Annotated in this window: 94 protein-coding genes, 3 tRNA genes and 2 pseudogenes (1 of these 99 cut by a window edge); 82 read left to right on the top strand and 17 right to left on the bottom strand. The window is 59.8% G+C overall.

From position 1 onward, the window contains the following. From FHS81_RS14715 to FHS81_RS14605, 23 genes and pseudogenes are all read left to right on the top strand, one after another. Positions 1 to 264 (top strand): annotated as a pseudogene (locus FHS81_RS14715) (hypothetical protein); the annotation flags it as partial. Then, a complete protein-coding gene (parA, locus tag FHS81_RS14710) occupies positions 261 to 914 on the top strand; it encodes a ParA family partition ATPase (RefSeq protein WP_183754249.1) in 654 nt (217 codons plus the stop codon). The pseudogene FHS81_RS14715 and the gene parA, both read left to right, overlap by 4 nt. Beyond that, positions 911 to 1,654, top strand: coding sequence for a DNA-methyltransferase (locus FHS81_RS14705; RefSeq protein WP_183754247.1), 744 nt, complete (start codon positions 911 to 913; stop codon positions 1,652 to 1,654). Before parA ends, FHS81_RS14705 begins: the two co-directional genes overlap by 4 nt. Further along, positions 1,651 to 1,902 carry a hypothetical protein gene (locus FHS81_RS14700; protein ID WP_183754245.1) on the top strand — a complete coding sequence of 84 codons (252 nt, stop codon included), beginning with the start codon at positions 1,651 to 1,653 and terminating at the stop codon, positions 1,900 to 1,902. The genes FHS81_RS14705 and FHS81_RS14700 overlap by 4 nt, the downstream gene beginning before the upstream one ends. After that, positions 1,899 to 2,417: a DUF2840 domain-containing protein gene (locus FHS81_RS14695; RefSeq protein ID WP_183754243.1), complete on the top strand. Its 519-nt coding sequence runs from the start codon at positions 1,899 to 1,901 to the stop codon at positions 2,415 to 2,417. Before FHS81_RS14700 ends, FHS81_RS14695 begins: the two co-directional genes overlap by 4 nt. Next, a complete protein-coding gene (locus tag FHS81_RS14690) occupies positions 2,414 to 2,992 on the top strand; it encodes a S26 family signal peptidase (RefSeq protein ID WP_183754241.1) in 579 nt (192 codons plus the stop codon). The genes FHS81_RS14695 and FHS81_RS14690 overlap by 4 nt, the downstream gene beginning before the upstream one ends. A 45-nt stretch (positions 2,993 to 3,037) precedes the next feature. After that, positions 3,038 to 3,373 carry a DUF736 domain-containing protein gene (locus FHS81_RS14685; protein ID WP_183754239.1) on the top strand — a complete coding sequence of 112 codons (336 nt, stop codon included), beginning with the start codon at positions 3,038 to 3,040 and terminating at the stop codon, positions 3,371 to 3,373. After that, on the top strand, positions 3,374 to 4,141 hold the full coding sequence (locus tag FHS81_RS14680; RefSeq protein ID WP_183754237.1) for a lytic transglycosylase domain-containing protein: 768 nt from the start codon (positions 3,374 to 3,376) through the stop codon (positions 4,139 to 4,141). Positions 4,142 to 4,384: 243 nt separating this feature from the next. Then, complete coding sequence (locus tag FHS81_RS14675) at positions 4,385 to 6,388, top strand: relaxase/mobilization nuclease domain-containing protein (protein WP_183754235.1); 2,004 nt, start codon at positions 4,385 to 4,387, stop codon at positions 6,386 to 6,388. Positions 6,389 to 6,413: 25 nt separating this feature from the next. After that, positions 6,414 to 8,399 carry a conjugal transfer protein TraG gene (locus FHS81_RS14670; protein ID WP_183754233.1) on the top strand — a complete coding sequence of 662 codons (1,986 nt, stop codon included), beginning with the start codon at positions 6,414 to 6,416 and terminating at the stop codon, positions 8,397 to 8,399. A 5-nt stretch (positions 8,400 to 8,404) separates the two neighbouring features. Continuing rightward, positions 8,405 to 8,836 carry a CopG family transcriptional regulator gene (locus tag FHS81_RS14665; RefSeq protein ID WP_183754232.1) on the top strand — a complete coding sequence of 144 codons (432 nt, stop codon included), beginning with the start codon at positions 8,405 to 8,407 and terminating at the stop codon, positions 8,834 to 8,836. 191 nt (positions 8,837 to 9,027) lie between these two features. Continuing rightward, positions 9,028 to 10,032 carry a P-type conjugative transfer ATPase TrbB gene (gene trbB / locus FHS81_RS14660; RefSeq protein ID WP_183754230.1) on the top strand — a complete coding sequence of 335 codons (1,005 nt, stop codon included), beginning with the start codon at positions 9,028 to 9,030 and terminating at the stop codon, positions 10,030 to 10,032. Positions 10,033 to 10,220: 188 nt separating this feature from the next. Then, positions 10,221 to 10,493 (top strand): TrbC/VirB2 family type IV secretion system protein, encoded by a 273-nt coding sequence (locus tag FHS81_RS14655; RefSeq protein WP_246375047.1) that lies wholly within the window; start codon positions 10,221 to 10,223, stop codon positions 10,491 to 10,493. Further along, on the top strand, positions 10,490 to 10,771 hold the full coding sequence (locus FHS81_RS14650; protein WP_183754278.1) for a VirB3 family type IV secretion system protein: 282 nt from the start codon (positions 10,490 to 10,492) through the stop codon (positions 10,769 to 10,771). The genes FHS81_RS14655 and FHS81_RS14650 overlap by 4 nt, the downstream gene beginning before the upstream one ends. A gap of 10 nt (positions 10,772 to 10,781) precedes the next feature. Next, the gene (gene trbE / locus FHS81_RS14645) at positions 10,782 to 13,232 is read left to right on the top strand and encodes a conjugal transfer protein TrbE (protein WP_183754228.1); all 2,451 of its coding nucleotides are present in this window, start codon (positions 10,782 to 10,784) and stop codon (positions 13,230 to 13,232) included. A 3-nt stretch (positions 13,233 to 13,235) separates the two neighbouring features. Then, positions 13,236 to 14,000: a P-type conjugative transfer protein TrbJ gene (gene trbJ, locus FHS81_RS14640; RefSeq protein ID WP_183754226.1), complete on the top strand. Its 765-nt coding sequence runs from the start codon at positions 13,236 to 13,238 to the stop codon at positions 13,998 to 14,000. A 21-nt stretch (positions 14,001 to 14,021) separates the two neighbouring features. Further along, positions 14,022 to 14,309: a putative entry exclusion protein TrbK-alt gene (gene trbK-alt, locus FHS81_RS14635; RefSeq protein ID WP_183754224.1), complete on the top strand. Its 288-nt coding sequence runs from the start codon at positions 14,022 to 14,024 to the stop codon at positions 14,307 to 14,309. Between the two features lie 6 nt (positions 14,310 to 14,315). Beyond that, the gene (gene trbL / locus FHS81_RS14630; RefSeq protein WP_183754222.1) at positions 14,316 to 15,692 is read left to right on the top strand and encodes a P-type conjugative transfer protein TrbL; all 1,377 of its coding nucleotides are present in this window, start codon (positions 14,316 to 14,318) and stop codon (positions 15,690 to 15,692) included. Beyond that, positions 15,689 to 16,378 carry a conjugal transfer protein TrbF gene (gene trbF / locus FHS81_RS14625; protein ID WP_183754220.1) on the top strand — a complete coding sequence of 230 codons (690 nt, stop codon included), beginning with the start codon at positions 15,689 to 15,691 and terminating at the stop codon, positions 16,376 to 16,378. The genes trbL and trbF overlap by 4 nt, the downstream gene beginning before the upstream one ends. Then, on the top strand, positions 16,375 to 17,397 hold the full coding sequence (gene trbG / locus FHS81_RS14620) for a P-type conjugative transfer protein TrbG (RefSeq protein ID WP_183754218.1): 1,023 nt from the start codon (positions 16,375 to 16,377) through the stop codon (positions 17,395 to 17,397). The genes trbF and trbG overlap by 4 nt, the downstream gene beginning before the upstream one ends. Beyond that, positions 17,394 to 18,542, top strand: coding sequence for a TraB/TrbI/VirB10 family type IV secretion system protein (locus FHS81_RS14615; RefSeq protein WP_183754216.1), 1,149 nt, complete (start codon positions 17,394 to 17,396; stop codon positions 18,540 to 18,542). Before trbG ends, FHS81_RS14615 begins: the two co-directional genes overlap by 4 nt. A gap of 3 nt (positions 18,543 to 18,545) precedes the next feature. Next, positions 18,546 to 18,803: a DUF2274 domain-containing protein gene (locus tag FHS81_RS14610; RefSeq protein WP_183754213.1), complete on the top strand. Its 258-nt coding sequence runs from the start codon at positions 18,546 to 18,548 to the stop codon at positions 18,801 to 18,803. A gap of 142 nt (positions 18,804 to 18,945) precedes the next feature. Beyond that, on the top strand, positions 18,946 to 19,968 hold the full coding sequence (locus tag FHS81_RS14605) for a protein kinase domain-containing protein (protein ID WP_183754211.1): 1,023 nt from the start codon (positions 18,946 to 18,948) through the stop codon (positions 19,966 to 19,968). A 117-nt stretch (positions 19,969 to 20,085) separates the two neighbouring features. On the opposite strand, the gene FHS81_RS14600 is transcribed toward FHS81_RS14605, so the two are convergent. The 4 genes and pseudogenes from FHS81_RS14600 to FHS81_RS14585 form a co-directional block, all read right to left on the bottom strand. Continuing rightward, on the bottom strand, positions 20,086 to 20,565 hold the full coding sequence (locus tag FHS81_RS14600) for an HlyD family secretion protein (protein ID WP_183754210.1): 480 nt from the start codon (positions 20,563 to 20,565) through the stop codon (positions 20,086 to 20,088). Then, positions 20,549 to 20,731: a hypothetical protein gene (locus FHS81_RS14595; protein WP_183754208.1), complete on the bottom strand. Its 183-nt coding sequence runs from the start codon at positions 20,729 to 20,731 to the stop codon at positions 20,549 to 20,551. The genes FHS81_RS14600 and FHS81_RS14595 overlap by 17 nt, the downstream gene beginning before the upstream one ends. A gap of 11 nt (positions 20,732 to 20,742) precedes the next feature. Continuing rightward, positions 20,743 to 22,328 (bottom strand): annotated as a pseudogene (locus FHS81_RS19365) (DHA2 family efflux MFS transporter permease subunit). Further along, positions 22,325 to 23,422 carry an HlyD family secretion protein gene (locus FHS81_RS14585; RefSeq protein WP_183754206.1) on the bottom strand — a complete coding sequence of 366 codons (1,098 nt, stop codon included), beginning with the start codon at positions 23,420 to 23,422 and terminating at the stop codon, positions 22,325 to 22,327. The pseudogene FHS81_RS19365 and the gene FHS81_RS14585 overlap by 4 nt, the downstream one beginning before the upstream one ends. 90 nt (positions 23,423 to 23,512) lie before the next feature. Here FHS81_RS14585 and FHS81_RS14580 point away from each other — a divergent pair, with 90 nt between their 5' ends. Then, complete coding sequence (locus FHS81_RS14580) at positions 23,513 to 24,160, top strand: TetR/AcrR family transcriptional regulator (protein WP_183754204.1); 648 nt, start codon at positions 23,513 to 23,515, stop codon at positions 24,158 to 24,160. Positions 24,161 to 24,286: 126 nt separating this feature from the next. Then, entirely contained in the window at positions 24,287 to 24,934 is a 648-nt protein-coding gene (locus FHS81_RS14575; protein ID WP_183754202.1) for a TetR/AcrR family transcriptional regulator, read from the top strand. Between the two features lie 25 nt (positions 24,935 to 24,959). Here FHS81_RS14575 and FHS81_RS14570 read toward each other — a convergent pair whose 3' ends face one another. Together FHS81_RS14570 and FHS81_RS14565 are read right to left on the bottom strand one after the other, a co-directional pair. Then, positions 24,960 to 26,084 carry a LysR family transcriptional regulator gene (locus FHS81_RS14570; protein WP_210281726.1) on the bottom strand — a complete coding sequence of 375 codons (1,125 nt, stop codon included), beginning with the start codon at positions 26,082 to 26,084 and terminating at the stop codon, positions 24,960 to 24,962. 43 nt (positions 26,085 to 26,127) lie between these two features. After that, positions 26,128 to 26,775, bottom strand: coding sequence for a TetR/AcrR family transcriptional regulator C-terminal domain-containing protein (locus FHS81_RS14565; protein WP_183754200.1), 648 nt, complete (start codon positions 26,773 to 26,775; stop codon positions 26,128 to 26,130). 95 nt (positions 26,776 to 26,870) lie between these two features. On the opposite strand from FHS81_RS14565, the gene FHS81_RS14560 reads away from it, so the two are divergent. The 3 genes from FHS81_RS14560 to FHS81_RS14550 all read left to right on the top strand — a co-directional run bounded on the left by FHS81_RS14560 (position 26,871) and on the right by FHS81_RS14550 (position 30,836). Further along, a complete protein-coding gene (locus FHS81_RS14560; protein ID WP_424945365.1) occupies positions 26,871 to 27,917 on the top strand; it encodes an HlyD family secretion protein in 1,047 nt (348 codons plus the stop codon). Continuing rightward, complete coding sequence (locus FHS81_RS14555) at positions 27,914 to 29,527, top strand: DHA2 family efflux MFS transporter permease subunit (RefSeq protein WP_210281724.1); 1,614 nt, start codon at positions 27,914 to 27,916, stop codon at positions 29,525 to 29,527. The genes FHS81_RS14560 and FHS81_RS14555 overlap by 4 nt, the downstream gene beginning before the upstream one ends. Before the next feature lie 82 nt (positions 29,528 to 29,609). After that, positions 29,610 to 30,836 (top strand): adenylate/guanylate cyclase domain-containing protein, encoded by a 1,227-nt coding sequence (locus FHS81_RS14550; RefSeq protein ID WP_183754198.1) that lies wholly within the window; start codon positions 29,610 to 29,612, stop codon positions 30,834 to 30,836. A 1,012-nt stretch (positions 30,837 to 31,848) separates the two neighbouring features. Here FHS81_RS14550 and FHS81_RS14545 read toward each other — a convergent pair. Further along, positions 31,849 to 32,511, bottom strand: coding sequence for an alpha/beta hydrolase (locus tag FHS81_RS14545; RefSeq protein ID WP_183754196.1), 663 nt, complete (start codon positions 32,509 to 32,511; stop codon positions 31,849 to 31,851). Positions 32,512 to 32,804: 293 nt separating this feature from the next. On the opposite strand from FHS81_RS14545, the gene FHS81_RS14540 reads away from it, so the two are divergent. The 7 genes from FHS81_RS14540 (at position 32,805) to FHS81_RS14510 (ending at position 40,009) form a co-directional block, all read left to right on the top strand. Beyond that, positions 32,805 to 34,025, top strand: coding sequence for a cysteine desulfurase family protein (locus FHS81_RS14540; protein WP_183754194.1), 1,221 nt, complete (start codon positions 32,805 to 32,807; stop codon positions 34,023 to 34,025). 69 nt (positions 34,026 to 34,094) lie between these two features. Further along, positions 34,095 to 35,567: a Fe-S cluster assembly protein SufB gene (gene sufB / locus FHS81_RS14535; RefSeq protein WP_183754192.1), complete on the top strand. Its 1,473-nt coding sequence runs from the start codon at positions 34,095 to 34,097 to the stop codon at positions 35,565 to 35,567. A gap of 110 nt (positions 35,568 to 35,677) precedes the next feature. Next, positions 35,678 to 36,427, top strand: a complete 750-nt coding sequence (sufC, locus tag FHS81_RS14530; protein WP_183754190.1) for a Fe-S cluster assembly ATPase SufC — start codon at positions 35,678 to 35,680, stop codon at positions 36,425 to 36,427. A 4-nt stretch (positions 36,428 to 36,431) separates the two neighbouring features. Beyond that, entirely contained in the window at positions 36,432 to 37,769 is a 1,338-nt protein-coding gene (gene sufD / locus FHS81_RS14525; protein ID WP_183754188.1) for a Fe-S cluster assembly protein SufD, read from the top strand. Positions 37,770 to 37,847: 78 nt separating this feature from the next. Further along, positions 37,848 to 39,089 carry a cysteine desulfurase gene (locus FHS81_RS14520; protein WP_183754186.1) on the top strand — a complete coding sequence of 414 codons (1,242 nt, stop codon included), beginning with the start codon at positions 37,848 to 37,850 and terminating at the stop codon, positions 39,087 to 39,089. A gap of 77 nt (positions 39,090 to 39,166) precedes the next feature. Beyond that, entirely contained in the window at positions 39,167 to 39,487 is a 321-nt protein-coding gene (locus FHS81_RS14515) for an SUF system Fe-S cluster assembly protein (protein ID WP_246375045.1), read from the top strand. Between the two features lie 87 nt (positions 39,488 to 39,574). Next, the gene (locus FHS81_RS14510) at positions 39,575 to 40,009 is read left to right on the top strand and encodes a HesB/IscA family protein (protein WP_183754181.1); all 435 of its coding nucleotides are present in this window, start codon (positions 39,575 to 39,577) and stop codon (positions 40,007 to 40,009) included. Between the two features lie 46 nt (positions 40,010 to 40,055). On the opposite strand, the gene FHS81_RS14505 is transcribed toward FHS81_RS14510, so the two are convergent. Next, positions 40,056 to 40,799: a DUF1223 domain-containing protein gene (locus FHS81_RS14505; RefSeq protein WP_183754179.1), complete on the bottom strand. Its 744-nt coding sequence runs from the start codon at positions 40,797 to 40,799 to the stop codon at positions 40,056 to 40,058. Between the two features lie 481 nt (positions 40,800 to 41,280). Continuing rightward, positions 41,281 to 42,159, bottom strand: coding sequence for a lipid A biosynthesis lauroyl acyltransferase (locus FHS81_RS14500; RefSeq protein ID WP_246375038.1), 879 nt, complete (start codon positions 42,157 to 42,159; stop codon positions 41,281 to 41,283). Between FHS81_RS14500 and FHS81_RS14495 the strand changes: the two genes are divergently transcribed. After that, complete coding sequence (locus FHS81_RS14495; RefSeq protein WP_183754279.1) at positions 42,158 to 42,403, top strand: hypothetical protein; 246 nt, start codon at positions 42,158 to 42,160, stop codon at positions 42,401 to 42,403. The genes FHS81_RS14500 and FHS81_RS14495 overlap by 2 nt on opposite strands. 115 nt (positions 42,404 to 42,518) lie before the next feature. Here FHS81_RS14495 and FHS81_RS14490 read toward each other — a convergent pair whose 3' ends face one another. Then, the gene (locus tag FHS81_RS14490; RefSeq protein ID WP_183754174.1) at positions 42,519 to 42,749 is read right to left on the bottom strand and encodes a hypothetical protein; all 231 of its coding nucleotides are present in this window, start codon (positions 42,747 to 42,749) and stop codon (positions 42,519 to 42,521) included. A 786-nt stretch (positions 42,750 to 43,535) separates the two neighbouring features. On the opposite strand from FHS81_RS14490, the gene FHS81_RS14485 reads away from it, so the two are divergent. The 19 genes from FHS81_RS14485 (at position 43,536) to gmk (ending at position 66,107) form a co-directional block, all read left to right on the top strand. Continuing rightward, complete coding sequence (locus FHS81_RS14485) at positions 43,536 to 44,603, top strand: sulfate ABC transporter substrate-binding protein (protein ID WP_183754172.1); 1,068 nt, start codon at positions 43,536 to 43,538, stop codon at positions 44,601 to 44,603. A 222-nt stretch (positions 44,604 to 44,825) separates the two neighbouring features. Then, entirely contained in the window at positions 44,826 to 45,725 is a 900-nt protein-coding gene (gene cysT / locus FHS81_RS14480) for a sulfate ABC transporter permease subunit CysT (RefSeq protein ID WP_183754170.1), read from the top strand. Beyond that, positions 45,718 to 46,635 carry a sulfate ABC transporter permease subunit CysW gene (gene cysW / locus FHS81_RS14475; RefSeq protein WP_183754168.1) on the top strand — a complete coding sequence of 306 codons (918 nt, stop codon included), beginning with the start codon at positions 45,718 to 45,720 and terminating at the stop codon, positions 46,633 to 46,635. Before cysT ends, cysW begins: the two co-directional genes overlap by 8 nt. A gap of 31 nt (positions 46,636 to 46,666) precedes the next feature. Continuing rightward, positions 46,667 to 47,701 carry a sulfate/molybdate ABC transporter ATP-binding protein gene (locus FHS81_RS14470; RefSeq protein ID WP_183754270.1) on the top strand — a complete coding sequence of 345 codons (1,035 nt, stop codon included), beginning with the start codon at positions 46,667 to 46,669 and terminating at the stop codon, positions 47,699 to 47,701. 335 nt (positions 47,702 to 48,036) lie between these two features. Next, positions 48,037 to 49,467 (top strand): siroheme synthase CysG, encoded by a 1,431-nt coding sequence (cysG, locus tag FHS81_RS14465; protein ID WP_183754166.1) that lies wholly within the window; start codon positions 48,037 to 48,039, stop codon positions 49,465 to 49,467. Positions 49,468 to 49,469: 2 nt separating this feature from the next. Further along, complete coding sequence (locus tag FHS81_RS14460; RefSeq protein WP_183754164.1) at positions 49,470 to 49,799, top strand: DUF2849 domain-containing protein; 330 nt, start codon at positions 49,470 to 49,472, stop codon at positions 49,797 to 49,799. Positions 49,800 to 49,817: 18 nt separating this feature from the next. Then, positions 49,818 to 51,491 carry a nitrite/sulfite reductase gene (locus FHS81_RS14455; RefSeq protein ID WP_183754162.1) on the top strand — a complete coding sequence of 558 codons (1,674 nt, stop codon included), beginning with the start codon at positions 49,818 to 49,820 and terminating at the stop codon, positions 51,489 to 51,491. Next, positions 51,466 to 52,218, top strand: a complete 753-nt coding sequence (locus tag FHS81_RS14450; protein WP_183754160.1) for a phosphoadenylyl-sulfate reductase — start codon at positions 51,466 to 51,468, stop codon at positions 52,216 to 52,218. Before FHS81_RS14455 ends, FHS81_RS14450 begins: the two co-directional genes overlap by 26 nt. Beyond that, on the top strand, positions 52,218 to 52,739 hold the full coding sequence (locus FHS81_RS14445) for a DUF934 domain-containing protein (protein ID WP_183754158.1): 522 nt from the start codon (positions 52,218 to 52,220) through the stop codon (positions 52,737 to 52,739). The genes FHS81_RS14450 and FHS81_RS14445 overlap by 1 nt, the downstream gene beginning before the upstream one ends. Before the next feature lie 90 nt (positions 52,740 to 52,829). Further along, the gene (gene cysD, locus FHS81_RS14440; RefSeq protein ID WP_183754156.1) at positions 52,830 to 53,813 is read left to right on the top strand and encodes a sulfate adenylyltransferase subunit CysD; all 984 of its coding nucleotides are present in this window, start codon (positions 52,830 to 52,832) and stop codon (positions 53,811 to 53,813) included. Further along, positions 53,813 to 55,750, top strand: coding sequence for a sulfate adenylyltransferase subunit CysN (gene cysN, locus FHS81_RS14435; protein ID WP_183754154.1), 1,938 nt, complete (start codon positions 53,813 to 53,815; stop codon positions 55,748 to 55,750). Before cysD ends, cysN begins: the two co-directional genes overlap by 1 nt. A gap of 228 nt (positions 55,751 to 55,978) precedes the next feature. Further along, entirely contained in the window at positions 55,979 to 57,064 is a 1,086-nt protein-coding gene (gene recA, locus FHS81_RS14430; protein ID WP_183754152.1) for a recombinase RecA, read from the top strand. A 240-nt stretch (positions 57,065 to 57,304) separates the two neighbouring features. Further along, positions 57,305 to 59,956 carry an alanine--tRNA ligase gene (gene alaS / locus FHS81_RS14425; protein ID WP_183754149.1) on the top strand — a complete coding sequence of 884 codons (2,652 nt, stop codon included), beginning with the start codon at positions 57,305 to 57,307 and terminating at the stop codon, positions 59,954 to 59,956. Between the two features lie 30 nt (positions 59,957 to 59,986). Beyond that, complete coding sequence (fabD, locus tag FHS81_RS14420; RefSeq protein WP_183754147.1) at positions 59,987 to 60,940, top strand: ACP S-malonyltransferase; 954 nt, start codon at positions 59,987 to 59,989, stop codon at positions 60,938 to 60,940. 11 nt (positions 60,941 to 60,951) lie between these two features. Then, positions 60,952 to 61,689, top strand: a complete 738-nt coding sequence (fabG, locus tag FHS81_RS14415) for a 3-oxoacyl-[acyl-carrier-protein] reductase (protein WP_183754145.1) — start codon at positions 60,952 to 60,954, stop codon at positions 61,687 to 61,689. Positions 61,690 to 62,217: 528 nt separating this feature from the next. Next, the gene (locus FHS81_RS14410) at positions 62,218 to 62,457 is read left to right on the top strand and encodes an acyl carrier protein (RefSeq protein ID WP_183754143.1); all 240 of its coding nucleotides are present in this window, start codon (positions 62,218 to 62,220) and stop codon (positions 62,455 to 62,457) included. 93 nt (positions 62,458 to 62,550) lie between these two features. Further along, positions 62,551 to 63,816: a beta-ketoacyl-ACP synthase II gene (gene fabF / locus FHS81_RS14405; RefSeq protein ID WP_183754142.1), complete on the top strand. Its 1,266-nt coding sequence runs from the start codon at positions 62,551 to 62,553 to the stop codon at positions 63,814 to 63,816. Between the two features lie 463 nt (positions 63,817 to 64,279). Continuing rightward, a complete protein-coding gene (gene mltG / locus FHS81_RS14400; protein ID WP_246375036.1) occupies positions 64,280 to 65,434 on the top strand; it encodes an endolytic transglycosylase MltG in 1,155 nt (384 codons plus the stop codon). Between the two features lie 31 nt (positions 65,435 to 65,465). Beyond that, entirely contained in the window at positions 65,466 to 66,107 is a 642-nt protein-coding gene (gene gmk / locus FHS81_RS14395; RefSeq protein ID WP_183754138.1) for a guanylate kinase, read from the top strand. 9 nt (positions 66,108 to 66,116) lie between these two features. Here gmk and rsmA read toward each other — a convergent pair whose 3' ends face one another. From rsmA to lptF, 4 genes are all read right to left on the bottom strand, one after another. Then, positions 66,117 to 66,989 carry a 16S rRNA (adenine(1518)-N(6)/adenine(1519)-N(6))-dimethyltransferase RsmA gene (rsmA, locus tag FHS81_RS14390; RefSeq protein ID WP_183754136.1) on the bottom strand — a complete coding sequence of 291 codons (873 nt, stop codon included), beginning with the start codon at positions 66,987 to 66,989 and terminating at the stop codon, positions 66,117 to 66,119. A gap of 13 nt (positions 66,990 to 67,002) precedes the next feature. Then, positions 67,003 to 69,507 (bottom strand): LPS-assembly protein LptD, encoded by a 2,505-nt coding sequence (locus FHS81_RS14385; protein ID WP_210281722.1) that lies wholly within the window; start codon positions 69,505 to 69,507, stop codon positions 67,003 to 67,005. A 141-nt stretch (positions 69,508 to 69,648) separates the two neighbouring features. Next, positions 69,649 to 70,734 (bottom strand): LPS export ABC transporter permease LptG, encoded by a 1,086-nt coding sequence (gene lptG, locus FHS81_RS14380; protein WP_183754269.1) that lies wholly within the window; start codon positions 70,732 to 70,734, stop codon positions 69,649 to 69,651. Then, entirely contained in the window at positions 70,734 to 71,894 is a 1,161-nt protein-coding gene (gene lptF, locus FHS81_RS14375; RefSeq protein ID WP_183754133.1) for an LPS export ABC transporter permease LptF, read from the bottom strand. Before lptF ends, lptG begins: the two co-directional genes overlap by 1 nt. A 510-nt stretch (positions 71,895 to 72,404) precedes the next feature. Here lptF and FHS81_RS14370 point away from each other — a divergent pair. From FHS81_RS14370 to FHS81_RS14360, 3 genes are read left to right on the top strand one after another with little or no spacing between them, the layout of a single operon-like run. After that, entirely contained in the window at positions 72,405 to 73,913 is a 1,509-nt protein-coding gene (locus FHS81_RS14370) for a leucyl aminopeptidase (protein WP_183754132.1), read from the top strand. Continuing rightward, positions 73,910 to 74,362, top strand: coding sequence for a DNA polymerase III subunit chi (locus FHS81_RS14365; protein ID WP_183754131.1), 453 nt, complete (start codon positions 73,910 to 73,912; stop codon positions 74,360 to 74,362). The genes FHS81_RS14370 and FHS81_RS14365 overlap by 4 nt, the downstream gene beginning before the upstream one ends. A gap of 54 nt (positions 74,363 to 74,416) precedes the next feature. Next, positions 74,417 to 75,979: a S10 family peptidase gene (locus tag FHS81_RS14360; protein WP_183754130.1), complete on the top strand. Its 1,563-nt coding sequence runs from the start codon at positions 74,417 to 74,419 to the stop codon at positions 75,977 to 75,979. Positions 75,980 to 76,201: 222 nt separating this feature from the next. Here the strand turns inward: FHS81_RS14360 and FHS81_RS14355 are convergent, their stop codons facing one another. Both FHS81_RS14355 and tyrS read right to left on the bottom strand, forming a co-directional pair. Beyond that, the gene (locus tag FHS81_RS14355; protein WP_183754129.1) at positions 76,202 to 76,570 is read right to left on the bottom strand and encodes a PRC-barrel domain-containing protein; all 369 of its coding nucleotides are present in this window, start codon (positions 76,568 to 76,570) and stop codon (positions 76,202 to 76,204) included. A 175-nt stretch (positions 76,571 to 76,745) separates the two neighbouring features. Then, positions 76,746 to 78,005 (bottom strand): tyrosine--tRNA ligase, encoded by a 1,260-nt coding sequence (gene tyrS, locus FHS81_RS14350; RefSeq protein ID WP_183754128.1) that lies wholly within the window; start codon positions 78,003 to 78,005, stop codon positions 76,746 to 76,748. Between the two features lie 244 nt (positions 78,006 to 78,249). Between tyrS and FHS81_RS14345 the strand changes: the two genes are divergently transcribed. After that, positions 78,250 to 79,365, top strand: a complete 1,116-nt coding sequence (locus tag FHS81_RS14345; RefSeq protein ID WP_183754126.1) for an anhydro-N-acetylmuramic acid kinase — start codon at positions 78,250 to 78,252, stop codon at positions 79,363 to 79,365. 103 nt (positions 79,366 to 79,468) lie between these two features. On the opposite strand, the gene rlmB is transcribed toward FHS81_RS14345, so the two are convergent. Beyond that, positions 79,469 to 80,299, bottom strand: coding sequence for a 23S rRNA (guanosine(2251)-2'-O)-methyltransferase RlmB (rlmB, locus tag FHS81_RS14340; protein WP_183754124.1), 831 nt, complete (start codon positions 80,297 to 80,299; stop codon positions 79,469 to 79,471). A gap of 233 nt (positions 80,300 to 80,532) precedes the next feature. On the opposite strand from rlmB, the gene FHS81_RS14335 reads away from it, so the two are divergent. From FHS81_RS14335 to rpsN, 23 genes are all read left to right on the top strand, one after another. Then, positions 80,533 to 80,617: transfer RNA gene (locus FHS81_RS14335), tRNA-Tyr, on the top strand. A 25-nt stretch (positions 80,618 to 80,642) separates the two neighbouring features. Continuing rightward, positions 80,643 to 80,716, top strand: a tRNA-Gly gene (locus FHS81_RS14330). Positions 80,717 to 80,900: 184 nt separating this feature from the next. Beyond that, positions 80,901 to 82,091: an elongation factor Tu gene (gene tuf / locus FHS81_RS14325; protein WP_183754115.1), complete on the top strand. Its 1,191-nt coding sequence runs from the start codon at positions 80,901 to 80,903 to the stop codon at positions 82,089 to 82,091. Positions 82,092 to 82,172: 81 nt separating this feature from the next. Next, positions 82,173 to 82,249, top strand: a tRNA-Trp gene (locus FHS81_RS14320). A gap of 547 nt (positions 82,250 to 82,796) precedes the next feature. Beyond that, a complete protein-coding gene (gene rpsL, locus FHS81_RS14315) occupies positions 82,797 to 83,168 on the top strand; it encodes a 30S ribosomal protein S12 (protein ID WP_183754122.1) in 372 nt (123 codons plus the stop codon). Between the two features lie 130 nt (positions 83,169 to 83,298). Beyond that, on the top strand, positions 83,299 to 83,769 hold the full coding sequence (gene rpsG, locus FHS81_RS14310) for a 30S ribosomal protein S7 (protein WP_183754120.1): 471 nt from the start codon (positions 83,299 to 83,301) through the stop codon (positions 83,767 to 83,769). 27 nt (positions 83,770 to 83,796) lie between these two features. After that, positions 83,797 to 85,866 (top strand): elongation factor G, encoded by a 2,070-nt coding sequence (fusA, locus tag FHS81_RS14305; protein ID WP_183754117.1) that lies wholly within the window; start codon positions 83,797 to 83,799, stop codon positions 85,864 to 85,866. Between the two features lie 79 nt (positions 85,867 to 85,945). Continuing rightward, positions 85,946 to 87,136, top strand: a complete 1,191-nt coding sequence (gene tuf, locus FHS81_RS14300) for an elongation factor Tu (RefSeq protein ID WP_183754115.1) — start codon at positions 85,946 to 85,948, stop codon at positions 87,134 to 87,136. A 69-nt stretch (positions 87,137 to 87,205) separates the two neighbouring features. Further along, positions 87,206 to 87,517 (top strand): 30S ribosomal protein S10, encoded by a 312-nt coding sequence (rpsJ, locus tag FHS81_RS14295; protein WP_183754113.1) that lies wholly within the window; start codon positions 87,206 to 87,208, stop codon positions 87,515 to 87,517. Between the two features lie 49 nt (positions 87,518 to 87,566). Next, the gene (gene rplC / locus FHS81_RS14290; protein WP_183754111.1) at positions 87,567 to 88,286 is read left to right on the top strand and encodes a 50S ribosomal protein L3; all 720 of its coding nucleotides are present in this window, start codon (positions 87,567 to 87,569) and stop codon (positions 88,284 to 88,286) included. Then, positions 88,283 to 88,903 carry a 50S ribosomal protein L4 gene (gene rplD / locus FHS81_RS14285; RefSeq protein ID WP_183754109.1) on the top strand — a complete coding sequence of 207 codons (621 nt, stop codon included), beginning with the start codon at positions 88,283 to 88,285 and terminating at the stop codon, positions 88,901 to 88,903. The genes rplC and rplD overlap by 4 nt, the downstream gene beginning before the upstream one ends. Beyond that, complete coding sequence (locus FHS81_RS14280; RefSeq protein ID WP_183754107.1) at positions 88,900 to 89,196, top strand: 50S ribosomal protein L23; 297 nt, start codon at positions 88,900 to 88,902, stop codon at positions 89,194 to 89,196. The genes rplD and FHS81_RS14280 overlap by 4 nt, the downstream gene beginning before the upstream one ends. A 21-nt stretch (positions 89,197 to 89,217) precedes the next feature. Beyond that, complete coding sequence (gene rplB / locus FHS81_RS14275) at positions 89,218 to 90,057, top strand: 50S ribosomal protein L2 (protein WP_183754105.1); 840 nt, start codon at positions 89,218 to 89,220, stop codon at positions 90,055 to 90,057. Positions 90,058 to 90,067: 10 nt separating this feature from the next. Beyond that, positions 90,068 to 90,346 (top strand): 30S ribosomal protein S19, encoded by a 279-nt coding sequence (gene rpsS, locus FHS81_RS14270; protein WP_183754103.1) that lies wholly within the window; start codon positions 90,068 to 90,070, stop codon positions 90,344 to 90,346. A 3-nt stretch (positions 90,347 to 90,349) separates the two neighbouring features. Further along, the gene (gene rplV / locus FHS81_RS14265; RefSeq protein ID WP_183754101.1) at positions 90,350 to 90,730 is read left to right on the top strand and encodes a 50S ribosomal protein L22; all 381 of its coding nucleotides are present in this window, start codon (positions 90,350 to 90,352) and stop codon (positions 90,728 to 90,730) included. A gap of 10 nt (positions 90,731 to 90,740) precedes the next feature. Beyond that, positions 90,741 to 91,460: a 30S ribosomal protein S3 gene (gene rpsC / locus FHS81_RS14260; RefSeq protein WP_183754099.1), complete on the top strand. Its 720-nt coding sequence runs from the start codon at positions 90,741 to 90,743 to the stop codon at positions 91,458 to 91,460. A gap of 18 nt (positions 91,461 to 91,478) precedes the next feature. Beyond that, positions 91,479 to 91,892: a 50S ribosomal protein L16 gene (rplP, locus tag FHS81_RS14255; RefSeq protein ID WP_183754097.1), complete on the top strand. Its 414-nt coding sequence runs from the start codon at positions 91,479 to 91,481 to the stop codon at positions 91,890 to 91,892. Between the two features lie 11 nt (positions 91,893 to 91,903). Continuing rightward, positions 91,904 to 92,119 carry a 50S ribosomal protein L29 gene (gene rpmC / locus FHS81_RS14250; protein ID WP_183754095.1) on the top strand — a complete coding sequence of 72 codons (216 nt, stop codon included), beginning with the start codon at positions 91,904 to 91,906 and terminating at the stop codon, positions 92,117 to 92,119. A gap of 10 nt (positions 92,120 to 92,129) precedes the next feature. After that, positions 92,130 to 92,381, top strand: coding sequence for a 30S ribosomal protein S17 (gene rpsQ / locus FHS81_RS14245; RefSeq protein ID WP_183754093.1), 252 nt, complete (start codon positions 92,130 to 92,132; stop codon positions 92,379 to 92,381). A 95-nt stretch (positions 92,382 to 92,476) separates the two neighbouring features. Beyond that, on the top strand, positions 92,477 to 92,845 hold the full coding sequence (gene rplN, locus FHS81_RS14240) for a 50S ribosomal protein L14 (protein WP_166949854.1): 369 nt from the start codon (positions 92,477 to 92,479) through the stop codon (positions 92,843 to 92,845). Then, entirely contained in the window at positions 92,845 to 93,162 is a 318-nt protein-coding gene (gene rplX / locus FHS81_RS14235) for a 50S ribosomal protein L24 (RefSeq protein ID WP_183754091.1), read from the top strand. Before rplN ends, rplX begins: the two co-directional genes overlap by 1 nt. Further along, positions 93,155 to 93,730: a 50S ribosomal protein L5 gene (rplE, locus tag FHS81_RS14230; protein WP_183754089.1), complete on the top strand. Its 576-nt coding sequence runs from the start codon at positions 93,155 to 93,157 to the stop codon at positions 93,728 to 93,730. The genes rplX and rplE overlap by 8 nt, the downstream gene beginning before the upstream one ends. 39 nt (positions 93,731 to 93,769) lie before the next feature. Further along, positions 93,770 to 93,949 carry the 5' portion of a 30S ribosomal protein S14 gene (rpsN, locus tag FHS81_RS14225; RefSeq protein ID WP_183754087.1) on the top strand. 126 nt of this gene lie beyond the right edge of the window, so 180 of the gene's 306 nt are visible here — the first part of the coding sequence; it begins with the start codon at positions 93,770 to 93,772; the stop codon falls past the right edge of the window.

The raw sequence follows: 93,949 nt of genomic DNA, 5'->3' as shown, positions 1-93,949 counted from the left end.
AGTTCACAAACATGGAACCACATCTATGCGCGCAAGCCATTGTTCGGACTCATGTCCGCTCTCACGCCGATTCACGAAACCTGGAAAAACGACAACCTCATCCGCGACGCTGCCAGAAGCCTCAGCGTAACGACGAAGAAGAGCGCGCTGATCGAGCCAGTCAAGTCGGTTCGCACGGAAACGCACGACCGCGCCGGCTCTTCCGTTTCCGCCGGCTCCACGATGCCTGGACTTCCTCTCGATCCACCGGGAGGACGCCAATGATCATCGCGCTCCTCAACCAGAAGGGCGGCGTCGGCAAGACGACGCTCGCCCTGCATGTTGCCGGCGAGCTGGCGATGCGCGGCAAGCGTGTGACCCTGATCGACGCCGACCCGCAGGGCTCATCGCTCGACTGGTCGCAGCAGCGTTCGCGCGAGAACCTGCCACGCGCCTTCGGCGTCGTCGGCCTGGCACGCGATACGCTCCACCGCGAAGCACCCGAACTCGCGCGTGATGTCGATCACGTCGTCATCGATGGCCCACCGCGTGTCGCCGGCCTCATGCGCTCCGCGCTGCTCACCGCCGACCTCGTGCTGATCCCAGTACAGCCGTCGCCGCTCGACGGCTGGGCCTCGGCCGAGATGCTGGCGCTCCTGACGGAGGCGCGCATCTACCGGCCCCATCTCATCGCCCGCTTCGTGCTGAACCGCTGCGGCGCCCGCACCGTTATTGCTCGCGAGACGGCCGAGACCCTGGCTGACCACGATCCGCCGCTGTTCGCCACAACCATCGGCCAGCGCGTCGTCTTCGCAAACGCCGCGCAGACCGGGCGGCTCGCCTCGGACATCGACCGCAATTCGCCCGCCGCACGCGAGATCGCGGCGCTAGCGGCCGAGATCGAGCGCCTCCGCATCGGGAGGGCCGCGACATGACACTCCTCACCGGTGACTGCCGCGAGCTGATGCCGCGTTGCGGTCCGTTCGACATGATCCTCGCCGATCCTCCTTACGGCGACACATCGCTCCCCTGGGACCGGCGCGTCGACGGCTGGCTCCCGCTCGCGCGGGCCGCACTTGCGCCGACCGGCTCCCTTTGGGTCTTCGGCTCTCTGCGCAGCTTCATGGTGACGGCAATCCGCTTCGCAGATGCGGGCTTCCGGATCGCCCAGGAAATCGTATGGGAGAAACAGAACGGCACTGGTTTCCATGCCGACCGCTTTAAGCGCGTGCATGAACTCGCCGTTCAGTTCTACCCCGCCGAGACGCCGTGGCGCGACATCTACAACAACGTCCAGACCACGCCCGACGCGACAGCGCGCACGGTGCGGCGCAAGCAACATCCTCCACATACCGGCCAGATCGACGCTGGCCACTATGTCAGTCACGACGGCGGGCAGCGCCTTATGCGCTCGGTCATCTACGTGCGCAACTGCCATGGTCGCGCGATCCACCCGACCGAAAAGCCGTCGGCACTCCTCGAAATCCTGATCCGCACAAGCTGTCCCGAAGGCGGACTGGTCGGTGACTGGTTTGCCGGATCGGGCGCGGCCGGGGAAGCCTGCCGGCTGTCTGGCCGCCGCTACCTCGGCTGTGAGATCGACCCCGAGATGGCCGCATGCGCCCGCGCGCGCATCGCTTCTGTGCTGCCGTTCCATGACGGAGGTCCGTCATGACGGCTCGCACAGAAAAGCGTGGCTTCGTGCAGCGCCCTTGCGATCCAGACGGCTGGATTAAGGCTGCCGACATGCCGCCGGAACGCGACGGCGATGTCGCCATCTACTCCGCACGCCTGACGGTCGACATCACGCCTGAGCTTCGCGGGCGGATCAAGATCGCCGCAATCAGACGCGGCGGCACCGTGACCGACATGCTGCGCGAGCTGCTCGCGCGCGAATTCCCCGACACAGGAGACACACCATGACCGGCTATGCGGCGCTCCGCATCGGCGGCCGTCGGTTTCCGGACGGTCCCGCCGCCTTCACCACGCTCGTCGAACTCACCTGGATCGAGAAGCGCATTGAGAACTGGATCAGGTTCGGCCACCAAAGCTACGAGCAGAAACTCGACCGCCGTCACAGGATCGTCGGCTTCGCGCCCGGCACGATTTTCTGCCTCGTCCGCTGGGCCGCAAACGACTACGGAACGATCATCTCGCGCCTCGACATCGTACGCGCCATCGACCGTGGTGAGCCATACCAGACGTTGCCCTTCGTGCGTCCTGGCGGCGAAATCCTGCTGAAGGTCGAAAGCTGGCCAAAGGTCGAGGACGTGCTTCGTCACGTCGACGGGATTGAGGCCCTCGACATCGATCCCGCTGATGCCGATCCTGATCACTGGCGGCACGTCGCGCACTGGATGAATGCCGGTGAGGCGCCGCGCCCCTACACGGCGGAGCGCCATAAGGCGTGGCTCCGGCGGCGGGAGATCGAGCAATGACGCGGCTCGGCTACCTCGCGGCGACATCCGTCGCCGTGCTCGGCTACCTCGCGGCGACATCCGTCGCCGTGCTCGGCATCGCCGTCGCCAGCGCCACGCCGATGCCGTTGAAACTGATCTGGAACGCGACGGCGAGCGCGCCAGTCGGCTTCTACACCGTATCGCCCACCGGGCGGATCGAAGTGCCGGATCTCGTCGCCGTCATTCCGCCCGAGCCGTTCGCCTCCTTCATGGTCGAACGCGGTTATGTCGGCCGCGACGTGCCGATCCTCAAGCACGTCGTCGGTCTGCCGGGACAGCGCGTGTGCCGCGATGGCCGCGCCATCGCGGTCGACAACGTTCCGCTTGGCGAAGCCCGCGATCGCGACAGCCGTGGCCGCGACCTGCCGGTCTGGCGGGGCTGCCGCTTGATCGGCGGCGGCGAACTTTTCCTCATGAACCTCGAAGCCGCCGACAGCCTCGACGGCCGCTACTTCGGCCCGTTTCCCGCCGCGGCCGTCATTGGCCGGGCCACTCCGCTTTTCACCGACGAGGACGGCGACGGCCGCTTCGTCTGGCGCGCGCGGACGCGGTGAGTGCGCGCCCCTCGCAATTCTACCGCAGCACAGGAGACCATCATCATGGCGCAGATTGGACATTTCACCCGCACGGAATCCGGTTTCGAAGGGCGGCTCAGAACGCTCGGCATCGACGAGGAAATGACCCTCGTTCCCGCCGAACCTTCGGACACCGAGAACGCGCCGAAATACCGTGTCCTGCTCGGTGACGAAGATGGCCTCGATATCGGCGCGGGCTGGACGCATGTCGGCGAGCGCGCCGGCGAGTTTGTCTCGATCACGATCTACAGCCCGCTTCTCGGCGGCACGTATCGCGCGAACCTCTTCCGCACCGGTGACGACGGTTCCGCATGGGTGTTGACCACTGTCCAGCCTCCCAAGAAGCGGCAGGAGGACTGAATGGCGGCGGTCCGACACCGCGCCGGCGCCGGACGCACGTCCGCCGTCCGGCGCTCCGCGCTCCTCCTTCTTCTTTCCGGCCTGATCTTCGCCGCAGCCGCACCACCGACGGCTCTGGCGCAAGTCTCGTCGCCGGTAAGTGCCGCGGCTGCGCATCCGAATGCGGCGCATATCACCGAGGCATCGCGCCGCTTCGGCATTCCGCCTGCATGGATCATCGCGGTCATGCGCGCCGAGAGCACAGGCAACGAGCGCGCCGTCTCTTCGGCCGGCGCGATGGGTTTAATGCAGGTCATGCCGGACACATGGGCCGAGCTTCGCATCCGCTATGGTCTCGGCCGCAATCCTTATGAACCGCGTGACAACATCCTCGCGGGCACTGCGTATCTGCGCGAGATGTGGGATCGCTACGGCGACATCGCCGCCATGCTCGCGGCCTACAATGCAGGCCCCGCGCGCTATGACGAACATCGTTCGAAAGGCCGCCCGCTGCCCGCCGAGACGCAGGCTTACGTCGCTTCGCTCGTGCCCGCGCTGCGCGGCGAGCGCCCTTCGAAGAACGGTTCGGTGATCGCCCGGCCGCTCGACTGGCGCGAGGCGGCGATCTTCGTCGGGCGCGATAGCGGCACTTCCAGCGCCGATTCCACGCCTCCAAATCGCTCGCCGGACGACGCGCTTTCATCCGTCACGGCGACACCGCAGATGCTTGTCGCCGCACAGCCGGACGGGCTTTTCGTCGCCCGGAATGCCGCTGGAGACCGGCCATGAGCGGCCCTGCGGCACTGCGCATCCCATCGTGCGCTGGCGTGTCATGGAGAGTGCCGTGGGTGGTGGCAGGCGCAGCAACCGGACGATGGCAGGATAAAAGGGCGCACGGTGCGCGTCGGTCGGGCGATTGTTTTTGTTCATGTTTTCGGCGCGTTCCGCACCGTGCAGCGCTTGCGCGCACCGTGCGCTCCGCGCCCATCTTCCTGATTTTCTTGTCCGTTTTGCACCGTGCAGGGTTGCGTCATGTCCGATGACCACGAGTTCCGCATTCGTCCAGGCCGCATCCGATCGACCCGCGCGCAGCAGGCCCGGCCTTTCGTGGCGCAGGCGCTTGCCGCAGCGAAGAAGGCGGGCGGCGGCGTCTCGCGATCCGGCAGTGTCACCTCCGGCAATCGGTCACGCTTCGGGCGCGGCCAGCGCGCCAGTATTCAGGCCAATCGCCTCATCACCTCCCGCACGCGCGGAGCCGTCGTCAAGGCGCGCGTGGTCCGCTACTCTCCACGATCCGCGCCGCTGGGGACGCATCTCGACTATCTGCGCCGGGACGGCGTGACCCGTGACGGGGAGAAGGCGCGGCTGTTCGGGCCGGAAACGGAGAATGCGGATGCGCGCGCCTTCGCCGAGCGTTGTGGTGATGACCGGCACCATTTCCGCTTCATCGTCTCGCCCGACGACGCGCCCGAGATGGCGGACCTCAAATCCTTCACCCGCGATCTCGTCGGCCAGATGGAAAGGGATCTCGGCACGAAGCTCGACTGGGTGGCCGTCGATCACTGGAACACCGAGCATCCGCATGTCCACCTGATCGTGCGCGGCGTACGCGATGATGGACAGGACCTCGTTATCTCGCGCGACTACATCAAGGAAGGCATGCGCGACCGGGCGCGCGATCTCATCACGCAGGAGCTGGGGCCGCGCACCGATCTCGATATCCGCCGTGGCCTCGAAAGCCAGATCGAGACGGAACGCTGGACGCAACTTGACCGGCAGCTTGTCCGCGATGCTGGTAAGTCCGGTATCATCGACCTTGCTCCACGCACCGACCGTCAGCCGGACGAATTCCACGCCCTGAAGGTCGGCCGTCTGCGGACGCTGGAAATTCTCGGCGTCGCCGGGCAGGTCGGTCATTCGCAGTGGTTCATCAGGCCCGAGGCGGAGAACGTCCTGCGCGAGCTTGGCGAGCGCGGCGACATCATCAAGCGCATGCACCGCGCACTCACCGAACGCGGCATCGAGCGCGGCTCGGCGAGTTATGTCCTGGCTGGTGAAAGCCTCGACGTGCCCGTTGTCGGCCGCCTGCTCGAACGCGGCCTAGATGATGAGTTGAAGGGGACGGCCTATGCAGTCGTCGATGGCGTGGACGGCCGCACCCATCATATCAAGCTGCCGCATCTCGACGCCGCCGGCGACAGCCCGCCCGGATCGATCGTCGAACTGCGCGCCTATGAGGATGCGCAAGGGCAGCGCCGCGTTGCGCTCGCCGTCCGCTCCGATCTGGACATCCACGCGCAGGTCAACGCAACAGGCGCGACCTGGCTCGACCGGCAAGCGGTTGCCCGCGAGCCGGTCGCGCTGTCGGAAGGCGGTTTCGGCGCAGAAGTCCAGCAGGCTCTTGAACACCGTGCCGAACACCTGATCGACGAGGGCCTCGCCGAGCGGCAGGGCGGCCGCGTCGTCTTCGCACGGCGGCTGCTCAACACGCTGCGCCAGCGTGAGGTCAATCTGCTGGGCCAGAAGCTCGCCGCCGACACCTCCGATCTGGACATCCACGCGCAGGTCAACGCAACAGGCGCGACCTGGCTCGACCGGCAAGCGGTTGCCCGCGAGCCGGTCGCGCTGTCGGAAGGCGGTTTCGGCGCAGAAGTCCAGCAGGCTCTTGAACACCGTGCCGAACACCTGATCGACGAGGGCCTCGCCGAGCGGCAGGGCGGCCGCGTCGTCTTCGCACGGCGGCTGCTCAACACGCTGCGCCAGCGTGAGGTCAATCTGCTGGGCCAGAAGCTCGCCGCCGACACCGGACTGCCGTTCAACCATGCCGGCGGCGGCGAATATGTCGCCGGCTCCTATCGCCAGCGTTTCACACTCGCCTCGGGTCGCTTCGCCATGATCGACGACGGCCTCGGCTTCCAGCTCGTGCCTTGGTCACCGTCTCTCGAAAAGCAGATCGGCCGTCACGTTTCAGGCGTCGCGCGCGACGACGGCGGCATTGACTGGGATTTCGGGCGCAAGCGCGGGCTCGGCCTCTAGGCGTAATCAGAAAGGAGCTTCGCCCATGTCCGCGACCAAAATCCTCTGGGGACAGATCCTGATCGTGTTCCTTATTGTCCTCGGCACCACCTGGGGCGCAACGCAGTATGTCGCGTGGAGCCTCGGCTATCAGGCGCAGCTTGGGCCACCCTGGTTCGTGCTGTTCGGCATGCCGATCTACTTTCCGGCCGCCATCATGTGGTGGTGGTATTTTTACGACGCCTATGCGCCGGGCATCTTTGCGACGGGCGGGATGATCGCCGCGTCGGGCGGCTTCATCGCCATTGCGGTGGCCATCGGCATGTCCGTCTGGCGGGCGCGCGAGGCCAAGCACGTCGCGACCTATGGTTCCGCTCGCTGGGCGGAGAAAACCGAGGTCAAGGCCGCAGGCCTGCTCGACCCCGACGGGGTGGTGCTCGGCCGTTACGAGCACGAATATCTGCGCCACGACGGGCCGGAGCATGTGCTGTGCTTCGCACCGACGCGCTCGGGCAAGGGCGTTGGATTGGTCGTACCCTCGCTTCTGACCTGGCCGGGTTCCGCCATCGTGCATGATATCAAGGGTGAAAACTGGCAGCTCACATCGGGCTTCCGATCACACCATGGCCGCGTGCTGTTGTTCGACCCGACCAATCCGAATTCCTCGGCCTATAATCCTCTGATCGAGGTCCGTCGCGGCGAATGGGAGGTCCGCGACGTCCAGAACATCGCCGACATCCTGGTCGACCCCGAAGGGTCGTTGGACAAAAGGAATCACTGGGAAAAGACCAGCCACTCACTTCTCGTCGGCGCGATCCTGCATGTCCTCTATGCCGAGCCGGAAAAGACGCTGGCCGGCGTCGCTAACTTCCTCTCCGATCCGAAGCGCCCGGTGGAATCGACGCTGCGCGCCATGATGAAGACCGCCCATCTCGGCGAGGCCGGGCCGCATCCCGTCGTCGCCAGTGCTGCGCGCGAGCTTCTCAACAAATCGGATAACGAGCGGTCCGGCGTGCTCTCCACGGCCATGTCGTTCCTCGGCCTCTACCGCGATCCCGTCATCGCCGAGGTGACGCGGCGCTGCGACTGGCGGATCAGCGATATCGTAGGCGGCGAGCGCCCAACGACGCTCTATCTCGTGGTGCCGCCCAGCGACATCAATCGCACAAAGCCACTAATCCGCCTGCTGCTGAACCAGATCGGCCGGCGCCTGACCGAGGATCTGCAATCGGGCGGCGGCCGCCATCGCCTTCTCTTGATGCTGGACGAGTTTCCCGCACTCGGAAGGCTGGATTTTTTCGAGAGCGCGCTGGCGTTTATGGCAGGATACGGATTGAAGAGCTTCTTGATCGCGCAATCATTGAACCAGATCGAGAAAGCCTACGGGCCGAACAATTCGATCCTCGACAATTGCCACGTTCGCGTCAGCTTCGCCACGAATGACGAGAGAACGGCGAAGAGGGTGAGCGATGCGCTCGGAACCGCGACCGAAATGAAGGCCATGAAGAACTATGCCGGGCACCGGCTGTCGCCCTGGCTCGGGCATCTCATGGTGTCCCGTTCGGAAACCGCCCGCCAGTTGCTCACGCCGGGCGAGATCATGCAGCTTCCGCCGACCGACGAAATCGTCATGGTGGCCGGCATTCCACCGATCCGGGCGAAGAAGGCGCGCTATTATGAGGATGCCCGCTTCCGGGAGCGCCTGCTGTCGCCGCCTGACCTGAAACGTCCGGATCAGACCCGTCCGGACGACTGGAGCAGCCTGCCGATCCCGGCGCGGCCGGAAGCGCTCGATGCGACACCGGCAGTCCGATCCGGCGACGAAGACCCGACCGAATCCGAACGGCGTCTGCAACCTGAACTCAGCCGTGCAAAGCCGGTAGAGAAGAAGGCGCCGATTGAGAACGAATTCGAGATCGAACTGCCCGACGACATTGATGAGGAGGCTACCCGCAACCGGCGCATGCTTCGCCAGATGCAGGGCGTTGCGCGGCAGGTCTCGCTCGATCCGAATGACGGCATGGAGCTGTAGGCGCCATGACCACTCGCCGGAAGAAGAAGATAAAGACCACGATCTATCTGGACCCCGATGTTGAGAAAACGCTGGCGGATTTCGCCGCCCGCCGCGATCAGTCCCAGTCCATGATTGCGGAGGCGGCCATCGCTTCCTTCCTTTCCCCGGATGATGCCGAACGGCGCGAGGCGATTGTCGCCAAGCGCCTTGACCAGCTTGACCGGCGGATGACCCGCCTTGAACGGGACGTCGGTATTGCTGTTGAGACCCTTGCGGTGTTCATCCGCTTCTGGATCACCACGACGCCCGCCTTGCCGGAGCCGGCCGCTCAGGCAGCGCGGGCAAAATCTGCTGAGCGCTACCAGGCGTTCATCACCGCTCTCGGTCGGCGCCTGGCGCAGGGGCCAAAACTCCGTCAGGAGGTTTCGGAAGATGTGGCCGAATCAGACGGCTGAGCGTCTCGCGCGCAGAATGTGGGAATAGGCGCAGCGCATTCAAGACCACGGCCGCGCCGCCGTTCTCCTGTATTTGCACGCCATGCTACTACTACGACCGAAACTTGTTGAAACGGCCGGAATCAGGGCTCTTTTAATCATCCCCGATCCGGGGATCATCTGTCGCGTCCCCACGAACGAACGGGGACGATATGGCATCTACTCATCAGAGACAGGAAGCAATCCAACGCGGCACCCGGATGCTGCGCACCGCGCTCGGCGCAGATGTGGCGCGGTTTCTCGAAGATCCAGCGATCATCGAGGTGATGCTCAATCCAGACGGACGCATTTGGGTGGATCGCCTTTCGGAAGGATTGGCAGATACAGGCATGGTGATGTCCGCCGCCGATGGCGAACGCATCGTGCGGCTGGTCGCCCATCATGTCGGCGCGGAAGTCCATCCAGGCAATCCTCGCGTCTCCGCCGAACTCCCAGAGAGCGGAGAGCGCTTCGAGGGCTTGCTTCCTCCTGTCGTGGCGGCAGCGACCTTTGCGATCCGCAAGCCCGCCGTCGCGGTGTTCACCCTAGCTGATTACATCGCCAACGGCATCATGACGGTCGAGCAGGCCGACGTGCTGCGCCTCGCCGTTGAGAGGCGGAAAAACATTCTTGTCGTCGGCGGGACCAGCACCGGCAAGACGACGCTCACCAACGCGCTGCTGGCCGAAGTCGCAAAGACCACCGACCGCGTGGTGCTGATCGAGGACACGCGCGAGCTGCAATGCGCTGCACCCAATCTGGTCGCCATGCGGACCAAGGACGGCGTGGCATCGCTGTCCGATCTGGTGAAATCGTCGCTGCGCCTGCGGCCCGACCGCATCCCAGTTGGCGAGGTGCGTGGTTCCGAAGCGCTCGATCTTCTCAAGGCGTGGGGAACCGGACACCCCGGCGGCATTGGCACGATCCACGCCAATTCGGCTATCGGCGCGCTGCGCAGGCTGGAGCAACTCGTGCAGGAAGCCGTTGTCACGGTCCCCCGCGCGCTTATCGCCGACACCATCGACCTGATCGCCGTGCTTTCCGGCCGCGGTTCCGCGCGTCGCCTCGCCGAGATCGCCATTGTCGACGGGATTGATCCCACGACCGGCGATTACCGCACGCTCAACGCGCTGCTCCATTCCGATCCCTATCCACTCTTGAAAGGTAATCTCGCATGAGCCTGCATGTCTCGCCTATCGCGCCGCACGTCGCCGCCCCCATGATCCTCTCCACTGTTCCGACCCGGCCAGAAACACCGGCCGATTTTGTCGAGCCATCCCAACCCGTCCCTCCGGCCAAGCCCAAGCCGTCCGTCCTGCGGGACGCACGCAAGCGCCTCGCCGGTTCTACAGCCCTTGCGACGATCATGTTTATGGCCGCGATCCCGGCGGCTCATGCTTCTGGCTCATCAATGCCGTGGGAGGCGCCGCTTCAGAAAATTCTCGAATCGGTTGAGGGCCCGGTCTCCAAGATCATCGCAGTCATCATCATCATCGTGACGGGCCTGACGCTTGCCTTCGGAGACACTGGAGGCGGCTTCCGCAAGCTGATCCAGATCGTATTTGGTCTGTCGATCGCATTCGCCGCATCGAGTTTCTTCCTATCGTTCTTCTCCTTCGGCGGCGGGGCGCTCGTCTGATGGCTGGCTTCGAACAACTTGATTCCGTGCCGGGTTTCTCGGTTCCGGTCCATCGCGCACTGACCGAGCACATTCTGCTCGGCGGCGCACCGCGAAGTATCGCAATCATGAACGGGACGCTGGCTGGCGCCGTCGGTCTTGGCCTGCGGCTATGGATTGTCGGCATCGCCATCTGGGCAATCGGACATTTCGCTGCGGTATGGGCGGCAAAGCGCGATCCGCTTTTCGTGGAAGTCGGCCGCCGGCATCTGCGCATCCCTGGCCATCTGTTGGTTTGAGAGTATGGCCATGATGAACCTCGCCGAATATCGCCGTACCGCCGCCCGTCTTGCCGACTATCTGCCCTGGGCGGCGCTCGTCGGCGCTGGCGTCGTCCTCAACAAGGACGGCTCGTTCCAGCGCACGGCGCGCTTTCGCGGCCCCGATCTCGATTCCGCCGTCGCGGCCGAACTGGTCGCCGTCGCTGCGCGCCTCAACAACGCCTTCCGCCGGCTCGGCTCCGGCTGGGCGATCTTCGTTGAGGCGCAGCGGAGCGAGGCCGCGACCTATCCCGACTGCCGCTTTCCTGATCCCGCTTCGGCACTTGTCGATTCCGAGCGTAAGGCCGATTTCGAGGAAGAAGGATCACATTTCGTCTCCAGCTACTTCCTCACCATGCTTCACTTGCCGCCGGCCGAGGAAGCGGCGCGCACCGAAGCATGGCTCTATGAGGGGCGGGAGCGCTCCGGCGTCGATCCGCACGAGGCGTTGCGCGCCTTCACCGACCGCACCGATCGTATCCTGGCGCTGCTTGACGGCTTCATGCCCGAATGCGCCTGGCTCGGCGATAGCGAAACGCTGACCTACCTCCATTCGACCATATCGACCAACCGGCACCGTGTCCGCGTGCCGGAGACGCCGATGTACCTCGATGCGCTGCTCGCCGACCAGCCGCTCACCGGCGGGCTGGAGCCGCGCCTGGGCGACCAGCACCTGCGCATCCTCACCATTGTCGGATTCCCGACCGCGACGACGCCCGGCATTCTCGACGAATTGAACCGGCTCGCCTTCGAATATCGCTGGTCGACGCGCGCGATCCTCCTCGACAAGACCGACGCCATCCGCCTCCTGACCAAGATCAGGCGGCAGTGGTTCGCCAAGCGCAAATCGATCGCCGCGATCCTCAAGGAGGTGATGACCAACGAGCAATCCGTGCTCGTGGACACCGACGCCGCGAACAAGGCGCAGGATGCGGATCTCGCGCTTCAGGAGCTCGGCCAGGACTTCGCCGGAGAAGCATACGTCACCGCCACCGTGACCGTCTGGGACGGCGACGCCCGCGTGGCCGACGAGAAGCTGCGGCTGGTCGAGAAGGTGATCCAGGGCCGCGATTTCACCTGCATGCCCGAGACCATCAACGCCGTGGACGCCTGGCTCGGCAGCCTGCCGGGCCACGTCTACGGAAACGTCCGGCAGCCGCCGGTCAACACCCTCAACCTTGCCCACATGATGCCGCTCAGCGCCGTGTGGGCGGGGCCGGAACGGGACGAGCATCTCGGCGCGCCCCCGCTGCTGTATGGCAGGACCGAAGGCTCGACCCCGTTCCGGCTTTCAATTCACGTCGGCGATGTCGGCCACACGCTCGTCGTCGGCCCGACCGGCGCCGGCAAGTCCGTGCTGCTCGCGCTCATGGCCTTGCAGTTCCGCCGCTACAAGCGCTCGCAGGTCTTCGCCTTCGATTACGGGGGCAGCATCCGCGCCTCAGCGCTCGCCATGGGCGGCGACTGGCACGATCTCGGCGGCGACCTGACCGATGGCTCGGAAACCTCGGTTTCCCTCCAGCCGCTCGCCCGCATCCATGAGGTGCCGGAACGCGCCTGGGCGGCCGACTGGATCGTCGCCATCCTGATGCGCGAGGGCGTGCAGATCACACCGGAGGTCAAGGAACACCTCTGGACCGCGCTGACCTCGCTTGCCTCCGCGCCGGTCGGCGAACGCACCATCACCGGCCTTGCTGTGCTCCTCCAGTCGAACGACCTGAAACAGGCGCTGCGCCCATACTGCGTCGGCGGTCCATACGGCCGCCTGCTCGACGCCGAGAGCGAGCATCTCGGCTCGGCGTCCGTACAGGCGTTCGAGATCGAGGGCTTGGTCGGCTCGGGCTCCGCCCCGGCGGTGCTGGCTTATCTCTTCCATCGCATCGGCGACCGGCTCGACGGCCGGCCGACGCTCCTGATCATCGACGAAGGCTGGCTGGCGCTCGACGACGAGGGCTTCTCCGGTCAGCTCCGCGAATGGCTGAAGACGCTGCGCAAGAAGAACGCCAGCGTGATCTTCGCCACCCAGTCGCTCTCCGACATCGATGGCAGCAGCATCGCGCCCGCAATCATCGAAAGCTGCCTGACCCGGTTGCTCCTGCCGAACGAGCGCGCGGTCGAGCCCCAGATCACGGCGATCTATCGGCGCTTCGGTCTGAACGACCGCCAGATCGAGCTGATCGCCCGCGCCACGCCGAAGCGCGACTACTACTGCCAGTCGCGGCGCGGCAACCGGATGTTCGAGCTGGGCCTGTCGGAAGTCGGACTCGCGCTCTGCGCGGCCTCCTCGAAATCCGACCAGACCCTCATCGCCCAGATCGTCGCCGAACACGGCCGCGACGGTTTCCTGCCCGCGTGGCTCGCGGCGCGCGACGTCGCATGGGCCGCGGACCTCATCCCCGATCTCATCAACTTCGACCCCCAGCCCGAACAGGAGAACTAAAACATGCCGCGCACCTCGCCTCGCATCTCCGCCGCCCTGCTTGCCGCCACCGTGCTGTCCGTACCGCTCGCCGTCGCTCCGGTCCTGACCACTCCGGCACACGCCTGGAAGATCGTCTACGATCCGACCAACTACGCCCAGAACGTCCTTCAGGCCGCCCGCGCGCTGGAGCAGATCACCAACCAGATCACGTCGCTCCAGAACGAGGCGCAGATGCTCATCAACCAGGCGAAGAACCTGGCGAGCCTGCCGTTCTCCTCGCTCCAGCAGCTCCAGCAGTCCGTGCAGCGCACGCAGCAGCTCCTGAGCCAGGCGCAGAACATCGCTTTCGACGTCGGTCAGATCGATCAGGCGTTCAAGACGCAATACGGCAACGCCTCGCTGACCGCCTCGGACGCCAAGCTGATCGAGGACGCGAAGACCCGCTGGCAGAACACCGTCGGCGGTCTGCAGGACGCCATGCGCGTCCAAGCCACCGTTGTCGGCAACATCGACACCAACCGCACCCAGATGTCGGCGTTGGTCGGGCAGAGCCAGGGCGCGACCGGCGCACTTCAGGCAACCCAGGCCGGCAACCAGCTCCTCGCCCTTCAGGCGCAGCAGCTCGCCGACCTGACCGCCGTGATCGCCGCGAACGGCCGGGCGCAGGCCCTGACCGACGCGGAGCGCTCCGCCGCGGCCGAACAGGGACGCGAGCAGCGCCGCCGCTTCCTCACGCCCGGCTCCGGCTACCAGCCTGGAAACGCCAAGATGTTCAACGGCAACTGAGACGCAGGAAAGGGGACGACCATGGACGGCAAGATGCTGGCCCGGCTGGGCGCCGTCGTCTTCGTGGCTGTCGCGATCACCGCGACGGCCATCGAGCTGACCCGCAAGGACGAGGTAAAGGCCCCGGAGCCGGCGCGGACCGTCGAGCGCTCGATCGATGCACTTCGTGTCGAACAGCGCCGGTGCCAGCAGCTTGGCGAGGCCGCCGGCAAGGATGCCGGATGCCTGCGCGTCTGGGCCGAGACCCGCGATCGCTTTCTCGGCCGCACGCCGCAGCCGGTCGCGCCCGCGGCGAATGACGAACGGTGAGCGCAGATGGGCAGCACCGGCGTCATCGACAATTTCCTCTCGGTCTTCACGTCCTATATCGACAGCGGCTTTGGCCTGCTCGGCGGCGAGGTCGCCTTCATAGCCTCAACCCTCATCGTGATCGACGTGACGCTTGCGGCCCTGTTCTGGAGCTGGGGCGCCGACGACGACATCATGGCGCGGCTGGTGAAAAAGACGCTTTTCGTCGGGGTCTTTGCCTACCTGATTTCCAATTGGAACAGCCTCGCGAAGATCGTCTTCGACAGCTTCGCCGGGCTCGGCCTGAAGGGCTCCGGAACCAGCTTCAGCACCGCCGATCTGCTGCGCCCCGGCAAGGTGGCGCAGACCGGGCTCGACGCCGGACGGCCGCTGCTCGATTCCATCTCCGACCTCATGGGCTGGATCGCCTTCTTCGAGAATTTCATCCAGATCGCCTGCATGTTCTTCGCCTGGGTGCTGGTCATCCTCGCCTTCTTCATCTTGGCCATCCAGCTCTTCGTCACGCTGATCGAGTTCAAGCTGTCGACACTGGCCGGCTTCGTCCTGATCCCCTTCGGCCTGTTCGGAAAGACCGCGTTCATGGCCGAGCGGGTGCTCGGCAACGTGATCTCCTCCGGCATCAAGGTCCTGGTTCTCGCCGTCATCATCGGCATCGGCTCGACGCTGTTCTCGCAGTTCACAGCCGGCTTCGGCGGAGCGACGCCGACCATCGACCAGGCCATGGCGATCGTGCTCGCCGCGCTCTCCCTGCTCGGCCTCGGCATATTCGGCCCCGGCATCGCCAACGGCCTCGTCTCCGGCGGACCTCAGCTCGGCGCGGGCGCCGCCGTAGGCACAGGGCTGGCGGTCGGAGGCGCAGCGCTCGCCGCAGGCGGCGGAGCCATGCTGGCCGCCAAGGGCGGTGCGCTCGCTCTGTCCGGAGGCGCAGCCGCCGCGCGTGGCGGCGCTGCCGCAGCCGGCGCAGCCTCCTCGGCTTACACACTCGGCTCCATGGGCCAGTCCGGCATGTCGGGCATCGCCTCCGGTCTCGGCGGCGTGGCGCGCGCCGCCGGTTCGGGCGCTGCCTCGCCGCTGCGTCGCGGTCTCGCCCGCGCCGCTGAAAGCCTCAAGTCGAGCCACACCGGCGGCGTCAAGAGCACTTTCGAAACGACGGGCGGCTCTTCGACCATGGGAACCGTCGGAGGCGGCGGGCAGGCTGCCAACGACGCCTCGGCCGGCGCTGCCGCTGCCGGATCTGTGAATACCCCGCCGGCCTGGGCGCAGCGCATGAAGCGCGGCCAGACGATGAGCCATGGCGTTTCCGCGGCCGCCCACGCGGTCCGCTCCGGCGACAGCCACGGCTCCGGCTCCTCCGTCAATCTCTCCGAAAGCGACCGCTCATGAACCTCTTCCGACGACCCGCCACCCACTACGGCAAGACGCCGCAACCCGAGACCCCCTATCAGAAGGCCGCCCAGATCTGGGATGAGCGTATCGGCTCCGCCCGCGTCCAGGCGCGCAACTGGCGCTATATGGCGTTCGGATGCCTGGCGCTGTCGGCCGGCTTCGCGGCCGCTCTCGTCGTCCAGTCGGCGCGGGGCACCGTCGTTCCCTGGATCGTTCAGGTCGACAAGCTGGGACAGGCCCAGACCGTCGCCGCGGCAACCGCCGACTACCGTCCGACCGATCCGCAGATCGCATGGCATCTCGCCCGCTTCATCGAACAGGTCCGCTCCGTCCCGGCCGATCCGATCATCGTGCGGCAGAACTGGCTGCGCGCCTATGAATGGACGACGGACCGGGGCGCGGCCGCGCTCAACGACTATGCCCGCGTCAACGACCCCTTCACCAAGGTCGGCAAGCAGCAGGTCGCCGTCGAGGTTTCCTCGGTCATCCGCGCCTCGCCGGAGAGCTTCCGGATTGCGTGGATCGAGCGGCGCTATGAGAACGGCCAGCTTTCGACCACCGAGCGCTGGACGGCGATCTTCACCATCGTCGTGCAGCCGCCCCGCGACGCCGAACGGCTCAAGGCCAATCCGCTCGGCATCTACGTCAATGCAATCAACTGGTCGCGGGAGTTGGGACAATGACGCCGCACTTCCGCAATGCCGCAAACCCGGCTTTCCGTAAATCCGTGATCACGGCTTTGCTGGTTTCGACGGCGATGCTCGGCGGCTGCGCCTCGGCGAAGAAGCCGCCCGCAATCACCTACGATTCCGACGTGCCGCCGCTGCCGGCCGTACCTGCCGCCGTGACGGACACGACACCAAAGCCGATCCACATCCCGCCCGCCTGGACGGTGAGCCGCGGCGGCGGCGCGGCCAGCACGCCGACCGCCCGTGTCGAGAACGCCAATCTCGCCGCGCGCGTCGAGCCGCGGCGCGAGGGCTATTACAACGCCATCCAGGTCTATCCGTGGAGCGACGGCGCGCTCTATCAGATCTATGCCTCGCCCGGTCAGATCACCAACATCGCGCTGGAGCCGGGTGAAAGCCTGACCGGCACCGGACCGATCGCCGCCGGCGATACCGCCCGCTGGATCATCGGCGACACCGAGAGCGGCTCCGGCGAGACGCGGCGCGTTCATGTGCTGGTGAAACCGTCGCGCGCGGATATCTCCACCAATCTCGTCATCACCACCGACCGGCGCACCTACATGATCGAGCTGCGCTCGCGCGAGAAGCCCTACATGCCGTCCGTGGCCTGGTCTTATCCGCGCCCTCGTGGCGGTTCGGCCCAGGCGATACCCACAACGCCGGTTATCCCGGCCGTGGCGACGCGAAACTATCGCTATGGCTTCGCATCCGGCGGCAATCCGCCATGGAAGCCGGTCTCCGTCTACGACGACGGGCGGCGCGTCTACATCGAGTTTCCGCGCGGCATCGTCCAAGGCGAGATGCCGCCGATCTTCGTAATCGGCCCCGAGGGCGAGGCGCAGATCGCCAATACGCGCACCTATCGCAACGTGCTGATCGTCGATCGCCTGTTCGGCGCGGCCGAACTGCGGCTTGGCGGCGGCAAGCGCCAGCAGACCGTCAGGATCGAACGCATCGACGGCTCCTCGCGCGCAATGAATGTCCGCCAGGACAAGGGAGGGCAGTCGTCATGACAGACACCGAAAGCAACAGCGCTGCGCCGATGCGCCTTCGTGCCGAAGCCCCGCGCGTCACGCGCCTCTCGCGCAAGACGCTGGCCGGAGCCGGCCTCATCGTTTCGCTCGGTATCGGCAGTGCGCTGATCTACGCGCTCCAGACCCGCGATCGCGGCGCGGATGGCGAGGAACTCTATTCGACCGAGAACCGCGCGACCGCCGATGGACTCGCGGGCCTTCCGCGCGACTACACCGGGCCGGTCCTAGGCCCGGCACTGCCCGGCGATCTCGGCCGGCCGATCCTCAGTGCGCAGAACGAGGGCAAGCCCGTCGTTCCGCCCACGGTCCCCGATCCGACCGTCGATCAGGAAGAGCAGCGGCGGCGCGCCGAAGAGGAAGCCGCACGCACAAGCCGCGTCTTCTTCCAGACCGAGACCCGCACGAACCCGACCGCGAGCGCGGATCCGGCCGCCAGCGCAGGTATGCCGAACCTCACGGGGCTCGGCCTCGGCGGAAACACGGCGCAGGACCGGCAGAACGCCTTCCTCAACGCCGCCGTCGATCGCCGGACCACCGCGGCCGATCGCGTCATGGCTCCGGCATCGCCCTTCGTGCTTCAGGCGGGCGCGGTCATCCCGGCAGCGCTGATCACCGGCATCCGCTCCGACCTTCCCGGCCAGATCACCGCGCAGGTCACGGAAAGCATCTATGACAGCCCGACTGGCCGCGTCCTCCTCGTGCCGCAGGGCACCCGCATCATTGGTCAGTACGACAACAGCGTCCAGTTCGGACAGCGCCGCGTGCTGCTGGTCTGGAACCGGCTCATCTTCCCCAACGGCCGCTCGATCGTGCTGGAGCGCCAGCCCGGTGCCGACAGCCAGGGCTATGCCGGCCTCGAAGACGGCATCGACTACCACTGGTGGGATCTCGCTAAGGCGGCGGGGCTCTCCACCCTGCTTGCCGTCGGCGCCGAACTCGCGACGAGCGATGAGGACCGCCTGATCCGCGCGATCCGCGACGGTTCGCAGGACACGATCAATCAGGCGGGCCAGCAGATTATCCAGCGGCAATTGCAGGTCGCGCCTACGTTGACCATCCGGCCGGGATTCCCGGTCCGCGTGATCGTGACCCGCGACCTTGTACTTGAACCTTACAGGGGATGATCCATGACAAAACTCAAACTCGGTCCGCTTGCCGACGACAAGCCGGTCAAGGTCACGGTGGAATTGCCCGCCGGTCTAGCGCGCGATCTTTCGGCCTATGCCGAGATATTGAGCAGGGACACCGGCCAGCCGGTGCGCGATCCGATGAAACTGATCGTTCCGATGTTGGAACGCTTTATTGCAACCGATCGAGGATTTGCAAAGGCCCGTCGGAGCAACGGAAACAATCCCCGGACTCCCACACCCAGCCCAAGCACATAAGGGCGCTTCTGCGTCAGCACCGGCCGCGAGCGACGAGCATAAATGGCACTGCCGAGTAATTCTCCCTCGGCATGTCGTTCACAGCAATTGACCCTCCATTATTCAAATGGTACGACACCGTACCGTACCAAACTATTTAGGAGTGATCGATGTGCTTCCCAATCAATCTGGTTATGGTTCGCTCGCCGCTCTGATCCCCGACGAATTCCAGATCGTTGATCGCCTTGGCTATGGAAGGACCGGTGAGCTTTTCCGTGTAAGGAACCGTCGAAATAACGAAGAGGTCGTCCTCAAATTAACCGCCACGCAATTCGCTGAGCATTCGCCTCAGCATGAGGCGACGTTTCAGAAAACGTGCAGTCACGAGAACATCGTACGCATCATCAAGACATATGACTGCGGCACGACATTCATCATGGCGATGGAATATATGCCGGATGGGTCGCTTGCCGATCTGCTGGCACGAAAATTTGTGCCTGTCGCGCAATCCATTGCGTATTGCCGTCAAGCTCTCGCCGGCTTGGGTTGGGTCCATAGGAACAGGATCATTCATCGCGACGTGACCGCTGACAACATCATGCTCGCCGGCGAGACCGCAAAGCTCTCCGACTTTGGTGCTGCACAACATCAGGAGACGGGGAGGATCGTATCCGATCTCCTTTATGGTCCCTATATACCGCCTGAGACCGTTGCTGGAGCGGGCTTCTCGGTGGCTACTGATATCTTTGGTATGGGGTTGACGCTTCTCCGTGCGGCAAACAACCAATACGCCTTTCACACTCGTCTAAGCCAAGCGCGCAAGTCCATGCAAGACGGGGAGAACATCGCCGATGTCGTCGGTTTCCAAGGTTACGTTCCTGAGAAGTTGAAACGCATCATCAGAAAGGCGGTCGCATCCGATCCCGCGTGTCGATACTCGACAGCGGGCGCATTCAGGCAGGACCTGAGCCGGCTGGATCCGGTACGTTATTGGCGGCTGGTAAACGAGTCGACCTGGACATGCGAGTATGCCGGTAAAGAGGAAATCATTCGCCTCTATCCCGCGCAGTATGCCACCGTCCTCCACACAGTCGGGGGAAGGACCCGCGCAAAAACCGTGCACGCCAGTCGTCTGGAGGCATCGAACCATATGCTGTCAATCGTTGCGAAGTCGACGCTACAATAGGTCTCCGGTAACCAGCTCAAATCGGCAAGAATGAAATACTGCCTTGACGCCGACGCTGGTGATCAAGGTTGTTCTCATCGCTTCCGGCGGATTACGGTAGCGCACAATCGGATCACCTCACGGCCAAAGCGCCCATGATGCAATGTCTTCAGGCCCCGCGCCCAATGTGACAGACGCCGACATGCCAGCGTCGAGATGAATGCCTTTGGGAATTTCCGTGAGCAAGATCCTAGCCGATAGCGGCTTCACGGTGACGGCGAGGGTTGCTGCTTGCCCTTTGTAATTGTCGGGGCAGCTTCCTGAGCACAAGCCATCGACAACGCCGCGTATCCTGGCTTCCGGATATCGATCGATGACAACACGGGCTGAGCGCCCAACTCTTACATGATCAAGCTGGGCTTCCCTAAAACTGGCGATAACCAAAACATCGTCGTCGGAGTCTCCGTCGAACGATGCCAGTCTGGACCTAACGTAGGCGGTTTCGGATTTTTGCTCTGAGACGTGAACCGTCAGCCATTGCCATCCCACTGCCCACGCGATCGCCAGCAAGCCGTAAACCGCTACGGCCGACGCAGCGACCTTAGCCCTCCGGCCCATCGCCGCCTTCCGCGTTGTTTCCGCCATTCTCTAATCGGGCCTTTACCTGCTCGACGACCGCCCGAACATCATCGGCAGTAACCCCATCGCGCTTCATGAGAAGCTGAACGATCGGATCGTTCAGTGCTTCTTCAAGCGTGACTTCGCGACGATGCTCCTGAGACATGGCGCACCTCGTCAGTGCGCCCCAGGGGCACCTGATCCCGGCTCGACCTTCTTCAGCAGGAAGCAGAATAGGAATCCTACCAGGAAGGCGACGCCCATCGCGTAGAAGCAGTCGCTGAACGCCATGATATTGCTCTCCCTCCTCATGATGCCATCGATCGCTGCGAGTGCGCGCATCTGCGCCAGCTCCGAGCCCGAACCCAACGAGACAAACCGTTGCGTGAGAGCGGCGATCCTTTCTTGGGTAGCTGGCTCAAGCAGCGAAAGATGCTCGGTGATAATGTTGGAGTGAAAGTGCTCACGCACGGTCAGAATCAATCCGACCATCGAAATCCCTACCGCGCCTCCAAGGTTGCGCATGACGTTGAAAAGTCCCGATGCGGACCCCGCTTGTGCCGGCGGAATGTTCGCGGTCGCGACCCCTGATACTGGCTGCATGATGAACGGCATGCTGATAGCGCGCACGACGTTCGACCAGACCATCTGGCTGTAGGCCGAGTCGGCGGTCATGTGGATGTTCATGAAGCAACTGGCCGCAAACACAAGGCACCCGAAGGCGAGCAGATATCTTGTATCCACCTTTGCGGACAGGCGCAGCACAACCGGAACCATGAAGAGCTGGGGAATGCCCAGCCACATCATGACCTCACCGATCTGAAACGGGCTGTAACCTTGGATCTGCGCGAGATATTTCGGGACGAGGAACACTGTCCCAAAAAGGCCATACCGAGAATTGTATTTATCCCGGACCCTACCGTGAAATTTCTATCGGCGAATAGCCGCAGATTTACCAGCGGCTCTTTTCGTCTCATTTGCAGTACGACAAAGGCCGTCAGGAAGATCGCCGCGATCCATGCGGTTTTGACGATGAATTCGGAGTCGAACCAGTTCTCCCGATTTCCTTCTTCCAGCATAAGCTCAAACGCCGCCAGCCCGGTTGCCATCAACCCGATGCCGAGCCAGTCACCTTTCCGAAGCAAGTTGAGCTGCATTGGTTCGTCATCAAGGCCCCGCAGAAGCAGCATGAACATCATGACGCCGGGGATAATCTGGATGTAGAAAATATACTGCCAGCCGTAGTTGTCCGTGAGCCATCCACCCAGCGCAGGGCCGACCGAAGGCGCCTGTGTTGCTGTCAGGCCGAAGAGCGCAAAACCGATCATCTGCTTGGCCGGCGGCAACTTCGTCAGAATGATGGTGAACGCGACCGGGATCAGCGCTCCACCAAAAAAGCCCGCCAGCGCCCTGAGCACGATCATTACCTCAAGGTTCCACGCGAAGCCGCCTGCAATCATGAAGGCGACAAACAAGATGACGTTCCCGAGAATGTAGCGCTTGATGCTGAAGACTTGCGACAGCCACCCGGTCAGCGGAATGACGATGATCTCGGCGATCAAATAGGACGTCGATATCCAAGAGCCTTCGTCGATAGAGGCGCCCAGCGCGCCCTGGATGTCAGCGAGCGACGCATTCACAACCTGAATGTTCAGGACGGCCATGAATGCGCCGAGAACCCCGCCGAACACCGCAAGCCAGTTACGGAACGGAACAGCAGACTGCTCTCGCGATGGGTGAGCGCTGGCCGTGATATCGGTCATCGGCTTGATACCTTCAGGTGCTCCGCGTCAGATTGATCCTCGGCGCCTTTGGTGTTGACCTTTGCAATCACCGACATTCCGGGACGCAAGTCGACGACGTGCGCACTCTCACCATCGACGACGACCTTCACCGGGATTCGCTGGACCACTTTCGTGAAATTGCCGGTGGCGTTATCCGGCGGAAGCAGGGCAAATTGTGCGCCTGATGCCGGAGAGAGGCTGTCGATGTGACCGTGAATGACGCGGCCAGGATAAGAATCGATTTCAAGTTCGACGCGTTGCCCGACGTGCATTTCGCCAACCTGCGTCTCCTTGAAGTTCGCAACGACATAGGCGTCCTCGGTCGGAACAAGCGCCAGCATCTGCGTGCCCGGCTGGACATACCGGCCGACCCGAACTTGAAGATTACCCACGGTTCCAGAGATCGGCGCGCGCACGACCGTATTCTCAAGGTCGATTTCAGCAAGTTTGAGAGACGCCTCCGCTTGCGCTAACGCCGCTTCCGCTCCCTTTTCTTGTGCGTCGAGAACCGACACACGATCCTTTTCGGATGTGATGCGCGCCTGGGCCGCGCGCACCGCAGCGATCGCCTTTGTGGCATTACTGCGCGCGAGATCCGCGCTTTGGATGGAAACAGCGTTCGTGCGAACAAGTGCTTCAGCCCGCTCGAGGTCGCGCTTGGCGCGTTCGACCTCGGCCGCTGCCGAATCTGCGTCCGCTTCGGTCTGGCTGATCACTGCGCGTTGTAACTGTAGTTGGCTTCGAGCTGCTTCAATCGCCGCCCGCCGCGCAGAGACATCGGCCCGTGCAAGATCAACCCGAGCTTGGAAATCACGATTGTCGATTCTGAAGAGAACATGTCCGCGTTTCACAACCTGGTTGTCGACGACTTCCACATTCTCGACATATCCCGCCACGCGCGGCGCCAATAGGGTTACGTCTGCACGAACGTAGGCGTTGTCGGTGCTCTCGACAAAACGCCCCTCCGTCCACCAGTACCAACCGTATTTCCCGCCATAAGCGAGTCCTCCCACCACGAGCAGTCCGACGACGACGTTGCGGGCAATCTTCCTTTTCGATTTTTTCTCGGGCATCTATTGCGCTCTCTTGGTACTGGTTGTTACCATGGATAGGTAACGCACAGTACCTTAAGATGCAAGACTGAATTCGATTGTGGAGCACAAATGAGCGAGATCGCGCGGAAAAGCGGGGGGCGTCGGCAGAGACGAGACAGCGAGGAATTGCGCGCTGCTCTGCTCGCAGCGGCGTCGGAGGTGTTCCTTGAGGAGGGATTCCAGAGTGCCAGTATCGAAGCCGTCATTGAGAAGGTTGGCGGCTCCAAGCGGGCAATTTACAGCCATTTCGGCGGAAAGAAGGAACTATTCCTGGCGCTCGTCACGGACGCATCGAGCAAGATCATCGATTCGCTGCCGCGCAGCGATGAGGTAAGCGGCGATTTCGGGTGGACGCTGAAGACGTTTGGCATGGAGGTGAGCCGGGTGCTTATGATGCCGACCACACTTGCCCTGTACCGCGCCGTAATTGCCGAAAGTGCACGGCAACCCGACGTAGCCGAGACCTTTTTCCTCAATGGCCCCGGCCGAGTGGCAAAGCGGTTGGCTGAAGTGTTGAACCAGTTTGAGGCGAGCGGAGTGATTTCGATCGCTGATTGCCAGCGCGCGGCCGAACGCTTTCTCGGCATGTTGCGCGATGACGTTCATCTCCGAGTCGTGCTCGGTCTCCAGCCGCCACCTTCCGAGAATGAATTGGAGCAATCGGTTGATCAGGCGATCGAGATTTTTCTGCGCGGGATCGAGACGCGCGGTTCCTGATCGCAAACAATCCAATGTTCCACAAATTCCTGGCGGTTCAACGGCTGTATATCGCTTCTGCGATGTGGAATTTCCGATTTTTGAAGGTTATGGTAACGCAACGTACCACGCTGGGATTATCGCAGGATGAACAAGGATGCTGGACGGCCGGCGAAACGGCTGTCGTCACACGAGCGGCGCAGCTTGATTTTAGATGCCGCAGCCACCGTTTTCTTTGAACAGGGCTATTCAGCGACCAGCATGGACGCGATCATTGAGCGCGTCGGAGGTTCCAAGCGCAATATCTATAACGAGTTCGGCAGCAAGGAGGGCCTGTTCACGGCGATTGTCTCCGAAGCGGCAGAAAGCGCACTTCGAGCGCTCACCGCCGAGGAAATCGGCGGGCGAAATCTGCGCGAGACCCTCACAGAATTTGCCCAAAAGCTGATCGAAATCTACATGTCGCCAAAACTAATCGGCGTCTATCGGGTGACGATGGCCGAGGCGTTCCGATTCCCGGATCTTGCGAAAGCGTTCTATGATCGCGGTCCTGGCCGTACTGCTCTTCGGCTTGCCGAGGTGTTGGAAGACGCAAAGCAGCGCGGCGAGATTGAAATTGACGATTGCCGCATCGTGGCAGATCATTTCACCGGAATGCTACGCGACAACATTCACCTGCGCGTCGTGCTAGGTCTGCAACCTCCGTTGACTGTGGACGAGAAGAAGAAGGTCGTCGATTCTGCTGTGGCAATTTTCCTCGACGGCATTCTCACCCAACCTAAGCGTCCACAGTGAGTAATGTGCGCAGTCGGCCCTCAAATCAGAGAATCGCCTCAAGAAGCTGGCCCATCGCGTCAATCCAAGAGTGCTGGAAGGCATTGAAATAGACCGCGAACGCGATGAACCGCCGGACTCCGTTCGCGTGGCGCTTTGGCATTTTGCCCGACGAGACCTCATTGACAATGCGAAGCAGGTATTGAAGCGCGGGGTTTGAGTTTCCCGGTGACCAGATCGCCGTCCAAGGGAGCAACTCGGGATCGCCGCAAATGGGGCGAAACCTGATTCCGTCCGCCGTACCACCAATGATGGAACTGCTCGCGAGCGTAATGCCGTATCCCATCGCAACAACATTGAGGAGGCTCTGCCGGCTGACATTGTGAACATCAATTTTTGGTCTGAAGCCAGGCGCCGATAGTTTTCGCACGAGATAATCCCGAACCTCCGGTCCCGCACCTTGCCGCGTCACCAAGAAAGTCTCCTCCTTGAGGTCGGACCAATGCAACTCGTGATGATCAGCTAGACGATGGTCAGCGGGAAGGGCGACATGGACGCTTTCCGACCAAACCCGAAGGGCCTTTTGCCCCGCGAGTTTCGGTTCTCCGGCGATGAAGGAAATATCGAGTTCTCCGGTCGTCACCCGCGCGAGGTCTTGCTCGGCGGTTCCTTCGTGGAATGATACCCGAATATGCGGATAGCGTCGGTGGAACTCCCGAAGCGCAATGTGGAGGGGGCCAGCAGCAAGCGATAATAGAACGCCTACCTGAATCTCCCCACGCTCGCCGCGTCGAACCGACGATGCGAGTTCAATTGCGTGGCTGAGCTGATGCATTCCTACCGATGCCTCTTCGAGGAAAAGTTCGCCTGCGCTGGTTAGCCTTACCCCGCTAGGGCCGCGGTCAAATATGCGAAAGCCGATTCTATGCTCAAGCAACTGCACCCGCCGCACCAAAGTTGATTGTGAGATATTAAGCGCTGACGCCGCGCGCCGGAAACTTTGGTGCTGAGCTGCGGCAAGTGCATACCGTAGGTATTTCAAATCGAGCGATAGATCCGGCATTGCCTCCCCGACATGAGTTTTGATTTGCTTGAGCGGGATAAAGTCGCCCCTATGACGCTCATCGATGCTTTGCTGGATCAGTCGCAGCGAGATTGCGCGCGCGAGCATATTGCTCGCCCGTGCGGGTATCTTTCATGGTATAAATGGGTTTTCAGTGCATCTCCGAGACGGTGCGATCGGCTCGTACGCCTTTGAGGAAGATGCTCACCACCGACGCGACGATAGCTTCGGCATCTTTCGCTTCCGGCGGATCTTGTAGCCCGAGAAGTACCCTCAGATGCAGGTTGTCGCGCAGCATGCCGACGAAGTGTTCGGCCGCCATGCGGCAATCGGGGACGTCAATCTCGCCCCTCGCACGAGCCACCTCAAGGACAGCGGTCAGCCGATCAGACGTGCGTCCGGGTCCTTTCTCGTAGAAGGCCTTTGCAAGCTCCGGAAAACGTGAGGCCTCTGCCATTACGGTACGGAGCACACCGATGAGCGTCGATGACATATATATACCCAGAAGCCGGCGCCCGAATTCGCTTAGCGATCCGTCAAGATCGCGACTGCCGATGTTTTCGACCGCAAGGGCTTCCAGCGCTTCTTCCGCGGCTTCCGAGACGAGTGCCGTGAACAGGCCCTCCTTGCTGCCGAACTCGTTATAGATGTTGCGTTTAGATCCGCCGATCTGCGCGATTATTGCGTCGATGCTCGTGGCTGCGTAGCCTTGCTCGAAAAAGACAGCCGCCGCCGCCTTGAGGATGGTGGCTCTCCGCTGCTCCGAGGCGCGGCGCCTTGCAGTGATTGAACTGGTCACTCTGACTCTCCAACGCAGATTCCAATTGACGGGTACGGTAAGTTACCGTACTGGTCAAGGCAACTGGTAATAGTCCGTACCAAAGGTGATCATTCGTGCAACGACTTCTTAGAATTGTGATCTTGGGCGGTTTGGCCTGCCTAATACTTGCCCTAAGCGTCATGGGTTGGGGCTGGTGGGGGAGTGGGAGATACGAAGAGACCACCGACAACGCCTATCTCAGGGCAGATATCACATCACTCGCTCCGAAAGTGGCGGGCTATATCGTTGATGTGCGCGTCGATGACAACCAACAGGTGAAGGCCGGTGACATCCTGTTTCGCATCGACGACCGTGACTATAAGGCCCGGCTCGCACAGGCAGATGCAAATATTGCGGCTGCGAATGCCGCCTTGGCCAATCTGGAAGCGGAGCGTAGCTTGCAGGACGCGGCCATCGCGCAAGCGAAGGCGCAACTGGCCTCGGCAGTTGCCGCCCAAACTCTCGCGCGGTTGAACTTCGAGCGCTATGAGAGCCTCGCCCGATCACGCACAGCGAGCGAGGCACAATTCGAGCAGGCGCAGGCCGGCAGCGAGCAAGCCAATGCAGCCGTCGATGGTGCGAAGGCGGCCTTGGAGGCGGCCAATAGGAAACTGAATGCACTTGCTGCCCAGAAACAGGCTGCTGAGGCGGCGCTGAAGCAGGCCGAGGCAGCTCGCGATCTCGCCCAAATCGATCTAGACAACACGGTCGTCCGCGCTCCCGTAGCGGGAGTAATCGGCAATCGACAGGCTCGTGTTGGCCGTTTTGTTACTACCGGGACATCGCTGCTCGATATTGTGCCCGTCGACAACATCTGGCTTGTCGCCAATTTCAAGGAAGTCCAACTCGAACACATCCAGCCAGGTCAGAAGGCAAGGATACGGATCGATGGCTACGCACATGCTGAGATAACTGGAACGGTTGTCAGCCTTGCTCCTGGCACAGGTGCATCATTCAGCCTGATACCTTCTGACAACGCAACCGGGAATTTTGTCCGCGTCGTCCAGCGCGTGCCGGTCAAGATCACTCTCGACGGAAATCCGCTGCAGGGACGCCTCGTGCCTGGGCTATCGGCGCGTGTTGCCATTCGTACAACCGGATCGGGAGGCGATGCGCGTTGACCCCCACCCACGCAACTGATCCGGTTGAGGCTGCCTCGGTGAGCCACCCCCTCGGAGCGACATCGGCGGCATTACTCGTTGTCGGTGTCACGCTCTCAGCGCTCACCGAGGCAGTCGCTTCTACAATCTTGTCATTCGGACGCCTGGATATGTTGGGCGACATCCATGCCACGCCCGATGAATTCGCGCGCCTCGACGTCGGCTATACTGCCGTAAAGCTGTGCTTCTTTCTGCTTGCGCCGTGGTTGATGGGTCGGCTTTCCGCGCAAACGTGCCTTCGAGCGGCCACGGGCCTTATGACGCTTGCGTGCGGATGTGCGGCCTTCACGGCCAATCTCGATCTCCTGTTCTTCTTGCGACTCTTGCAAGGAATGTCGGGTGGCCTTCTGCTTGTGAGCGGCCAAACGATGCTGTTGCAGGCATTCCCGCGTACACAACAACCTATCATTCAAGCGCTATTCGCGATGGGAGCCGTCGTCGCGCCCGCGACTCTAGCGCCATCTATGCAGGGCTGGTTCATCGATACCTTGTCGTGGACCTGGATTTTCCTCGCAATCGTACCTGTCGGGTTGGCGGGCGTAGCGATCCTTGCATCGACGAACCTCGGCAAGGATACCGAAGTACACCAGGCGCGTCTCGATTGGATAGGACTCGCGCTTTTCACGATCGCGGCTTTCTGCCTGACCTATGTCTTTAATCAGGGAAGCCGTTGGAACTGGCTCGAAGAGCCTCGCATTGGCCGTCTTTCCGCCATCGGCGGACTTGCGTTCCTACTGTTCCTCCTCCAGCAATTCCGCGCGCAGCGCAATGGCGCTCTGCTTAATTTCGCGATTTTCCGGGATGAAGGATTTGCCTTCGGCTTTCTGGCGAGCTTTGCAGCAGGCGTGGCGCTGTTCGGCAGCGCCTACCTCATACCGTCTTTTGCCGTTTCTGTTCTGGGAATGACCGCGACGGGTGCAGGCATGCTCCTGCTTCCCAGCGGCGGCGTGTTCATCGCAAGCTTGCTGATAACAGCTTTCCTCGTCCGAAGAGGACGCCCGCCGATCATTACGGTCCCGTTCGGCATACTTATTTTCATGGCGACGATGTGGATGCTGTCTGGATCAAATGGTGAGAGCGGCGCACCAGACATGATGCCCGCCATTGTCCTTCGAGGTTTCGGTCTCGGCTTCCTGTTCCTGTCGATCACGTTGATCACGCTCGTAGACCTTCAGCGGCCACTCGTGGCGTATGGCGTCGGCCTGTTTAATGTTGGCCGTCAAACGGGCGGTCTGCTCGGTGTCGCGTTCCTTGAAACGCTTATTGATCATCAGACCGCCCTGAATAAAAGCGTGCTAGGCGCTCACATCGTGCCCGGCAACATCGCCGTGTCTGAGCACATTGCGATGATGACCAAGGCCCTGACGGCTCGCGGCATGGAAGCAGGCGCAGCCGCCCAGTCCGCCATTCAGATGCTCGGTCGCGAAATTGCAACTCAGGCAACGGTGATCGCCTTCAATACCGCATTTCTAACGATCGCGCTGTTCTTCCTCGCGGCCGCGCCCGTGCTCGTTACTGCAAAGATCGTCATTTCAAAGTTCTCGAAAGCCTCCCGTCGGCAGCCATCGTGAACGAAGGCACTGCGACGCGGACTTGAGAGGAGATCCGAAGAGGGCGCCGTAGCTCGCGGCAGCCCAGAACGAAAGAAAAATAATGACCGAAGAGCGGACGACACGAAAATCACCGTCGGAGGTCGCTGGCGATCCCGTTGATCCAACAGTGGCCGTCGAATTAATCGAATGGCTCGCGGGGGATGAATGCTATGATCTTGACGAAGCGACGCTGGCGGAGGGGCTGGGGCAATGCTTGTGCGCCGCTGGATTGCCGCTCGACAGGCTCACGCTCCACTTCCGAACCCTTCATCCCGAGTACCTCGGGCGTAGCGTGGCATGGTCGCCGGGAGAATCCGTTGAGGTGCTCGATAGGGAGCGAGGCATTGAAACTACGCCTGGGTTCTCGGACAGCCCGCTTCGACGCGTCATGAACACGCGCGAGGCGCTGACAGTACGCCTCCACGGTTCCGTCGAGCCTACTTGGGTTCATACGGACCTCTACCGCGGCCGAGGTTTGAAGGAGTTTATTTTTGTGCCGCTATGCGGGGCCGACGGTCTCGTAAGCGCCGCATCTTTCTCCACGACACGAGCCAGCGGCTTTACGTCGAGTGTGCGAGCGGTGCTGGAGCGGATAATACCGGCATTGCGAAACGCCTGCGAACTACGCACGCTCAGAAGGGCAGAACTGACCCTGCTGAACACATATGTCGGAGCGACGACGGCACGACGGGTCATGGCCGGTCACATACGTCGCGGCGAAATCGAAGCCTTCGAGGCTGCATTGCTGCTGTGCGATTTGCGCGGCTTTACGGATCTATCCAACAGATTGCCGGGGTCTCGTGTGCTCGAATTGCTCGATTCGTATTTCGACCGAATCTTGCCGGCGATCACGCGAGAAGGAGGTGAGGTAATCAAGTTCATGGGCGACGCGGTGCTCGCCTTTTTTCATCACGAGAGCAGCGCTGCATCCTGCTCCGCTGCCCTACGGGGCGCTTTGGGCGCCTTGGACAGCTTGGCCCGTTTTACAGCACCCGATGCTGACCTCGATGCTGGCATTGCTCTACATTACGGCGAGGCCGGATACGGCAATATCGGGTCCGGTCACCGGCTGGATTTCACCCTGATCGGTCGGGATGTTAATCTTGTAAGCCGCATTCAGAGTGTGTGCAGCTCGACGGGTTGCCCGCTTTTGATGTCAAAGCGTTTCGCGACGCTTCTCGATTTGAGGACGGTGATCCCGGTCGGTCGTCACGATCTCAGAGGCTTCGCCGAGCAGGTTGAACTTTATTCTGTTCCCGCGGCGTCGCGCTACACGCAAAAGCCGTAGCTCTTCCCATATCCACGCGAACCGACCACCAATGCCAGCACCGTGCAAGCCGCACACACCGGCCCATAGGACGCTGCAATATCCCTCAATGTCCTCTCCGCTGCTTACATGGTGCTTCCACGACCGGCCGGAAAGCCCGTGTAGCAAAAATGTCTCGAAGAGAATGTTCTAAAAAGCTGATTTTTTTGGAGAAAACTGGAGCGAGCGAAGGAAATTCGAACCCTCGACCCAACCTTGGAAAGTGTTGGTAGATTTTGGTGCGGACGACGGGACTCGAACCCGTACTCTCACAGAGAAGCAGATTTTCGTACCACCTCGACTTTCGCCGCCGCCTTTCGGCGTTCGTGGTCTGGACTGTCCCTTCGCCATGGCCCGAAGGCTTTAGACGCCGCCCGTCCAGTCTCTACACCTTCCCCTCACGGGGCTTGGCTCGGGATTGGCTTAGGGCAGTGCCCGTTAGCTTTCCCCGACTTTGAGCGGTTCTACTCCGCGGATTTCCCCGCGGGCACTCCAATTCTAAAGTCTGCTGCGTCTACCGATTTCGCCACGTCCGCCTTTTGCCGCCGATTCTAACCCTAGCTCTCTGCACCTATGTTGCACCTAGCGCCGAATCGTTCGTTTTCACCCTCGAAAGCCAACGCCTCCTAATGCATTGCTTATCCTATCTTTTCTCGGCCGCGAACTTTTTTGTGGGATGGTAGAAAAAAGACTTTTTAAGTGCCTTCCGTCTACCAGTTTCGGCAAGCGGCCATTGATTGCACTCGCCGCCCGCTGTGTGGGATCATGCCATATGCGGGCGGTATATTCGTCGTTTAACATGCTACAGGCCAATGGTTATGGCCCGCAGCGTCATATCGGGCGTTATTTGCGACAGCAGATGTGACGCCGTCAAGCGAAATGACCTGACACTTGCACCGAAAAACGTTGCAGCGGAAGTTTGGCTCTCCCGCCGCAACGAGACCGCTTGACGCGGCGGCCAGAAGTTACGCTGTCCCGGCCAGGCAGGGAGGCGCTATTCCGCTTCCTTTGCAGGCGCCGGGCCGAGGCGACGATCGAGATACGAATCCACTGTCGCAATCAGGGGCTCCACCTGTCCGTCGAAGAAGTGGTTCGCGCCGGGTATGACCTCGTGCTCGATCTGGATGCCCTTCTGCGTCTTGACCTTCTCGATGACGCTGATCACCTCACGCAAGGGCGCAACGCGATCCTGCTCGCCATGGATGAACAACCCGGATGACGGGCATGGCGCGAGGAACGAGAAATCGTATCGGTTGGCCATGGCCGCGATCGACAGGAAGCCCTCGACCTCGGGCCGGCGCATCAGCAACTGCATGCCGATCCATGCCCCGAAGGATACGCCTGCGATCCAGCAGTTGCGTGCTTCCGGGTTGACCGACTGCACCCAGTCCAATGCCGCGGCGGCATCGGACAGTTCGCCCGCCCCGTGGTCGAACGTGCCCTGGGAGCGCCCGACGCCGCGAAAGTTGAAGCGCAAGGCCGAAAAGCCGCGATTTACGAACGTGTAGTAGAGATTGTACACGATCTGGTTGTTCATCGTGCCGCCGAACTGCGGGTGCGGATGCAGAATAAGCGCTATCGGCGCGCCTTTATCCTTGGCAGGATGATAGCGGCCTTCAATACGGCCGGAAGGGCCGGAAAAGATAATCTCGGGCATCGAACACCATTCGTGCGGTTTACATGGGGTCGGCTGCGTTGGCACAACGCAGGTTGCGGGGTCTCATGCCGGCGTAGCGCTCCCTGCCGCACGTCGATCCTGAAGGGTCGGTCGCGGCGGCCGGAATTGTTCCGGCTGAAGCATTCTGGCATAAGACGCGGCAAGCTTTCATGCGGCCTCTCTAACATGGCACGGGGGGGAAAAAGCAAGCATATTGCGCAAACACTGCCGATTGCCGAAGCTGGCAGGCTTGACAGGGTGGCAGCGGCAACACGCGGGGTATCAGGAGCAGGATGACACGCGAACGCATCTATCTGGACTACAACGCCACCGCGCCCTTGCTGCCGGAGGTGCTGGAGGCGATGTCCGCCGCGTTGGCGCTGACGGGCAATCCCTCGTCGGTCCATACTGAAGGACGGGCCGCGCGCGGGCGCGTGGAGGATGCGCGCGTCAAGGTGGCGGCGCTCGTCGGGGGGCGTGCGGAGAATGTCATCTTCACCGCCAGCGGCTCGGAGGCCAACGCCATGGCGCTGACGCCTCTGGTGCGCGTATCCGGCGCATGCTCCATCGGCGGCTGTGCGACGGGCGAGGCGCGGGCAGTGACGCGGCTTCTTATCGGCGCGACCGAACATCCCAGCGTGCTGGCCGGTGGCGGATTTGCCGCTGATAGGATCGAGCGGCTGCCAGTCGATGACAACGGCATCGTGCGGCTGGACTGGTTGCGTGAACGCCTGACCGCCTTGGCGGCAGCGGAGCCTGATGGGTGTGCGCTGGTCAGCGTGCAGATGGCCAACAGCGAAACCGGGGTGCTGCAACCCGTCGCCGAGATCGCGGCCGCCGTGCATGTGGCTGGCGGTGTGATGCATACCGATGCGATTCAGGCGGCGGGGCGGATGCCGCTCGATATCGGCGCGCTTGGCGTCGACATGCTGACATTGTCGGCGCACAAGCTTGGCGGGCCGCAGGGCGTGGGGGCGCTTGTGCTTGGCGCGGGCGGCGTGGAACTTGGCCACCCGCTGGTGCGTGGCGGCGGGCAGGAGCGCGGCCGGCGTGCCGGCACGGAGAACGTGGCAGGTATCGCAGGCTTTGGCTTGGCAGCAGCCCTTGCAATGTCGCGTATCAACGCGTATCCAGCGCGCTTGAAGGCCGCGCGCGACAGATTCGAACGGGACCTGAAAGCCACGATACCGCAAGCCGAAATTTTCGGCAGCAACGTCGAACGGCTCAGCAATACAAGCGCTTTCGCCGTTCCGGGGCTGAAGGCGGAGACGTTGCTGATGGCTCTCGATCTTGCCGGGTTCGCGGTTTCGTCGGGTTCGGCCTGCTCGTCGGGCAAGGTGAAGCGTTCGCATGTTCTGGAGGCGATGGGCGTGCCGCCGGAGGTGGCGGAAGGCGCGTTGCGGGTCAGTATCGGCCACGCATCGGGCGATGCCGATCTTGATTCTTTTAGAACGGCTTTGGAAAAGGTCGTTGGTATGCTTATATCCCGTCAGAAGGGTCGCAGTGCGGCCTGACGTTTTGGGATATTTGGCGGACGCCATACCAACCAGCGGTCCTTGAAACCGCGACAGGAGGGTTGTGCCATGCCTGCGGTGCAGGAAACAATCGAGCGTGTCCGCACGCTTGACGTGGATCAGTATAAATACGGTTTCGAGACCGAGCTTGAGGTCGACAAGGCTCCAAAGGGGCTGAACGAGGATATCGTTCGCCTCATCTCCGCCAAGAAGGGCGAGCCGGAGTGGATGACCGAGTGGCGCCTCGACGCCTATCGGCGCTGGGTGACCTTGCGTGAGCCGACATGGGCGCGCGTCAACTATCCGCCCATCGACTATCAGGATCTGCATTATTATGCGGCTCCGAAGAAGAATGCCGCGCCCAAGTCGCTCGACGAAGTCGATCCGGAAATTCTGCGGACTTATGAAAAGCTGGGGATTCCCCTGCGTGAGCAGGAGATTCTTGCCGGTGTCGAGCCGTCACGCCGGGTGGCTGTCGACGCGGTGTTCGATTCGGTGTCCGTGGTGACGACGTTCAAGGAAGAACTGCGCAGGGCGGGCGTGATCTTCTGCCCTATTTCCGAGGCGATCCGAGAATATCCCGAACTTGTGAAGAAGTATCTCGGCACCGTTGTACCCGTGTCGGACAATTACTTTGCGACGCTGAATTCGGCTGTGTTCACCGATGGCTCGTTCGTCTACGTGCCGGAGGGCGTGCGTTGCCCGATGGAGTTGTCCACGTATTTCCGCATCAACGAGCGCAATACGGGCCAGTTTGAGCGCACGCTGATCATCGCCGACAAGGGTTCCTACGTCAGCTATCTGGAAGGTTGCACCGCTCCCGCGCGTGACGAAAACCAGTTGCATGCTGCGGTGGTTGAGCTGATCGCGCTTGATGATGCCGAGATCAAATATTCCACGGTGCAGAACTGGTATCCGGGCGATATCGAGGGCAAGGGCGGGGTTTACAACTTCGTCACCAAGCGCGGCGATTGCCGGGGCCGGAATTCCAAGATTTCGTGGACGCAGGTCGAAACCGGATCGGCGATCACGTGGAAGTATCCCTCCTGCATCCTGCGCGGCGACAACTCCCAGGGCGAGTTCTACTCCATCGCCATCTCGAACGGGTATCAGCAGGTCGATTCCGGCACCAAGATGATCCATCTCGGCCGTAATACGACGAGCCGCATCATCTCCAAGGGCATCGCTGCAGGCCGCTCTGAGAATACCTACCGCGGGCTGGTTTCCGCGCATCGGCGGGCGTCCGGCACGCGCAATTTCACCAACTGCGATTCGTTGCTGATCGGTGACCGTTGCGGCGCGCATACCGTGCCCTATATCGAGTCGAAGAACGCCAGCGCCATCTTTGAACACGAGGCAACGACATCGAAGATTTCGGATGACCAGATGTTCTATTGCCTCCAGCGGGGGCTCGATGAGGAAGAGGCGATCGCGTTGATCGTCAACGGCTTCGTCAAGGACGTGCTGCAGCAGTTGCCGATGGAGTTCGCCGTGGAGGCGCAGAAGCTGATCTCGATCAGCCTGGAGGGATCGGTCGGCTGAGCGGGTTGCCGTTTGGCCGGCGTGCGGTTCTGCTGGACCGAAGGTGTGCACCGCCCGGAACGGGCACACTTCCGCAAGTTCCAGCATGGCGGGATTTGAAGGACATAAGAATGATCGAAATCAAGAATCTTGTGGTTGAAATCGAGGGCAACCGCATTCTCAACGGTCTCGACCTGACGGTCGCCGACGGGGAGGTCGCGGCCATCATGGGGCCGAACGGCTCCGGCAAGTCGACGCTGAGCTATGTCATTGCCGGCAAGGAAGATTATGAGGTTCTCGACGGCGAGATCCTGCTGGACGGCGAGAACCTCCTTGAGCTTGAGGCCTATGAGCGGGCGAGCAAGGGTGTGTTCCTTGCGTTCCAGTATCCACTGGAAATTCCCGGCGTCGCCACGATGTCGTTCCTGAAAGCGATCCTCAACGCCCAGCGCAAGGCGCGTGAGGAAGAGGAACTGACCACACCGGACTTTCTTCGCCTCGTCAGGGGTGCGGCGGAAAAGCTGGAAATCAATCAGGAGATGCTGAAGCGCGCGCTGAACGTGGGCTTCTCCGGTGGCGAGAAGAAGCGCATGGAAATTCTCCAGATGGCGCTGCTGCAACCCAAGTTCTGCATTCTCGACGAGACGGACTCCGGTCTCGATATCGATGCATTGCGCATCGTGTCCGAAGGCGTGAATGCATTGCGTGACGAGAAGCGCGCGTTTCTGGTCATCACCCACTACCAGCGGCTGCTCAATCATATCGTGCCGGATACGGTGCATGTGATGTCGAAGGGCCGTATCGTTCGTTCCGGTGGCAAGGAGCTTGCGCTGGAACTCGAAGCCAGCGGCTACGCCGAGTACAGCACCGAGGCGGCGTGAGGACATGACGACGAATCCAGCGACAGAGAGCGCAGAGCGTCCGGCCGCCCAGAACTTTCCGGCCGATACCCGGCTTGCGCAGCACTTCGATGATTTCAGGTCGCGCCTTCCGGATGGCGACGGTTCCGTTGTGCGCCGCCTGGAAGCCATGGAGGACATCCAGCGTGTCGGCGTGCCGAACCGGCGGGTGGAAGAATGGAAATACACCGACCTGCGGGCATTTTTGCATGAAGCCGCTGCGCCTGCCTCGCGCCCCGATGCCGCGACCGTCGATGCCGCGCGCAAATCGGCGCATGTTCTGGCAGATGTGCCAGCGGCGCGGATCGACTTTGTAAACGGTTATCTGGCAGACGCGGCTACCTTGCCGGAGGGCGTCAGCGTTGTCCCGCTGTCAAAAGCACTCGCGGAGGCGCACCCGGCGCTTGCCTCTCTCGATCAGGTGGAGGTTGCGAACGGCAATGCTCTCATCGATCTGAACACGGCTTTTGTCGATGACGGCATTATCGTGCAGGTTGCTGCCGGGCATGAAATCGGCGAGGTGCTGCACCTGCGCTTCATCAACCATGGGAATACCCCTTTCGCCACCGCGACGCGCGTGCTGGTGCTGGTTGAGAAGGATGCGGCGCTGACCATCGCTGAAACCCATGAGGGGCACGTCGCAGCACAGCCGAACAGCCTCGTGGCGTTCGTGCTGGGCGATAGCGCCCGCGTGGAGCATGTGCGTGTCAATGCCGAAGGAGCGGGCGCGATTGCGCTTTCCACGCTGACGGCGTTACTCGGGGGGGAGGCCGATTTTCGGTCGTTCAACCTTGTTGCCGGCAGTGCAGTCTCGCGCCATCAGCTCTTCATCGCCTGCCAGGGTGAGAACGCGCGGGTCACGATTGGCGGCGTGACGATGATTCGCGGCGAAGATCATGCCGATACGACGCTGGTGCTCGACCACGCCGTACCGGGCGGGGAGAGCCGCGAGCTGTTCAAGACCATCGTCGATGGCGATGCCACGGGCGTATTCCAGGGCAAGATCATCGTGCGTCAGGACGCCCAGAAAACGGATGGGCGGATGATGTCGGCGGCGTTGCTCGTGTCGCCCGGCGCAACCATGTATAACAAGCCCGAGCTTGAAATCTGGGCCGATGACGTGCAGTGCGCCCACGGCGCAACCTGCGGCGAACTCGACGAAGATCTGTTATTCTACCTCAGCGCACGCGGCTTGCCGCCAGCCGAAGCCGAGGCGCTGCTGCTGCAGGCGTTCATCGGTGAGGCCATCGAACTTGTCGAGCACGAGTCCATGCGTGAGGCGTTGAACGCGCTTGCAGTAAAGAGGCTGGAAAATCGTTCATAAATGTGGGTTTATGGACATACTGGCAGACTGGGACGTAGCCGGACCGGGTACGACTCCCGGTCCTGAAGAGAGGGATCGATGACCGGCGTTGTAACGGGTGGCAGCTACGATGTGGATGCGGTGCGTCGGGATTTTCCGATCCTGTCGCGGGAGATCTATGGCAAGCCGCTGGTATATCTGGACAGCGCCGCCTCCGCCCAGAAGCCGCGGGCCGTGATCGACGCCATGAGCCGCGTGTACGAGCATGAATATGCCAACGTCCATCGTGGACTGCATTTCCTCGCCAATGCGGTGACAGAAGCGTTCGAGGATGCGCGCGAAACCGTGCGCGGTTTCCTCAACGCCGAAAGCACGGACGAGATAATCTTCACGCGCTCTGCGACGGAGGCGATCAACCTCGTGGCTGACTCGTTCGGCCGTGCCTATATCGGTGAGGGCGATGAGATCGTGCTCTCCATTGCCGAACATCATTCCAACATCGTGCCATGGAACTTTCATCGCGAGCGCAAAGGCGCCGTGCTGAAATGGGCGCCCGTCGATGAAGAAGGCAATTTCCTGCTCGATGAGTTCGAGGCGCTGCTGACGCCGCGCACCCGGATCGTTGCGATCACGCATATGTCCAATGTCATCGGTACGATCATGCCGATCAAGGAAATCGTGCGGATCGCGCATGCTCATGGCATTCCGGTGCTTGTCGATGGCAGTCAGGGGGCGGTGCATCTGCCTGTCGACGTCCGGGAACTGGATGCGGACTTCTACGTCTTCACTGGCCACAAGCTTTACGGGCCGACGGGCATTGGCGTGCTTTACGGCAAGTCGCGCTGGCTGGAGGAACTGCCGCCTTTCAACGGCGGTGGAGAGATGATCGAGACGGTGACGACCGATGGCGTGACATACAACACGCCGCCGCATCGTTTCGAGGCGGGAACGCCGCCGATTGTGGAAGCCATCGGCCTGGCTGCCGCCATTCGTTATGTCGACCGGCTGGGACGCAGTGCGGTTCTGAATCACGAGGAACAGCTGCGTAATTACGCTCATCAGCAGATCGGTGGGCTCAATTCCGTGCGCATTCTCGGGCGGGCGCGAGAGAAGGGGGCGATCCTGTCCTTCGAGATGGTGGGCGCGCACCCGCATGATGTCGCCACCATCATCGACCGTGCCGGAGTTGCGGTGCGCGCCGGCACCCACTGCGCACAGCCGCTGCTTGCCCGCTTTGGCACCACGGCGACATGCCGTGCGTCGTTTGCGCTGTATAATACCAAGGAAGAAGTCGATATTCTGGTTGAGGCACTGCGGAAAGCCGAGCAGCTTTTCGCCTGATTGGCCGGAATGTGGGGGAGAATTCAGTGAGCGAAGAAGACAACAAGGCCTCCGCCGTTACGCCGGTAGGATCGGGCTTGCCGGAAGGTGAGATCGAGCGGCTGACCGAGGACATTATCGCCGCGCTGAAAACCGTCTTCGATCCGGAAATCCCGGTGGATATTTATGAGCTTGGCCTCATTTACCGTGTCGATATCAGCGACGATCGCGAAATCGAGATCGATATGACGCTGACAGCTCCCGGCTGCCCGGTTGCGGGTGAAATGCCCGGCTGGGTCGAGGGGGCGGTAAGTTCCATCTATGGCGTGCAGGGCGTGAAGGTCAACATGGTTTTCGACCCGCCGTGGGATCAAAGCCGCATGTCCGACGAGGCGCGTGTCGCACTCGATATGTGGTGATCCTCTCGACGCGGGGCGAGGGAGACCCTATGTTTATAGGGAGCCGCCAGACTATGCTGGCGGGGTTGCTTTGAAGGATTGCTCACGATGGCATCGTCGCAGAACGCTTCCGATACGGGTTCCGCCGCTCCCGCGGTGCGCAAACGGTCGCGCTTTCAGGTTCTCACCCTGACGGAAGCCGCGGCGGAGCGTTTGCGCGAAATTCTCGATAATACCGATCGCGAGGTTGCCGCCGTCCGTCTTGGTGTCAAGAAGGGCGGCTGCGCCGGTATGGAATACACCATGGAGTACGCCGAGACGATTGCGCCAGGCGAGGATGTGGTCGAGGACAAGGGCGTGAAGCTCATCGTCGACCCTAAAGCGGTGCTTTTCCTGCTCGGCACGGAGATGGATTATCAGGTGGGCAAGATGTCGTCCGGGTTCGTATTCAACAATCCCAACCAGACATCGGCTTGCGGCTGCGGCGAATCCGTGGAGATTGCCCCCGCATCGCCTGAAGCGCTCGCACAGGCGGGGCTGTAATCATATAGTGCGCTGTGCAGACAGATGCCTGGGCGTCAAAGGCTCTCTATAAGTTCGGAGAGTGCCTTGTCCGGGCAGGACTTGTGTTTTGCATGTAGGACGCTGCCCCAATCACTTGTCCGGGTCTATCCGGATTGCCGCTCTGGACCAGAATGGCAAATCCATCGGTATTGTCCGGCAAGGCGCTGGCGCGTGGCAGGTTAATAACGAACGCTTCCGCTGAGGGCGACGATGACGGTAATTGCCCGATCGGCAAGAGGCCGCTGACCACGTTCGTATATGTGAGGCGTTTACCGGCGTTCTCACCGTCATCGACGGAAACCGATCGTTCGCGGTAGAATGGCGCAAGCAGAATCGTTGAGCGCTCGCGGGTGTTGGAGGCTGCCACTGCGATGCGGAACGTTTCGCCGGTTGAAGTGATATCCACTTTGACCGGAAGCGCGGAGGTGGTCGTTGTTTCCAATGCGCCGCCTATGGCCGTTTCGTCAGACCCGACCATGTGCGCTGTCCCATTGATGACAGCCTGCGGCGTATAAATGCTGCGGGATCCACGGATTTTCGCGTAAATACGCTGGCGGATTGTGAAATGATCCTTGGCCAGCGTATCGCGCCAGCCCAGATAATCCCAGCAGGTGACGGGGAGTGTCAGCACGATAATGCTGTTGTCGCGCGCATATCGTCTGATCAGGTTGTCTGCCGGAGGGCAGGAGGCGCAGCCCTGACTTGTGAAGAGTTCGATGACGGCTCGTAGTTGTATGGCCTGCGATGCCTGCTGCGCAGCGGCGGGCAACACCATGCCGGCAAGGAACAGCGCCAGAGTCCCACACAGCAACGCCCCTTTTTTGCCGCGCTCTGTGGTGGCGGCTTTCCGATCAGACAATTGCATCTGATGAGATGGCGCTTTGGCGCTGAGTGTTGTGGGGGAGGGCGTGCATGCTGTTGTCATATCTGTCGAAAGCAACCGTTTCCCTGCGCGATGCCTAACAAATGCGTGAAAAACGCTTCGTCGCCCCGACGGGGCCTCTCAGCCGATGATGGCAGCTTCAGATTACCGATCTCACCAACTTTATCAAAAGAAGAACCACTCGGTGAAACTGACTGATCAAATCCTCGCGGGGCTGGTCTGGTGAAGGGGCTTATGGGACGATTCGGCATCGTCAGCGTGCAAAATGACCAAAATCTCCGCCCAACCTTAACCTTGAGGTTTTGCTCAGCGGCTTGAGTGAACCGCAATTCGGCAGCGAAGGAAAGTCACTTTAGAGAGATCGGCCTTAGCGCGGCTTGGCAGGGGTGCGCCAGCGCCGGTGCATCCATAGCCACTGCTCGGGATGCTCGCGTACCCAGCCCTCGACGACGGCTGTCATTGCCGCCATTGCTCCCGCGGGGTCGACGTGGCCATCGGCATCTCTTGGCAGATCCAAAGGCGGCGTGAGTTCGATTCGGAACCGGTGCCCGGGCAGACGAATGACGCGGACACCGTGAACCGGACAATCGAATCGCCGCGCAAACTTGCCGAGGATCGGATTTGTAAGCGCTGGCCGATCAAAGAAAGGCACCGTCACGCCGCGTGTGAAGTGCTGGTCGATCAGCATGCCGAGGTGGCCACCGTTTTCCAGCACATTGGCCATCACAAAGGCGGCTCCCTGCCGTGCAGCCTGAAGGTTGCCCATGGTGCGGGAACGCACCTCGTGCACCGCTCGCGCGACAGCCGGATCATTCGGCTCGCGGAAAATCGCTGTAGTGTCGAGACCATAGCGACTGGCGCAGATGGCGGGTAGTTCCCAATTGCCGAGGTGAGCGGAAAACACAATGCCGGGGCGCTCGTCATCGCGCAGCGCAACGAAGTGATCGATGCCGACAACCTCGACACGCGCGTCGGGGCGCGGATTGTCGTAATCGAAGTCGAAAAGCTGGTCGAGATGCGCATATTCCGCGCCGGTCCGGCCGAGATTCTCCCAGGCGCCAAGGGCGATTTCGCGCACGCGTGCATCATCCGCGTCGGGAAATGCGGCGCGGATATTGGCCAGCGCCACTTTATGAACGGACATCAGCGGGCCTATTGCCCGCGCTACGCTGCCACCCCAATTGCTGGCACGATCCGGCCCTAGCAGTCGCAGCACGCCGAAAACGCCGCGCACCAGCCCGACCATGGCGATTTCAGCGATGAAAGAACCAAATTTCCGAATGGCGCCAAACGCCTTATTGATACGCAACGCCAAGGTTCTCACACCACGTGGAAAAACAGGTCACAATGCCGCAAAGGCAGCATTGCCGCTGCCGTTTTCTAAAGCAATTGCACGCGGGGGCAAACCGCCCATCGGCAATGCCATGTGCGAAAAACTACAGGTGTGTCGTATTGGCCCACGAGAGGGCGCAGTCATCAGTATGGTCTGAGGTTTTGCCGGAAAACGTAAGGCGGCCCGTCGCCGTGCAAATTGCACATGAAAGCGATGGCCGCCTTGTGGTGGTGCACCCGCGCCGCGGATGGCGTGTATCGCGTTAACCGCGCTCAGGCCGATATCAGGCCAGCCTCTTCGATGGCACGGCGGCCGCTGCCTGCGGACCGGCGTTTCGCCAGATGCTTGCGCGCTGCGCGTTCTGCGGTCTGCGGATCAGCGAAGATCCGTCCGTCGAGATCGTTGAAAGCGCTTTCCGAAGCATGGAAGCGATAGCCATTCGTGTCGCGTGCGATAATCCCGGCTGGCCTGCCGGACACTTCGATCAGATAATTGTCGAACATTTCAGCTCCCACCGGTATGAACCGGCTTCACCATGCAAGTTCGGGGCCAATTAGAAACGCCTTGGCTGCCCGACGATGAACCCTGTGAAAAACGCTCTGCAACTAACGCCGACAGGTCCAATGCGTTCCACACGCAAGCCATGCAATCATGCAGATGGCATGACAGCAGGCGGGTTGGATGGTGATATCCCTCATTTTTCCAGTGTTTCCGTTCCCCAGGGCGACTTTTAGGTCTGTTGTTGTCGTTGCACTGCTCATATAGGCGGTGTTCTGGATTTTCCAAGAAAGTGCCATGGTTCTTTCCTGTCATGGAGGCGCGCTTCCCGTTATCGAGAACAGGACGACCGTGCGCGCATCGAGCCCACGAACTCACTCGTGACGCTTTAGCGTTTGGTCACGCGGCGCAAGCTGCGCTTTCAAATCACCGCGGTTCGCTCGCTCCCGGCAGCTTTCAAGGGGGGGATGTATAGAAGCAACTTCAGTCCCGCCAAGAGGCAGCCCGTCAAGAGCGAACAGACAAGCTATCGCGCAAAAGGGGGCGAGTGTCAATAGAATACTAATTTAATAGAATTTATAAAATTAAAATGATGTTGACGATCATTCTCCTTTTACACCAATTGGTTGAAACATTCCAGACCCGCCTTCAGCAAGCGTGACGATTGTCAATTAAACGCAAAAATAAGTGAAATTATGCAATTCACAAAATTTAGTTCGATTTTAGATTGCATACGTTCTATAATTATGATTGGCTTAAGTTGATCGTTTTTATAGTTTATGGAGAGGGCCATGCTTTACAAGTTTTTGCACCGGGCCGGTCATGGTCTGGTCTCGCGGCGTACGGTTCTTGGTGTCGCTTCGGCGCTGGCGGTCGGACTTGCCGGGTTCACTGGCGCAGCGCCCGCATCGGCGCAGACGACGCTTCTGAACGTCTCCTATGACCCGACGCGCGAGCTGTATCGCCAGATCAACGAGCTGTTCCAGCAGCATTGGAAGAAAGAAACCGGCGAGGACGTTGTCGTGCGCACGTCGCATGGCGGCTCTGGCGGGCAGGCGAACAAGGTCATCGAGGGGCTTGAGGCGGACGTCGTGACGCTCGGCATTGCCTCCGACATCGACCTGATCGCGCGCGAAACGCCGCTCATTCCGAAGGAGTGGCGCGAAAAGCTGCCGAATAACGGCCTTCCCTATACCTCGACGGTGGTGTTCGTCGTTCGCAAGGACAACCCCAAGAACATCAAGAACTGGGATGATCTCGTCCGCGAGGACGTGAAAATCATCACACCGAATCCCAAGACATCAGCCGGTGGCCGCTGGAACTTCCTGACCGCCTGGGGCTTTGCGCTCGACCAGAATGGCGGCGATGAAAAGAAGGCGCAGGAGTTCGTGACGAACTTCTACAAGAACGTGCCGGTGCTCGATCCCGGTGCGCGCGGTTCCACCATCAGCTTCGCCCAGCGCGATCTTGGCGACGTGCTGCCTGCCTGGGAGAACGAGGCTCATCTGATTTTGAATGAATTCGGCCCGGACAAGTTCGACATCGTCGTGCCGCCTTATTCAATTTCGGCGGAGCCGCCGGTTGCTCTGGTCGAGGCCAACGTGGAAAAGCGCGGCACCCGCAAGGCAGCCGAAGCCTATCTGAACTTCCTCTACTCGCCCGAGGCGCAGACCGTTATTGCGCAGAACTGGTATCGCCCCTCGCGCCCCGAGACGGTGACGGGTGAAGTGCCGAAGTTCGAGGAGTTGCAGCTCTTCCGTGCCGAGGACAAGTTCGGCGATTGGGAAACGATTCAGAAGCGCTTCTTCGGCGACGGATCGGTGTTTGACGAGATAAGCAAGGAAATCGCCCAGCGCTGATCGATCTGCCGGGGAGGTGCTTAGCCTTCCCGGTTCATGAACGGCCGCCGCAGCGCGTGTCGACATTGAGAGGCCGAATCGAAGCATTTCTTGCGAACTTTATGTTCCCGGAAATCAGAGGTCTGACCGTCCCGAAATGGGGCTCGATGGCGGCTATGCGCGCGGCGGAACTGTTTTTTGTTTGTGCCGTATTCATCAATCGGCGTGTTGAAAGTCGTTGCCATGTCCGCAACATCACCAGCAACATCGGGAAAGAACCAGGCCGGAGGCGGCGCGCGGCGCGTGTCCCTGTCGCGCTTTCCCGCGCCCAGCGTTATTCCGGGGTTCGGGTTCGCGTTCGGCTACACCATTCTTTATCTCGGTCTGATCGTGCTGATCCCGCTTGGCGGGTTGATCTTGCGGGCGTCCGACATCGGTCTTGCCGGCCTCTGGGCGGTTGCGACGAACGAGCGCGTGGCCGCCGCTTTGAAGTTGAGCTTTGGCACCTCGGCGCTCGCGGCGACTTTCTCGGCGGTGTTCGGTCTCGTCATCGCCTGGGTGTTGACGCGTTACAGGTTTCCGGGCCGGCGTCTTCTTGATGCGGCGGTCGATCTGCCCTTCGCCTTGCCCACTGCCGTTGCCGGTATTGCGCTGTCGGCGATTTATGCGCAGAACGGCGTCATCGGCAGCCTGTTCGCGCCTTATGGCATTCGCATCGCCTATACGCCCATCGGCATTTTCATCGCGCTGGTCTTCGTCAGCATCCCGTTCACGGTGCGCATGGTGCAGCCGCTGATCGCAGAGATCGACCGTGAGCTGGAAGAGGCCTCCGCCACGCTGGGCGCCCGCCGCGGGCAGACCGTGTGGCGGGTGCTGTTGCCGCCGCTTATCCCGGCTATCTTGACCGGACTTGCGCTGGCGTTCGCGCGGGCGGTTGGCGAATACGGCTCCGTGATTTTTATCGCCGGCAACCTGCCTTACGTGTCCGAAATCGCGCCGCTGCTCATTGTGATCAAGCTTGAAGAGTTCGACTACACCGGCGCGACAGCCATTGCGACGGTGATGTTGATGATCTCGTTTTCGGTGCTGCTGCTCATCAATCTGATCCAGGCGTGGAGCCGCAAGAGGTTTGGCTATGTCTGAGCACGTTCCTTCAACCGCCCAGGCATCGCAGGCCGAGCGCGCCGCCGCGCAGGAAACGCTGCGCCATTCCGTGACAACGGAAGCGCCGTGGGTGCGGGGCGTCACGCTGGCCATTGCGTTGGCGTTTCTTGGCCTGTTTCTGATTCTGCCGTTGGTGACGGTGTTTCTGGAGGCGTTCAAACGCGGCGTCGGGGTTTATCTGTCCGCGTTCGCAGAACCGGATGCGCAGCACGCCATCAAGCTGACGCTGCTTGTCGCCGCCATCGCCGTGCCGCTCAATCTGGTGTTTGGCGTTGCCGCTTCGTGGGCTATCGCCAAGTTCCGGTTTCCGGGCAAGAGCTTTCTCGTCACGCTGATCGACCTGCCGTTTTCGGTGTCGCCGGTCGTGTCAGGTCTTGTGTTCGTGCTTCTCTTCGGGGCGCAGGGCTATTTCGGCTCGTTCCTGAAGGAGCATAATATCCAGATCATCTTTGCGCTGCCGGGCATCGTCATCGCCACTGTGTTCGTGACGTTTCCCTTCGTGGCGCGAGAACTCATTCCTCTGATGCAGGAGCAGGGAAATACCGATGAAGAAGCGGCGCTGTCCCTTGGTGCCTCCGGGTTCACCGCATTCCTGACCGTGACGCTGCCGAACATTCGCTGGGCATTGCTGTATGGCGTTCTGCTGTGCAACGCGCGTGCCATGGGTGAGTTCGGCGCGGTCGCCGTCGTTTCCGGTCACATTCGCGGCGTCACCAACACCATGCCGCTCCACATCGAGATCCTCTACAATGAATACAACATCACAGCGGCCTTTGCAGTCGCATCGCTCCTCGCCTTCCTCGCTCTCCTCACCCTCGCTGCAAAGTCCTTCCTCGAGTGGCGTTTCGGACACGCTCTCGCCGGTCGCGGCGGGCACGGCGGGCACTGACGCAAAGCCGCGCGCGGCAGGAACCGTCGGCATTCGCGTACAGGGAATCGAACGCGACTACGAAGGTTTCAAGGCACTGGCTGGTATCGATCTACAGATCCATCCGGGGGAGCTGGTGGCGTTGCTCGGGCCGTCCGGCTCCGGCAAAACGACCTTGCTGCGCATCATTGCCGGCCTTGAGTTCGCGACCGAAGGCAGCGTGTTTTTCGGGGCGGAGGATGCCACGCATCTGTCCGTGCAGCAGCGGCGTGTGGGGTTTGTGTTCCAGCATTATGCGCTGTTCAAGCACCTGACGGTGGCGGACAACATCGCCTATGGCCTTAAAGTGCGCCCGCGCCGCGAGCGCCCACCGGCGGCGGCGATCAAGCGCCGGGTCGAAGAGCTGATCGATCTGGTGCAGCTCAACGATCTGGGGCGGCGTTATCCTGCCCAGTTGTCCGGCGGCCAGCGTCAGCGTGTGGCGCTGGCGCGCGCTTTGGCGGTGGAGCCGCGCGTGCTGCTGCTCGATGAGCCGTTCGGTGCGCTCGACGCGAAGGTGCGTAAAGATCTACGACGGTGGTTGCGTGAGATCCACGATCGCACCGGCCACACGACGATCTTCGTCACGCACGATCAGGATGAGGCGCTGGAGCTGGCGGATCGGGTTGCTATCCTGTCCAATGGCCGGCTGGAGCAGGTCGGCACGCCGGATGAGGTTTATGAGAACCCGGCATCGCCCTTCGTGCTGTCGTTCCTGGGCGATACCGCCAGGTTGCCGGTCGAGGTTCGCGACGACAAGGTGTTCCTCGCCGGCGAGGCGCTGGATGTCGCTGTGCCGCCGGGGACGGGGCCGGGCAAGCACGATATTTACCTGCGTCCCAACGAGCTGACGCTGACCGAAGCGGGAACGGGCGTTCCCGGCATCATAGCCTCGGTGCGCCGCACCGTTAACGGTCGCCGTGCGGAAGTGCGGGTCGCATTCTCCGACAAGCTCATCGAGCTGGATGTGCCGCCCGGCGCAGACCTGAACGTGTCGGACCGCATCGGCCTCAAGGTACAGCAGGCGCGGCTCTTTCCCTCCGGGTGAGAGGCGCGCTCCGCTATCAGGCTGGCGGAGAATGGGAAATAAGCGTTTTCACACCGCGCGCCGGCTTTTACGCCGCGCGCGGCAAGGCGTTTTTCCACCTCACACACAAAAAGCCACTGAAATTATATAATTATCAGGCCTCTTTTATAATACATATAAAAATTGTATTTTAATTTTTAGACGCGCGTGATAATGTTATTTGTCGATCATCGTTGGAAAGCGCCGCTGCCGCCGTTGGCGAGGCCATGACGCCCACCCGCGTAATTGCAGTGCCGATGGCGTGCGCCGAAGTTTGCAACAGATCATAACAACTTAGCAAGGATGGCAGTCAGTCCGTGGCCCGTTTGCGTTTCTTCCCCGTTTCATATGATGTGGCTGGCCGGTCGCTGATTCTCGTCGGCGGGGGTGACGAGGCGCTTGCCAAATTGCGGCTTCTGCTGCGCACGGAGGGCAAGCCGGTCGTCTTCTCCATGCACGTCGCGCCGGACATGGCTGCGCTGATCTCCACGAATGACGTGACGTTGCACCCGCGCGAGCCTGTGGCGGATGACGTGCGGAATGCGGCGCTGCTCTTTGTCGCAACGGGCGACGCGGATTACGACGCGCGCATTTCCCGTCTTGGCCGGGAAGCCGGCGTGCCCGTGAACGTGGTGGATCGGATCGAGCTGTGCGATTTCGCCATTCCGGCGATCGTGGATCGCGCGCCGGTGTCGGTTGCCATCGCTTCGGACGGTTATGCGCCGGTGCTGGCTCAAAGAGTGCGCGCTGCCGTTGAAGCACTGCTTGCGCCTGAGTTCGGGCGGCTGGGTGAGTTGGCCCGCAGCGTGCGGGATAATGTCTGCAACGCCTTGCCGACCAACGCGCTGCGTCGCCGTTTCTGGACGGCACTGTTCGATGGCCGTGGCGGGGAACTCGCGCTGGCGGGCGATATAGAAGGCGCTCGCCGTCACGCCCTGTCTGCCCTCGCCGCAGATGCTCCGGCGGAAGAGGGCGTCGTCTGGCTGATCGGGGCCGGGCCGGGTGCCGAGGATTTGTTGACGCTGCGCGCTCAAAGACTTCTGCAGCAGGCGGATGTCATCGTGCACGATCAACTCGTGCCCGAGGCCGTCGTGGATATGGGGCGCCGCGATGCGCACCGCATTTCCGTCGGCAAGGCCAAAGGCAAGCATTCCGTCGCGCAGGGTGAGATTAATGAATTGCTCGTCCGGCTTGCGCGTGAAGGCCGGCATGTGGCGCGCCTCAAGGCCGGGGATCCGCTGGTGTTCGGGCGCGGCGGCGAGGAAATTGCCGCGTTGCGTGCGGCGAGTGTCCGCTACACGGTCGTTCCCGGCGTTACGGCGGCCTTGGCGGCGGCGGCGGATTATGCCGTGCCGCTGACGTTGCGCGGCGTGTCATCATCGGTTGTGTTCGCCACCGGCCACGGGGCTGGCGGCAGCGAGCCGAACGGATGGCCGGAAGTGGCCCGCTCCGGCGGCACCATCGGCATTTATATGGGCCGCACCGCTGCTGTAGAGACTTTCGAGCGCCTGGTGCGCCACGGCGTTTCGCCGGGGACGCCTGTCGCCGCCATTGAGAATGCAGGCCGCAAGGGCAGTCGCGCGCTTGTCGGTCATCTGTCGGATTTGCCGGCGCTAGAGTCGCGCGGCGATATTTCCGGCCCTGTCCTGATTTTGGTGGGTGAAGCTCTCGCAGCCGGTGATTTCGGCTTTGCGGAGCCGATTGCGCCCCCGGTGGCTGTCATGCAGCCCCTCGTTGCAGCGGAGTAGACATGAAACGTGATGCGAAAGCGGCCATTCCGCAGGTGCTGACGGCGAACGATCTGCACTCGGGTCTCGTGGTCTTCCGCACGCCCGCCGGCGAATGGTCGACGCACATCAATGCCGCTGAAGTCGTCGACACGCCGGAGGCTGCCGCCGTGCTCACCGAAGCCGGCGCCGAAGACGAGCGTCGTAATCTCGTCGTTGGCGCCTATCTCGTCAATGTGAAGCGGGAGGAGGACGCCATTGTTCCGCTCGTGCTGCGGGAAGCGATCCGCGCGGCCGGTGGGCCGACGGCGGGAACCTCCGTAGCGCTGGCGCATGCCCCCTCTGTTTCCTGAACCATCCGGGAGTTCGCGATGTATCGTTATGACGAATTCGACCGCCGTTTCGTGAATGGTCGCGTCGAGGAGTTCCGCGATCAGGTGCAGCGCAGGCTCGCCGGGGAACTGACCGAAGACGAGTTCAGGCCCCTGCGTCTGATGAACGGCGTTTACCTGCAGCTGCATGCCTACATGCTGCGGGTGGCCATTCCCTATGGCACGCTGAGCAGCGCCAAGCTGCGCGGTCTTGCTCATATCGCGCGCCGCTACGACAAGGGATACGGCCATTTCACCACCCGCCAGAACATCCAGTTCAACTGGATCAGGCTGGAGGACGTGCCGGATATTCTCGACGATCTGGCGAAGGTGGAGCTGCACGCGATCCAGACCTCCGGCAACTGCATCCGCAACGTATCGGCGGATCATTTTGCGTCCGCCGCGCGTGATGAGTTGGCGGACCCGCGCGTTTATGCCGAAATTCTGCGGCAATGGTCGTCGCTGCATCCGGAATTCACTTACCTGCCGCGGAAGTTCAAGATCGCGGTGAGTGGCTCGACGCATGATCGCGCGGCCATTCAGGTGCACGACATCGGCTTGCAGATCGTGGAAAACGCGGCAGGCGAACGCGGGTTCACAGTTTATGTCGGCGGCGGGTTGGGGCGCACGCCCATGGTGGCGAAGAAGGTGCGCGAGTTCCTGCCGGAGTCTGAGCTGCTGAGCTACTGCGAAGCCATTCTGCGCGTTTACAACCAGTTCGGCCGCCGCGACAACAAGTACAAGGCGCGCGTCAAGATCCTGCTGCATGAGGCCGGGTTGGACGAGGTTCGTCGGCAGGTCGAGGAAGAGTACGAAGATATCAAGAGCCGCGATGCATTGACGCTGCCGCACGACGAGATCGATGCCATTGCCGCGTACTTTGCCCCGCCCGCGTTCGAGACGCTGCCCGAGCGGTCTGAAACGCTGGAGCGTGCGAAGGTCGTGGATACCGCGCTGGCCGATTTCGTGGCGCGTAACCTCGCGCCGCATCGCTCTCCGGGTTATGGCATCGTGACCGTTTCGCTCAAGAGTGTCGGCAGCGTGCCGGGCGATGCGACGGCCGAGCAGATGGAAGCCATCGCGGATCTTGCGGAGCGTTATTCGTTCGATGAGCTGCGCGTCTCCCACGAACAGAATCTCGTTCTGCCGCATGTGAGGTTGGACGACGTACCGGCGCTGTTCGCCGAGCTGCAAAAGGCGGGCGTTGCGACCGGCAATGCCGGGCTTATCACCGACAGCATCTGCTGCCCGGGCCTCGACTATTGCTCGCTGGCCAATGCGCGGTCGATTCCTCTGGCGCAGCGCATCAGCGAGCGCTTCGCGGACCTGTCACGGCAGCACGAGATCGGCGATCTGAAGATCAAGATTTCCGGCTGCATCAACGCCTGCGGCCATCATCATGTGGCGCATATCGGTATTCTCGGCGTCGACCGCAAAGGTGAGGAGTTCTATCAGATCACCCTCGGCGGTTCGGGGGATGAAACCTGCTCCATCGGCTCCATCGTCGGGCGCGGCTTTTCCAGCGACGATATCGTCGATGCCATCGAAACGGTCGTGAACACCTATATAGCGCAGCGCAGCAGCCCGGAAGAGCCGTTCCTGGCGTTCTTCCGCCGCGTCGGCGAAGCGCCGTTCAAGGAGGCCCTCTATGGTGCAGCTCCAGCCGCCGCGTGAAACCGCCGGACATGCGCCCGACAACGCGCGCGTCGCCACGCTAAACGCCACGTATGGCGATCTGCCGGCGGACGAGGTGTTGCGGGTTGCGCTGACGCGGCTGTTTCCGGGGGAGATCGCGCTGGTGTCCAGCTTCGGGGCGGAGTCGGCCGTGCTGTTGCATCTTGCCTCGCGGGTCGATCGGGCCGTGCCGGTGGTGTTCGTCGACACCGGACGGCTGTTCCCCGAGACCCTGGCTTACCGCGATACGCTGATCGACCAACTTGGCCTGACGGACGTGCGCAGCGTCGGCCCCGATGCCGGCGCGATGGAAGTTGCGGACCCGTATGGCGCGCTGTTCAGCATCGATCCTGATCGATGCTGCCACCTGCGCAAGGTTGAGCCGCTGGCGTCCGCGCTGATGCCGTTTACGGCCTGGATCACAGGCCGGAAGCGGTTTCAGGCGTCGACGCGCGCGGCGCTGCCTGTGTTCGAGGCAGATGCGACGCATATCAAGGTGTCGCCGCTGGCAAGCTGGGGAGCGGGCGAACTGGTTGCTTACCTGCGTGAGCACGATCTGCCACGCCACCCGCTGGTGGCGAAAGGATATCCATCCATTGGCTGCGCCCCCTGCACATCGCCTGTGGCGCCGGGTGAGGACCCGCGTGCCGGGCGTTGGCGCGGACAGGCAAAAACAGAATGCGGCATTCACGTTTCCGCCGCTGGTGTGACGAAGAGGAGTGCCTGATGGCTCTGTTCAGGAACGGTGCGTTCGTTGACGACGAATGGCAATTCGTTGACGCTGATGCGCCGCTGCCGGCTGCCGGGGCGATCGTGCTCGGCAAGGAGCGCTATCTCGCCGAGCGCGCCGTGCTGGAAGGTCGGGCCGATCCCTTAGGGCTTGTTCTCCAGACAGGTGAAACCCTGGAAGGGCTGGAGCAGGACGTGCGCCGCTTTGCGCTGATCGTGCTCGATATACCGAAGTACAACGACGGGCGGCATTACTCGACCGCGCGTATTTTGCGCGACAGACTCGGTTATCGCGGTGAGTTGCGTGCGCAGGGCGATGTGCTGCGCGATCAGATCAACGCCTTGCACCGCAGCGGTTTCGACGCGCTTGAGGTGAAGCACGAAGGCACCATCGAGGCGCTGCGCACTGGCGCCGTGGTTTTCGTGCGCGATCATTACCAGCCAGCTTCGCTGGAGGGCGAGGAAGTGCATCTCAGCGGGCTGCGCCGCCGGCTTCGCGTCACGCAAGGGGACGCCTGACGGCGTTCGCAGGGGCGAGACCCGTCTCGGCGTGCAGCGCGCGAGGCTTTTGAAGAAACCCGGCGTCATTTGGGAGCATCAGGGTTATCAATGTTATCGACCGATTCTTTGAGGGCCGACCAAGGGACGCCAGTCACTACAGGGCGGACGCCGACATCTGCGGCTTCGGCGCGGCGCTTGTCGCCTCATCTTGCGTGGCTTGAGGCCCAGTCCATCCACATCATCCGCGAGGTTGCGGCAGAATTTCGCAAGCCGGTCATGCTGTATTCCATCGGCAAGGATTCCGCCGTGATGCTGCATCTGGCCCGCAAGGCGTTCTATCCCTCCAAGCCGCCATTCCCGCTACTGCATGTCGATACGACATGGAAATTCCGCGAGATGATCACGTTTCGCGACGCCATTGCGCAGGAATATGGCTGGGATCTGCGCGTGCACGTCAACGAGGATGGCGTGCGCCGGGGCATAGGGCCGTTCGCATCCGGGTCCGCTGCGCATACGCAGGTGATGAAAACGGAGGCGCTGAAGCAGGCGCTCGACGCAGGCGGTTATGACGCCGCTTTCGGCGGAGCACGCCGCGACGAAGAGAAAAGCCGCGCCAAGGAGCGTGTGTTCTCTCACCGCACGGCGAGCCACGCCTGGGACCCACGCAACCAGCGCCCGGAGCTCTGGCACCTTTACAATACGCAGATCGCCAAGGGCGAATCGATGCGGGTTTTTCCGTTGTCCAACTGGACAGAGCGCGACGTGTGGCACTACATCGCGGCCGAAAACATTCCCGTCGTGCCGCTCTACTTCGCAGCGGAGCGACCGGTGGTGGAGCGCGACGGCGCTCTTATCATGGTGGATGACGACCGATTTCCCCTCGCGCCGGGTGAGACACCACAAATACGCAAGGTCCGTTTCCGCACTTTGGGCTGCTATCCGCTGACGGGAGCCATCGAATCAGAGGCGGTAACGCTGGCGGATATCATCGCCGAGCTTGAATCGTCGTCCGTCTCGGAGCGGCAGGGCCGGGTGATCGACAAGGACACGGGTGCCTCGATGGAGCGCAAGAAGCGCGAGGGATACTTCTGATGCCTGCTTCTCTCTCCACGGATAATCTGGATGTCAGGACTAATGAAGCGCCAGCAGACGCCGCACCGGCGCGAGGATTGCTGCGTTTTTTGACGTGCGGATCCGTCGATGACGGCAAATCCACGCTGATCGGGCGGCTGCTTTATGAAACCAGTGCCGTTCTCGACGATCAATACTCTGCATTGGAAGATGATTCGCGCCGGGTCGGCACGACAGGCGACGATATCGATTTCGCGCTGCTGGTCGATGGGCTGGAAGCCGAACGCGAACAAGGCATTACGATAGATGTAGCCTATCGTTATTTCTCGACGCCCCGTCGATCTTTTATCGTTGCCGACACGCCCGGTCATGAGCAATACACCCGCAACATGGCTACGGGTGCGTCGAATGCCGCTTTGGCGATTCTATTGATCGACGCGCGCAAGGGTCTGCTCACGCAGACGAGGCGCCACAGCATCATTGCGTCCCTTATCGGTATTCGCCATATCGTACTTGCGATCAACAAGATCGATCTCGTCGGTTACGATCAGAAAAAATTCGATGCCATCGTTGCGGATTACGAAGCCTTCGCCAAGGATCTGGGCTTTCTGACCGTGCAGGCCATTCCGCTTTCGGCGCGTTTTGGCGACAACATCTCCGTCGCAAGTCCCTCGACGCCTTGGTACACGGGGCCGACCTTGCTCGGCCATCTTGAGACCGTAGACGTTGAAGAGCGTGACACAACCGGGCCGTTCCGTCTGCCGGTACAATGGGTTAACCGGCCGAATCTCGATTTCCGCGGCTTTTCGGGCACGATTGCTGGAGGTCGGGTGTCGGTGGGCGATGCCGTTGTTGCTGCCGGATCGGGCAAGAGCAGCACGGTATCCCGTATCGTCACCTTCGATGGCGATTTGCCTGCTGCAGAGGCCGGCGATGCGGTCACTTTAGTTCTCGCCGATGAAATTGATGCGCCGCGCGGCGAGGTTCTTGCCGACCCCCGACATCGTCCGATCGTCGCAACGCGGTTCTCGGCGCGTGTGGTCTGGATGGCGGATGAACTTCTCGTGCCGGGCCGTTCCTATAATTTGAAACTCGGCACCCGCACCGTGCCGGCGACAGTGCGGGCGATCACTCATTATCTCGATGTGGAAACACTGGCCAAAACACCAGTTGTATCGCTGGGTCTCAACGCCATTGGCCTCGTCGAAATCGAGACGCTCGTGCCGATTGTTTTCGATCCTTACACCGAAAGCCACGAGCTTGGCGCATTCATCCTGATCGATCGCTTCACCAACGCCACCGTCGGTGCGGGCATGGCAGTGGAGGCGCTTGGCGCGACTCACGTTCATCGTCATGGCTTCGATGTCGACCGCGCCGCACGATCCGATATCAAGCATCAACGACCGCTCGTGCTGTGGTTCACCGGACTGCCGGGTTCAGGAAAATCCACGATCGCCAATCTTGTGGAAGCAAAGCTGCATGCGCTTGGTCGGCACACGACGATGCTGGATGGCGATGCTCTGCGGCAGGGGCTGAACGCGGATCTTGGTTTCGACGCAGCCTCGCGCACGGAAAATATCCGCCGGGTGGGGGAGGTCGCCAGACTGATGACCGACGCCGGGTTGATCGTTCTCTGCGCCTTTGTCTCGCCCTTCCGAGCCGATCGTGACCGGCTGCGGGAGCGTTTCGCGCCGGATGAATTCATCGAGATTTTTGTCGATGCGCCGGCAGAGGTCTGTGCGGAGCGCGATCCCAAGGGCCTGTATGCGCAAGCCCGCGAGGGCAAAATCGCGGCCTTCACGGGTGTCGGCCAAGAATACGAACCGCCGCTGTCTCCAGAGATCCAGCTCGATGCGACGGAGCCAGACCCCGAGGCCTTGGCTGTGCGGGTCGTGGAACTGGTTGAAACGCTGGTGCTTGGCGCCAACCGGAGCGCGGAAACATCGTCGGAGCTTTGAAGCTTTCCACGTATTCCGTACATTGCATGCATCTCGCTCCTCCCCCAAAGGCCGGCTCACGCCGGCCTTTTTACATTGGTTTCCCCACGGAAATTGCAGGGAACCACGTTGCTGAATTGAGAACATAAAAAGAACTTGATCGCAAGAACAAATTATGTACATGTGATTTGTAAAGAGGATTGGGGAGCACGTTGAAATGGCGCGCGACCTGCCATAAGGATAAACCGAATGTCACAGGCCGGTTTGCGACTCGTAGAAGGTAGTTCCATGGACAAAACAAAGGCTCTCGACGCGGCGCTGACGCAGATCGAACGTGCGTTTGGCAAAGGCTCCATCATGCGGCTTGGTCAGGCGCAGGGGCAGATCGAGATCGAGACCGTGTCCACAGGTTCGCTCGGGCTCGACATTGCGCTGGGCGTCGGTGGCTTGCCCCGTGGGCGTATCGTGGAAATTTTTGGGCCAGAGTCGTCGGGAAAAACGACCCTCGCCCTGCACACCATTGCCGAAGCTCAAAAGAAGGGCGGTTCATGCGCCTTTATCGATGCCGAGCACGCACTTGATCCGGTCTATGCGCGCAAGTTGGGTGTCAATCTGGATGATTTGCTGATTTCGCAGCCGGACACAGGCGAACAGGCGCTCGAAATCTGCGATACGCTGGTGCGGTCTGGCGCGATAGACGTGCTCGTTATTGATTCGGTCGCGGCACTTACCCCCCGTGCGGAAATTGAAGGCGACATGGGCGACATGCAGCCTGGTTTGCAGGCGCGCTTGATGAGCCAGGCGCTGCGCAAATTGACCGGCTCAATCTCCCGCTCGAATACGATGGTCATCTTCATCAACCAGATTCGTATGAAGATCGGTGTGATGTATGGCTCGCCGGAAACGACCACTGGCGGTAACGCACTCAAGTTCTACGCTTCTGTCCGCCTCGATATTCGCCGCATCGGGTCGATAAAGGAGCGCGATGAAATCATCGGCAACACGACGCGCGTCAAGGTGGTGAAGAACAAAGTGGCGCCGCCGTTCAAGCAGGTCGAGTTCGATATTATGTACGGCGAGGGCGTATCCAAGCTCGGCGAACTGCTGGACCTCGGTGTTAAAGGTGGCATCGTCGACAAGTCGGGTGCATGGTTTTCCTACGATAGCCAGAGGCTTGGGCAAGGCCGCGAGAATTCGAAGCAATTTCTGCGGAACAACCCGGAGGTTGCCAACAGAATCGAGGCTGCGATTCGTCAGAATTCCGCCGTTCTGTCCGAGCGCATTCTCGAAAATGCCAGCCCTGATTCAGACGGTGGGGAGGATGATGCGTCCTGAAAATCTAGGATGCGTGGTTGAGGCGCTGGTCAGGTCTCAACGAGTATGTTGGTGAGTAGGATTTGCTGATTTCATATTTGCAGGCTGGCGGATTCCTTCTAGAAGGGGCGCTGGGATAGCGCTTGATTCCGGGCGGAGTCCGTCTCCGGATGCCGGTTTGCCAAACAGACCGGCTATGGAAAACATTGGCAGCAAACGAGCGTTGCGGCGCGGCGTTGGCAGGGGTTCAGGCAGGGCGTTATGAGCGGCGTAAACGAGATTCGGTCCACTTTTCTTGATTATTTCTCGGCCAATGGTCATGAGATCGTACCATCCAGTTCGCTCGTTCCGCGGAATGATCCCACGCTGATGTTCACGAGCGCCGGTATGGTGCCGTTCAAGAACGTGTTCACCGGCGCGGAAAAACGCCCCTATTCTCGCGCCACGAGCGCCCAGAAATGTTTACGCGCTGGCGGAAAGCATAACGATCTCGATAATGTCGGCTACACGGCTCGTCATCACACGTTTTTCGAGATGCTGGGCAACTTTTCCTTCGGTGATTACTTTAAGGAAAATGCTATCGAATTAGCGTGGAAGCTCGTGACACGCGAATTCGGTCTGCCAGAAAGCAAATTGCTCGTTACCGTTTTCTCTGAAGATGAAGACGCAGCACTTTTGTGGAAAAAAATAGCTGGCCTGTCCGATAGTAAGATCATCAGAATTTCCACATCTGATAATTTCTGGTCGATGGGCGATACAGGACCCTGTGGTCCGTGTTCCGAAATCTTTTATGATCACGGAGATAAAATCGCAGGCGGTCCTCCGGGCAGCCCCGATGAAGATGGTGACCGTTTTATCGAGATCTGGAATCTCGTCTTTATGCAATACGACCAGGTCGTGCCAGGTGAGCGGCAACTGCTGCCGCGTCCATCTATCGATACCGGCATGGGTCTTGAGCGCATATCTGCCGTCTTGCAGGGCACGCACGACAACTACAGTACAGACCTGTTCAGGGCGCTGATCGAAGCAGTGGCAACGGCGACAGGCGTTGATCCGGCTGGTCCGCAGGGAGTGAGCCATCGCGTCATAGCCGATCACCTGCGCGCATCCGCTTTTCTCGTTGCCGACGGTGTTCTGCCGTCAAACGAGGGACGCGGTTATGTCGCCCGCCGCATCATGCGCCGTGCGATGCGACATGCGCAGCTTCTGGGCGCGCGCGACCCCCTGATGTGGCGTCTGGTTCCTGCCCTCGTTCGTCAGATGGGCGAAGCTTATCCTGAACTCGTTCGTGCCCAGTCGCTTATCGGTGAAACCCTCCACCTTGAAGAGAAGCGCTTCCGGAAAACTCTTGAGCGTGGTCTATCGATTCTCGATGCTGAAAGCCGGGAACTGTCTGCCGGTACGCAACTGTCAGGCGATGTCGCATTTACTCTTTACGATACCTATGGCTTCCCGCTTGACCTGACTCAAGATGCCTTGCGCCCCCGTTCAATCGGCGTCGACGTTGCCGGCTTCAACGCCGCGATGGAACGGCAGAGACAGCAAGCGCGCGCCGCATGGAGCGGATCCGGAGAAGCAGCAACCGAAACCCTTTGGTTCGCGCTGAAAGACAAGGTCGGGTCTACGGAGTTTCTTGGGTATGAAACGGAGGCAGCCGAAGGCGTCGTAACTGCGATCGTGCGCGACGGTGAAGAGGTTGAATCACTTAGTGCGGGGGAAGAAGGCTTCGTTCTTTTCAATCAGACCCCGTTCTATGCCGAATCCGGTGGTCAGGTCGGAGATATCGGGAAATTGTCTGGCGCTGATCTCAGCGCAGAAATAACCGGGACAACGAAAAAACTCGGCGCTCTCTATCTCCACCGTGTTCAAGTGACAGAAGGCATGCTGGTTATTGGTTCCGCCGTCACCTTGCAAGTTGACGCGGAACGTCGCTCAGCGATTCGCGCCAACCACTCGGCTACACATCTGCTGCACGAAGCTCTGCGCGAAATTTTAGGTGATCATGTTGCGCAAAAGGGCTCACTGGTGACTTCAGACCGCTTGCGTTTTGATTTTAGTCATCCGGGACCAATTAGCGCTGGCGAGCTGCGACAGATTGAAGAGCTTGCCAATACCCTTGTATTGCGCAATGAGCCGGTCGTTACCCGGTCGATGGCCGTGGATGAGGCTATTGAATCCGGCGCTCGCGCACTTTTCGGCGAAAAATATGGCGATGAGGTACGCGTTGTCAGCATGGGAACCCGCCCCGAGATTGGCGGTAAACCATTCTCCGTAGAACTGTGCGGCGGCACGCATGTGTCTCGAACAGGTGATATCGGAATTGTGCGCGTGCTGTCGGAAAGCGCAGTTGCGTCAGGCGTGCGCCGCATTGAAGCTATGACTGGAAAAGGCGCCAGGCGCCATCTCGTAGAAGAAAGTCAGCTTTTGCAGGGCATATCCGAATTGCTACGCACGCCTGTCAGTGAACTCGGTGGGCGCCTGGAGGCGCTCATTGAAGAGCGCCGGAAATTTGAACGCGATCTAACGGAAGCCCGTAAGAAGCTTGCTCTTGGTGTAGGTTCTGGAGAAGATCCCATCCGCGAGGTTGCAGGAACAAACCTACTCGCACGCATTGTTTCTGGCATTGAACCGAAGGATCTCAAAAGTTTGGTCGATGACGCCAAGAAGCGGATCGGCTCCGGCATTGTTGCAATTGTCGGTGTTGCAGAGGATGGGAAAGCAGGCATCGTCGTTGGCGTGGCCGGTGATGCCGGTGAACATTTCGATGCGGTGGCGCTGGTACGCGTAGCAGCAGAGAAACTTGGCGGTAAAGGTGGCGGCGGCCGGCGTGATCTTGCGCAGGCAGGCGGTCCCGACAGTGAGCAGGCGCAGGCTGCGCTCGATGCCATTGCGGAAGCCATTGCTGCAACGTAATAAAGAACCTATGTCAGGGTGGAGGATGCCGTGTCGATTGTTTTGACATTTCCCGGGCAAGGTAGCCAGGTTGTCGGGATGGGTAAGGCGCTTGCCGAAAATTTTATTCCAGCCCGCCGTGTTTTCGAGGAAGTTGATGACGCGCTCGACCAGAAATTGAGCGCGTTGATGTGGGAAGGAAGCAGCGATGCCCTCTCATTGACCGTCAACACGCAGCCGGCTCTCATGGCTGTCAGCCTTGCCGTGCTTCGTGCGCTGGAATCCGAGACCGACCTAGATGTCGCTCGTGATGCGGCCTATGTAGCAGGGCACTCACTCGGAGAATATTCGGCTCTTGCGGGCGCCGGTGGGATCGACCTTGCTGATACGGCCCGGCTTTTGCGGATTCGTGGCGAAGCGATGCAGGATGCGGTTCCGGTACGTGTGGGCGCAATGGCTGCGATTCTCGGGCTGGATTTTGAAGCAGTCGTAGAGATTGCCGAAGAGGCTGCTCAAAACGACATATGTGCGGTCGCGAATGATAATGGCCCAGGGCAGGTTGTTGTTTCTGGTCATGCAGACGCTGTAAATCGTGCCATTCAGTTGGCACAAGCCCGTGGTGCGAAGCGAGCAATTTTGTTGCCAGTCTCTGCGCCATTTCATTGCCCCCTGATGCAGCCAGCAGCTGAGCGTATGCGCGACGCACTGTCTCGCATAGACATTTCTCCTCCACGAGCGCCCATATTTGCAAATGTTCTTGCAGCGCCTGTCGATAGTCCAGCAGATATCAAGGATGCCCTTGTCTCGCAGGTGACAGGTACGGTACGCTGGCGTGAAAGTGTTTCGGCAATGGCCGATGATGGTGTTGATTTTTTTATCGAGTTAGGATCTGGCAAGGTTTTGACAGGGCTTGCCAAGCGAATTGCACCGGGCTCCCGTGCTCTGTCAGTGGGAGGGCCTGACGATTTTGCAGGTTTTATTGAAGCTCTTCAATTGACTCGATAAAAGGAAAGAACGTGTTTCAACTTACAGGAAAAAAAGCACTCGTGACCGGTGCGACAGGTGGTCTAGGAAGTGCGATCGCCAAGGCATTGCATGCGCAGGGTGCAGAACTTGTATTGTCCGGAACCCGCCAAGAGGCGCTAGAGGCTCTGGCTACAGACTTGCGTGAACGCGTTCATATCTGCCCCGCTAATTTGTCCGTTTCTGAAGAAGTGGAGGCGCTTGTTCCTGCTGCGGAGGCTGCACTTGGCGGCTTGGATATTCTGGTTAACAACGCGGGCCTTACCCGTGATAATCTTTCAATGCGCATGAAGGACGATGAGTGGGATTCAGTTATTGCTGTCAATCTGACAGCAGCTTTCAGGTTATCGCGCACTGCCATCAAAGGGATGATGCGTCGCCGCTCTGGACGGATCATTGGCATTAGTTCCATCGTGGGTGTCACCGGCAATCCGGGGCAAGGAAATTATGCGGCATCCAAAGCTGGTCTGATTGGTCTGTCAAAGTCTCTCGCAGCTGAAGTAGCTAGCCGCGGAATAACAGTTAATGTCATTGCGCCTGGTTTTATCGAATCGCCTATGACAGATGCACTTAACGATAAGCAGCGTGAAACCATTCTTTCGCGTGTGCCGGCTGCACGTCTTGGTTCGGGTGGTGATATTGCTGCCGCTGTCATCTATCTTGCATCAGATGAGGCGAGTTACGTTACCGGTCAGACATTGCATATAAATGGCGGAATGGCGATGATCTGATCTGATCTGATCTGATCTGATCTGATCTGATCTGACCATTTTTTGCCGCATTTCAATCAACCTCAGTTCAACTCAACTCTGAGATATGGAGTATGTTAATAATGAGAGTCGGGCGGATGAAGTGAGATTGCTGCTCAAAAGCTTTATAGTCGGGTTGCAACGATTGCAGGTTTAATTACTAAGTTGTTTTTTCAACTTGACATGGCGCATTTTAGCGTAACTTCTAAGCCATAAGTAGTTTTCTGTATGTATATATGATTTCCTAGGGGTTGAAAATTTTATCGTGTCATGCTTTGGCTTGTTCAGTTGGTGACTTAAAGGTGTTAGCAATATCGGGCAGTTTGGAAATTTTGCTCCTGATTTTTGTGGACCCGGGTTGTGTGTGATCGCAGGCTCGTGTAGCCAGTGTCGTCCCGAACGTATGCGAAGCGTTGAGTTCGTCAGCATTATGTCGGGTTTTCGATTGGTGTTGATGTTCGGTCTGCTTGTCTGCCGAAAATGTCAGTCTCTTGAATAAGGAATGGAAATATGAGTGATATCGCTGATCGCGTTAAAAAGATTGTTGTCGAGCATCTTGGAGTAGAGGCAGACAAGGTGACCGATTCCGCCAACTTCATTGATGATTTGGGCGCAGATAGCCTTGATACCGTTGAGTTGGTAATGGCCTTCGAAGAAGGTTTTGGCGTTGAAATTCCGGACGATGCGGCAGAGACCATTGTGACCGTCGGCGACGCTATCAAGTTTCTTGAGAAAAACGTTTCAGCCTGATTGGCTTGGTCGTAGCGTTTCCTATAAGCGCATGCGTCGTATCGGTAATGATCCGGGTGCCTGCGTGTGTATGATACAGGCAGGTGGTCGTTCATGAGGCGTGTGGTTGTAACCGGGCTTGGCATTGTATCGCCGCTTGGCTGTGGGATTGAAACCACGTGGCGCAGGTTGCTTGCAGGTGTCAGCGGGGCTCGACGTGTCGATGCATTTGATACATCCGATTTGCCCTGCAAAATCGCATGTACAGTTCCCGGTCAAGAAGATAGCGATGGCGGCTTTAATCCTGACGACTGGATGGAGTCAAAGGAACAACGCAAAGTTGATCCTTTCATCATCTATGCAATGGCTGCCGCACGCCAGGCGCTGGACGATGCCGGGTGGCACCCTTCAACCGAAGCAGACCGGGTTGCTACAGGTGTCCTTATCGGCTCGGGTATTGGCGGGGTTGGTGGGATCTATGACGCTGCAGTGACGCTTCACGAGCGCGGTCCAAGGAGAGTCTCGCCTTTTTTTATTCCGGGCAGACTTATTAACCTGGCATCGGGTTATGTTTCCATTGCTCATGGGCTCAAAGGCCCCAACCATTCAGTCGTTACGGCTTGCTCAACAGGTGCTCATGCAATTGGGGATGCAGCTCGTCTGGTCGCGCTGGGTGATGCTGATGTCATCGTTGCGGGAGGAACGGAGTCGCCGGTTAATCGCCTAGCGTTGGCCGGCTTTGCCGCTTGCAGGGCATTGTCTACCGCATTTAATGATACTCCTGAAAAAGCCTCTCGTCCTTATGACAAGGATCGGGACGGTTTTGTGATGGGGGAAGGGGCTGGCATAGTCGTTCTCGAAGCGCGTGATCATGCCATTGCTCGTGGCGCCCGCATTTATGCAGAAGTCGTCGGTTATGGATTATCTGGCGATGCGTATCATATTACGTCACCGTCTGAGGATGGCGATGGTGCCTTCCGTTGCATGCAAGCGGCATTAAAACGAGCAGGCCTTTCCGCTGCTGACATCAGCTACATTAATGCTCATGGTACCTCAACTCCGCTTGGTGATGAGATAGAGTTGCGGGCCGTCGAGCGGTTGCTAGGCGAACATGCTGACTCCGTTCTCATGTCCTCAACGAAGTCGTCCACAGGGCATCTTCTGGGCGCGGCCGGAGCTGTTGAGGCGATTTTTGGCATTCTGGCGATTCGAGATCAAATTGTTCCTGGAACACTCAATCTGGATAATCCGTCTGTTCATACTCAAGTTGATCTGGTGCCTCATGAGTCGAGACAAGCGTCAGTCGGTGCTGTTCTCTCCAATTCGTTTGGTTTCGGTGGAACAAATGCATCCTTGATTCTTCGCCATCCGGATGCTTGATTAAATTGAAGCGTTTTACATATGATCCGGAGCGATGAGCTATCATTGCGTCGGATCTTTGTGTTTAGGTAGCCAAATAATCGTGCTCAAAGCGCTTGGTTGCCATGGGCATGGATGGCTATAAATACGGAGCCTGGTTTTTGTCAGAATGTCTACTGATCAAGCTAGTCACGTAGGCGTTCCGGGCACGCTCTCGTTACTGAGTGCCGGCAAGAGGGCTTCAAAGCCTGCGAAATTCGTATAAGAGAGGCTGCGCTTTATGGTTAGTGACAGAAATCAGTCGTCTTCAGAAAGCGGCTCTGTCCGGCATAGTGGTGCGTCGTATAATCGCATTACGCCCCGCTCAGCAAGTGAAGCCATCAAGCCTACGGTTGCCCCTCCGCCCCCGCCACGCATTCGGCAAAAATCAAGCCGTCATAAAGGAAGCTTCCTTTCGGCTCTCAGTGCATTTCTTACAGTCTTATTGATTGGTGCCGTCGCTGCCGGGTTTGCTGTCTATTTTGGGCGAGGTGAATTTTACGCTCCGGGTCCGCTTAAAGAAACGCAGGTTGTATCTGTCAAAGGTGGCAATCAGACCGTTGCCCAGACATTGCAACGTGAGGGTGTCATCGCGCATCCGCTTATTTTCGTACTTGGACTGCATGCGCTAGGTGCGAATGACGACATTAAAGCCGGCGAGTATGCTTTCGCGCCTGGTGCGAGTATGAAGGATGTGATGGACATATTGGTGTCCGGCAAGAGCTTACAGCATCCGATCACCATAGCGGAGGGGCTCACGAGTGATCAGGCTGTAGCGCGTTTGCTGGCCAACGATTTATTGACCGGCGAGATCAAGCCTGTTCCTGTGGAAGGCTCGCTTCTTCCTGAGACTTATCTTGTTCCGCGCGGCACCACGCGTCAGGCGTTAATTGATAGAATGGCTGCAGAGCATCGTAAGGCGGTGGCTGAGGCTTGGGAATCTCGAGCTCCGGGACTTCCTTTGAAATCGCCTGATGAACTTGTCGTGTTGGCATCAATTGTTGAAAAAGAAACAGCTGTTCCCGAGGAGCGGGCCCGCGTCGCCAGTGTTTTTATCAACCGGCTTCGGCAGGGTATGCGGCTCCAGTCAGATCCGACAATCGTATATGGAATTGTCGGGGGGAAGGGTACCCTCGGTCGAGGTATTCGAAAAAGCGAAATTACCGAGCCGACGCCTTATAATACTTATGCGATCAACGGACTGCCTCCCGGACCGATCGCAAATCCGGGGCTCGCTTCCTTGAAAGCGGTTGCTAATCCTGCCGATACCGATGATCTTTATTTCGTTGCGGATGGCTCTGGCGGACACCGATTTGCCAAGACCCTCGATGAGCACAACCGCAATGTTCGTGAGTGGCGCAAGATAGAAACCGATCGTAAGAATGCTGCAGATAATGAGGCTGGTATTGATCGGGTCGACAACATACCGGACGTTGAGCAGCCCGCTAGTGCGGCAGTCGTCGGTGCGCCTGCTTCATCGCCCGCTGGTCCTGTCAAGGTTATAGATGCATCCGAGGGCACGAACCTCGATCCCCTCAAGGATAAAACTTACGATCTGACGTCGCCGAAGACCGTGCCGCAACTTCGGTCGATTGAGTAATTTGGGCAGAGTTGTTAATTCAGGGCGCAGTATGACGGTCGATAGTAAAATTCAACGCCGCGGATTGATGCTGATTTTGTCGTCTCCGTCAGGTGCGGGAAAAACGACGCTGACAAGAGATCTCATCCAGTTGGGCGATCTGTCGCTGTCGGTCTCCATCACCACCCGACCTCGGCGTGCGTCAGAAATTGACGGTGTGCACTACCACTTTATCGGGCGGGATGAGTTTATTTTCCAGAGGGATCGAGGCGATCTTTTGGAATGGGCCGAAGTGCATGGCAACTTTTATGGTACACCGCGCAAGCCAGTTCTCAATACGTTGGCAAGCGGGCGCGATATGGTGTTCGATGTCGATTGGCAGGGAACACTCCAAATTCTTGAGCACATGCGAGACGATGCCGTTACCGTCTTCATTCTGCCGCCGTCGCTGACGGAGTTGCGCACACGGTTGGAACGCCGGGCTGAGGATGCGCAGGAGATTATCAATCGCAGGCTGTTGAATGCGCGTGACGAAATCAGCCATTGGGATGCTTACGATTATGTGATCGTCAATGATGACCTTGATCACGCATTTAAAGCATTGCTGTCTATTCTCGCTGCGGAACGTCTGAAACGCGTCAGACGTGATGGACTCGCCCGGTTCGTTGACGGACTGTTGGCTGAAGACGCGTAACGTCTGATATCAGCGATTCCGCACCAACTCATCGTAAACGTTAGCGAGACGTACAAAACCATCGACAGGAATCTCTTCGGCGCGGGCGGTCTCTTCAAGACCAGCCCGTTGAATCATGCCTGCGACATCTGTCTCTGCATTTGAAAGGTCCAGACTTTTAAGGCTCTGCCGTAGCATTTTTCGCCGTTGTCCAAATGCTGCCTGTGTCACCGTCGCCAATGTGGTTGTCCGGGCAGGTGTTGGAGCAGGGCGGGGAGCTAGGTGGACGATGGACGATGTTACCTTTGGCGGCGGCACGAAAGCTGAAGGCGGGACATCAAACAAAATGTTCGCGTAAGTCCGCCAGCCGCAGAGAACGCCCAGCCGGCCATAGTCTTTAGGCTCCGCAGGTGTTGCCACGATCCGCTCGGCAACCTCGCGCTGGAACATTAAAGTCAAAGACTCCCACCACGATGGCCAAGGATCGGTCGTTAACCATCCGGTGAGCAGTGGGGTGGCCACATTATAAGGCAGATTGGCCACCACTCTGGCCGGGTCGCCGTTGAGATAAGGACTGAGATCAACGGTTAGTGCATCACCCTCGATAACTGTCAAACGGCCCGGGTAATGGCCGCTGATTTGCGCGAGGATTGGCAGACAACGTGAATCGCGCTCAATGGCGATGACGTGCCTGGCGCCGCAAGCCAACAATGCCCTGGTGAGACCACCCGGGCCGGGGCCAACTTCCACAACCGTCACATTTTCAAGAGGGCCTGAGGAACGGGCGATTTTCGCTGTCAAATTCAGGTCGAACAGAAAATTCTGCCCAAGCGATTTCTTCGCTGCCAGCTCATATTGGCGCACGATATCCCGCAGTGGCGGAAGATCATCGATTTGGCTCATGACTGCCGACCGATTACTGCGTCGTGCCGTCGTCAGAAGAGCTGCCGCTGACATCCTGAGAGAAGCTGACCTCTCCAAGCGTCCGAAGCTCCAAGCGGACCATGATGGTGGAGTCCGAGCGCTTCGTACCAGAGGATCGGTCTTTCAGGCTGGAGGTATACACAACATCCAGCACCACGCACTCGTCCTGATACGTCATACCGAGCGACATGTTGGCTGCGGTCCAGGTATTGGACTTTGTATAGGTGTTGATCAAACCAGCCTGATACTTGTAGCGCTCCTCAACACCCCGGTCGAGATCGAACAGCACGGAGCCTTTAAGCGAAAAATTATCTGTAAGCTTCAGCGAGGCATTAGGGCCAAGGCCGGTGCGGCGATACGGATAACCGAGATCCGGCTGCGCTGCGTAACGGGCAAACACCAAGCCTGCGTTCAGACGACCAAATGACGCATTGGCCTGCGCGTCAAAGCGCTGAAGCGCGAAGTTGCTCTCGTCAAAGCGTGCATGGCCAAGGAACGACATGCCTTCCCGGGGTGCCACGTACAGACCCGCAACATAGTCAGAACGCGTGTTTTCAAGACCGGAGTCCTGACCAGCATGCGAGATGTCATATTGCCTGTAGGAGTTACGGCCACCAATCTGGAAGGACTGGCCGAACAGAGCCTGTCCATATGCACCGCCATCCGTCTGCACTGTGTACTTGAGGCCGACGTTGGCGCGTACACCGCCTTCGGCGCGGTCGTATCCGCCGAATTTGTTCCATGAGAACAGGTTGGTGCTGTCGAACACCACACTTTGCGAATCCTCGTTCGGCAGCTCGCCGATGCGGGTTTCGTTCGGGCGCGCAACGATCTGGGCAATCGGTTCGATCGTATGTGTGCCCCATTTCTCAGTGCTGGCGACGAAGGGATAACGATATTCGACACCGATCGTCGGCGTGACGCGAGAGGTAATCGTGTCGTTGCTGCTGACGTTCAGGAAGTTCGTGATCTCGTTATTCTGGAATCGCGTCGCGTTCAGGGCGCGGGCAAACCCGTCGACACGCATACCGACGAACGGCTGCCATACCTGTCCCAACGGATCGATGAAATCGCGTTTCCAGCTCAGGCTGGTTGACACACGTGTATATCGGCCGCCAATGCCGCTCACCAGACAACGGTCGTACTCGAACACCGCGCAGGTCTCGTACGGCATGCCCGTGGGGAAGGTCGTTGCGGTATAACCGGGGATCGCCCGGTACTGGGCGGCTTCACGGAACAGGTTCGTTACGTTGAGATCGAACTCGAACTCGCCGCCGAGTCGTCCCGGCCCTTTGAAACGCCGATTGTAATCAAGCGTGGGCGCGACGACAGGCTGCTGCTTCTGCCAGTCGTCGTAGGCCAGCGTCTTGAAGTAGTAGCCGCGCAGATCGAAGAACGCATTGTCGCTGCGACCGAGTAGATAGGCGGTTGACGTCGATTCCTTGAAGAAGGTGTTCGTCAGGCTCTCGCTGCGGACATTGTAGTTATCGAAAAACCACTTGTCGGACACGAGCGCGACATCCCAGCCCCAGTGCCAGAATTTGTTGATGTCGAAACGGCCTGAACTCTCGATAGATCCGCGGAAATCACGCCCGCGCGGGCCGTAAGGCGATTCGAGAAAAACATCCTCATCCTGCTGAAAAATACCGGCGGCGCGGATGTTATACGAACCCGACATGAAACGCTGGCGCCATTCCGCCTGACCAAGCACACCCTGCTTGGTCAGAAAGGTGGGGGTCAGCGTCAGATCGTAATCGGGAGCAGGGGCCCAGAAGAACGGCGTCGAGATGCCGAAACCAGTGGCGGACGAATAGGTATAACGCGGCGTCAGCAGGCCGGTCTTGCGGCGCACCGTGGGATCAGGCGTCGAGAAATATGGAATGTAGGCGAGGGGCACACCGAAAAACTCGATGGTGGCATCCTCGTAATAGATCATCTGCTCGCTGTTGTCGTGGATGATCCGCGCGGCCTTGACCTGCCACAATGGCGGGCGTTCGGGATTGCGCTTGCAGGGCTCGCAGGCGGTGTAGGTGCCCTTGGAGAAGGTCGTCGTCTCACCAGCGGAGCGCTCTGCGCGCGGGGCGGAGAAGCGGGTCCTGTCCGACGTTTCAACATAGAGCGAATCGATGAAGCCGTCGCGGAAGTCGTCCGTCAGTTCGAAACGGTCGCCGCTTGCCACCGTACCGTCGGTTTCGCGGAGCCGGGCGTTCCCTTCCGCGAGAACGCGGCTGGTGTTGCGGTCATAGGTGACGCGATCCGCCTGCAGGCTGCGGCCCTGATAATACAAGCTGACATTGCCGACGGCCGAAACCGTGTTGCGATCGTTATCGTAAACGATCTCATTCGCGTCGACCACGAGGCTGTCGCCTTCGCCAGGCCCACTGGCAGCGGCAAGACGTTCGTTCAGGGTTTGCTGTGCATGGACGGCTGCTGTCGGCAGCAAAGTTGCGCCGAGCAGGGACACGATCGCGATGCGGGCAACGGAACCGAGACTCAAGCGCTCACTCCTTGACTGAAACACACGTTACGCAAACTACCCGTTCCAGCACCCCTGCAACCTGGCGGGGGCACAGTGCCACGAATGCCTGACACATCCGTTACGAAAGCGGCCACTCCGGCCATTTTCTTCGGAATTGTGCTAGCCATCCTCCTGATAGAGCAATGCAAGAATGCCCAGAAGGCTGCCGACAACGCCGGGAAACCATGCCGCCACGACCGGAGATAGAATCCCGGCCCCCCCGAGATCCTGCATGATTTCAGTTGCTACATAAAGCACGAACCCGGCCACAACGCCACCCAGAACGAGCTTTGCCACACCACCAAATCGAAAGAACCTTAAGGAAACGGAAGCGGCGATCAACACCATTGCGATCAATAACAGGGGACGAGCCAGCAAGACGTTATATTGCAGGATGTATGGCCGGGCATCCAGACCGGCCTGTTCGGTGCGCTGGATCAGATCCGGCAATTGCCAGAAAGAGACTGAACTTGCTGAGGTAAATGACCGGCGCACCTGTGCCGGGTCCAGCGTTGTGGCCAGCAAATAACTGTCGTAAGCCTGCGGTTCGTCGCTGACGGACATCACGCGCGCGTCGTCAAGCTCCCAGTAACCATCATAGAGAGTTGCACTCGCGGCCTCGATCCGCTCCGTAAACGCATTCGCCTCGTTGAACAGAAAAACCGTGACGTTCAGCAGGCGTCCAGTTTCGTCAACAGCGGAGGCCGCGCGGATAATGGCCTGTCCGTCGATACTTTTCTGGCGAATCCAGATATTGCGGCGATCCAGCGACGAGCCCTGCGAGAAGATGCTGGATTCCAGGGTGGCCGCCTTTTGCCGAAGCGTGGCGGACAGCGGATTGTAGAGCGTGACGGAAGCAATTCCCAGCAGCAACGCGGCCACGACCCCCGGCAGCAGGAAGCCCCACGCCGAAATGCCCACCGAACGCGCGATGACCAGTTCAAGCCGCCGGCTAAGTCCCAGAAGGGTGGCGATGCTGCCGAATAGCACGGCGAACGGCAGCACTTCCTCCGTGACGGATGGCGTGCGCAAAAGTGACAGCCACGCCATCGTGTGTGCCGAGGCATCCTTGGCGTCTCCGGCCCTGCGCATCAGTTCGACGAAGTCCAGCGTGTAGACCAGCGCGAAGACAGTGCCAAACACCATGCCGATGGTGGCCAGGAAGCGCCGGCCAAAATAATTTCCAAGCGTCGGTCCGATCAGCATCACGCGCCTTTCGTGCCGGCGGCAAGGGTGCCGGATCTACCTTTGAAGCGCTGTGCCAGCGCGGTCGTGAAGCGGCGGACGCGTGGCCCCTCAAAAATCAGGAAGAGGGCAATTGCGCTCGACACCAGCGGCGCTCCGTAAATGCCCAGCACGGCCAGCGGTTCACGCACGATGGCGCTGGTGGCGAAAAACCCGATGATTCGCACTGTGCCCACTGCAACGACTGCGACTGCTATTGCAACGCCGCGACCCTGACGGGTGGTGCGGGCCTCGCCGAGGGCGGCGAAGGCGATCAGCATGAAGGAGATGCAATATAAAGGTGCGGAAAAACGATCATGCAACTCGGCGCGGAAACGGCCTGACTGAAACATGTACACCGGATCGGTCGGGTCGGGTGAGATCAGCGCGGCGGTCGAGCGTTCACGGGGGCGATAGATCGTTTCCGCTTCGTTGGCCGCGAACACGGACAGGTTGAGGGCATAGCGCTGGAACGTGACGATGGCGGCGTCGCGGCTGTTCTTTTCCTGCTGCTGCACGGAGCCGTTTTCCAGCACGAGGAAGCTGTCATTATCCACGTTCACCGTGCGCCCGCGCTCGGCGATGTAGACGGCGATCTTTTCCGGATTGCGCTCGTCCTGCATGAAAATGCCAAGCAGCGCGTCACCGGATTTTTCCCTGTAATGGAAGGTAATGCCCGAATCGAGCGTCGTGAACTGGCCTTCCTTGACGATGTTGGCGACAAAGTCGGCTCTGATCTGGGTGATGACGTCACGCAGCGTGTTGAAGCTCACGGGCATCAGATAAAGCGTCATCGCGCCGACGAGCGCGAAGGTGGCGAGGCCCAGCGTCATGAAAGGGCGCAGAAGCCGGCCGGGAGGGATGCCGGCAGCGCTCATGACGATCAATTCGGAATCGCCGTTGAACTTGTTGAGCGCATAAAGCGTTGCGATGAAAACGGCGACAGGCGCGATGATGACGATCAGCGCCGGCAGGGACAGCAACGTCACGATCATAAAGATGCCGAGCGTCTGCCCCTGGCCTGTAACCAGATCGAGCTGGCGCAGGATCTGGGTTATCCAGATCACCAATGTCAGCGCAACGAAACAGGCGAAAAACGCCACTGTGACGTTGCGCAGGATGTAACGTTCGATCAGGGTCATCACGCTGCCGTTGTTCCGCGAACTTTCCTGTTGTCGGTCATGCCGCGACCGACAAGCGGACGGATGCAGCCATAACGAACTAATCCGTCTGAGACGGTTCTGCAAGGTTGCTGCCCACCGCAACCGCTCACGCGGCAGGTTGCAAGCGTCCGCATCCGAAGCGATATAAAGGCTCATGCGCTTATTAAAATCGGTGTAATAACTGTCACGGACATCGACGGACGGGCGGGAAAATGCTCTGATAGCGGCCTTCGCCCGGTGGGCGAGGCGGTCGTGGTCGCGGCCGGGGCATGATTCCCGCAAATGAACCTGAGTTCCGGGCTGTTTCCGCGTTTTCATCGAAATGCGGAAATCGGTCAGGGACGTGACTTTGAGCACTTCCTGTGGATCAGATTCCTGTCTGTCTGGAAGGCGCTCCGTCGGGTTTGTTGGCATGGGATGCCTGATCAGGCGGGTGGATGGGGCGCAGGAGAAGCGCCGCCTTTCCATCCGCGATTTCGTGAGGATTTTATGAGCGGTCGCACAAAGGTAGAGTTCAAGGATCTCGTTCGTCCCGAGGGCGGCGAGGCCGTTATTTTTTCAGATGAGAATCTGACGTTTTCGCCCTTCGTGACGGAGTGGCTGGGGGAAGCCGGGCTCAAATTCGTGCGCCGCGCGGCTAAAGTTGAGAAATTCACCGGCAAGGCGCGCAAGACGCTCGTGCTGGCCGCACCGCAGGGCATTGCCGTTGACAGGCTTGTCGTCGTCGGGCTGGGGTCTTCCAAGGATATCGCCGGCGCGGATTGGGCGCGGCTGGGCGGCGTATCGCTGTCGCGGCTGACGTCTTCGGAGCCGGCGATTGTTCTCGATCTGCCTGCGGGCGAGCCGGTGACGGCTGAGGCCGCTGGCGATTTTGCCCTCGGCCTTGCTCTGCGCAGCTATCGCTTCGATCGTTACAAGACTGCTCCCAAGGATGAAAACGGCGATGCGCCGGGCGATGTTCCGCAAACGGTGACAGTGCTGCTGGCGGATGCCGCTGCGGCGCGGAATGCGCGCAAGGACGCCAAGGCGGTGGCGCAGGGCGTCAACCTTGCCCGGGAGTTCGTCAACGAGCCGCCGAATGTGCTCAATCCTGAAGAGTTTGCGCGTCGCGTCGGCGAACTGTCGCAGCTCGATGTCGCCGTCGAAGTGATTGGCGAGAAGGAGCTGGCGGAATTGGGGTTCCGCGCGCTGCTCGGCGTGGGGCGTGGCTCCCGGTTCGAGAGCCAGGTCGTGGTGTTGCGCTGGAAGGGCGCGTCGAATGACGAACAGCCGGTCGCTTTCGTCGGCAAGGGCGTCACTTTCGATACGGGCGGCATCTCCATCAAGCCCGCTGCCAGCATGGAAGATATGAAGGGCGATATGGCCGGCGCCGCTACGGTGGTCGGCCTGATCCATGCGCTTGCCAGGCGCAAGGCCAAGGTCAACGCCATCGGCGTGATCGGCCTGGTGGAAAACATGCCGGACGGCAAGGCCCAGCGGCCGGGGGACATCGTCACCTCCCTGTCAGGCAAGACCATCGAGATCATCAATACCGATGCGGAAGGCCGCCTCGTGCTTGCCGACCTGCTCTGGTATACGCAGGATCGCTTCAAGCCCCGCTTTATCGTCAACCTCGCCACGCTGACAGGCGCGATCATCGTTGCGCTGGGGCAGGAAAATGCCGGCCTGTTCTCCAATGACGACGAGCTTTCCGACAGGCTGACCAAGGCTGGCCGGGCCACTGGCGAGACCGTGTGGCGGCTGCCGCTGCAGGCTGAATATGACAAGCTGATCGATTCGAAGTTCGCGGATGTCAAAAACACCGGCGGCCGTTTCGCGGGGTCGATCACGGCGGCGCAGTTCCTGCAACGCTTCGTCAATGATACGCCATGGGCGCATCTCGACATTGCCGGCACCGGGATGGCTGCCAAGCAGACCGATATCAACCAGTCATGGGGATCCGGCTGGGGCGTTCGTTTGCTGAACCGGCTCGTTCGGGATCATTACGAGGCCGAATGACCGAGGTCCTCTTCTATCACCTGCAACGCCAGCCGCTTGAGGCCGTGCTGCCGACGCTTGTCGAAAAAAGCGTCGAACGCGGCTGGCGTGTCGCCATCGAGGTGCCGGGGGAGGAACGTATGACCGCCCTCGACGACCATCTGTGGACATACAAGGATGACGGTTTCCTGCCCCATTGTACGGACAGGGAGCCCGATTGCGCGCATGAGCCGGTGCTGCTGACCACTGGCAGCGCCAATCTCAACAATGCGGACATCCGCTTTCTGGTCGATGGCGCGTCGGTGGGAGATGATGCGGCGGGATATCAGCGTATCGTCCTTATGTTCGACGGCACGGATGACGTAGCGTTGTCCCGCGCCCGCGAGGAATGGCGCAAGGTGCGCGCCATGGGGCTGGAAGCGACCTACTGGCAGCAGGACGACAATGGCCGCTGGTCGAAGAAGGGGTGAGGCATGCGCGGAACGGGGGATTTCCCGAAGGTGAGGACCATGAAGGTGAGGACAATGCCGAAACACGCTTTTGCCACCGCCATTGCAGCAGCTCTGCTCATGGTTTCCCCCATTGCCGTAGCGCAGGCCCCGCAGGAGGGAGAGCCTGCGCAGCAGCAGGCTCAACAGCAACAGCAGCAACAACCAGAGCCGGCCAGAGCGCGGGGTGATGAAGCGCTGCGACTGCCACCGGCTGCGTCGGTCAAGCAGTTCGTGAACATGGGCGGCAAGCCGCTCAATTATTTGGTGACGGCTGGCCCCATTGTGCTGCGTAACGACGCCGGCGAGCCGCAGGCCGAGGTTGGCTATGTCGCTTATACCGTGGGCGACATGCCGGATCCGTCGCGGCCCGTTACCTTCGTGTTCAATGGTGGCCCCGGCGCGGCGTCCGCTTATCTGAATTTCGGCGCGCTCGGCCCGCGCCGCCTCTCATACGGCAATACCGGCGAAGGCCCGTCGACATCGCCGCGCCTTGAGGACAACCCGGAGACATGGCTGGCGTTCACCGATCTCGTTTTCATCGATCCTGTCGGGACGGGATACAGCCGCTTCGCCAATGACAACCGCGATCTGCGCAACGCCGTGTGGTCGATGGATGGCGACATCAGATCGCTGGCATCGGTGGTGCGCCGTTATCTGACGGACAATGACCGGTGGCAGTCGCCCAAATATCTTGTCGGCGAAAGCTACGGCGGTTTCCGCGTACCCAAACTCGCTTCGCGGTTGCAGAATGAGGAAGGCATCGGTGTCAGCGGCATCGTCATGATTTCGCCGGTGCTCGATTTTACGACGCAGTCGGACAGTGATGGCTCCGTGCTGTCGTTCGCGACACGTATTCCGTCCTTGGCGGCGCTCGGGTTGCAGCGTGCAGGCACGCCGGTTTCGCGTGAGGCGCTCAAAGACGCCGAGGATTATGCTCGCGGTGACTTCGTTGTCGATTTCCTGCGCGGCCCTGGCGATCCGGACGCCGTTAACCGAATCGCCGACCGTGTCGCCGAACTGTCCGGTCTGGATCGTGAGTTTATCGCGGGTCAGGCAGGGCGTTTGGATATCGCGCAGATCGCGCGTGAACTCGGCCGCGATAAGCAGTCGGTTGCCAGCCTCTACGACGCGACGGTTCTGGGGCTCGATCCTCTGCCTTTCGTGCGCAATTTTCAGCCGCGAGATCCGATTCTTGCTGCCAGCATCGCACCGCTGACCAGCACAGCGACGGACTTTATCGGCCGCATTGTCGGATGGCGGGTGGATGCCCCATATCGGCTGCTCAGCAACGAGGTGAATGCGGGCTGGAGTTGGGGAGCGAATCGCAGCGAAGTTCCCGAATCAGTCAGCGATCTGAGAGCTGCGCTTGCACTCGACCCCGCCTTGAAGGCGCTCATCGTTCATGGCGCAACGGATCTCGTCACACCATATTTTGATAGCCAGATCGTTATCGACCGCCTGACGCCCCTTGGCGCGGCCACGCCGCAGGACCGCGTACAGCTCGAAGTGCTGAAGGGGGGACACATGTTCTACAGCGACGACGAATCGCGGGCAGCCCTGACCGCAGCAGCACGCAAGCTCTACGAATCCGAATAAAACAGCTTACGCTCCACCCGATCCGATCGGGTTGAGCGCACGAGGACGGCGAAGTCGACAATCTGGCATACTGATTCTCGGTTTATTCCGCGAACGCTCAGCCGCAAAAAATCAGGCCCTTTCCGCCTGCCAGAGGCGAAAAGAGCCTGATTGAATGCCTTGATAAGGCCTCTGCGCTTATGGCTGGCCGGGCAGTGCCCACCAGCCTGCGCATAAGGGTTATCAGAGCCAGTACGGACCGATGCCGTAGTAATCGTGGATGCGCTGCTCGTAAGCGCGGTCGCGCCAATCCGGACGCTCCTCTGCGCCAAACTGGGGGGCGCCCTCAAGCTGCTCGCGGGTGAGGTGGACGACGTAGCCGCCCTGGTTGACGTCATACGTCAGAGCCGACCACGGCAGCGGATGATACTTTTCGCCAATGCCGAGGAAGCCGCCGAAGGACAGGACGGCGTACGCGACGCGGCCGGTCTTCTTGTCGATGATGATGTCGTGGATGGAGCCGAGGTCTTCTCCGGCTGCGTTGTAAACGGCAGTTCCGGAAACGTTGTCCGCGCCGATCAGAGTCCCTGCGGTGTCGTCGAGATGAGCCATCTTGCCCTCCTGCTGGTTCTGGATCTGGAAGGTGCTTGACCTTCCTGCTGCTTCCCATCGCAGATAAACCCGTCGTCAATACGCATTTGAGAGCGTATTGACCTTATCGTGACCGGCTTTATCTGCTGCGGTCGCTCCAATAACCGTGCTGGAGAGGCGATAGTTCCGCTCGCAATCACACTATTTTCAGCAATACATGCTTTTTCTTGCCAAGAGAAAGCTTGATAACGCCTTCATTGCCAACATCCGCGAGCGTCAACTTGGCCTTTTCATCGCTGACTGTGACGTCATTGACTTTAAGGCCGCCACTCTTCACCTGCCGCCTGGCCTCGCTGGTGGAGGCGACGAGGCCGGTGTAATCCGGCCCGAAGGCGGAGAGAACTCCAAGCCCTGCCTCCAGCGCATCCCGATTGATGTCATGGCTCGGCAAATCCTGAGCCAACGCGCCTTCTTCAAACGTTTTGCGCGCAGTTTCCGCTGCGGCCTCGGCTGCTTCGCGACCGTGCAGCAGGGCGGTGATCTCGGTGGCGAGGATTTTCTTGGCGTCGTTGCGTTCTGCGCCTTCCAGCGCTTCAAGCCGCGCGATTTCGTCCAAAGGCAGATCGGTGAAGATGCGCAGGAAGCGCCCGACATCCGCATCTTCGGTGTTGCGCCAGTACTGCCACAAGCCGTAGGCGGGCAGCAGGTCGTCATTAAGCCATACAGCTCCACCCGCCGACTTGCCCATTTTGGCGCCAGATGCCGTGGTGAGCAGCGGCGATGTCAGGGCAAAGAGCTGCTTGTTGTCGATCCGGCGGCCAAGCTCCATGCCGTTGATGATGTTGCCCCACTGATCCGAGCCGCCCATCTGCAACTGGCAGCCATAACGACGCGACAGCTCCAGGAAGTCATAGGCCTGCAGGATCATGTAGTTGAATTCGAGGAACGACAAAGATTGGTCGCGATCAAGCCGCGTCTTCACCGATTCGAAGCTGAGCATACGATTGACCGAGAAGTGCCGGCCCACGTCGCGCAGGAAGGGAATGTATTCCAGCTTGTCGAGCCATTCGGCGTTGTCGACCATTACCGCGTCGGTGGGGCCGTCGCCGAAGGTTAGAAAACGCGAGAACACCTTGCGGATGCTCTCTTTGTTGGCCTCGATCTGCTCGTCGTTAAGCAGGGGACGTGCATCGTCGCGGAAGGAGGGGTCGCCGATGCGGGTGGTGCCGCCGCCGAGCAGCACGATTGGCTTATGGCCGCTTTGCTGAAGGCGGCGCAGCATCATGATGTTGGTCATGTGCCCGACATGCAGGCTGGCTGCCGTCAGATCATAGCCCACGTAAGCCGTTATCCTGCCGGACAGTGCAAGGGCATCGAGGCCCTCGGCGTCGGAAGCCTGGTGAATGAGGCCGCGCTCATCGAGCGCACGGAGGAAATCGGAACGGAAAACGGTCATCAGTCTGCTTTATCTGGAGGATTGGTGTCCGATCCACGTAAAGGATCGCGCCGGTCTATAACAGCTTGCGCCACGAATGGAAATCAGCCGCATGCCGGCAACAGGGCAAATAACCGTTGGCGATTCGCTCATCAAGGCCGCGATGCTGCTGCTGCGGGCCACTTTCACGCATGATTCGTGGCGCACACAATGCGGAAGGCCTGTATTGTACCCATCGATGAAATTATTTGTGCGGGCGTGAATCATGGCGGGACAGATTTTTCGGGCAGTCGGATTGATGAGTGGTACGTCGATGGACGGCATCGATCTCGCATTCGTCGAGACAGACGGCGTAACGGTGCAGAGTCTCGGTCCGGCGGGCATGCACCCTTACGATGAGGCTGATCGCCTGCTGCTACGCCGCGCAATTGGCGCTGCGGCGGGAATCAAGTCACGCGACGAGCGGCCCGGCCCTCTGGCGGATGCGGAGGCCATGGTGACACATCGCCACATCCGGGCGCTTGAGGGGTTTTTATCGACCTGCAAGCTGAAACACGGTGGCGTGGACGTCATCGGTTTCCACGGGCAGACGGTTCTGCATCGTCCTGAAGAGGGATTGACCGTCCAGATCGGCGATGGTCAAGCTTTGGCTGCTCATTTCGGCGTGCCGGTGGTTCATGATTTTCGCGCCAACGATCTGGCGCACGGAGGGCAGGGCGCGCCGCTGGTGCCGCTGTTCCATCAGGCACTGGTGCGCAAGGTCAAGGCTGTGGGGCCGGTCGCGGTTCTCAACCTCGGCGGGGTGGCGAATATCACCTATGTCGATACCGATGACAGCGACGGGTTGATTGCCTGCGATACCGGGCCGGGCAATGCCCTCATCGACGATTTTATGCTCAACCGCACCGGCTCTCCTGTGGACCGCGATGGCGACAGCGCCAGCCGTGGCGAGGTGAATGAATCGGTTGTCACCCTGCTGATGCAAGATCCGTTTTTCACCCGTCAGCCACCAAAATCTCTGGATCGGAATGCCTTCAACGTGCCGGATCTTTCCGGGTTGTCGGTGGCGGATGGGGCCGCGACGTTGACGGAATTCTCGGCCCGCGCCGTGGCGCACGTCATTCCTCTTTTGCCGCATCCGCCAAAGCTCTGGGTCATTTGCGGTGGCGGCGCACGCAACCGGGAACTGGTGCGACGCATAGGCGTCAACACCGGCGCACGCGTTGTTATCGCCGATGAACTGGGGTGGTCTGCCGATTCCATGGAAGCGCAGGCATTCGCTTATCTGGCCGTGCGGAGCCTGAAGGGGCTGCCGCTGTCACTGCCAGGCACAACGGGTGTGTCCGAACCCACAACCGGCGGTGTGGTCGCAGGCGGGTAGTCAGAGGACGCGTTGGACCGGGGCACGAAACCGAATCAGCAACCGAATGCCGCCGGGTGGACGCTTCGCCCGTGACACGAATCACGTCTGAGGGAAGCGAAAGTCACCCCTTGGCAGAAAGGCGCGATGTCACGTCATAGAGGCAAACGGCTGCGGCGTTGGACACGTTGAGGCTCTTGATTTTTCCCGGAACGTCAAGCCGCGCCAGTACGTTGCAACGCTCGCGCGTCAGCTGGCGCAATCCTTTGCCCTCGGCGCCCAGCACGAGCGCCAAAGGCCGCCTGAGAGGAACATCCGCGAGAGCCTGCTCGCCTTCCGAATCAAGCCCCACGCAGAGATAACCGCGCTCGGACAGCGTTTGCAGCGCACCAGCCAGATTTCGGACGATGACGAACGGCACATGCTCCAGCCCCCCGGAAGCAGATTTCGCCAGCACGCCAGTTGCAGCGGGGCTATGACGCGCAGTGGTCACGATAGCATCCACCCCGAAAGCGCAGGCGGTGCGAACAATGGCGCCGACATTATGCGGATCGGTAAGCTGGTCAAGGACCAGAATAAGTGATTCGGGCGCCAGATCTTCCACCGTGAGCGTCGGGAGCGATTCGGCATAGAGCAACATCCCTTGATGAACCGAGTCAGCACTGACCAGACGGTCGATCTCTGACGGTCGCACGATGGTTGGCATAATGGGAAGGTTGTGGAAAACCTCCGTAAGCCGACGTGCCGCATTCTCCGTGACGAGCAACGACTTGAAACGCCGCGCGGGATTCGCCAGCGCCTCATGAACTGCATGCCAGCCGTAAAGGATAACGCCATCCTCTTCGTGCTCGCCCGTGCGATCCGGCCCTCTGCGGTTGCTGGCCATTCCACGACGCCAATGCGGGCCAGCGCGGTGTGTGCCTGCTGGACGGGGACGGCTGGGTTTATCGTTCATTCTGACGGTTCCTGATTGCGTGCTGCATACGTCGCATGATCGCCACGGATTTGCCAATCCGCGTCACCTCCGGCGCACTGGGAGAAACACAGCTGGCGAAAAAACAGTCCGAATAAGTGTTGACATTGCCATGCGGTCCGCTCTAAGTACCGCCCGCTGCTTCCGCCGATGCGGACGCCACACTGTGATTTGCAGGAGATGGCGTTACGTGCGGTGGTCTGCCGGAATGGGCCGGAGGAGTGCCCGAGTGGTTAAAGGGGACGGACTGTAAATCCGTTGGCTACGCCTACGTTGGTTCGAATCCAACCTCCTCCACCACCCGTTCCGGGACTGTGTGTGTCGCGCGGGTGTAGCTCAATGGTAGAGCAACAGCCTTCCAAGCTGATGACGAGGGTTCGATTCCCTTCACCCGCTCCAGTCACAGGTGCGAAAGATCGGGAGAACGATCCGGTCGCGCCAGATTGACGCGGGATGCCACGCGCAGGCAGAGAAAGTTACGTATGGCGCCGTCCCGGCTGGTGGGGCCGGACGAGGCGCTGGTAAGCCTTCTGTATCGGAAGATACAGGGGGCGTTTCAGTTCGGGACGAGAGAGCGACGTCGATGGCGAAAGAGAAGTTTGAGCGGACTAAGCCGCATGTGAACATCGGAACGATCGGTCACGTCGACCACGGCAAGACGTCGTTGACGGCCGCGATCACGAAGGTTCTTGCCGAGAAGGGCGGAGCGTCCTTCACGGCTTACGACCAGATCGACAAGGCGCCTGAAGAGCGCGCCCGCGGTATCACGATCTCGACGTCTCACGTTGAGTACGAGACGGAGAACCGTCACTACGCACACGTCGACTGCCCCGGCCACGCCGACTACGTGAAGAACATGATCACCGGCGCTGCCCAGATGGACGGCGCGATCCTGGTGGTGTCTTCCGCTGACGGCCCGATGCCGCAGACCCGCGAGCACATCCTGCTCGCCCGTCAGGTCGGCGTCCCGGCACTCGTCGTGTTCATGAACAAGGTCGACCAGGTTGACGATCCGGAGCTTCTGGAACTCGTCGAGCTGGAAATCCGCGAGCTTCTGTCGAAGTACGAATTCCCCGGCGACGACATTCCGGTCGTGAAGGGTTCGGCACTTGCAGCGCTTGAGGATTCGAACGCTGAAATCGGCCGTGAAGCGGTTCTGAAGCTGATGGAAGCGGTTGATTCGTACATTCCGCAGCCTGAGCGTCCGATTGACCAGCCGTTCCTGATGCCCGTCGAAGACGTGTTCTCGATCTCGGGTCGCGGTACGGTTGTGACGGGTCGTGTTGAGCGTGGCATCGTCAAGGTCGGTGAAGAAGTCGAGATCATCGGCATCCGTCCGACCGTGAAGACGACCGTGACGGGCGTTGAAATGTTCCGCAAGCTGCTGGATCAGGGTCAGGCTGGCGATAACGTCGGTGCTCTGCTTCGCGGCACGAAGCGTGAAGACGTTGAGCGCGGTCAGGTTCTGGCGAAGCCGGGTTCTGTCAAGCCTCACACGAAGTTCAAGGCTGAGGCTTACATCCTGACGAAGGAAGAAGGCGGCCGTCATACTCCGTTCTTCGCGAACTATCGTCCTCAGTTCTACTTCCGCACAACGGACGTTACCGGGATCGTGAAGCTCCCGGAAGGAACGGAAATGGTGATGCCGGGCGACAACATCTCGGTTGAGGTGGAGCTGATCGTTCCGATCGCGATGGAAGAGAAGCTGCGCTTCGCTATCCGTGAAGGCGGCCGTACCGTCGGTGCAGGCGTCGTCGCTGAAATCATCGCTTGATTATCTGTCTGCGCATGCAAAAGATGCGCAGACATCAAAAATACGACAAAATGATTCGCAGCTTTTGCGCTGCGAATCTCTAGGAGTGTAGCTCAACTGGCTAGAGCACCGGTCTCCAAAACCGGGGGTTGGGGGTTCGAGTCCCTCCACTCCTGCCAATTCGGCAGGTATTATGAGATTATCAGGCTGGGCAGCTATCTGAGGCAGATAGCTGCCCAGCCTGATTTTACTTTCCAAGGCGCTGTCTGGCAGCCTGTCATCGATTGGCGGGTCTCCTTTATTTGCCAGCTTTTTCCTGGCTCGGATTAAAGATTCCCTTAGGTTTCACCCTTGACGGGACGCGAATCTAAAGGTAAACAAGTCCGACTTTCGGCAAGCCGTAGGTTTTCTGGTTCGAGGCGCCTAGCCTTGATGGATAGACCCTAAACGTTGCCGTTCTTAGCACCGACTGGCCGCAAGTATGGCTTGATTGTCAGATCTGGAGCATGATCAGGTGAGAATCTGATCCTCTGCGTGTGCAAGTGCTTGATGCTTTATTGCATCAGGCACGATAGCGCGTTGTCATTTGTATCCTGACGGATTCATCTTTGGCGGCGCGGCTCAATCGATTTGTTTCAGGGGCCGCTGGCTCTGATGAAGGATTAGGCCAACGGCCGACGTTGTGGATGGTTCGCCATCCAGCGGTTGAAAACGAGAGAAGATAGTATGCCGACGATCAGCCAGTTGATCCGCAAGCCGCGGACGGCGCAAAAGAGCCGGAACAAGGTTCCTGCCCTCGAGTCTTGCCCGCAAAAGCGGGGTGTCTGCACGCGCGTTTACACCACAACGCCGAAGAAGCCGAACTCTGCTCTCCGTAAGGTTGCTAAGGTTCGTCTGACGAACGGTTTCGAAGTTATCGGTTATATTCCTGGTGAGGGTCACAACCTCCAGGAGCACTCTGTGGTTCTTATCCGCGGTGGCCGCGTAAAGGACTTGCCGGGCGTGCGCTATCACATTCTTCGCGGTGTTCTCGATACCCAGGGTGTCAAGAACCGCAAGCAGCGCCGTTCGAAGTATGGTGCCAAGCGGCCGAAGTGATAAATGCGTATCGGGCTGTTTGTTATCAATTGATGTGCAGCGCCTGATTTTCGTTTGAGATGTTTTTTAGGGCAATTCGGGTAAATTAAAAGATTTCCCTTGTCCTTAGTTCTAGGCGGAGCGAAAGCCGATGTCCCGTCGCCATAGTGCGGAAAAGCGCGAGATCATTCCGGACGCAAAGTTCGGCGATATCGTCGTCACCAAGTTCATGAATTCCATTATGCGTGATGGCAAGAAGTCCGCAGCCGAGGCTATCGTCTATGGCGCCTTCGATGTCATCGAGCAGAAACTGAAGACCGAGGCTCTTCCTGTGTTCAAGCAGGCCCTCGACAACGTTGCGCCGGCCATCGAGGTTCGGTCGCGTCGTGTCGGTGGTGCGACGTACCAGGTTCCTGTCGAAGTCCGCAATGAGCGTCGTCAGGCGCTTGCAATCCGCTGGCTCATCACGGCTGCCCGGGCACGCAATGACCGCACGATGGTCGAGCGTCTTTCGGCCGAGCTGATCGATGCATCAAATAGCCGTGGTAATGCCGTGAAGAAGCGTGAAGACACGCATCGCATGGCTGACGCCAATCGCGCTTTCTCGCACTACCGCTGGTAACGAACCGGGTCACACGGAGCCACGACGATGTCTCGCACGCACGCAATTGCCGATTACCGCAACTTCGGAATCATGGCGCATATCGACGCCGGCAAGACCACGACGACCGAGCGTATTCTGTTCTTCACTGGTAAGAACCACAAAATCGGCGAGACGCATGAAGGCGCCGCGACGATGGACTGGATGGACCAGGAGCAGGAGCGTGGCATCACGATTACGTCGGCTGCGACCACCTGCTTCTGGCAGGGTCACCGCCTGAACATCATCGACACCCCCGGCCACGTCGACTTCACGATTGAGGTGGAGCGTTCGCTGCGCGTGCTTGACGGTGCCGTGTGCGTGCTTGATGGCAGCCAGGGCGTCGAACCGCAGACCGAAACTGTCTGGCGTCAGGCCGATAAGTACGACGTGCCGCGTATCGTGTTCGTCAATAAGATGGACAAAGTCGGTTCTGATCTGTTCAAGAGCGTTGACTCCATCATCGATCGTGTTGCCGGCAAGCCTGTGCTGTTGCAGATTCCGATTGGCGCGGAAAATGACTTCGTTGGCGTGGTCGATCTGATCACTCAAAAAGCGATCATTTATCCCGATTCCCAGGGCAACTTTGACGAAACGGATATCCCTGCTGATCTCGCTGAGCTGGCGGCAAAGTACCGCACGAAGCTTATTGAGGCCGCTGTGGAGCTCGATGATGACGCAATGGCTGCTTACCTCGATGGTCAAGAGCCCGACGTCGAGACGCTTCGTGGTTTGGTCCGCAAGGCCGTGCAAGGTCGTGCGTTCCATCCTGTGTTGTGCGGATCTGCGTTTAGAAATCGCGGTATTCATCCGCTTCTCGACGCAGTCGTGAACTATCTGCCGTCGCCGCTTGACCGTGGCGCGATTAAGGGCATCGACTTCAAGACGGAAGAGCCGACCGAGCGGAAGCCTTCTGACGAAGAGCCTCTGTCTGTTCTTGCGTTCAAGATCATGGATGACCCCTTCGTCGGGACTATTACCTTCTCGCGTATTTACTCAGGCGTGTTGAGGGCTGGCGATTCGGTATTGAACTCGACTCGTGACAAGAAAGAACGTATCGGCCGCATGTTGTTGATGCATGCAAATAACCGCGAAGACATTAAAGAGGCGCATGCTGGCGATATCGTCGCGCTTGCTGGCCTCAAAGAAGTCCGCACCGGTGATACGCTTTGCGATACGGCGAAGCCGGTCATTCTTGAGCGTATGGAGTTCCCGGAGCCGGTCATCGAGATCGCAATCGAGCCGAAGTCCAAGGCTGATCAGGAAAAGCTCGGTATCGCGCTTTCCAAGTTGGCTGCCGAGGATCCTTCCTTCCGCGTTTCGACGGACAGCGAGTCCGGTCAGACAATTCTGAAGGGTATGGGCGAGCTGCATCTTGACATCAAGGTCGACATTCTTCGTCGCACCTATAAGGTCGATGCAAATATCGGTGCTCCTCAGGTGGCTTATCGTGAGCGCATCTCGAAGAAAGTCGAGATCGATTACACGCATAAGAAGCAGACGGGTGGTACGGGACAATTTGCACGTGTGAAGCTGGTAGTTGAGCCGGCTGAGGCGGGTGAAGGGTATTCGTTTAACTCCAAGATCGTCGGCGGTGCGGTGCCTAAGGAATACATCCCTGGCGTCGAAAAGGGCCTCGAAAGTGTTCTGGGTGCGGGTATTCTCGCTGGCTTCCCGGTCGTTGACCTGAAGATCGAGTTGATCGACGGCGCTTATCACGAAGTCGACTCTTCGGCGCTGGCGTTCGAAATCGCTGCCCGCGCTGGTTTGCGTGAAGCGCTTCAAAAGGGCGGATCCGTACTGCTTGAGCCGATCATGAAGGTCGAAGTGGTGACACCGGAAGATTACACCGGCTCGGTTATCGGCGATCTCAACTCTCGTCGCGGTCAGATTCAGGGGCAGGATATGCGCGGCAATGCCGTTGTGATCGATGCCATGGTGCCGTTGGCCAATATGTTCGGTTACGTCAATACGCTGCGCTCAATGAGCCAGGGGCGTGCGACGTACACAATGCAGTTCGACCATTACGAGCAGGTCCCCTCAGCGGTTGCTCAGGAAGTGCAAGCCAAGTACGCCTAATAATTTGGACGTACAGGTATTGACTTCAATATTCAGGAATTGATCGGCTAAAGCCGAATAGTTTTCAGGGAGCCGCGAGATGGCGAAAGAGAAGTTTGAGCGGACTAAGCCGCATGTGAACATCGGAACGATCGGTCACGTCGACCACGGCAAGACGTCGTTGACGGCCGCGATCACGAAGGTTCTTGCCGAGAAGGGCGGAGCGTCCTTCACGGCTTACGACCAGATCGACAAGGCGCCTGAAGAGCGCGCCCGCGGTATCACGATCTCGACGTCTCACGTTGAGTACGAGACGGAGAACCGTCACTACGCACACGTCGACTGCCCCGGCCACGCCGACTACGTGAAGAACATGATCACCGGCGCTGCCCAGATGGACGGCGCGATCCTGGTGGTGTCTTCCGCTGACGGCCCGATGCCGCAGACCCGCGAGCACATCCTGCTCGCCCGTCAGGTCGGCGTCCCGGCACTCGTCGTGTTCATGAACAAGGTCGACCAGGTTGACGATCCGGAGCTTCTGGAACTCGTCGAGCTGGAAATCCGCGAGCTTCTGTCGAAGTACGAATTCCCCGGCGACGACATTCCGGTCGTGAAGGGTTCGGCACTTGCAGCGCTTGAGGATTCGAACGCTGAAATCGGCCGTGAAGCGGTTCTGAAGCTGATGGAAGCGGTTGATTCGTACATTCCGCAGCCTGAGCGTCCGATTGACCAGCCGTTCCTGATGCCCGTCGAAGACGTGTTCTCGATCTCGGGTCGCGGTACGGTTGTGACGGGTCGTGTTGAGCGTGGCATCGTCAAGGTCGGTGAAGAAGTCGAGATCATCGGCATCCGTCCGACCGTGAAGACGACCGTGACGGGCGTTGAAATGTTCCGCAAGCTGCTGGATCAGGGTCAGGCTGGCGATAACGTCGGTGCTCTGCTTCGCGGCACGAAGCGTGAAGACGTTGAGCGCGGTCAGGTTCTGGCGAAGCCGGGTTCTGTCAAGCCTCACACGAAGTTCAAGGCTGAGGCTTACATCCTGACGAAGGAAGAAGGCGGCCGTCATACTCCGTTCTTCGCGAACTATCGTCCTCAGTTCTACTTCCGCACAACGGACGTTACCGGGATCGTGAAGCTCCCGGAAGGAACGGAAATGGTGATGCCGGGCGACAACATCTCGGTTGAGGTGGAGCTGATCGTTCCGATCGCGATGGAAGAGAAGCTGCGCTTCGCTATCCGTGAAGGCGGCCGTACCGTCGGTGCAGGCGTCGTCGCTGAAATCATCGCTTGAGTTTGTTTTTGGGGCGTCCGGTTTATGCCGGACGCTACGCTGAGCCGGGTTCGGCCTGAGGTTGCTGTTATGACAAAAGGTCAGAATATACGCATCCGCCTCAAGGCGTTTGACCATCGTGTGCTGGATGCTTCCACACTCGAGATTGTGTCGACTGCCAAGCGGACGGGTGCGAAGGTACGGGGTCCGATCCCGCTGCCTACGCGTATCAAGAAGTTTACTGTGAATCGTTCGCCGCACATCGACAAGACGTCGCGCGAGCAGTTCGAGATGCGCACTCACCTGCGCGTTCTCGATATCGTTGAACCCACACCGCAGACGGTCGATGCTCTTATGAAGCTTGATCTGGCTGCTGGTGTTGACGTGGAAATCAGGCTCTGACCTCCCCTAGGGGATGGTCAGAGCCAGGAACGCCCTGGAGGATATGCTCATGCGCTCCGGCGTCATCGCAAAAAAAGTCGGGATGACTCGTGTCTTTACAGATACGGGGGAGCATATCCCGGTAACGGTTCTCAAAGTTGACAACTGTCAGGTTGTTGCGCATCGGACCGTCGAAAAGAATGGCTATACGGCACTGCAGGTCGGTGTTGGCGTAGCCAAGGTTAAGAACGTCTCGAAAGCCGAACGTGGTCATTACGCGACTGCGCAGGTCGAGCCGAAGCAGAAGCTCGCAGAGTTTCGTGTCGATCCCGGTCAGGAAATTCCGGTAGGCGCAGAAATCACTGTCGATCACTTCGTGCCTGGACAGTTTGTCGATGTGACAGGCATCAGCACGGGTAAGGGCTTTGCCGGTGGTATGAAGCGCTGGAACTTTGGCGGTCTGCGGGCCAGCCATGGTGTTTCGGTGTCGCACCGTTCGATCGGTTCGACCGGCGGTCGGCAAGACCCCGGAAAGACGTTCAAGAACAAGAAGATGCCTGGTCATCTCGGTGTAGAACGCGTCACGACACAAAATCTGCGTGTTGTGCAGACCGATTTGGAGCGTGGGCTTATTCTTGTCGAGGGTGCAGTGCCGGGCGTTGCCGGGGGCTGGATCACAGTGCGCGATTCGGTGAAGCGTTCGCTTCCGAAAGAAGCGCCTGTTCCAGGCAGCTTCCGTGAACGCGGTGCACAGGCTGCTGTGGCTGAAGTTCAGGAGAGCGCAGAATGAAGCTCGATATTACAACACTCGACGGCGGGACTGCCGGCGCGATCGAGCTCGACGATGCGATCTTTGGTCTTGAGCCTCGCCTTGATCTGATTCAGCGCTATGTGCGTTGGCAGCTTGCCAAGCGCCAGGCTGGTACACACCAGTCGCTCGGTCGGTCGGAGATCAACCGGACAGGTAAAAAGCTCTACCGCCAAAAAGGTACGGGCGGAGCACGTCATGGTTCGGCGCGCGCACCGCAGTTTCGTGGTGGTGGCAAGGCTTTTGGTCCGGTAGCGCGCAATCATGCGCACGATTTGCCGAAGAAGGTCAGACAGCTTGCTCTCAAGCATGCACTGTCCGCGAAAGCTCGCGCGCAGACATTGATTGTCATCGACGAGGTCCGCACAGCGGAGCCGAAGACTAAACTGTTGCGTGAGCAGCTTGGTAAGCTGGGGCTTTCTAACGCGCTCTTTATTGGTGGTAATGAGATCGACGTTAATTTCGGTCTCGCAGCCCGTAACATTCCGAATCTCGATGTCCTGCCGGTGCAGGGTATCAATGTCTATGACATCCTGCGGCGGGACACTCTTGTTCTGACAAAGGCCGCCGTGGACGCGTTGGAGGCGCGCTTCAAATGAGTCAGGATCCGCGCCATTATGACGTGATCGTCGGCCCTGTTATTACCGAAAAGGCTACAAACCTTTCGGAGCAGAACAAGGTCATTTTCAAGGTCGCCCGTACGGCGACCAAGCCGCAGATCAAAACAGCGGTTGAAAAGCTTTTCGATGTTAAGGTCGTGAGCGTTAATACGCTCCTGACCAAAGGCAAGACAAAGCGCTTCCGTGGTCTTTTAGGTCAGCGGTCAGACGTCAAGAAAGCAGTTGTGACCCTCGCCGAAGGTCATAGCATTGATGTGACGACAGGCTTGTGAAGCTGGTGAAGGAGTAAACCGATGGCTTTGAAGCACTTCAAACCGGTTACGCCGAGCCAGCGTCAGCTGGTGATCGTCGACCGGACGGGGTTGCATCGGGGGGCGCCGGAAAAGGCGCTGACCGAAGGACTGACCCGTAAGGGCGGCCGCAATAATAACGGACGTATTACCGTTCGTTTCCGCGGCGGCGGCCACAAGCGTTCGTATCGTATTGTCGACTTCAAGCGCCGCGAGCGGATTGGAGAGATCGCAACGGTCGAGCGCATTGAATACGATCCGAATCGCAGCGCGTTCATTGCTCTGCTGGCATTTCCGGATGGAGGAAAATCCTACATCCTCGCGCCGCAGCGTCTTAGCGCCGGTGATTCGGTAACCTCGGGTGAGCAGGCTGATATCAAGCCGGGTAATGCATTACCGCTGGCGAGCATTCCTGTCGGTACGATTGTGCACAACATCGAACTGAAGATCGGCAAGGGCGGCGCCATTGCACGTTCAGCAGGTGCGTATGCGCAGATCGTTGGCCGTGATCAGGGATATGTGATCCTGCGTCTCAACTCAGGTGAGCAGCGTCTCGTTCATGGTCAGTGCTTTGCCACAGTGGGTGCTGTGTCCAACCCGGACCATATGAACACAAACAAAGGCAAAGCCGGTCGTTCGCGTTGGCTAGGCCGTCGTCCGCATAACCGTGGCGTGACCATGAACCCGATCGACCATCCTCACGGTGGTGGTGAAGGTCGTACGTCCGGTGGTCGTCATCCCGTGACGCCATGGGGTAAGCCGACCAAGGGCAAGAAGACCCGTTCCAACAAACGGACGGACGCTTTTATCGTGTCCAGCCGCCACGCGAAGAAGAAGAGGTAAGGGGCGCGCAATGGCACGTTCTACATGGAAAGGTCCGTTTGTTGACGGCTATGTCCTCAAGAAGGCCGAGACCGCACGCGCGTCTGGCCGTTCCGAAGTGATCAAGATCTGGAGCCGCCGCTCTACGATCCTGCCTCACTTCATTGGGTTGACGTTTGGCGTCTACAACGGTCAGAAGCACATTCCGGTTGCTGTCACCGAGGAAATGGTCGGTCACAAGTTTGGCGAATTTTCGCCGACGCGTACCTTCCATGGACACGCAGCTGATAAAAAAGCGAAGAGGAGATAAGCCATGGGTAAGGCATCTGCTCCCCGCGCGCTGAAGGACAACGAAGCCAGGGCTGTAGCACGCAATCTGCGTGTTTCCCCCCAGAAGTTGAACCTTGTTGCGCAGCTCATTCGTGGCAAGAAAGTTGATCGTGCCTTGGCCGATCTTCAGTTCAGCCGCAAGCGTATTGCGATTGACGTTCGCAAGGCGCTGGAAAGCGCTATTGCCAATGCCGAAAACAACCATGAACTCGATATCGATGATCTCGTGGTTGCGGAAGCTTTCGTCGGCAAAGGGCTTGTAATGAAGCGTTTCCACGCACGCGCCCGCGGTCGTGGTGCACGCATCGAAAAACCGTTTTCGCACTTGACCATTGTGGTGCGCGAAGCGGCATCTGAGGCTTGAGGAGGAGACGATGGGTCAGAAGGTCAATCCGATCGGCCTGCGTCTCGGTATCAACCGGACGTGGGATTCTCGCTGGTTCGCGGCGAAGGCCGAATACGGCAAGCTGCTGCATGAGGATTTTGCCATCCGCAAGGCACTCCTCAAGCAGCTCAAGCAGGCCGCGGTATCACGCATTGTTATCGAACGCCCGCACCGCAAGGCACGCGTGACGATTTACTCGGCTCGTCCGGGTGTTGTCATCGGTAAGAAAGGCGCGGACATCGAAAAGCTGCGCCAGATTGTGTCGAAGCTGACGAAAGCCGAAGTCAGCATCAACATCGTCGAAGTGCGTAAGCCTGAAACCGATGCTACGTTGGTTGCCGACTCGATCGCACAGCAGCTTGAGCGTCGTGTGGCATTTCGTCGCGCAATGAAGCGTGCCGTTCAGTCGGCTATTCGCCTGGGTGCCGAAGGTATTCGTATCAACTGTTCGGGCCGACTGGGCGGAGCCGAAATCGCTCGTATCGAGTGGTATCGTGAAGGTCGTGTGCCTCTTCACACCTTGCGTGCTGATATTGATTATGGTACAGCAACTGCCTTCACGACATACGGTACGTGTGGAATCAAGGTCTGGATCTTCAAGGGCGAGATCCTGGAGCACGATCCGTTGGCTCAGGATAAGAGACTGGCAGACGAGGGCAGCAGCGGTCAGCGCTCCCATGGTCATGGCCGGCGTGATTCTGCGGCTTAAGGAGCGGGAGTAGGATAAATGCTTCAGCCCAAGAGGACGAAGTTTCGTAAGCAGTTCAAAGGTCGCATTCATGGCGAGGCCAAGGGTGGGACCGATTTGAACTTTGGTGAGTTTGGCCTGAAGGCGCTTGAACCCGAACGGGTTACGGCACGTCAGATCGAAGCAGCACGTCGTGCCATTACGCGTCAAATGAAGCGTCAAGGGCGTGTGTGGATTCGTATTTTCCCGGATCTTCCGGTATCGGATAAGCCGGCGGAAGTGCGCATGGGTAAAGGTAAGGGGTCGCCTGATTATTGGGCGGCTCGTGTTAAGCCTGGCCGTGTGTTGTTCGAGCTTGCAGGTGTTAACGAGGAGATCGCGCGTGAAGCGCTTCGCCTTGGTGCTGCAAAACTGCCGATCAAGACGCGTTTTGTTCAACGAATCGCCGAGTAAAGGAGGGCGATATGACATCAAAGCAGAGGCTCTCCGACCTCAAGGTATTGTCGGCAGACCAGCTTCAGGATGAGCTTCTTAAGCTCAAAAAGGAGCAGTTCAATCTGCGTTTTCAGCGGGCAACCGGCCAGCTTGAAAACACAGGTCGTGTCAAGGAAGTTCGCCGCGATATTGCGCGGGTTAAGACGTTCCAGCAGGCGAAGCTCGCCAGCGCGGGTAAGGCCTGAGGAGTCGATAATGCCGAAACGTACACTGCAGGGCGTGGTTGTTAGCGACAAGCAGGACAAGACCGTCGTAGTCAAGGTCGAGCGTCGTTTTACCCATCCGCTGCTGAAAAAGACCGTTCGCCGTACCAAGAACTTTCATGCTCATGATGAGGCTAATCAGTTCAAGGTTGGCGATACGGTTTGGATTGAAGAGACGCGTCCATTGTCGCGTTTGAAGTCATGGGTTGTTCTGCAAAATGAGCAGGGTAACTCGGAAGCGTAAGTTTTAAATCGATATAGGCCAGGGGACCAGAAGATCCCCGTCAGGCGTAGTCCGAATGAACGGAAACCGTCTGAGACAGAGAAAGGATCTGTGCCATGATCCAGATGCAAACTAACCTCGACGTTGCCGATAATTCCGGCGCTCGTCGTGTCATGTGCATCAAGGTGCTTGGTGGCGCGAAGCGCAAGTACGCAGGCGTCGGCGATATTATTGTCGTCTCCGTTAAGGAAGCCATTCCACGCGGTCGCGTGAAGAAGGGCGACGTGATGAAGGCTGTTGTTGTCCGCACAGCGAAGGATATTCGCCGTGCTGATGGGTCTGTCATCCGCTTTGATAATAACGCAGCCGTTCTGATTAATAATCAGAAGGAGCCTGTTGGTACGCGTATCTTTGGCCCGGTTCCACGTGAACTGCGCGCTAAAAATCACATGAAAATTATTTCGCTTGCTCCCGAGGTGTTGTAATGGCCGCGAAGATCAAGAAAGGCGACAAGGTCGTCGTGCTTGCTGGCCGTGACAAAGGGCAGTCGGGCGAAGTTGTTAGCGTTATTCCTGCCGAGCAGCGGGCTGTGGTGCGTGGCGTTAACATCGTCAAGCGGCATACTCGTCAGTCGGCGTCCAGCGAAGGTGGGATCATCTCCAAAGAGGCGCCTTTGCACCTCTCCAACCTCGCGCTTGTCGACCCGAAAGACGGTAAGCCGACGCGTGTTGGATTCAAGATTTTGGAAGACGGACGCAAGGTTCGCTTTGCGAAGCGTTCGGGAGATGTGATCGATGTCTGATGCAACCACAGATCTGGGCGCTAACTACGTTCCGCGCCTGCGCACGCATTACGATGAAGTCGTGCGTCCAAAATTGATCGAGGAGTTTGGATACAAGAATCCTCTCCAGGTTCCTGCTATCGAGAAGGTCGTCCTGAACATCGGTGCCGGTGAGTCGGTCAACGACTCCAAGAAAGCATCTGTTGCTGCGGCAGATCTTGCTCTAATTGCTGGACAAAAGCCGGTCATTACGCGTGCGCGTAAAGCTATAGCGACGTTCAAGTTGCGCGAGAACATGCCGATCGGCGCGAAGGTAACGCTTCGCAAGACCCGCATGTATGAGTTTCTTGACCGCCTTGTAACCATCGCTCTTCCGCGCGTACGCGATTTCCGCGGACTTAATGCGAAGTCATTCGATGGTCGCGGTAACTTTGCGCTTGGTCTTAAGGAACACCTTGTGTTCCCTGAGATTGATTATGACAAGGTTGAGCAGCCTTGGGGTATGGATATCATTGTTGTGACTTCTGCGAAAACGGATGATGAAGCCCGTGCATTGCTGAAGCACTTTAACTTCCCGTTCCGGCAGTGAGAGTTCATCTCTCATACGCGGACACCGGAGATAAGACACATGGCTAAGAAAAGTTCTATAGAGAAGAACAAGCGTCGCATCGCGCTGGTAAAGCGCTATGCGGCTAAGCGCGAAGCGCTGCTTGCAATTGCGAATAACGAAGAATTGCCGATCGAAGAGCGTTTTGAGGCTCGCCTCAAACTTGCTGAACTCCCGCGGAATGCTAACCCGACGCGCGTT

The sequence above is a fragment of the Pseudochelatococcus contaminans genome, assembly GCF_014195635.1.
Taxonomy (GTDB): domain Bacteria; phylum Pseudomonadota; class Alphaproteobacteria; order Rhizobiales; family Beijerinckiaceae; genus Pseudochelatococcus; species Pseudochelatococcus contaminans.
This window is presented reverse-complemented; position numbering and strand designations above follow the sequence as displayed.

Excerpts from the sequence above, each read along its gene's own strand:
- parA (WP_183754249.1), top strand. The coding sequence starts at position 261 with ATGATCATCGCGCTCCTCAACCAGAAGGGCGGCGTCGGCAAGACGACG.
- FHS81_RS14705 (WP_183754247.1), top strand. The coding sequence starts at position 911 with ATGACACTCCTCACCGGTGACTGCCGCGAGCTGATGCCGCGTTGCGGT.
- FHS81_RS14700 (WP_183754245.1), top strand. The coding sequence starts at position 1,651 with ATGACGGCTCGCACAGAAAAGCGTGGCTTCGTGCAGCGCCCTTGCGAT.
- FHS81_RS14695 (WP_183754243.1), top strand. The coding sequence starts at position 1,899 with ATGACCGGCTATGCGGCGCTCCGCATCGGCGGCCGTCGGTTTCCGGAC.
- FHS81_RS14690 (WP_183754241.1), top strand. The coding sequence starts at position 2,414 with ATGACGCGGCTCGGCTACCTCGCGGCGACATCCGTCGCCGTGCTCGGC.
- FHS81_RS14685 (WP_183754239.1), top strand. The coding sequence starts at position 3,038 with ATGGCGCAGATTGGACATTTCACCCGCACGGAATCCGGTTTCGAAGGG.
- FHS81_RS14680 (WP_183754237.1), top strand. The coding sequence starts at position 3,374 with ATGGCGGCGGTCCGACACCGCGCCGGCGCCGGACGCACGTCCGCCGTC.
- FHS81_RS14675 (WP_183754235.1), top strand. The coding sequence starts at position 4,385 with ATGTCCGATGACCACGAGTTCCGCATTCGTCCAGGCCGCATCCGATCG.
- FHS81_RS14670 (WP_183754233.1), top strand. The coding sequence starts at position 6,414 with ATGTCCGCGACCAAAATCCTCTGGGGACAGATCCTGATCGTGTTCCTT.
- FHS81_RS14665 (WP_183754232.1), top strand. The coding sequence starts at position 8,405 with ATGACCACTCGCCGGAAGAAGAAGATAAAGACCACGATCTATCTGGAC.
- trbB (WP_183754230.1), top strand. The coding sequence starts at position 9,028 with ATGGCATCTACTCATCAGAGACAGGAAGCAATCCAACGCGGCACCCGG.
- FHS81_RS14655 (WP_246375047.1), top strand. The coding sequence starts at position 10,221 with ATGTTTATGGCCGCGATCCCGGCGGCTCATGCTTCTGGCTCATCAATG.
- trbE (WP_183754228.1), top strand. The coding sequence starts at position 10,782 with ATGATGAACCTCGCCGAATATCGCCGTACCGCCGCCCGTCTTGCCGAC.
- trbJ (WP_183754226.1), top strand. The coding sequence starts at position 13,236 with ATGCCGCGCACCTCGCCTCGCATCTCCGCCGCCCTGCTTGCCGCCACC.
- trbK-alt (WP_183754224.1), top strand. The coding sequence starts at position 14,022 with ATGGACGGCAAGATGCTGGCCCGGCTGGGCGCCGTCGTCTTCGTGGCT.
- trbL (WP_183754222.1), top strand. The coding sequence starts at position 14,316 with ATGGGCAGCACCGGCGTCATCGACAATTTCCTCTCGGTCTTCACGTCC.
- trbF (WP_183754220.1), top strand. The coding sequence starts at position 15,689 with ATGAACCTCTTCCGACGACCCGCCACCCACTACGGCAAGACGCCGCAA.
- trbG (WP_183754218.1), top strand. The coding sequence starts at position 16,375 with ATGACGCCGCACTTCCGCAATGCCGCAAACCCGGCTTTCCGTAAATCC.
- FHS81_RS14615 (WP_183754216.1), top strand. The coding sequence starts at position 17,394 with ATGACAGACACCGAAAGCAACAGCGCTGCGCCGATGCGCCTTCGTGCC.
- FHS81_RS14610 (WP_183754213.1), top strand. The coding sequence starts at position 18,546 with ATGACAAAACTCAAACTCGGTCCGCTTGCCGACGACAAGCCGGTCAAG.
- FHS81_RS14600 (WP_183754210.1), bottom strand. The coding sequence starts at position 20,565 with ATGGGCCGGAGGGCTAAGGTCGCTGCGTCGGCCGTAGCGGTTTACGGC.
- FHS81_RS14595 (WP_183754208.1), bottom strand. The coding sequence starts at position 20,731 with ATGTCTCAGGAGCATCGTCGCGAAGTCACGCTTGAAGAAGCACTGAAC.
- FHS81_RS14585 (WP_183754206.1), bottom strand. The coding sequence starts at position 23,422 with ATGCCCGAGAAAAAATCGAAAAGGAAGATTGCCCGCAACGTCGTCGTC.
- FHS81_RS14580 (WP_183754204.1), top strand. The coding sequence starts at position 23,513 with ATGAGCGAGATCGCGCGGAAAAGCGGGGGGCGTCGGCAGAGACGAGAC.
- FHS81_RS14575 (WP_183754202.1), top strand. The coding sequence starts at position 24,287 with ATGAACAAGGATGCTGGACGGCCGGCGAAACGGCTGTCGTCACACGAG.
- FHS81_RS14570 (WP_210281726.1), bottom strand. The coding sequence starts at position 26,084 with ATGCTCGCGCGCGCAATCTCGCTGCGACTGATCCAGCAAAGCATCGAT.
- FHS81_RS14550 (WP_183754198.1), top strand. The coding sequence starts at position 29,610 with ATGACCGAAGAGCGGACGACACGAAAATCACCGTCGGAGGTCGCTGGC.
- FHS81_RS14545 (WP_183754196.1), bottom strand. The coding sequence starts at position 32,511 with ATGCCCGAGATTATCTTTTCCGGCCCTTCCGGCCGTATTGAAGGCCGC.
- FHS81_RS14540 (WP_183754194.1), top strand. The coding sequence starts at position 32,805 with ATGACACGCGAACGCATCTATCTGGACTACAACGCCACCGCGCCCTTG.
- sufB (WP_183754192.1), top strand. The coding sequence starts at position 34,095 with ATGCCTGCGGTGCAGGAAACAATCGAGCGTGTCCGCACGCTTGACGTG.
- sufC (WP_183754190.1), top strand. The coding sequence starts at position 35,678 with ATGATCGAAATCAAGAATCTTGTGGTTGAAATCGAGGGCAACCGCATT.
- sufD (WP_183754188.1), top strand. The coding sequence starts at position 36,432 with ATGACGACGAATCCAGCGACAGAGAGCGCAGAGCGTCCGGCCGCCCAG.
- FHS81_RS14520 (WP_183754186.1), top strand. The coding sequence starts at position 37,848 with ATGACCGGCGTTGTAACGGGTGGCAGCTACGATGTGGATGCGGTGCGT.
- FHS81_RS14510 (WP_183754181.1), top strand. The coding sequence starts at position 39,575 with ATGGCATCGTCGCAGAACGCTTCCGATACGGGTTCCGCCGCTCCCGCG.
- FHS81_RS14495 (WP_183754279.1), top strand. The coding sequence starts at position 42,158 with ATGGCGATTTCAGCGATGAAAGAACCAAATTTCCGAATGGCGCCAAAC.
- FHS81_RS14500 (WP_246375038.1), bottom strand. The coding sequence starts at position 42,159 with ATGGTCGGGCTGGTGCGCGGCGTTTTCGGCGTGCTGCGACTGCTAGGG.
- FHS81_RS14490 (WP_183754174.1), bottom strand. The coding sequence starts at position 42,749 with ATGTTCGACAATTATCTGATCGAAGTGTCCGGCAGGCCAGCCGGGATT.
- FHS81_RS14485 (WP_183754172.1), top strand. The coding sequence starts at position 43,536 with ATGCTTTACAAGTTTTTGCACCGGGCCGGTCATGGTCTGGTCTCGCGG.
- cysT (WP_183754170.1), top strand. The coding sequence starts at position 44,826 with ATGTCCGCAACATCACCAGCAACATCGGGAAAGAACCAGGCCGGAGGC.
- cysW (WP_183754168.1), top strand. The coding sequence starts at position 45,718 with ATGTCTGAGCACGTTCCTTCAACCGCCCAGGCATCGCAGGCCGAGCGC.
- FHS81_RS14460 (WP_183754164.1), top strand. The coding sequence starts at position 49,470 with ATGAAACGTGATGCGAAAGCGGCCATTCCGCAGGTGCTGACGGCGAAC.
- FHS81_RS14455 (WP_183754162.1), top strand. The coding sequence starts at position 49,818 with ATGTATCGTTATGACGAATTCGACCGCCGTTTCGTGAATGGTCGCGTC.
- FHS81_RS14450 (WP_183754160.1), top strand. The coding sequence starts at position 51,466 with ATGGTGCAGCTCCAGCCGCCGCGTGAAACCGCCGGACATGCGCCCGAC.
- FHS81_RS14445 (WP_183754158.1), top strand. The coding sequence starts at position 52,218 with ATGGCTCTGTTCAGGAACGGTGCGTTCGTTGACGACGAATGGCAATTC.
- cysD (WP_183754156.1), top strand. The coding sequence starts at position 52,830 with ATGTTATCGACCGATTCTTTGAGGGCCGACCAAGGGACGCCAGTCACT.
- cysN (WP_183754154.1), top strand. The coding sequence starts at position 53,813 with ATGCCTGCTTCTCTCTCCACGGATAATCTGGATGTCAGGACTAATGAA.
- recA (WP_183754152.1), top strand. The coding sequence starts at position 55,979 with ATGTCACAGGCCGGTTTGCGACTCGTAGAAGGTAGTTCCATGGACAAA.
- alaS (WP_183754149.1), top strand. The coding sequence starts at position 57,305 with ATGAGCGGCGTAAACGAGATTCGGTCCACTTTTCTTGATTATTTCTCG.
- FHS81_RS14410 (WP_183754143.1), top strand. The coding sequence starts at position 62,218 with ATGAGTGATATCGCTGATCGCGTTAAAAAGATTGTTGTCGAGCATCTT.
- fabF (WP_183754142.1), top strand. The coding sequence starts at position 62,551 with ATGAGGCGTGTGGTTGTAACCGGGCTTGGCATTGTATCGCCGCTTGGC.
- gmk (WP_183754138.1), top strand. The coding sequence starts at position 65,466 with ATGACGGTCGATAGTAAAATTCAACGCCGCGGATTGATGCTGATTTTG.
- rsmA (WP_183754136.1), bottom strand. The coding sequence starts at position 66,989 with ATGAGCCAAATCGATGATCTTCCGCCACTGCGGGATATCGTGCGCCAA.
- lptG (WP_183754269.1), bottom strand. The coding sequence starts at position 70,734 with ATGCTGATCGGACCGACGCTTGGAAATTATTTTGGCCGGCGCTTCCTG.
- lptF (WP_183754133.1), bottom strand. The coding sequence starts at position 71,894 with ATGACCCTGATCGAACGTTACATCCTGCGCAACGTCACAGTGGCGTTT.
- FHS81_RS14370 (WP_183754132.1), top strand. The coding sequence starts at position 72,405 with ATGAGCGGTCGCACAAAGGTAGAGTTCAAGGATCTCGTTCGTCCCGAG.
- FHS81_RS14365 (WP_183754131.1), top strand. The coding sequence starts at position 73,910 with ATGACCGAGGTCCTCTTCTATCACCTGCAACGCCAGCCGCTTGAGGCC.
- FHS81_RS14360 (WP_183754130.1), top strand. The coding sequence starts at position 74,417 with ATGCCGAAACACGCTTTTGCCACCGCCATTGCAGCAGCTCTGCTCATG.
- FHS81_RS14355 (WP_183754129.1), bottom strand. The coding sequence starts at position 76,570 with ATGGCTCATCTCGACGACACCGCAGGGACTCTGATCGGCGCGGACAAC.
- tyrS (WP_183754128.1), bottom strand. The coding sequence starts at position 78,005 with ATGACCGTTTTCCGTTCCGATTTCCTCCGTGCGCTCGATGAGCGCGGC.
- FHS81_RS14345 (WP_183754126.1), top strand. The coding sequence starts at position 78,250 with ATGGCGGGACAGATTTTTCGGGCAGTCGGATTGATGAGTGGTACGTCG.
- rlmB (WP_183754124.1), bottom strand. The coding sequence starts at position 80,299 with ATGAACGATAAACCCAGCCGTCCCCGTCCAGCAGGCACACACCGCGCT.
- tuf (WP_183754115.1), top strand. The coding sequence starts at position 80,901 with ATGGCGAAAGAGAAGTTTGAGCGGACTAAGCCGCATGTGAACATCGGA.
- rpsL (WP_183754122.1), top strand. The coding sequence starts at position 82,797 with ATGCCGACGATCAGCCAGTTGATCCGCAAGCCGCGGACGGCGCAAAAG.
- rpsG (WP_183754120.1), top strand. The coding sequence starts at position 83,299 with ATGTCCCGTCGCCATAGTGCGGAAAAGCGCGAGATCATTCCGGACGCA.
- fusA (WP_183754117.1), top strand. The coding sequence starts at position 83,797 with ATGTCTCGCACGCACGCAATTGCCGATTACCGCAACTTCGGAATCATG.
- tuf (WP_183754115.1), top strand. The coding sequence starts at position 85,946 with ATGGCGAAAGAGAAGTTTGAGCGGACTAAGCCGCATGTGAACATCGGA.
- rpsJ (WP_183754113.1), top strand. The coding sequence starts at position 87,206 with ATGACAAAAGGTCAGAATATACGCATCCGCCTCAAGGCGTTTGACCAT.
- rplC (WP_183754111.1), top strand. The coding sequence starts at position 87,567 with ATGCGCTCCGGCGTCATCGCAAAAAAAGTCGGGATGACTCGTGTCTTT.
- rplD (WP_183754109.1), top strand. The coding sequence starts at position 88,283 with ATGAAGCTCGATATTACAACACTCGACGGCGGGACTGCCGGCGCGATC.
- FHS81_RS14280 (WP_183754107.1), top strand. The coding sequence starts at position 88,900 with ATGAGTCAGGATCCGCGCCATTATGACGTGATCGTCGGCCCTGTTATT.
- rplB (WP_183754105.1), top strand. The coding sequence starts at position 89,218 with ATGGCTTTGAAGCACTTCAAACCGGTTACGCCGAGCCAGCGTCAGCTG.
- rpsS (WP_183754103.1), top strand. The coding sequence starts at position 90,068 with ATGGCACGTTCTACATGGAAAGGTCCGTTTGTTGACGGCTATGTCCTC.
- rplV (WP_183754101.1), top strand. The coding sequence starts at position 90,350 with ATGGGTAAGGCATCTGCTCCCCGCGCGCTGAAGGACAACGAAGCCAGG.
- rpsC (WP_183754099.1), top strand. The coding sequence starts at position 90,741 with ATGGGTCAGAAGGTCAATCCGATCGGCCTGCGTCTCGGTATCAACCGG.
- rplP (WP_183754097.1), top strand. The coding sequence starts at position 91,479 with ATGCTTCAGCCCAAGAGGACGAAGTTTCGTAAGCAGTTCAAAGGTCGC.
- rpmC (WP_183754095.1), top strand. The coding sequence starts at position 91,904 with ATGACATCAAAGCAGAGGCTCTCCGACCTCAAGGTATTGTCGGCAGAC.
- rpsQ (WP_183754093.1), top strand. The coding sequence starts at position 92,130 with ATGCCGAAACGTACACTGCAGGGCGTGGTTGTTAGCGACAAGCAGGAC.
- rplN (WP_166949854.1), top strand. The coding sequence starts at position 92,477 with ATGATCCAGATGCAAACTAACCTCGACGTTGCCGATAATTCCGGCGCT.
- rplX (WP_183754091.1), top strand. The coding sequence starts at position 92,845 with ATGGCCGCGAAGATCAAGAAAGGCGACAAGGTCGTCGTGCTTGCTGGC.
- rplE (WP_183754089.1), top strand. The coding sequence starts at position 93,155 with ATGTCTGATGCAACCACAGATCTGGGCGCTAACTACGTTCCGCGCCTG.